Source organism: Rhodococcus wratislaviensis, assembly GCF_900455735.1.
Lineage (GTDB): Bacteria > Actinomycetota > Actinomycetes > Mycobacteriales > Mycobacteriaceae > Rhodococcus_F > Rhodococcus_F wratislaviensis.
In genome coordinates this window covers 173,015-264,897 of sequence record NZ_UAUI01000028.1, presented here as the reverse complement: position 1 = coordinate 264,897, position 91,883 = coordinate 173,015, and the positions used below count along the sequence as shown (strand labels likewise).

General features: G+C 68.0%; 81 protein-coding genes and 2 pseudogenes. 27 read left to right on the top strand and 56 right to left on the bottom strand.

Going from position 1 to position 91,883, the window contains the following annotated elements:
- From DTA22_RS34735 to DTA22_RS34645, 19 genes are all read right to left on the bottom strand, one after another.
- Positions 1-470, bottom strand: a 470-nt coding sequence (locus DTA22_RS34735) for an esterase/lipase family protein (protein WP_146777815.1), incomplete at its 3' end; no start/stop codon positions are given.
- Between the two features lie 98 nt (positions 471-568).
- Complete coding sequence (locus tag DTA22_RS34730) at positions 569-1,225, bottom strand: PadR family transcriptional regulator (protein ID WP_112302427.1); 657 nt, start codon at positions 1,223-1,225, stop codon at positions 569-571.
- Positions 1,226-1,364: 139 nt separating this feature from the next.
- On the bottom strand, positions 1,365-2,792 hold the full coding sequence (gene rox / locus DTA22_RS34725) for a rifampin monooxygenase (RefSeq protein WP_112302408.1): 1,428 nt from the start codon (positions 2,790-2,792) through the stop codon (positions 1,365-1,367).
- A 170-nt stretch (positions 2,793-2,962) separates the two neighbouring features.
- Positions 2,963-4,981, bottom strand: coding sequence for a primosomal protein N' (locus DTA22_RS34720; protein ID WP_112302407.1), 2,019 nt, complete (start codon positions 4,979-4,981; stop codon positions 2,963-2,965).
- Positions 4,982-5,027: 46 nt separating this feature from the next.
- Positions 5,028-6,242 carry a methionine adenosyltransferase gene (gene metK, locus DTA22_RS34715; RefSeq protein ID WP_112302406.1) on the bottom strand — a complete coding sequence of 405 codons (1,215 nt, stop codon included), beginning with the start codon at positions 6,240-6,242 and terminating at the stop codon, positions 5,028-5,030.
- 132 nt (positions 6,243-6,374) lie between these two features.
- Positions 6,375-7,679, bottom strand: a complete 1,305-nt coding sequence (gene coaBC / locus DTA22_RS34710; protein ID WP_037237530.1) for a bifunctional phosphopantothenoylcysteine decarboxylase/phosphopantothenate--cysteine ligase CoaBC — start codon at positions 7,677-7,679, stop codon at positions 6,375-6,377.
- A 14-nt stretch (positions 7,680-7,693) separates the two neighbouring features.
- Positions 7,694-7,999 carry a DNA-directed RNA polymerase subunit omega gene (rpoZ, locus tag DTA22_RS34705; protein WP_005241734.1) on the bottom strand — a complete coding sequence of 102 codons (306 nt, stop codon included), beginning with the start codon at positions 7,997-7,999 and terminating at the stop codon, positions 7,694-7,696.
- Between the two features lie 41 nt (positions 8,000-8,040).
- Positions 8,041-8,664, bottom strand: a complete 624-nt coding sequence (gmk, locus tag DTA22_RS34700; RefSeq protein WP_037237532.1) for a guanylate kinase — start codon at positions 8,662-8,664, stop codon at positions 8,041-8,043.
- An 8-nt stretch (positions 8,665-8,672) separates the two neighbouring features.
- Positions 8,673-8,993, bottom strand: a complete 321-nt coding sequence (gene mihF / locus DTA22_RS34695; RefSeq protein ID WP_005262298.1) for an integration host factor, actinobacterial type — start codon at positions 8,991-8,993, stop codon at positions 8,673-8,675.
- A gap of 126 nt (positions 8,994-9,119) precedes the next feature.
- On the bottom strand, positions 9,120-9,959 hold the full coding sequence (gene pyrF / locus DTA22_RS34690) for an orotidine-5'-phosphate decarboxylase (protein ID WP_174233907.1): 840 nt from the start codon (positions 9,957-9,959) through the stop codon (positions 9,120-9,122).
- The gene (gene carB / locus DTA22_RS34685; RefSeq protein WP_112302405.1) at positions 9,956-13,324 is read right to left on the bottom strand and encodes a carbamoyl-phosphate synthase large subunit; all 3,369 of its coding nucleotides are present in this window, start codon (positions 13,322-13,324) and stop codon (positions 9,956-9,958) included. Before carB ends, pyrF begins: the two co-directional genes overlap by 4 nt.
- Positions 13,324-14,484, bottom strand: a complete 1,161-nt coding sequence (gene carA, locus DTA22_RS34680; RefSeq protein ID WP_112302404.1) for a glutamine-hydrolyzing carbamoyl-phosphate synthase small subunit — start codon at positions 14,482-14,484, stop codon at positions 13,324-13,326. Before carA ends, carB begins: the two co-directional genes overlap by 1 nt.
- Complete coding sequence (locus DTA22_RS34675) at positions 14,481-15,047, bottom strand: PH-like domain-containing protein (protein WP_112302403.1); 567 nt, start codon at positions 15,045-15,047, stop codon at positions 14,481-14,483. Before DTA22_RS34675 ends, carA begins: the two co-directional genes overlap by 4 nt.
- On the bottom strand, positions 15,044-16,387 hold the full coding sequence (locus tag DTA22_RS34670) for a dihydroorotase (RefSeq protein ID WP_037237542.1): 1,344 nt from the start codon (positions 16,385-16,387) through the stop codon (positions 15,044-15,046). Before DTA22_RS34670 ends, DTA22_RS34675 begins: the two co-directional genes overlap by 4 nt.
- Positions 16,384-17,328: an aspartate carbamoyltransferase catalytic subunit gene (locus DTA22_RS34665; protein WP_037237544.1), complete on the bottom strand. Its 945-nt coding sequence runs from the start codon at positions 17,326-17,328 to the stop codon at positions 16,384-16,386. Before DTA22_RS34665 ends, DTA22_RS34670 begins: the two co-directional genes overlap by 4 nt.
- Positions 17,329-17,958: a bifunctional pyr operon transcriptional regulator/uracil phosphoribosyltransferase PyrR gene (gene pyrR, locus DTA22_RS34660; protein WP_112302402.1), complete on the bottom strand. Its 630-nt coding sequence runs from the start codon at positions 17,956-17,958 to the stop codon at positions 17,329-17,331.
- Between the two features lie 140 nt (positions 17,959-18,098).
- Positions 18,099-18,608, bottom strand: coding sequence for a transcription antitermination factor NusB (gene nusB, locus DTA22_RS34655; RefSeq protein WP_037237548.1), 510 nt, complete (start codon positions 18,606-18,608; stop codon positions 18,099-18,101).
- Positions 18,609-19,172 (bottom strand): elongation factor P, encoded by a 564-nt coding sequence (gene efp / locus DTA22_RS34650; protein ID WP_005241702.1) that lies wholly within the window; start codon positions 19,170-19,172, stop codon positions 18,609-18,611.
- Between the two features lie 34 nt (positions 19,173-19,206).
- Positions 19,207-20,310 (bottom strand): aminopeptidase P family protein, encoded by a 1,104-nt coding sequence (locus DTA22_RS34645; RefSeq protein ID WP_112302401.1) that lies wholly within the window; start codon positions 20,308-20,310, stop codon positions 19,207-19,209.
- Positions 20,311-20,445: 135 nt separating this feature from the next.
- Here DTA22_RS34645 and DTA22_RS34640 point away from each other — a divergent pair, with 135 nt between their 5' ends.
- Complete coding sequence (locus DTA22_RS34640) at positions 20,446-21,192, top strand: B-4DMT family transporter (RefSeq protein ID WP_112302400.1); 747 nt, start codon at positions 20,446-20,448, stop codon at positions 21,190-21,192.
- A 98-nt stretch (positions 21,193-21,290) separates the two neighbouring features.
- Here the strand turns inward: DTA22_RS34640 and aroB are convergent, their stop codons facing one another.
- The 14 genes from aroB to aspS all read right to left on the bottom strand — a co-directional run bounded on the left by aroB (position 21,291) and on the right by aspS (position 39,931).
- Positions 21,291-22,403 carry a 3-dehydroquinate synthase gene (gene aroB / locus DTA22_RS34635; protein WP_112302425.1) on the bottom strand — a complete coding sequence of 371 codons (1,113 nt, stop codon included), beginning with the start codon at positions 22,401-22,403 and terminating at the stop codon, positions 21,291-21,293.
- A gap of 65 nt (positions 22,404-22,468) precedes the next feature.
- Positions 22,469-22,975 (bottom strand): shikimate kinase, encoded by a 507-nt coding sequence (locus tag DTA22_RS34630; RefSeq protein WP_112302399.1) that lies wholly within the window; start codon positions 22,973-22,975, stop codon positions 22,469-22,471.
- Between the two features lie 38 nt (positions 22,976-23,013).
- Positions 23,014-24,201: a chorismate synthase gene (gene aroC, locus DTA22_RS34625; RefSeq protein WP_009480413.1), complete on the bottom strand. Its 1,188-nt coding sequence runs from the start codon at positions 24,199-24,201 to the stop codon at positions 23,014-23,016.
- A gap of 75 nt (positions 24,202-24,276) precedes the next feature.
- On the bottom strand, positions 24,277-24,936 hold the full coding sequence (locus tag DTA22_RS34620; protein ID WP_112302398.1) for a prepilin peptidase: 660 nt from the start codon (positions 24,934-24,936) through the stop codon (positions 24,277-24,279).
- A gap of 34 nt (positions 24,937-24,970) precedes the next feature.
- Positions 24,971-25,798 (bottom strand): shikimate dehydrogenase, encoded by an 828-nt coding sequence (locus DTA22_RS34615; RefSeq protein WP_112302397.1) that lies wholly within the window; start codon positions 25,796-25,798, stop codon positions 24,971-24,973.
- Positions 25,788-27,497, bottom strand: coding sequence for an endolytic transglycosylase MltG (locus DTA22_RS34610; protein WP_112302396.1), 1,710 nt, complete (start codon positions 27,495-27,497; stop codon positions 25,788-25,790). Before DTA22_RS34610 ends, DTA22_RS34615 begins: the two co-directional genes overlap by 11 nt.
- On the bottom strand, positions 27,494-28,030 hold the full coding sequence (gene ruvX / locus DTA22_RS34605) for a Holliday junction resolvase RuvX (RefSeq protein WP_037237567.1): 537 nt from the start codon (positions 28,028-28,030) through the stop codon (positions 27,494-27,496). The genes DTA22_RS34610 and ruvX overlap by 4 nt, the downstream gene beginning before the upstream one ends.
- A gap of 2 nt (positions 28,031-28,032) precedes the next feature.
- Entirely contained in the window at positions 28,033-30,705 is a 2,673-nt protein-coding gene (gene alaS / locus DTA22_RS34600; RefSeq protein WP_112302395.1) for an alanine--tRNA ligase, read from the bottom strand.
- A 123-nt stretch (positions 30,706-30,828) separates the two neighbouring features.
- On the bottom strand, positions 30,829-32,262 hold the full coding sequence (locus DTA22_RS34595; RefSeq protein WP_037237573.1) for a replication-associated recombination protein A: 1,434 nt from the start codon (positions 32,260-32,262) through the stop codon (positions 30,829-30,831).
- A 54-nt stretch (positions 32,263-32,316) separates the two neighbouring features.
- On the bottom strand, positions 32,317-33,492 hold the full coding sequence (locus DTA22_RS34590; RefSeq protein ID WP_037237575.1) for a phosphotransferase family protein: 1,176 nt from the start codon (positions 33,490-33,492) through the stop codon (positions 32,317-32,319).
- 65 nt (positions 33,493-33,557) lie between these two features.
- Positions 33,558-34,508: a transglutaminase family protein gene (locus tag DTA22_RS34585; protein WP_112302394.1), complete on the bottom strand. Its 951-nt coding sequence runs from the start codon at positions 34,506-34,508 to the stop codon at positions 33,558-33,560.
- The gene (locus DTA22_RS34580) at positions 34,505-37,084 is read right to left on the bottom strand and encodes a circularly permuted type 2 ATP-grasp protein (RefSeq protein WP_112302393.1); all 2,580 of its coding nucleotides are present in this window, start codon (positions 37,082-37,084) and stop codon (positions 34,505-34,507) included. Before DTA22_RS34580 ends, DTA22_RS34585 begins: the two co-directional genes overlap by 4 nt.
- Positions 37,081-38,052 carry a DUF389 domain-containing protein gene (locus tag DTA22_RS34575; protein ID WP_037237584.1) on the bottom strand — a complete coding sequence of 324 codons (972 nt, stop codon included), beginning with the start codon at positions 38,050-38,052 and terminating at the stop codon, positions 37,081-37,083. Before DTA22_RS34575 ends, DTA22_RS34580 begins: the two co-directional genes overlap by 4 nt.
- A 70-nt stretch (positions 38,053-38,122) precedes the next feature.
- On the bottom strand, positions 38,123-39,931 hold the full coding sequence (gene aspS, locus DTA22_RS34570) for an aspartate--tRNA ligase (RefSeq protein ID WP_112302392.1): 1,809 nt from the start codon (positions 39,929-39,931) through the stop codon (positions 38,123-38,125).
- Positions 39,932-40,075: 144 nt separating this feature from the next.
- On the opposite strand from aspS, the gene ypfJ reads away from it, so the two are divergent.
- The 3 genes from ypfJ (at position 40,076) to DTA22_RS34555 (ending at position 42,412) form a co-directional block, all read left to right on the top strand.
- Entirely contained in the window at positions 40,076-41,002 is a 927-nt protein-coding gene (gene ypfJ, locus DTA22_RS34565) for a KPN_02809 family neutral zinc metallopeptidase (protein ID WP_037237588.1), read from the top strand.
- A gap of 64 nt (positions 41,003-41,066) precedes the next feature.
- Positions 41,067-41,693 carry an ArsR/SmtB family transcription factor gene (locus DTA22_RS34560; RefSeq protein ID WP_037237591.1) on the top strand — a complete coding sequence of 209 codons (627 nt, stop codon included), beginning with the start codon at positions 41,067-41,069 and terminating at the stop codon, positions 41,691-41,693.
- Positions 41,694-41,695: 2 nt separating this feature from the next.
- On the top strand, positions 41,696-42,412 hold the full coding sequence (locus DTA22_RS34555) for an SRPBCC family protein (RefSeq protein ID WP_037237592.1): 717 nt from the start codon (positions 41,696-41,698) through the stop codon (positions 42,410-42,412).
- A 16-nt stretch (positions 42,413-42,428) separates the two neighbouring features.
- On the opposite strand, the gene DTA22_RS34550 is transcribed toward DTA22_RS34555, so the two are convergent.
- The 5 genes from DTA22_RS34550 to DTA22_RS34530 all read right to left on the bottom strand — a co-directional run bounded on the left by DTA22_RS34550 (position 42,429) and on the right by DTA22_RS34530 (position 46,037).
- Positions 42,429-42,884: a hypothetical protein gene (locus DTA22_RS34550; protein WP_112302391.1), complete on the bottom strand. Its 456-nt coding sequence runs from the start codon at positions 42,882-42,884 to the stop codon at positions 42,429-42,431.
- A gap of 88 nt (positions 42,885-42,972) precedes the next feature.
- Entirely contained in the window at positions 42,973-43,404 is a 432-nt protein-coding gene (locus DTA22_RS34545) for a Hin recombinase (protein ID WP_112302390.1), read from the bottom strand.
- 282 nt (positions 43,405-43,686) lie between these two features.
- On the bottom strand, positions 43,687-44,529 hold the full coding sequence (locus tag DTA22_RS34540) for a class I SAM-dependent methyltransferase (RefSeq protein ID WP_037237596.1): 843 nt from the start codon (positions 44,527-44,529) through the stop codon (positions 43,687-43,689).
- 102 nt (positions 44,530-44,631) lie between these two features.
- Positions 44,632-45,165 (bottom strand): DinB family protein, encoded by a 534-nt coding sequence (locus tag DTA22_RS34535; RefSeq protein WP_112302389.1) that lies wholly within the window; start codon positions 45,163-45,165, stop codon positions 44,632-44,634.
- Entirely contained in the window at positions 45,162-46,037 is an 876-nt protein-coding gene (locus DTA22_RS34530; protein WP_037237687.1) for a helix-turn-helix domain-containing GNAT family N-acetyltransferase, read from the bottom strand. The genes DTA22_RS34535 and DTA22_RS34530 overlap by 4 nt, the downstream gene beginning before the upstream one ends.
- Positions 46,038-46,140: 103 nt before the next feature.
- Here DTA22_RS34530 and DTA22_RS34525 point away from each other — a divergent pair, with 103 nt between their 5' ends.
- The 6 genes from DTA22_RS34525 (at position 46,141) to DTA22_RS34495 (ending at position 54,250) form a co-directional block, all read left to right on the top strand.
- Complete coding sequence (locus DTA22_RS34525; protein ID WP_112302388.1) at positions 46,141-47,475, top strand: NAD(P)-binding domain-containing protein; 1,335 nt, start codon at positions 46,141-46,143, stop codon at positions 47,473-47,475.
- Between the two features lie 3 nt (positions 47,476-47,478).
- Positions 47,479-48,867 (top strand): MFS transporter, encoded by a 1,389-nt coding sequence (locus tag DTA22_RS34520; protein ID WP_245973271.1) that lies wholly within the window; start codon positions 47,479-47,481, stop codon positions 48,865-48,867.
- A gap of 307 nt (positions 48,868-49,174) precedes the next feature.
- Positions 49,175-50,098, top strand: coding sequence for an ATP-binding cassette domain-containing protein (locus DTA22_RS34515; protein ID WP_112302387.1), 924 nt, complete (start codon positions 49,175-49,177; stop codon positions 50,096-50,098).
- Positions 50,095-50,901 (top strand): ABC transporter permease, encoded by an 807-nt coding sequence (locus tag DTA22_RS34510; RefSeq protein ID WP_037237605.1) that lies wholly within the window; start codon positions 50,095-50,097, stop codon positions 50,899-50,901. The genes DTA22_RS34515 and DTA22_RS34510 overlap by 4 nt, the downstream gene beginning before the upstream one ends.
- Positions 50,902-51,373: 472 nt before the next feature.
- Positions 51,374-52,003, top strand: coding sequence for a sigma-70 family RNA polymerase sigma factor (locus DTA22_RS34505; RefSeq protein WP_007296053.1), 630 nt, complete (start codon positions 51,374-51,376; stop codon positions 52,001-52,003).
- Positions 52,004-52,855: 852 nt separating this feature from the next.
- Positions 52,856-54,250: a DUF1254 domain-containing protein gene (locus tag DTA22_RS34495; RefSeq protein ID WP_245973272.1), complete on the top strand. Its 1,395-nt coding sequence runs from the start codon at positions 52,856-52,858 to the stop codon at positions 54,248-54,250.
- Between the two features lie 740 nt (positions 54,251-54,990).
- Here the strand turns inward: DTA22_RS34495 and DTA22_RS34480 are convergent.
- Positions 54,991-55,530, bottom strand: coding sequence for a hypothetical protein (locus tag DTA22_RS34480; RefSeq protein ID WP_037237611.1), 540 nt, complete (start codon positions 55,528-55,530; stop codon positions 54,991-54,993).
- Positions 55,531-55,739: 209 nt separating this feature from the next.
- Here DTA22_RS34480 and DTA22_RS34475 point away from each other — a divergent pair, with 209 nt between their 5' ends.
- Positions 55,740-56,162, top strand: coding sequence for a PPOX class F420-dependent oxidoreductase (locus DTA22_RS34475; RefSeq protein ID WP_112302383.1), 423 nt, complete (start codon positions 55,740-55,742; stop codon positions 56,160-56,162).
- Here DTA22_RS34475 and DTA22_RS34470 read toward each other — a convergent pair.
- Complete coding sequence (locus tag DTA22_RS34470; protein ID WP_037237616.1) at positions 56,149-57,192, bottom strand: Rv2578c family radical SAM protein; 1,044 nt, start codon at positions 57,190-57,192, stop codon at positions 56,149-56,151. The two genes, DTA22_RS34475 and DTA22_RS34470, sit on opposite strands and share 14 nt — an antisense overlap.
- Before the next feature lie 65 nt (positions 57,193-57,257).
- Here DTA22_RS34470 and pip point away from each other — a divergent pair, with 65 nt between their 5' ends.
- Both pip and DTA22_RS34460 read left to right on the top strand, forming a co-directional pair.
- On the top strand, positions 57,258-58,259 hold the full coding sequence (gene pip, locus DTA22_RS34465) for a prolyl aminopeptidase (RefSeq protein WP_112302382.1): 1,002 nt from the start codon (positions 57,258-57,260) through the stop codon (positions 58,257-58,259).
- Between the two features lie 23 nt (positions 58,260-58,282).
- Positions 58,283-58,681, top strand: coding sequence for a RidA family protein (locus tag DTA22_RS34460; RefSeq protein ID WP_112302381.1), 399 nt, complete (start codon positions 58,283-58,285; stop codon positions 58,679-58,681).
- Positions 58,682-58,793: 112 nt separating this feature from the next.
- Here DTA22_RS34460 and DTA22_RS36990 read toward each other — a convergent pair.
- From DTA22_RS36990 to DTA22_RS34440, 3 genes and pseudogenes are all read right to left on the bottom strand, one after another.
- A pseudogene (locus tag DTA22_RS36990) lies at positions 58,794-59,026 on the bottom strand (ferredoxin).
- A gap of 5 nt (positions 59,027-59,031) precedes the next feature.
- On the bottom strand, positions 59,032-59,913 hold the full coding sequence (locus DTA22_RS34450) for an SDR family NAD(P)-dependent oxidoreductase (protein ID WP_112302380.1): 882 nt from the start codon (positions 59,911-59,913) through the stop codon (positions 59,032-59,034).
- 432 nt (positions 59,914-60,345) lie between these two features.
- On the bottom strand, positions 60,346-61,419 hold the full coding sequence (locus DTA22_RS34440) for an MFS transporter (RefSeq protein ID WP_235214425.1): 1,074 nt from the start codon (positions 61,417-61,419) through the stop codon (positions 60,346-60,348).
- Positions 61,420-61,652: 233 nt separating this feature from the next.
- On the opposite strand from DTA22_RS34440, the gene DTA22_RS34435 reads away from it, so the two are divergent.
- Complete coding sequence (locus DTA22_RS34435) at positions 61,653-62,438, top strand: zinc-binding metallopeptidase family protein (RefSeq protein ID WP_245973273.1); 786 nt, start codon at positions 61,653-61,655, stop codon at positions 62,436-62,438.
- Between the two features lie 35 nt (positions 62,439-62,473).
- Positions 62,474-63,715, top strand: a complete 1,242-nt coding sequence (locus tag DTA22_RS34430) for an amidohydrolase (protein WP_112302379.1) — start codon at positions 62,474-62,476, stop codon at positions 63,713-63,715.
- Between the two features lie 130 nt (positions 63,716-63,845).
- Here the strand turns inward: DTA22_RS34430 and DTA22_RS34425 are convergent, their stop codons facing one another.
- Complete coding sequence (locus tag DTA22_RS34425) at positions 63,846-64,283, bottom strand: carboxymuconolactone decarboxylase family protein (RefSeq protein WP_037237628.1); 438 nt, start codon at positions 64,281-64,283, stop codon at positions 63,846-63,848.
- 102 nt (positions 64,284-64,385) lie between these two features.
- Positions 64,386-65,024, bottom strand: coding sequence for an HD domain-containing protein (locus tag DTA22_RS34420; protein WP_112302423.1), 639 nt, complete (start codon positions 65,022-65,024; stop codon positions 64,386-64,388).
- 124 nt (positions 65,025-65,148) lie between these two features.
- Between DTA22_RS34420 and DTA22_RS34415 the strand changes: the two genes are divergently transcribed.
- The 3 genes from DTA22_RS34415 (at position 65,149) to DTA22_RS34405 (ending at position 69,385) form a co-directional block, all read left to right on the top strand.
- On the top strand, positions 65,149-66,135 hold the full coding sequence (locus DTA22_RS34415; protein ID WP_409372746.1) for a GlxA family transcriptional regulator: 987 nt from the start codon (positions 65,149-65,151) through the stop codon (positions 66,133-66,135).
- 580 nt (positions 66,136-66,715) lie between these two features.
- On the top strand, positions 66,716-67,141 hold the full coding sequence (locus tag DTA22_RS34410; protein WP_146777814.1) for a hypothetical protein: 426 nt from the start codon (positions 66,716-66,718) through the stop codon (positions 67,139-67,141).
- A 180-nt stretch (positions 67,142-67,321) separates the two neighbouring features.
- A complete protein-coding gene (locus DTA22_RS34405; RefSeq protein ID WP_112302376.1) occupies positions 67,322-69,385 on the top strand; it encodes a transglycosylase domain-containing protein in 2,064 nt (687 codons plus the stop codon).
- 68 nt (positions 69,386-69,453) lie between these two features.
- On the opposite strand, the pseudogene DTA22_RS36985 reads toward DTA22_RS34405, so the two are convergent.
- Positions 69,454-69,543: pseudogene (locus DTA22_RS36985) on the bottom strand (VOC family protein); the annotation flags it as partial.
- Between the two features lie 205 nt (positions 69,544-69,748).
- On the opposite strand from DTA22_RS36985, the gene DTA22_RS36405 reads away from it, so the two are divergent.
- The 3 genes from DTA22_RS36405 to DTA22_RS34390 all read left to right on the top strand — a co-directional run bounded on the left by DTA22_RS36405 (position 69,749) and on the right by DTA22_RS34390 (position 72,076).
- Positions 69,749-70,378, top strand: a complete 630-nt coding sequence (locus DTA22_RS36405) for an alpha/beta hydrolase (RefSeq protein ID WP_174233906.1) — start codon at positions 69,749-69,751, stop codon at positions 70,376-70,378.
- Positions 70,379-70,808: 430 nt separating this feature from the next.
- A complete protein-coding gene (locus DTA22_RS34395; RefSeq protein ID WP_112302422.1) occupies positions 70,809-71,486 on the top strand; it encodes a class I SAM-dependent methyltransferase in 678 nt (225 codons plus the stop codon).
- 89 nt (positions 71,487-71,575) lie between these two features.
- Complete coding sequence (locus DTA22_RS34390; RefSeq protein WP_174233905.1) at positions 71,576-72,076, top strand: SRPBCC family protein; 501 nt, start codon at positions 71,576-71,578, stop codon at positions 72,074-72,076.
- 97 nt (positions 72,077-72,173) lie between these two features.
- On the opposite strand, the gene DTA22_RS34385 is transcribed toward DTA22_RS34390, so the two are convergent.
- From DTA22_RS34385 to DTA22_RS34375, 3 genes are all read right to left on the bottom strand, one after another.
- Positions 72,174-73,091: an alpha/beta hydrolase gene (locus tag DTA22_RS34385; protein WP_112302374.1), complete on the bottom strand. Its 918-nt coding sequence runs from the start codon at positions 73,089-73,091 to the stop codon at positions 72,174-72,176.
- 162 nt (positions 73,092-73,253) lie between these two features.
- Complete coding sequence (locus DTA22_RS34380; protein ID WP_037237643.1) at positions 73,254-74,597, bottom strand: SAM-dependent methyltransferase; 1,344 nt, start codon at positions 74,595-74,597, stop codon at positions 73,254-73,256.
- A 219-nt stretch (positions 74,598-74,816) separates the two neighbouring features.
- A complete protein-coding gene (locus tag DTA22_RS34375) occupies positions 74,817-75,263 on the bottom strand; it encodes a hypothetical protein (RefSeq protein WP_112302373.1) in 447 nt (148 codons plus the stop codon).
- 171 nt (positions 75,264-75,434) lie between these two features.
- Here DTA22_RS34375 and DTA22_RS34370 point away from each other — a divergent pair, with 171 nt between their 5' ends.
- Entirely contained in the window at positions 75,435-75,710 is a 276-nt protein-coding gene (locus tag DTA22_RS34370; protein ID WP_112302372.1) for an acyl-CoA-binding protein, read from the top strand.
- A 54-nt stretch (positions 75,711-75,764) separates the two neighbouring features.
- Positions 75,765-76,991, top strand: a complete 1,227-nt coding sequence (locus tag DTA22_RS34365) for an NAD(P)/FAD-dependent oxidoreductase (RefSeq protein WP_112302371.1) — start codon at positions 75,765-75,767, stop codon at positions 76,989-76,991.
- A gap of 240 nt (positions 76,992-77,231) precedes the next feature.
- On the opposite strand, the gene DTA22_RS34360 is transcribed toward DTA22_RS34365, so the two are convergent.
- The gene (locus DTA22_RS34360) at positions 77,232-78,602 is read right to left on the bottom strand and encodes an MFS transporter (RefSeq protein ID WP_112302370.1); all 1,371 of its coding nucleotides are present in this window, start codon (positions 78,600-78,602) and stop codon (positions 77,232-77,234) included.
- 405 nt (positions 78,603-79,007) lie between these two features.
- The gene (gene rph, locus DTA22_RS34350; protein WP_245973274.1) at positions 79,008-81,785 is read right to left on the bottom strand and encodes a rifamycin-inactivating phosphotransferase; all 2,778 of its coding nucleotides are present in this window, start codon (positions 81,783-81,785) and stop codon (positions 79,008-79,010) included.
- Between rph and DTA22_RS36980 the strand changes: the two genes are divergently transcribed.
- Positions 81,706-82,101, top strand: coding sequence for an ArsR/SmtB family transcription factor (locus DTA22_RS36980; RefSeq protein WP_322789953.1), 396 nt, complete (start codon positions 81,706-81,708; stop codon positions 82,099-82,101). The two genes, rph and DTA22_RS36980, sit on opposite strands and share 80 nt — an antisense overlap.
- On the opposite strand, the gene DTA22_RS34340 is transcribed toward DTA22_RS36980, so the two are convergent.
- The 3 genes from DTA22_RS34340 to DTA22_RS34330 all read right to left on the bottom strand — a co-directional run bounded on the left by DTA22_RS34340 (position 82,030) and on the right by DTA22_RS34330 (position 87,747).
- Positions 82,030-85,545, bottom strand: a complete 3,516-nt coding sequence (locus DTA22_RS34340; protein WP_112302367.1) for a serine/threonine-protein kinase — start codon at positions 85,543-85,545, stop codon at positions 82,030-82,032. The two genes, DTA22_RS36980 and DTA22_RS34340, sit on opposite strands and share 72 nt — an antisense overlap.
- 643 nt (positions 85,546-86,188) lie before the next feature.
- Entirely contained in the window at positions 86,189-87,370 is a 1,182-nt protein-coding gene (locus DTA22_RS34335) for a YbfB/YjiJ family MFS transporter (RefSeq protein ID WP_112302366.1), read from the bottom strand.
- Between the two features lie 56 nt (positions 87,371-87,426).
- Entirely contained in the window at positions 87,427-87,747 is a 321-nt protein-coding gene (locus DTA22_RS34330) for a muconolactone Delta-isomerase family protein (protein ID WP_235214430.1), read from the bottom strand.
- A 94-nt stretch (positions 87,748-87,841) separates the two neighbouring features.
- Here DTA22_RS34330 and DTA22_RS34325 point away from each other — a divergent pair, with 94 nt between their 5' ends.
- The 3 genes from DTA22_RS34325 (at position 87,842) to DTA22_RS34315 (ending at position 90,037) form a co-directional block, all read left to right on the top strand.
- Positions 87,842-88,753: a LysR family transcriptional regulator gene (locus DTA22_RS34325; RefSeq protein ID WP_037237667.1), complete on the top strand. Its 912-nt coding sequence runs from the start codon at positions 87,842-87,844 to the stop codon at positions 88,751-88,753.
- A 179-nt stretch (positions 88,754-88,932) separates the two neighbouring features.
- A complete protein-coding gene (locus tag DTA22_RS34320) occupies positions 88,933-89,646 on the top strand; it encodes an SDR family NAD(P)-dependent oxidoreductase (RefSeq protein WP_037237670.1) in 714 nt (237 codons plus the stop codon).
- Between the two features lie 19 nt (positions 89,647-89,665).
- On the top strand, positions 89,666-90,037 hold the full coding sequence (locus DTA22_RS34315; RefSeq protein ID WP_037237673.1) for a YybH family protein: 372 nt from the start codon (positions 89,666-89,668) through the stop codon (positions 90,035-90,037).
- 159 nt (positions 90,038-90,196) lie between these two features.
- On the opposite strand, the gene DTA22_RS36975 is transcribed toward DTA22_RS34315, so the two are convergent.
- Together DTA22_RS36975 and DTA22_RS34305 are read right to left on the bottom strand one after the other, a co-directional pair.
- Complete coding sequence (locus DTA22_RS36975) at positions 90,197-90,322, bottom strand: phospholipid scramblase family protein (protein WP_245973276.1); 126 nt, start codon at positions 90,320-90,322, stop codon at positions 90,197-90,199.
- 442 nt (positions 90,323-90,764) lie between these two features.
- Complete coding sequence (locus DTA22_RS34305) at positions 90,765-91,865, bottom strand: DUF2207 family protein (RefSeq protein WP_160118544.1); 1,101 nt, start codon at positions 91,863-91,865, stop codon at positions 90,765-90,767.
- Positions 91,866-91,883: the final 18 nt, after the last annotated feature.

Genomic DNA, 91,883 nt, shown 5'->3' with positions numbered 1-91,883 from the left:
TGCGAGTATCCGACGGCGTCGACCTTGTCGGCGCCGGTCGCGGCGCGGACCCGGTCGACGAACCGGCCGAACTCCTCCGCGCTCGCGACGATGTCCTCGGTGCCGTACGAATCGGCACCCGGCGCTCCGCCGTAGTTGAGCGCGAACACGCAGTAACCGTCCGCGGCGAGAATCGGCGACAGGGCGGCCCAGTCCGCGTAGGCGCTGGCGTCGGTGCCGTGCGCGAGCACCACCGGCTCGGGGTGATCCGGGGAGGGTGTGCAGGAGAAGTCGTTCGATCCCGCGGGTGCGCTGCCCGGGTGCTCGTGCGCGTACGCGGCGCCGGAACTACGGCCGCTCTGGGGAAGCCCGGCGGTGGCGGGGACGACGGGCTGGGGCGGTGAGGCGTCGTCCGCTTGGGCGGTGGACACTGCGCCGGACATCAGCAGGACGACACCCGCGACGACCGCACCGGCACCCCGAAACCTCATGATCTCTCCCGACTTCGCCGCAGCATTTCTGTGAACCTTCCCAGAATGTGCACGCGCTGTCGCGTCGAGACGGCGGGCCCGCGGTGAGCGGTGACGCCCTACGAGTCGGTCTCATCCTTGCCGGTTTCGTTCCGATCGTCCTCCGCGAGAAGGCGATACATCGCGCGGCGCGCCTCGGTGAGAATCTCGCCGGCACGCCGGACCTGTTCGTCGTCACCGACCGCGGCGACCTGCCCGGCGGCACCCATCAGCAGCCCGATCAGACCCCGCAGGTCCTCGGCGGGACGGCCGACGCTCTCTCGCACGTCGTCCCACGGGGTGCCGAGTTCGGTCTTGTTCGCTTCGACGAAGGCCTTGCCCTCGTCCGTCAGGCGCGCGGTCTTGCGGCCCGCCACCTTCTCGATGAGCACCAGACCCTCGTCCTCGAGCTGTGACAGCGCGGGGTAGATCGAACCGGGACTGGGCTTCCACACCCCGTCGCTGCGTTCGACGATCTGCTGAATCAACTCGTAGCCGTGCATCGGCTCCTCGGTGAGCAGCAGCAGGATCGCGGAGCGGACATCGCCGCGCCGTCCCCTACCACCCCGTCCGCGTCCGCGACCGAAGTGCATTCCCGGGCCGAAGCCGGGATCACCCTCGGGGCCGAAGCGTCCTCGCCGGTGCCCGTGACGGTGGGGCCCCTCGGGCCGTCCCGTCCGTTCGCGTGTGAATCGGTCCCGTCGGGGACCCCTGTGTTCGAAATGGAAGTCTTCCATCATCAGCCTCCTTCTGTATCGCTGATACATCAACGATATATCGTCAATGGGTGGTCGGCAAGACCCTTATCTGTGACGGTGGTCAAATCGGCCCCCGGACCCGAGGCGCTGAACGACCCGAGCCCGGAGGCGCTCGCGCTCAGCCGGTGGGGGCGCCGAACCACTCGGGCAGGTGGCCGACCAGATCCTGCTGGTCGTCACCGACCCACGCCACGTGGCCATCCGGCCGCAGCAGCGCCGCCGGCACGTCCAGTTCCTCGCTGACGTCGACGACGTGGTCGACCCGGTCCGCCCAGCCCGCCACCGACAGCCGGCCGGTCTGATCGAGCAGCAGCCCGCGGCCGCCGTGCATCAACTCGTAGAGGCGGCCCCGCTTCAGCCCGATGTCCCGCAACCGCCGGCCGAGCAGTTCATGCCCCTCGCCGAGGTCGTAGCGGACCCCGATCGCGGTGACCTTCTCGGTCAGATACCGGTTCACCTCCTCGAAGTCCATCAGTTCCGACAGCAGCCTGCGCACGGACCGGGGACCCGGCTCGGTGGACATCAGCTCGGACTGCACGCGGGTGTTGTTCAGCACGTCGGCGGCTACCGGGTGGCGTTCGGTGTGGTAGCTGTCCAGCAGCCCCTCCGGTGCCCAGCCGTTGACCTCGGCGGCCAGTTTCCAGCCCAGGTTGAACGCGTCCTGGACACCGAGGTTGAGGCCCTGCCCGCCCAGTGGGGGGTGGACGTGCGCCGCGTCGCCGGCCAGCAGCACCCGGCCGACCCGGTAGCGCTCAGCCTGCCGGGTGGCGTCACCGAAGCGGGACAGCCACCGCGGTGAGTGCACTCCGAAGTCGGTGCCGGCGAACACCCGCAGCTGTTGCTTGAACTCCTCGAGGGTCGGCGGGACCGACCGGTCCTCGGCCACCCCCTCGGCGGGCACGACGACGCGGTACACCCCGTCACCGGAGGGCCCGGCGCCGAACCCCTTGTGGGTCTTGCGGACCTCCGCCACCACGGCGTTCAGCGTCTCCGGCGGCGCGGCCACCTCCATCTCGCCCAGCAGCGACTCGACCCGGGTGGGCTCGCCGGGGAAGCCGACGCCGAGCAGCTTGCGCACCGTGCTGCGGCCGCCGTCGCAGCCGACGAGGTAGCGCGAGCGCAGCTGGGTGCCGTCGGCCAGCACGGCGGTCACCCCGCGGTCGTCCTGGCTCAGCCCGACCAGCTCGCGGCCGCAACGGATCTCGACGCCGAGCTCGAGGGCGTGCTCGGTCAGCAGGCGCTCCGTGACGGGCTGCGGGATGCCGAGGACGTACGGGTGCGCGGTGTCCAACCGCTCGGGCTGCGGCTTGGTGATGCCGGCGAAGAAGCCGCCGAGCGGGTACTGCGTGCCGAGGGCGAGGAACCGATCCAGCAGACCACGCTGGTCCATCACCTCGACGCTGCGCGCGTGCAGGCCGAGCGACCGGACATGCCTGGTCGGCTCGGCCTCCTTCTCCAGCACGAGCGCGTGCACGCCGTGCAGCCGCAACTCGCCGGCCAGCATCAGGCCGGTCGGTCCGCCGCCGCCAACGATCACGTCAATCATGAAAACCCCCACACGTACTTCGCGAATCCTGATTACCGCAGGTCCTGGCTTCGGTGGGAGATTCTGCGGCACACCCCGGGTCTTGCCGCAAGGCCCCCGGTGCGCGATATGGTGAAAGTGGCAGGGAATGGATAACCTCCCTGCCACTGTTGCGTCATCCCCCGGCCGAACTACCCGATGCGGATCGGGTCGATCTGGACACGGGCGGGCTGCGAGTCCTTGCGTGCGCTGCGCACCGACTGCGCCTCTCCCAACGCTTTGGCCAGCGGCTTCCCCTCGCCACGGGGCACACGGATCAGCATCCGCTCCACGTCCGCCGGCTCCGGCGCGTCGCCGGAGAACGGCAACCGCTCCCCCGCAGGCAACTCGACCGGGCCCAGTAATTCCGCATTCGCCGGCAGATCGGCGAGGTCGAGGAGGTCGGCGATCGCCTTCGAGCTGCCGTCGATGGCCGCGAGGTGGATGGCGGGCGGAAATCCGACCTCCGCCCGCTCCTCGTACTGCGCACGGGCATGACCGACCGGGTCCCAGCGAACCAGCGCCTGCACGGTCGGAATCCCCGAATCCGCGACCACGACCACCTGGCCGCCCTCGGCGAACGGCCGCACGAGCGACGACGCCGTCATCCACCGCCGCAGCGTCTCCTCGGCCGCGCGCAGATCGGGACGGCCCAGCAGCGCCCAGCCGTCCAGCAGCAACGCCGCGCCGTAGCCGCCCGGCATCACCGGTTCGGCCCCGACCGTCGACACCACGAGAGTGGGTCCCTGCTTCACCTCGTCGACGACGTCCGTGCCGCCCGACATCCGGACGGCGACCCCGGGAAACGCGCGACCCAGTTCCTCTGCGGTCCGTCCGGCACCGACCACGACGGCCCGCAGTGCCTTCGCTCCGCACGCGTGGCAGCGGTGCGCGGCGTCGGCGACGCCGCACCACCGGCACGCCGGGGTTCCCGCCCCGTCCGGGCCTGCCGCGGACGGCAGCGCGAGAGGTCCGTTGCATCGTCGGCATCGCGCGGGCGCCCGGCACTTGCCGCACGCGAGGCTGGGCACGTAGCCGCGCCGGGGCACCTGGACCAGCACTCCCCGGCCGGCGCCGAGCGCCTCCCGGGCAGCCGCGAACGCGATCGCGGGCAGCCGGGCGGCGCGCGCGCCGGGGTCGCGGGCCAGGGCGTGGTCACTGTCCGCGAGTGCGGTGATCTTCGGGGCGGCCGCCCGCACCGAGTCCCGGGAGGCCACAAGGTCATGCGCCCACCCCGAGTCGACCAGGGCCTGGGCCTCCGCGGTGCGGGCGTGTCCGGCCAGCACCACCGCGCACCCGCCGGCGTACGCGCGGAGCAGCGCCACCTCGCGGGCGTGCGGATACGGTGCACGCGGCTCGGAATGGTTGTCGTCCCCGTCGTCCCAGACCACGATCAGCCCGGTGCGCGGCGTCGGCGCGAACACCGAACTCCGGGTCCCGACGACGACCTGTGCCGTCCCGCGCAGCGCAGCCAGCCAACGCCGGTAGCGCAGGGCCGGACCGAGACCGGCGGCGAGTCCGACGACCGCGTCCTTGCCCAGTAGCTTCTCCACCGCCGCGACCACGCGGTCGAGATCACGCTGATCGGGAACGACGACGACGGTGCTCGCCCCGGTGGCGGCGACGAGCCCCGACAGTTCCGCGAGACGCGCCGGCCAGTCCTCGCCGGGGAGCGCCTGCCAGACCGCGCGCGGGGCACGCTCCCCCGACAATGCGGTCAGGAATGCCCCGCCGTGGACGTACCGGTCCCACGCCTCGGTCTCGATCGCGATGTCCGGCATCGCGGGGGGCTCGGACGCAGCCTCGGACTCCGCCCGTGCGTGTCTCGGCGGGATCGCGAGCCGCAGGACGTCCGCGCGGGTCCCGGCATACCGGCCGGCGACGAGGTCGACCACCCGGGTGATCTCCTCGGTCAGGACCCGCTCGGGCGAGATCACCCGTTCGAGCCAGCCGAAACGGCCCTGATGGTCGCTCGTCGCGTTCCGGGAGACGACGAACCCGTCGACGAGACGTCCGGCGAACCGGATGCGCACCCGGACGCCGGGTCGCGCCTGCTTGTCGAGGTCCTTCGGAACGAGATAGTCGAATTCGCGGTCGAGGTGGGCAAGCGGAAGCAGCGGCAGCACCCGGGCAACCGGATCTACTTCTGCCGCAACCTTCTCCGCGCTCACGCGGCGGCTCCTACCGCAGCGGCGCCCGCCGCGCCGTGACTACCGATCAGAGGCCTGCGGCTGCCCGCAGCTTCTCCGCCCGGTCGATGCTCTCCCACGGGAGGTCGATGTCGGTGCGACCGAAGTGTCCGTAGGCCGCGGTCTGCGCGTAGATCGGACGCAGCAGGTCGAGGTCGCGGATGATGGCGCCGGGCCGCAGGTCGAACGTTTCGGTGATGGCCTGCTGGATCCGCGCCGGATCCGTCTTCTCGGTACCGAACGTCTCGACGAACAGACCCACCGGCGCCGCCTTGCCGATCGCGTACGCCACCTGGACCTCGATCCGGTCCGAGAGGCCCGCCGCGACCGCGTTCTTGGCCACCCAGCGCATGGCGTAGGCCGCCGACCGGTCGACCTTCGAGGGGTCCTTGCCGGAGAACGCGCCGCCGCCGTGGCGGGCCATGCCGCCGTAGGTGTCGACTATGATCTTGCGACCCGTCAGGCCTGCGTCCCCCATCGGACCGCCGAGCACGAACTTGCCGGTCGGGTTGACGAGCAGGCGGATGTCCGAGACGTCGAGTTCGGGCATGTCGATCTCGGCGAGCACCGATCCGAGAACCTTCTCCCGCAGATCCGGGGTGAGCAGGTTGTCGAGGTCGATATCGGCGGCGTGTTGCGTCGAGATGACCACGGTGTCGAGGCGAACCGCCTTGTCGCCGTCGTATTCGATGGTGACCTGGGTCTTGCCGTCCGGGCGCAGGTACGGCAGGACACCGGACTTACGGACCTCGGTGAGACGACGCGACAGGCGGTGCGCCAACGCGATCGGCAGGGGCATCAGTTCCGGGGTGTCGGTGGTGGCGAACCCGAACATCAGACCCTGGTCGCCTGCGCCCTGACGGTCGATCTCGTCGTCGCTCAGTTCGCCGGTGCGGACCTCGTGCGAGTGGTCGACGCCCTGCGCGATCTCCGGGGACTGTGCACCGATCGCGACGTTGACGCCGCAGGAGTTGCCGTCGAAGCCCTTGGCCGAGGAGTCGTACCCGATCTCGAGCACGGTGTCGCGCACGATCTTGGGGATGTCGGCGTAGGCGGTGGTCGTGACCTCACCGGCGACGTGAACCTGTCCGGTGGTCACCAGTGTCTCGACGGCGACGCGGGCGCGTGGGTCGTCGGTCAGGAGCGCGTCGAGGATGGAGTCGCTGATCGCATCACAAATCTTGTCCGGGTGCCCCTCGGTCACAGACTCACTGGTGAATAGCCGACTACCGGACTGGCTCACAGAATTCCCTCTCGACAGTTGTCCTGAACAGCACTTGAAAACAGCTTAGCTGCGTAATACCGCGAACGACCCTAGCGCCACCCCGGCGGGAGTGACACCCTTCGAATCACCGAAACTCTGCCGGATAGTCCGTCAGAGTGTCCGGAACAGCTGGTCGACGGCGTCGAGTACCCGGCTCGCCATCAACGCCTTCGATCCGTGCTCGAGCGCGGACTCGGAACCGTCGGCTCCGAGCAGCCATCCGTCGTTGTGGTCGACCTCGAACGCCTTGCCCTCGCCGACCGCGTTGACGACGAGCAGGTCGCAGCCTTTCCGCGCGAGCTTGGCCCGCGCGTACGTGAGGACGTCGCCGTCGGCGTCGCCCGTCTCGGCCGCGAATCCGACGATCACGGTCTTCGACGGGATCTCGCCGTCTCTCCGGGACTGCACCAGGCCGGCGAGGATGTCCTCGTTCTTGGTGAGCGCGATGGAGTCGGGCTCACCCGCACCCTTCTTGATCTTGCTCGCCACCGTCGTCGACGGCCGGAAGTCGGCCACCGCCGCGGCCATGATCACCGCGTCGAATCCGGGTGCGTGCTTGGCGACCGCGACCCGCATGTCTTCCGCCGTGCGGACGTGCACCATGTCGACGGCGGCCGGGTCGGCGAGTCCGGCGGTGTAGCCGGAGACGAGGGTGACCTCGGCCCCGCGCTGCACAGCGAGCCGGGCGATGGCATAGCCCTGCTTGCCCGAACTGCGGTTACCGAGAAACCGCACCGGGTCGAGCGGTTCACGGGTGCCGCCCGCGGACACGAGGACCCGCCGACCCTCGAGATCGCGGGGCAGCGCGTCGGGACGCTCGACCAGCAACGACGCCAATCCGACGATCTCGTCGGGTTCGGGCAGCCGGCCGGCACCGGTGTCCTTGCCGGTGAGGCGGCCGGAAGCGGGTTCGATGACGGTCACGCCGCGTGCGCGCAGCGTGGCGACGTTGGCGACGGTGGCCGGGTGCTCCCACATCTCCGTGTGCATCGCCGGAGCGAACACCACGGGACATCGCGCGGTGAGCAGCGTCGCGGTGAGGAGGTCGTCCGCGCGTCCCGCCACGGCCCGCGCCATGAGGTCGGCGGTGGCGGGCGCGATGACGACGAGATCCGCTTCCTGTCCGAGACGAACATGCGGAACCTGCGGAACGTCGGTGAACACACCCGTGTGCACGGGGTTGCCCGACAGCGCCTCGAACGTCGCCTTGCCGACGAACTCGAGCGCGGACTCCGTCGGGATGACCCGCACATGGTGCCCGGCCTCCGTGAAGGCCCGAATGACGGCACAGCTCTTGTACGCGGCGATGCCGCCGCCGACACCGACGACGATCCGCTTGCGGGCTGCCCCCGAGGGAACCGGTTCCGGTGAATCCGTCACGTGCCCGGAGCCCGGGCCCGCTGCCTGTTCAGGCACGGCAGATCCTCCGCTCACTCGCCTTCGGTGTGCTCGAGAAGATCGGAGTGGATCTCACGCAGCGCGATCGACAGCGGCTTCTCCTGCAGGCCCGGCTCCACGAGGGGGCCGACGTACTCGAGGATGCCGTCACCGAGCTGGTTGTAGTAATCGTTGATCTGACGTGCACGCTTAGCCGCGTAGATCACCAGCGCGTACTTCGACGACGTGCGGGCGAGAAGCTCGTCGATCGGAGGATTGGTGATGCCGAGCGGGGTGTCGTAAGCCGGCAGGGCGCCGTGGCTGGGTGTTGCGGACGCTACTGCGGGGGTGCTGCTCACTCGGTATCTCCTGAAATAGTTCTGGCTAGTTGATGTGAGATCTAGTGGGTCGACTCGGACTGTTCCGGTCGTCCAACCAACAAGGATACCAACTCGTCGCACGATCGGCTGACATCCTCGTTCACGATGACCTCGTCGAACTCGTCCTGCGCCTCCAGCTCGACTCTCGCGGTCGCGAGTCGCCGCTCCACGACCTCGGCGGATTCGGTGCCCCGGCCGGTCAATCTGTCGACCAGCACGTCCCAGCTCGGGGGCGCCATGAAGACGAGCAGAGCCTCCGGCATCGCGGCGCGAACGGCCCGCGCACCGGCGAGGTCGACCTCGACCAGCACCGGTTTGCCCTGCTCGATCGCCCGGCGGACCGGTGCGGCCGGGGTTCCCGACAGCTGGAGTCCGCCGTGGATCTCGGCCCATTCGAGCAGCTCACCGGATTCGATCATCCGCTGGAACTCGTCGCGAGAGGTGAACCGGTAGTCCTTGCCGTCCACCTCGCCCGGGCGTGGGTCGCGCGTCGTCGCGGACACGCTGAAGACGAGCTCCGGCATCCGCTCACGCAGGAGTCGCACCACGCTGGACTTACCGACGGCCGAGGGGCCGGCCAGTACTACCAGCCGACCCCTCCGCACTGCGGTCTTGCTCTCTGACACTTGTGCGTCAGCTACCACTGTCGTGCTCAGGCCTCGAAGTCGAACCTGGCGAGCAGGGCCTTCCGCTGCCGATCGCCGAGGCCACGGAGGCGACGGGTCGGAGCGATCTCCAGCTCGGTCATGATCTCCTGCGCCTTGACCTTGCCCACCTTGGGCAGCGCCTCGAGCAGTGCCGACACCTTCATCTTGCCCAGGATCTCGTCGTCCTCGGCGTCCTTGAGAACCTGCTTGAGGTCGGTGCCACCACGCTTCAGGCGCTCCTTGAGCTCAGCCCTGGCCTTGCGGGCAGCAGCTGCCTTCTCCAAAGCAGCAGCGCGCTGCTCATCAGTCAACTGGGGAAGGGCCACGGTTCCTCCGTCTCGTCGTTGGCAAATAGTCCAAACCACTGGATAACCAGCAGCGATAGCGACCGTACTCACGCCCGGCGCCGATTGCGAACCCACCCCCCGAGGTCAGAGCCGGATTCGGGTGGGCTATGAGAGTGCGGACTCGATCTCGTCACGGACCTTTACGGCCGCCTCACGCAGTGCCGTCACCGACGGTCCGGCACCGAGAACACCCCGAGAACTGTTCGGCAACAACAGTTTTCGAGAATCGGGAAAAATGTCGGCGAGATCACCGGGAGTCGCGCCCTGGGCGCCGAGACCGGGCGCGAGAATCGGTCCGGAAAAATTCGACAAATCCAGGCCGTGTCCGCGTGTCGCACCCACCACCAGACCCACCAGACCGGGTTGCGCGTCGTTGTGCCGGACCGCCGCGTCCACCACCGACTGGGCCACGGACAATCCCCCGGCGGTCTGCGCCGCCTGCAGGTCGCCACCCTCCGGGTTGGACGTGCGGGCCAGCACGAAGAGCCCGCGGCCCTGCTCCGCCGCCAGCGACAGCGCCGGGTCGAGCGCACCGAACCCCAGATACGGCGACACGGTCAGCGCATCGGAGGACAGAGCCGACTCCGCACCCAGCCAGGACTGCGCGTACGCCGCCATCGTCGACCCGATGTCCCCGCGCTTGGCATCGGCGACGACGAGCGTCCCTGCCTCTCTGAGGACCGAAATGGTGCGTTCGAGCACCGCGTACCCGGCGGAGCCGTACGCTTCGAAGAACGCCACCTGAGGCTTCACGACGGCCACCTCACCGACGAAGGCCTCCACGCAGATCTCGGCGAACGTCTCCAGCCCCTCGGCGGAGACGGGTAGCCCCCACGCCTCGAGCAATCCCGGATGCGGATCGATCCCGACGCACAACCGCCCCCGGTGCTCGACCGCCGACGTCAGCCGATGCACCCAGGAGTGGTGGTGATGGTGCCCGCTCACGAGGAGGCGGACCCGGTCGCGGGGGCCACGACCACGGCGGGTGACCGCAGCCGCGCGTGCAGCGCCTGGAGGGACTGGACACCGATGTCGCCGCGGATCGCGGCCTCGATGCCCTGCACCGCGGCGGAGGCACCCTGCACGGTGGTGACGCACGGGATGTTCATGGCGACGGCCGCGCTGCGGATCTCGTAACCGTCGACGCGCGGTCCGGAGTTGCCGTACGGCGTGTTGATCACCATGTCGACCTCGCCGTCGCGGATCGTCTCGACGATGGTGCGCTCACCCGCCTCCAGCGTCTCGCCGGAGTGCTTGTGCACCTCCTGGCACGTGATGCCGTTCCGGCGGAGAACCGCCGCCGTCCCCTCCGTGGCGAGGATTCGGAAGCCCAGGTCGGCGAGCCGCTTGACCGGGAAGATCAGCGACCGCTTGTCCTTGTTGGCGACGGAGACGAACACCGAGCCCGAGGTGGGCAGCGAGCCGTACGCGGCCGTCTGGCTCTTCGCGAACGCGGTGCCGAAGTCGGCGTCGATGCCCATGACCTCACCGGTCGACTTCATCTCCGGGCTCAGCAGGGTGTCCACCCCGGTGCCGTCGGCGCGCCGGAACCGGTTGAACGGCAGCACCGCCTCCTTGACGGCGACGGGCGCGTCCGCCGGGGTCGAGCCGCCGTCGCCGGTGGCCGGGAGCACCCCGCTCGCGCGCAGATCGGCGATGGACTCGCCCAGCATGACGCGGGCGCATGCCTTGGCGAGTTGCACCGCCGTCGCCTTCGACACGAACGGCACGGTGCGGCTGGCGCGGGGGTTCGCCTCGAGGACGTACAGGATGTCGTCCTTCAGGGCGTACTGGACGTTGAGCAGGCCCTTGACGCCGATGCCCTTGGCGAGCGCCTCCGTGGACCGGCGGACGTTCTCCAGGTCGGCGCGGCCGAGGGTGATGGGCGGCAGCGCACAGGCCGAGTCGCCCGAGTGGATACCGGCCTCCTCGATGTGCTCCATCACGCCGCCGAGGTACACCTCGGTGCCGTCGCAGAGCGCGTCGACGTCGATCTCGATGGCGTCTTCGAGGAACCGGTCGACCAGGACGGGCCGGTCGTCGGAGATCTCGGTGGCGCGGGAGATGTAGCTCTCCAGCGACGCCTCGTCGTAGACGATTTCCATGCCGCGGCCACCGAGGACGTACGACGGCCGCACCAGCACCGGGTACCCGATGCCGGCGGCGATCTCGCGGGCCCCGGCGAACGTGGTGGCGGTGCCGAACTTGGGAGCGGGCAGACCGGCCTCGACGAGCACCTTCCCGAACTCGCCGCGATCCTCCGCGAGGTCGATCGCCTCCGGGCTGGTGCCGACGATCGGCACCCCCGCGGCCTTCAGCCGCTTCGCCAGACCCAGCGGGGTCTGACCGCCGAGCTGCACGATCACCCCGGCGACGGTGCCCGACAGCGACTCGGCCCGGTACACCTCGAGCACGTCCTCGAACGTGAGGGGCTCGAAGTACAGACGGTCGGCGGTGTCGTAGTCGGTGGAGACGGTCTCCGGGTTGCAGTTGACCATCACCGTCTCGTAGCCGGCCTCCGACAGCGTCAGCGCGGCGTGGACGCAGGAGTAGTCGAACTCGATGCCCTGACCGATGCGGTTCGGTCCGGAACCGAGGATCAGAACCTTCGGACGCTCGGTCTGCGGGGCCACCTCGGACTCGGCCGCCGGGTCGAGTTCATACGTGGAGTAGTGGTACGGCGTCTTCGCCTCGAACTCGGCGGCGCAGGTGTCGACCGTCTTGTACACGGGGTGGACGTTCCACTGCTCACGCAGCGCCCGGACCGCGTCCTCGCCGCCGATCTCAGGGCGCAAGGCCGCGATCTGCCGGTCCGACAGGCCGTGATGCTTGGCACGGCGCAGCACCCGCTCGGTCACCTCGGGCGCCTCGCGCAGCGTGTCGCCGAGCTCGTGGATCTGCAGGATCTGGTCGAGGAACCACGGGTCGATCTTCGTGGCGTCGAACAGCTGCTCGACGGTGGCGCCGAGGGCGAACGCCTTCTCGAGGCCGTAGACGCGGCCGTCGCGGGGGATGCTCAGTTCCGCCAGGAGGCTGTCGAGGTCGGTGGCCTCCACGTCGGGGCCAGTCCAGTACCCGGCCCTCTTGGTCTCCAGCGAGCGCAGCACCTTCCCGAACGCCTCGGTGAAGTTGCGGCCGATCGACATGGCCTCACCGACCGACTTCATCGTGGTGGTGAGGGTGTCGTCGGCGCCGGGGAACTTCTCGAACGCGAACCTGGGCGCCTTGACGACGACGTAGTCGAGGGTCGGCTCGAAGCACGCCGGGGTTTCCTTGGTGATGTCGTTGACGATCTCGTCCAGGGTGTAGCCGATGGCGAGCTTCGCGGCGATCTTCGCGATCGGGAAGCCGGTCGCCTTGGATGCGAGCGCACTGGACCGCGACACGCGCGGGTTCATCTCGATGACGACGAGGCGCCCGTCGGCGGGATCCATGGCGAACTGGATGTTGCAGCCGCCGGTGTCGACGCCGACCTCGCGGAGGATGTCGATCGAGAGGTCGCGCATCGCCTGGTACTCGCGGTCCGTGAGCGTCATGGCGGGGGCGACGGTGATCGAGTCACCGGTGTGCACGCCGACCGGGTCGACGTTCTCGATCGAGCACACGATCACGACGTTGTCGCGGCCGTCGCGCATCAGCTCGAGCTCGTATTCCTTCCACCCGAGGATCGACTCCTCGATCAGCACGTTGGCGGTGGGCGACGCCGCGAGACCGCCGCCGGCGATCCGCGTCAGGTCCTCGTCGTCGTAGGCCATGCCGGAGCCGAGGCCGCCCATCGTGAACGACGGCCGCACGACGACGGGGAAGCCCAGTTCGGCGACCGTGTCGCGGACCTCGTCCATCGTGTAGCAGACGCGGGAGCGCGCGGACTCGCCGCCGACCTTGGCGACGATGTCCTTGAACTTCTGCCGGTCCTCGCCGCGCTGGATGGCGTCGAAGTCGGCGCCGATCAGCTCGACGTCGTACTTCTCGAGGATGCCCTGCTCGTGCAGTGCCACCGCGGTGTTGAGGGCCGTCTGGCCGCCGAGGGTCGCGAGGACGGCGTCGATCGGGTGACCCTTCTCGGCCTCGAGGGCGATGACCTTCTCGACGAACTCGGCCGTGATCGGCTCCACGTACGTGGCGTCCGCGAACTCGGGGTCGGTCATGATCGTGGCCGGGTTGGAGTTGACGAGGCTGACCCGCAGGCCCTCCTCGCGCAGCACCCGGCAGGCCTGGGTTCCGGAGTAGTCGAACTCACAGGCCTGGCCGATGACGATCGGCCCGGAGCCGATCACCAGGATGTGGGAGAGATCTGTACGGCGTGGCATTAGTTCTTGACTCCCTCGAGCAGGCTGGTGAAGCGGTCGAACAGGTACGCGGCGTCGTGCGGGCCCGCCGCGGCCTCGGGGTGGTACTGCACCGAGAAGGCGGATCCGTCGAGCAGGCGGACCCCCTCGACGGCACCGTCGTTGGCGCAGGTGTGGCTGATCACGCCCTTGCCGAACGGGGTGTCGAATTCCTGCCCGGCCTCGCCCTCGAGCGCGAACCCGTGGTTCTGCGCGGTGATCGCGATGCGTCCCGTCTCGTGTTCGACGACCGGGATGTTGATGCCCCGGTGACCGAACTTCATCTTGTAGGTGCCGAGACCGAGCGCCCGCCCGAGGATCTGGTTGCCGAAGCAGATGCCGAACAGGGGCAGGCCCTGCCCGATGACTTCCTTCGTGAGGTGCACGGCACCGTCGGCGGTCGCCGGGTCGCCGGGACCGTTGGAGAGGAAGACGCCGTCGGCCTTCAGGTCGAGGATCTGCTCGAGTGTCGCGCTGGACGGGAGCACGTGCACCCGGATGCCGCGCTCGGCGAACATGCGCGGGGTGTTGGTCTTGATGCCGAGGTCGATCGCCGCGACGGTGAACCGTGCCTCGCCGCCGGTCGGCTCGACGACGTACCCGCTGGTGGTGCTGACCTCGCCGGCGAGATCCGCGCCGAGCATCGACGGCTGGCTCTTCACGCGGTCGAGCAGTACGTCGGTGTCGGCCAGTGCGTCGCCGGAGAACACCCCGGCGCGCATCGAGCCGCGGGTGCGCAGGTGGCGGACCAGGGCGCGGGTGTCGATGCCGGCGATCCCGACGACTCCCTGCTTCACGAGCTCGTCCTGCAGGGAGCCGGTGGCGCGCCAGCTGGAGGTGCGGCGGGCGGGGTCGCGGACGACGTACCCGGCGACCCAGATCTTCGCCTCGGCGCTGCTGCCGGTGGGACCGACGGACTCGTCGTCCTCGTCGTTCCATCCGGTGTTGCCGATCTGCGGCGCGGTGGCCACGACGATCTGGCGGTGGTAGCTGGGGTCGGTGAGGGTCTCCTGGTAGCCGGTCATGCCGGTGCTGAAGACGGCCTCACCGAGCGTCTGGCCGACGGCACCGAACGTGGTGCCCCGGAATACCCGTCCGTCCTCGAGGACCAGTACTGCAGAGTCGGTGTCGTAGCCGCTCATGCGTTCTCTCCGTTCTGCTCGACCTCACCAGAGCTCGCCGCATTCGCTGAATCATCACTGTCTGTCTTGCCGTCCGGCTCCCCTGCGCTGACCCAGGCGGGGTAGACGGACTTGTCGTCGCTGCGGAAACCGGTGTCGATCTCGGTGCCCGTCGGCAGTTCCCACCGGATCACGAGGACGCCGTCCTTGCTCATGACCTTGCCCGCGAGACCGCGTTCGGTGCGCACGGCGCGGACCGCGTCCTGCGGAATCCAGATCGCCGACGCCCCGTCACGTTCGAGCAGGATCCCGGCCGCGTACCGGGAGATCTCCCCCGTCGCCCGGAAACCGAGGTCGCCGACCGCGATCCGGTCCTGCCAGCTCGGGGCCAGGGTGCTGCCCACGTACAGCCCGGTGGCCGGGGCGATCGTCTGCTCGCCGAGGTGCGCGGGCACGGCGGGAAGTTGCCCGACCCGGTCGGCCTGCCGGCGGGCACGACCGCGCCACCCGATGTACATGAGGAAGATGGCCAGCGCCCAGAACGCGACGAGGCCGACTATCCACAGAATTCTCTCCACCGTCATCCCCTGCCGTTCCGCACCGGGACGCGGGCCTGTCCGTCGCTCGCGGTGATCCGGCCGCGGAGGATCGTGGTGGTCACCCGCGCCGGCAGCGTCATCGACTCGTACGGCGTGTTGTGGGCGACGCTGGCGAGGTCGGGGCCGTGGACCGTCCATTCGGCGTCCGGGTCGATCAGCACGAGGTTGGCGGGTTCGCCGACCTCGATCGGGCGGCCCTGGTCGTCGAGTCCGACGATCGCGGCGGGGCGCTCGCTCATCACCCGGGCCACGCCGCGCCAGTCGAGCAGGCCCGTGCGGACCATCGTCTGCGCGACGATCGACAGTGCGGTCTCCAGGCCCAGCATTCCGGGTCGGGCGGCCGCGAACTCGCAGCACTTGTCCTGCTCGGCGTGCGGCGCGTGATCGGTCGCGACGCAGTCGATGATCCCCTCGGCCAGTCCGGCCCGGAGCGCGGCGACGTCACTCGCCTCCCGCAGGGGCGGATTCACCTTGTTGACGGCGTCGTACGTCTCGAGCCGGGAGTCGTCGAGCAGCAGATGGTGCGGGGTCACCTCGGCAGTGATCGAAATGCCTTGGCCGCGTGCCCACTTCATCAGTTCGACGGTGCCCGCGGTGGAGGCGTGGCAGATGTGCACCCGCGCCCCGGCGTCGCGGGCGAGCAGCGCGTCGCGCGCGACGATCGATTCCTCGGCGGCGCGCGGCCAGCCCGCGAGGCCGAGCCGGGCGGCGGTGGGGCCCTCGTGCGCGACGGCGCCGACGGTCAGCCGCGGCTCCTCCGCGTGCTGCGCGATGAGCACCCCGAGCGAACTCGAGTACTCGAGCGCCCGGCGCATGATCAACGGGTCGTAGACGCAGTGGCCGTCGTCCGAGAACATCCGCACCCGGCCGATCCCCGACGCCATCGTGGCCATCTCGGCGAGCTGCTTGCCCTCGAGCCCGACCGTGACGGCGCCGACGGGGTGTACGTCGACGAGCCCGACTTCCTGGCCGCGGCGCCACACGTGGTCGGTCACGACCACCGAGTCGGCGACCGGGCTGGTGTTGGCCATCGCGAACACCGCGGTGTACCCGCCGAGCGCCGCGGCGGCCGAACCGGAATCGATGGTCTCGGTGTCCTCGCGACCGGGCTCACGCAGGTGGGTGTGCAGGTCGACGAAACCGGGGAGCAGGATCTGCCCCGCCGCGTCGATCACCTCGACGTCCGGCCCGCTGTCCGTGCCCGCGTCCGCACCGATCGCGACGATGACGCCGTCACCGAGCAGCACGTCGGTGGGGTCGCCCTCGCCGTACAGCAACACGTTCTTGATGAGCACTGTCTCTCCTGTCACTGCACTGTCACTCATCCCGCAACTTCCTCCGCTCCGACCAGCAGCCGGAACAGCACCGCCATCCGCATGTGCACACCGTTGGTCACCTGCTGCAGCACAGCGGTTCTCGTCGAATCGGCGACCGCCGACGCGATCTCCATGCCACGCAGCATCGGGCCGGGGTGCAGCACCACTGCATGGTCGGGAAGCAGTGCGAGCCGCTTCTCCGACAGGCCGTAATTGATCGAATACTCCCGCTGGGACGGGAAGAATCCACCGTTCATCCGTTCCGCCTGCACCCGCAGCATGAGGACGGCGTCGAGACCGGGGAGCTCCGCGTCCAGCGAATGCGCCACCGACACCGGCCACGACGACACCCCCACGGGGAGCAACGTGGGCGGCGCGACGAGGACCACCTCGGCGCCGAGCATCGACAGCAGCAGTGCGTTCGACCGCGCCACCCGGCTGTGCAGGATGTCGCCGACGATGGCGATGCGCTTGCCCTCGATGTCGCCGAGACGCTGACGCAGCGTGAGCGCGTCGAGCAGCGCCTGGGTGGGATGTTCGTGGGTACCGTCACCGGCATTGATGACCGCCGGTCCGCCGTCGTCCTGATGCCCGGTCCAGTTCGCGATCTGGTGGGCCGCACCCGACGCGGGGTGGCGCACGATCAGGGCGTCGGCGCCGGCGGCGCGCAGCGTCATCGCCGTGTCCCGGAGGGATTCGCCCTTGGACACCGACGAACTCGACGCGCTGACGTTGATGACGTCCGCGCTCATCCACTTCCCGGCCACCTCGAACGAGACGCGGGTCCGGGTCGAGTTCTCGAAGAACACGGTCATGACCGTCCGACCGCGCAGCGTCGGGAGCTTCCGCACCTCACGTCCGAGGAGGGCCTGTTCGAAGCGTTCGGCCTCGTCGAGGAGTTCGACAGCCGATTCCCGTGTCAGGTCCGCGATCGACAACAGGTGCTTCACTTAGCTCTTCCCCCCGGAGATCATGACCGCGTCGCGGCCGTCGTGTTCGCTCAGGAGCACCTTGACGTCCTCGGTGCGGGCGGTGGGCACGTTCTTGCCCACGTAGTCGGCGCGCAGCGGCAGTTCGCGGTGGCCGCGGTCGACGAGGACGGCCAGCTGAACGGCGCGCGGCCGCCCGAGGTCGCGGAGGGCGTCGAGTGCCGAGCGGACGGTGCGGCCGGAGAACAGCACGTCGTCGACGAGCACGACCAGAGTGTTGTCGACACCGCCCTCCGGCACCGACGTGCGTTCGAGGGGACGGTGCGGTTTGGTGCGCAGGTCGTCGCGGTACAGGGTGATGTCGAGGGAGCCGACCGAGGGGCGCACCCCGGAGAATTCTTCGACCTTCCCGGCCAGGCGCGCCGCGAGCGTCGTGCCCCGGGTGGGGATGCCGATCAGGACGACACGCGGCGTGTCACCGTCGGCGGCGTCCAGCGCGGTCTTCTCGATGATCTGGTGCGCGATTCGCGCAATGGTCCGTCCCACATCGGCTGCGGACAGCAGCTCGCGTGCGGGTTCGACGGACGGGGACGACTCTGGTGTTGAATCCGCCGGTTCCCCGGCGGGGCGAGACCCTTCGGGCACGCGCATACAACGACCTCCTTCTCCGCCTCACTGGACGGATCGTTAAAGGATGCCTGACGCGGACAGCTTATCAGCGCGTCGACTGCGCCAGGCCCGGACCCCTGACCTGCGGGCCCGCAGTCGCGGGCCCGCAGCGGGACACGAACTTACGAGCCGGCGTCGGTCGAATCGCCGCCGGCGGTCTCGGCGCGCCGCGACGTCGCGGCGGCAGCGGACCGCACCTGCGGGGCCACCAGCACGACCTGACCGAGGATGCCGTTGACGAACCCCGGCGACTCGTCGGTGGACAGCTGTTTCGCCAGCTCCACCGCCTCGTCGACGGCCACGACCGGAGGCACGTCGGTGGCGTGGAACAGCTCCCACACGGCGATGCGCAGGATGGCGCGGTCGACGGCGGGCAGCCGCTCGAGCGTCCAGTCCTGCAGGTGGGACGAGATCACCTCGTCGATGCGGTCCAGGTTCTCCGCGACCCCGGTCACCACGGTGACGGTGTACGGAGCGACCGGAGCCACGGAGTCGTCCTTGCCGGACAGTTCCGCGCGTTCGGTCGCGAGATCGACCGGATCGAGATCTCGCGCCTCGGCCTCGAAGAGGAAATCCACGGCGCGCTTGCGGGCCTTGTGCCGTGCGCCGAGTTTCTTATGCGTACCGGACACTCAGGAATTCACACGCCCGAGGTAGTTGCCGTCGCGGGAATCGACCTTCAGCTTGTCACCGGTGTTGATGAACAGCGGAACGTTGATCTCGGCACCGGTCTCGAGGGTGGCGGGCTTGGTGCCACCGGTGGAGCGGTCGCCCTGCAGGCCGGGATCGGTGTGCTGGACCACCAGTTCGACGGTGACGGGCAGTTCCACGAACAGCGGAACGTCCTCGTGCGTCGCAACCTGCACGGCCATGTTCTCGAGCATGAAGCGTGCGCCGTCGCCGACGGTGGCCTCGCTGATCGAGATCTGGTCGTACGTGTCGCCGTCCATGAAGATGTAGTCGGTGCCGTCGTGGTACAGGTACGTCATGTCGCGGCGGTCGACGGTGGCCGTGTCCACCTTGACGCCGGCGTTGAACGTCTTGTCGACGACCTTGCCCGAGAGCACGTTCTTCAACTTGGTGCGCACGAACGCGGGACCCTTGCCGGGCTTCACGTGCTGGAACTCGGTAATCGTCCACAGCTGGCCCTCGATCTGCAGGACCAGGCCGTTCTTGAAATCACTAGTGGAAGCCACTTGCTTCGCGTCTCCTCGATAAGGTCGAAACCGTCTACACGACAGTCAGGTCTTTGGTGGTGAGTGTGAGCAGCTCCGGTCCCTGCTCACGAACCACGAGCGTGTCCTCGATCCGCACGCCTCCGCGCCCGGAGAAGTACACGCCCGGCTCGACGGTCACCGCCGCACCGTCCAGAAGTGTACCGGTGCCCAGCTTGCCGATTCCCGGAGCTTCGTGGATCTCCAGGCCGACGCCGTGTCCGAGCCCGTGCAGGAACAGTTCCCCGTACCCGGCGTCTTCGATGACCCGGCGGGCGGCACCGTCCACGGCGGACACTTCCGCTCCCGGGCGCAGCGCGTCCCGTCCAGCCTCCTGCGACCGCGCGACCAGCGCATATACGTCCCGTTGCCAGTCGGCGGCCCGCTCGAGGACGTACGTTCGGGTCATGTCCGAGTGGTAACCGCCGACCTCGGCTCCGAAATCCAGCTTGACGAAATCGCCGCCGGCGAGCACCGCCTCGGTCGGGCGGTGGTGCGGGATCGCCGAGTTGGCGCCCGCCGCGACGATGGTCTCGAACGAGATGCCGTCGGCGCCGTGCGCGAGCATCAGCGCCTCGAGTTCCCGGCCCACATCCTTCTCGGTGCGCCCGGGCCGGAGGCCACCACGCTCGATCAGCTCGGCGAGCGCGGCGTCGGCGGCCGTGCACGCCGCCCGCAGCAAACCGACCTCGAAATCGTCCTTCACCATCCGCAGTTCCTCGACGAGTCCCGGGACGGGGTCGAGCCGCGCGTCCGGCGCGAGCACCGACCAGGCCGCGAACTCGTCCACCGTCACGACATGACTCTCGAAGGCCAACGAGGACGGACTCCGCCGCCCCACCGATTCGATGAGGTGTGCGGCGCTGGCGCGGGCGATCTCGGCCCGCAGATCGGGAACCTGTTCCCCGACCTGCGTGAGGTAACGCCCGTCGGTGCAGATGACGGTGCGTTCCTCGGCTCCGTCGGCGTCGGCGGCGTGGACGAGCAGGGCTGCGTTGGATCCGGTGAACCCGGTGAGATACCGGATGTTCACCAGATTCGTCACCAGGAGCGCGTCGAGATCCCGGGCGGCGAGGGCCGCGCGCAGCGCCGCGCGCCGCGAACCATGATCAGCAGGCATGTCGTCAAACGTACCGGCAAATCGCCGCCCGGCGGGCGAGGATCGGCGGCACCCGTGCGGTGGCGAGAACAGGTTTCAGAGCGCGCCGTGTGGGTTAGACCACACGGGTGAAAACCCGCTCGTTACGCTGTGCCCATGAATGCGTGGGTGGTACGCGGCCTCGGGATGGCCCTGATACATGTTTTCGTTCGTGTGATCCTCGGTGTGTCGATCACACAGTGGCCCCTTCAGGGTTCCGTTCTGAGATGGCTCGCACTGCTGATAGTCGTGTTCGTGGCGCTGATCTGGGCCGGCATCGACGGTATCCGGGACCGTCGCCGGAACCCGGATCCGGAGCACGGCGCCGACCTGACGATGCTGTGGCTGAAGGCGGCCCTGCTCGGCGGCGTCGTCGCGGGTGTGGGGAGCTGGCTGGCCAACCTGGTGCCGTCCCTCAACGTCACCCAGAACTCGTTCTTCTTCGAGATCACGTCCGGGGCCGCGTTCACGGTCCTGCTGATCTTCGTGCCGGCCATGCTCGCCGTGTTCCTCGGCCGGTTCTTCGTCAGCCGCGACTCCAGGAAGACGGAGAAGGCCCGCAGCGAACGTCAGCCGGCGGCGCACGGTGCCGGAACGGCCGCAGGAGCCGCAGCGGGGGGAACCGCAGCCGCAGCCGTAGCCGACGACGAGGGCTACGGACAGAACTACCCCGGACAGGCGTACGAGCAGACCGCGGATACCGGCTACGCCGGTTCCGACGCCGACACGGCCGTATTCGAACCGGTGCACAACTACCGCGAGGACACGTCGGACCTCGATCAGCCGCAGGGCGGGGACACCACGTGGCAGGACCCTGTCGACCTCGGAAAGCGCACCACGGACGACCAGCGCCGCGGAGAGTAGAGCCCTCGGCTTCATCACACCGACAGACGACGCGGCGGTGTGAGCGCACTCGCTCACACCGCCGCGTCCTTGCTTCGTGTCGCTGCGTCGTCGCTACGTCACAGCAGGACGGCACCGCCGGTGCCCGGCTTCTCCTCGCGGGCCACCGCGGAGTATGCGGCCACGAGCAGAGACGGGTCCGGGCCCTCGAGCCGTCCGGGTTTCGCGAGCCCGTCGAGCACGACGAAACGCAGGACGCCCGCCCGGTTCTTCTTGTCGGTCTGCATCCCCTCGACCAGCTGGCCGAACGCGTCCGCGTCGTACGTGGTGGGCAGACCCACCAGTTCCAGGATGGTGCGGTGCCGATCCGCCGTCGCATCGTCCAGGCGTCCCGCCAGACGCCCCAGCTCCGCCGCGAACACGAGCCCGACGGCGACGGCCGCGCCATGGCGCCAGCGGTAGCGCTCGCGCCGCTCGATCGCATGCCCGAGGGTGTGACCGTAGTTGAGGATCTCGCGCAGATCGGACTCGCGCAGATCGGCGGCCACGACCTTGGCCTTGACCTCCACGGACCGCCGGATCAGTTCGGGCAGAACGGTTCCCGTCGGGTCCAGAGCGGCTTCGGGGTCCTGCTCGATGAGGTCCAGGATCACGGGGTCGGCGATGAAGCCGGTTTTCACGACCTCCGCCATCCCGGCCACGATCTCGTTGCGGGGCACCGTCTCGAGCGTCGCCAGGTCGATCAGCACGGCCGACGGCTCGTGGAACGAACCCACCAGGTTCTTGCCGGCCTCGGTGTTGATGCCGGTCTTGCCGCCGACCGCCGCATCCACCATCGCGAGCAGCGTCGTGGGCACGTGGATCACGCGTACTCCGCGCATCCACGTCGCCGCGACGAACCCGGCGAGGTCGGTCGCCGCGCCGCCGCCCAGGCTGACCACGGCGTCGCTTCGCGTCAGCCCGATCCGGCCGAGGACCTCCCAGCAGAAGCCGGCCACGGCCAGATCCTTGCCGTCCTCCGCGTCCGGAATCTCGATGCGGTGCGCATCGATTCCCTTCTCGGCGAGCGCCGCGCGCACCGCCTCCGCCGTCTCGGCCAGCGGCGGCTGATGGAAGATCGCCACCGTCCTCGTGCCGGTGAGTTCGTCCACCAGCTCGCCGAGCAATCCGCGCCCGATGATGACCGGGTAGGGGTTCGCCGTCTGCACCTGTACGCGTACCGGTTCGGTCACTGTCTGCTGCTCCGCTCCGTCTTGTCCGAGATTCTCGGTTGTCTCTGTTCCGCCGGGCTCGCCGATCACTCGGCGAGTTTCGCCAGCAGCTGCTGCACCACGCGGGCGGGACTCCGCCCGTCCGTGCGTATCCGGATGGACGCCACCTGCCGGTACAGCGGTCGGCGCTTGCGCATCAACTCGGTGTATTTCTGACGGGGGTCGCCACCGGCGAGAAGGGGGCGCGCGGTGTTGGTCCCCGTGCGCTTGAGCCCCTCGGCCACGCTGATCTCGAGATAGATCACGGTGTGGCCCTTCAACAATTCCCGGGTGCGCTCGGAGAGGATGGATCCGCCGCCGAGCGACACGATCCCCTCGTGGCTCTCGATGGCCTTCCGGACGATCTCTTCCTCGAGGGCGCGGAAGGCGGGTTCGCCCTCCTGGACGAAGATCTCGGCGATCGTGCGTCCCGCCTCTTCCTCGACCGCCACGTCGGTGTCGAACAACGGAAGGTCCAGGGCCTGCGCGAGGCGCCGCCCGATCGTGGACTTACCCGCTCCCGGGGGGCCGACGAGCACGGCTTTCGGTGCCATCATCGGTCACCGCCCCGATGCGACGGCAGACCGGCTGGTCATCGCGCGAGCCGGGCTGCGACGCCCGACGCGTACCGCTCGTAGTTGGCGGTCGTCTCGGCAACCGAGTCGCCCCCGAACTTCTCGAGTGCCGCCTGGGCGACGACCAACGCCACCATCGCCTCGGCCACGACACCGGCGGCGGGCACCGCGCACACGTCGGACCGCTGGTGAATGGCCACGGCTTCCTCACCGGTCGACATGTCGACGGTGGCCAGCGCGCGCGGAACCGTCGAGATCGGCTTCATCGCCGCGCGAACGCGGAGCGCCTCCCCGTTGGTCATGCCGCCCTCGAGGCCGCCCGCGCGGTTGGTCGAGCGCAGGATTCCGTCCGGGCCCGGACGCATCTCGTCGTGCGCCTGGCTGCCGCGACGGCGCGCGGTCTCGAAGCCGTCGCCGACCTCGACACCCTTGATGGCCTGAATTCCCATCAGGGCGGACGCGAGACGGGCGTCGAGGCGGTCCGCGCCGCTGATGAACGATCCGAGACCCACGGGGAGACCGTGGATGACGACCTCGACGACACCACCGAGGGTGTCGCCGTCACGCTTGGCGGCCTCGATCTCGGCGATCATCGATTCCTCGGCGGCCTTGTCGAAGGCGCGCACCGGGCTGGCGTCGATCGCCGCCAGATCCGACGCGGTGGGTTCGGGGCCGACGTACGGGTCGGACGCGCCGATGGAGATCACGTGGGACAGCACCTCCACGCCGAACACCTGGCGGAGGAAGCTACGGGCGAACGTCGCGGCCGCGACCCGGGCCGCGGTCTCGCGTGCACTCGCGCGTTCGAGAACCGGGCGGGCGTCGTCGAATCCGTACTTGAGCATGCCCGAGTAGTCGGCGTGACCGGGGCGCGGGCGGGTCAGCGGCGCGTTGCGCGCCTGGTCGGCGAGCAGTTCGGCGTCCACCGGGTCCGCGGACATGATGGTTTCCCACTTGGGCCACTCCGTGTTGCCCACCTCGACGGCGATCGGTCCGCCGAGCGTCCGCCCGTGGCGCACACCACCGACGATGGTGACCTTGTCGGCCTCGAACTTCATCCGCGCGCCGCGGCCATAGCCGAGGCGGCGTCGCGCGAGTTGGGTCGAGATGTCCTCGGACGTCACTTCGACGCCCGCGACCATCCCCTCGAGCATCGCGACGAGGGCGGGACCATGGGATTCTCCGGCAGTTATCCAGCGCAGCACGCCCAATATCCTTCCATGTCGCCGCGCCCGGCAGTGACGGTGGTCCTCCCAACCGTGTGCCGGGCCCGGACTCGTTCAGGTGACGTGCGCGGCGAACAGCGCAACCAGTGTCGCGACACACATGGCGGGGCCGTGCGGAAGCGGCGGCGCCGAACGCCGGACGGCGAGGACGATGCAGCCCGCCAGCGCTGTCAGCGCCGGCGCCAGCCCGGCCGCGAGCACCCAGGCCTCGCCCCCGGCAAGCCCGGCGGCGGCGCCGACTCCGAGTGCGAGTTTCACATCACCCGCACCGACCGCGCCGGGTGCGCCGAGGTACACGGCGAGATACGCCGCCGCCAGCAGGACCCCGCCGATCACGGCTGCGGCCGCGGATCCGGTCGCGGCACCGACGCCGGCGATCGCCAGGAACCCGGGCAGGGTCAGCAGGTTCGGCAGCCTACGCGCACACAGATCGGTGACGGCGAGACTCACACACCACCACCAGAACGCGAGCGCACACGGCAGCACCCACGGTGCGGTTGCGGCGGAGCCGGTCCCGACCGTGGCGGCGACGCCGACGGCGCACACCACCTCGCACCAGCCCGGCCGCACCGTGCCCACGAACAGGCCGGCCGTCCGGCGGGCTGCCCATCCCGCACCTGCACCTGCCACCACGCTCGCCGCGATCAGCCACCACATGCCGAGCAGCATGCGTGACCGGATCACGGTGCCGATCACCGTGACCTGGCACGACAATCGACCTGTGGATGGCGGTCCGGCCTGTGGACAACTAGCCCAGCGCGGCCGCCATCGCCTCGCGCGGCGCCGGGCGACCGGTAAACTGCTCCACCTGCCCGAACGCCTGGTGCAGGAGCATCGAGAGACCGCCGACGACGGTTCCCCCGGCCGCCTCGACCGCCACGGCCAGCGGGGTCGGCCACGGGTCGTAGATCGCGTCGAGCACGAACGGCGCCCGCCCGAGAATGTTCGCGTACTCGGTGATCGCGGCGGACGGAACGGTGCTGACCAGCGCGGACGCCGCCGCGCACCGGGCACCCAGTTCGGGGCTGTCGAAGTCGAGTAACCGGACGTCGAGTCCCACCGATTCCGCGCACCCCAGTGCACCTGCCGCGCGACCCGCGTCGCGTGCCACCACGGTCACGGATTTCACGCCCATGTCGGCGAGCGCCACGAGCGCGGGTCTGGCCGTTCCCCCGGCGCCGACGACGACCGCCTCGGCGCCCGCGATGGTTCCGACACCACCCGCGGTGAGCGCCCCGCTGACGCCGTCGACGTCGGTGCAGTCGGCACGCCAGCCACCCTCGATGCGGACGAGGGTGTTCGCCGAGCCGATCGCCACCGCCCGTGCGGTGCGCTCGGACGCGAAGTCGAGTGCCGCGATCTTGCCCGGCATCGTGACGGACAGACCGACCCATTCCGGGCCGAGCCCGGACACCAGGCCGGGCAGTCGCTCCCCGTCGCACTCGATCCGTTCGTACGTCCACTCGGTGAGACCGAGCGCCCGGTACGCCGCGAGGTGCAGTTGCGGCGAGCGCGAATGCGCGATCGGGCTGCCCAGTACCGCAGCTTTGCGTGCGGTCACCAACTCATCGTCCACTGTTGAGAATCCCGTTGTTCAGAGCCTGGTCGATATTGGCCAGGTGTTCGTCGTAGCTTTTCGTGAACAGCGTCGTGCCCTTCGAATCGACCGTCACGAAGTAGATCCAGTCGCCCGGCGCCGGTTGTTCGACGGCCTGCAAGGCCCCGATGCTCGGCGAGGAGATCGGCGTCGCAGGCAGACCGGGGCTGGCGTACGTGTTCCAGGGTGTCACCTGTGCCCGGTCGGCGTCGGTGGTGGCCAGTTCGGTGGTGTCGAGCGCGTAGTTGACCGTCGAGTCGAACTGCAGCGCCTGGTTGACGGCGAGCCGGTTGAGGATGACGCGAGCGACCTTCGAGAAGTCGTCCGGCATCGCCTCCCGTTCGACGAGCGACGCCGCGATCAGCATCTTGTACGGCGTGAGGCCGACCTGGTTGCCCGCGGTGAGGATTCCGGTCTTCTCGTAGCTCGCGGAACTCTCGGTGACCAGTCGCTGGAGTATGGCGGCGGGACCGGCGGTCGGATCGAAATCCCAGCTGCCCGCGGCGATCAGTCCCTCGAGCTGGCGGTCCCGGTCCGGAACTCCGGCGACCGAATCCTTCGCCCAGTCGGGCACCCCGAGCGTGGACAGGTCGCCCGCGCCGGCGGCGTTGAGGTCGTCGTAACCGATGCACTGCTCGGCGCCGGCATCACCCATGCAGCTGGCCTCGGAGATCAAGGTGTAGATCCCCTTCTTCTTGGCGCCGGTCTGCACATCGGTGGTGTCGTGAAGCTGCCTGCCCTCGGAGATGATCATCTGCCCGACGCGGGAAGTGGGATCGGTCAGCTCCTGCACGGCGTCATCCGCCGGGATCTGGGTCGAGAGGCTGTAGAAGCCGGGTTGCACCGAGTTCATCGCATTGCTCTGGACTGCGGCGTTGAAGAAGGCCGAGCCGCTGGCGACGACGTCCCGCTCCGCCAGAGTGGAGGCGATCTCCTCCGCGGTGTCGCCCGGATGGACCTGTACGACCACCTCGGGACCACCGGGGCCCGCGTAGTCCGCGGGGGCGTCCGGCCCGCCGAAGAACATCTTGCCGCCGACGAACACGATGCCGACCAGCACCAACAGGACCGTCGCGGTCGCGAGGGCGCCGAAAACCTTTCCTCGGCGTGCGCGGCCCTTGGCCTGTTTGCGGCGGCGGGCCTGCGTGCGGGCGTGGGCGCGCGTCGGCGGGATTTCCTCGGGGATCGCCGAGATTATCTGCGTCTCGGCCTCCGCGAACGCGGCGTCGGGCTCGTGGGGCGGTGTGTCGTAGCGGTCGTCGGGATGAGCGTGGGCCTCGTACGGTTCGTCGACACGTACGGGCTCGTCGACATACGCGTGGTCGTCGTATCTGTGGTCGTCGGCTGCCGGTTCCCGGTAGGCGCGGGCATCGCCGTACGAACGGGGACCGTATCCGTCCTCGTAGACGGGCTCGGGGTCGAACGGCTGCTCGTATACCGGGTCCTCGTACGTCGGCTGCTCGAACACCGACTCCGCGTACTCGGCGTGGCGTTCGTCGACCTCACGGTCGTCGTACACCACCGCGTGCCTGCCCGTGGTGACGACATCGTCGTCCTCGGGGGGCGGCGCGTAGTCGACCTGGTCGTCGTCCTCGTCGAGGTACCGGTGCCGTCGGGGTTCGCGGGGGACGTACTGGAATTCGGGTCGCTCACCTGCGGGTCGCCGATGATTGCTCACTGGCCCCCCTCCGGTAGCTGCACGTCCCCACCTGAATCCCCTGCATTCACCGACCTGCTCCGCTCGTCCAACCATCCCTGCAAGATCGCCACCGCCGCAGCCTGGTCGATCACAGGACGCTGGCCCCTCGCACTGACACCGCTCTCGCGAAGCGCCCGCGCGGCAGTGACGGTCGTCAGACGCTCGTCCGCCATCCGCACCGGTATCGGGTCGACCTTCCTTCGCAATCGCTTCGCGAACACAGTAGCGATCGAGGCGGCCTTCCCCCGTTCACCCCGCAAGGTCTGCGGCAGACCGACGATAACCTCCACGGCCTCGTATTCCTCGACAATGTCGGCAATGCGCCGGATATCCGGCGCGTCGGGTCCCCGTTCCTTGGACCGGGGCACCGTCTCCACGGGGGTGGCGAGGATCCCGTCGGGGTCGCTCGACGCGACGCCGATCCGGACGCTGCCCACATCGATACCGATGCGCCGACCACGCCCAGGGTCGTCGACTCCCGGTCGATCCGGACCCTGTTCCGCGTGATCCACCGCTACTGGCTCCCCACCTTGTCCGCCACTTGTCCCCGGACAGCGTCGAGGGCGGCCGCGATTCCGCTGGTGTCCGAACCGGAACCCTGTGCCATGTCGGCCTTTCCGCCTCCGCGGCCGCCGATCTTGGGACCGAATCCCTTCACGAGGTCGCCGGCCGCCAGGCCGAGGTCCTGGGCCGCCTTGTTCACGGCCACCACGAACGGAACCTTGCCGTCGACGTCGCCGAGCAGCACGACCACGGCGGGCTGCGTGCCGAAGCGGCCGCGGATGTCCGTGACGAGCCCACGCAGGTCGTTGCCGCCGACACCGGCCGGGGCGGAGTCCGCGACCAGCAGCACCGGCCCGACCCGCTGCGCCTTGTCGACGAACGTGCCCGCCGCGGCGAGGACCGCCTGGGCGCGGGTCTGCTCGAGTTCCTTCTCCGCCACCCGAAGTCGCTCCACCAGTGCCTCGACGCGGGCAGGCACTTCTTCCGAGGGCACCTTCAGCGACGACGACAGACCCGCGAGGAGCGCGCGTTCCTTCGCCAGGTAGCGGTACGAATCGAGCCCGACGTACGCCTCGACGCGGCGCACACCGGAACCGACGGACTGCTCACCGAGCAGTGTGACGTTGCCGATCTGTGAGGAGCTGCCCACGTGAGTTCCACCACACAACTCCATCGAGAACGGTCCGCCGATTTCGACGACCCGCACCTCGTCGCCGTAGTTCTCGCCGAACAGCGCCATCGCGCCCATCGACTTCGCCTTGTCGAGGTCGGTGACGAACGTGTTCACCGAGTAGTCGGCGGCCACCGCCTCGTTCGTGACGACCTCGATGTCCTGTTTCTGTGCTTCCGTCAGCGCACCCTGCCAGGAGAAGTCGAAACGCAGATAGCCCGGCTTGTTCAGCGAGCCGGCCTGAACCGCGTTGGGGCCGAGCACCTGTCGCAGCGCGGCGTGCACCATGTGCGTGCCGGAGTGCCCCTGGGTGGCACCCTTGCGCCACGCGGCGTCGACCTGCGCGAGCACGACGTCACCCTCGGTGATCTGCCCCTCCTGCACGGTCACCTTGTGGACCCACAGCTTCTTGGCGATCTTCTGGACGTCGTTGACCTTCACCCGCAGTCCTGGGCCGGTGAGGGTACCGAGGTCGGCGATCTGGCCACCCGCCTCCGCGTACAGGGGGCTGCGGTCGAGGATGACCTCGACGTCCTGGCCCACCGTCGCGACGGGGACCCGCTGCCCCTGCGAGATCAGCGCGAGAACGTGTGTCTCGGAAACCAACTCGTGGAACCCGGTGAACTCGGTGGGTCCGCGGTCGAGGAGTTCCTTGTAGACGGTCAGGTCGGCGTGCGCGTGCTTACGGGCCTGGGCGTCGTCCTTCGCGCGCTGCCGCTGTTCCGCCATCAGCGTGCGGAAACCCTCCTCGTCGACGGTCAGGCCCGCCTCGGCCGCCATCTCCAGGGTCAGGTCGATCGGGAAGCCGTACGTGTCGTGGAGCGCGAACGCCTGGTCGCCGCCGATCGTCGACTTGCCGGACGCCTTCACCGACTCGGCGGCCCCTTCGAACAGCTTCGAGCCGGACGTGAGGGTCTTGAGGAACGCAGTCTCCTCCCCCACCGCGACCGTCTCGATGCGGCCGAAGTCGGTGTCGAGGACGGGGTACGACGGCGCCATCGTGTCGCGGACGACGGTGATGAACTCGCGCATGCTGGGCTTGTCGGCGCCGAGCAGCTTCGCGGACCGGACGATGCGCCGCAGCAGGCGGCGCAGGACGTAGCCGCGGCCGTCGTTACCGGGGTTCACGCCGTCGGCGATGAGCATCGCGGCGGTGCGCGCGTGGTCGGCGATCACCCGGAAGCGCACGTCGTCGTCGTGGTCGGCGCCGTACTTGCGCCCCGACAGTTCCTCGGCCTTCGCGATGACCGGGCGCACGAGGTCGGTCTCGTACACGTTGTCGACGCCCTGGAGCAGGAACGCGACACGTTCGACGCCCATGCCGGTGTCGATGTTCTTCTTCGGCAGCGGTCCGAGGATCTCGAAGTTGTCCTTGCTGATGCCGAGGCCGCGCTCGTTCTGCATGAACACGAGATTCCAGATCTCGATGTAGCGGTCCTCGTCGGCCTCCGGGCCGCCTTCCTTGCCGTACTCGGGACCGCGGTCGTAGTAGATCTCCGAGCACGGGCCGCAGGGTCCGGGGATGCCCATGGACCAGTAGTTGTCGGCCATGCCGCGGCGCTGGATGCGCGATTCGGGAACGCCGACCTCGTCGCGCCAGATGTCGCGGGCCTCGTCGTCGTCGAGGTAGACCGTTACCCAGATGCGCTCGGGATCGAAGCCGTAACCCCCGTCGTCGACGCTCGAAGTCAGCAGCGACCACGCATGCTTGATCGCGTCGTGCTTGAAGTAGTCACCGAACGAGAAGTTGCCGGCCATCTGGAAGAACGTGTTGTGCCGTGTGGTAATGCCCACATTCTCGATGTCGAGGGTGCGCACGCACTTCTGGACACTGGTTGCCCTCGGGTACGGCGGCGTCTGCTGGCCGAGGAAGAACGGCACGAACTGCACCATCCCGGCGTTGACGAACAGCAGGTTCGGATCGTCGAGAATCAGCGAGGCGCTGGGTACCTCGGTGTGGCCTGCCTTGACGAAATGGTCGAGGAAGCGCCGGCGAATCTCGTGGGTCTGCACGTCAGTGATCCTTATTGTCTGTCTCGAGGGCAACGATGGGTCGAACTACAGGGTCGAACCGGGGGTCCAGCCGCTGGGGTGCGGTCGCCGGGCAGCCGGGCACGCCCGGCGGTTCGGCAACATTCAGCTTAACCGGCCACCCTGACGGTTCGTGCCGCGGACGATGGCGCGCAATTTGTCCACGCGCCCCGCGATGTCCCGCTCACCGCCGTGAGTGGTGGGCTGGTAGTAGTCGACACCGACCAGCTCGTCCGGCGGATACTGCTGCGCCAGTACCCCGTCGGGATGATCGTGGGGATAGCGGTAGCCGACGGCATTGCCGAGCTTCGCCGCCCCCGCGTAGTGGCCGTCGCGCAGATGCGGCGGGACGAGCCCGGCGTGTCCGGCCGCGACGTCCGCCATCGCGGCGCCGAGCGCGGCGATGACGGCCCCCGACTTGGGAGCCGTCGCGAGGTGGATCGTGGCCTGGGCGAGGGCGAGGCGGGCCTCGGGCATACCGATCAACTGCACCGCCTGCGCGGCGGCGGTCGCGGTCTGCAGCGCGGTGGGGTCGGCCATTCCGATGTCCTCGCTGGCGTGGACCACCAGCCGCCTCGCGATGAAGCGGGGGTCCTCGCCCGCCGTCAGCATCCGCGCCAGGTAGTGCAGGGCGGCGTCGACGTCGGAACCGCGGATCGATTTGATGAAGGCGCTGATCACGTCGTAGTGCTGGTCGCCGTCGCGGTCGTAGCGGACGGCCGCCTTGTCGACGCTCGCCTCCACCGTCGCGAGGTCCAGCAGCACCGGACGGTCCGCGTCACCGGCCTGGTCGAGCGCCGCGCCCGCCGCCGCCTCGAGCGCGGTGAGCGCCCGCCGGGCGTCGCCGGCGGCGAGGCGCACCAGATGGTCCATCGCGTCACCCGCGATCTCGATCTCCCCGCCGAGACCCCGCTCGTCGGTGCGCGCCCGCTCCAGGAGGTTCTCGATGTCGTCCGCCGTCAGCGACTGCAGTTGCAAGACGAGTGAGCGGGACAGCAGCGGGGAGACCACGGAGAACGAGGGGTTCTCGGTGGTGGCCGCCACGAGCAGCACTATCCGGTTCTCCACCGCCGCCAGCAGGGCGTCCTGCTGGGTCTTGGAGAAGCGGTGCACCTCGTCGATGAACAGCACCGTCTGCTCGCCCGCGAGGAGCCGCCGGCGTGCCAGTTCGATGACGCCTCGCACTTCCTTCACCCCGGCGGACAGCGCGGACAGTGCCTCGAAGCGGCGGCCGGTGGCCCCCGAGATCAGCGACGCCAGCGTGGTCTTGCCGGTGCCGGGCGGACCGTACAGGAGGACGGACGCGGCCCCCGACCCCTCCACGAGGCGCCGCAGCGGCGCACCGGGGCCGAGAAGATGCTGCTGCCCGACCACCTCACCGAGCGTGCGGGGACGCATGCGCACGGCCAGCGGTGCGTGGTGGTCGACCGACACGGGACCGGGAACCGATCGCGGGATCGCCGCCTCGTCGGGCTGCGCCGTCTCGAACAGGCCTGCCGACTCGTCCTCGCCGACATCCGAACCGAAAAGATCGCTCACAAGTTCGACGCTACTGGAACCGCACCGTCCGACCCAGTCCGGCCGGACCGCGGGTCAGCCGACGGACAGTCCCCGGATCTTGTCGGCGATGACGCGGGCATGGTGGGCGACCACCGTGTTCCCGGCGTGATCGGCCGAGCGGGCCAGCTTGTCCCAGCGCTGGGTGAGCGCCTCGGACCGCGGCACGGACAGGTGATGCTCGCGGACGGCGGCGATGCGCGTGTGGTTCTCCGGCAGGAACAGGTAGGTGCTGAGCCACACCCAGATCAGCTGCGCCTCGACCATGCGGGCAGCGAGCACGTTGTCGTCGGCGAGCGCGGGCCACATCCCCACGACCTCCGCGCGCCAGGCCTCGATCATCGCCTGTGTCCGGTCCTCGGACAGTTCGATGCTGCACAGGCAGCCGGGGAACGAGACCAGGGCGTACGCGATGTCGAGCATGGCGTCGCGGAAGCCGCCCCACTCGTAGTCGAGGAACCGCACCCCCTCGTCGTTGACGATGATGTTGTCGGGGCACAGGTCGGACGGGCTGAACGCCCGGAACCGGCCGCTCTCGAACAGCTTCGCGGCACGGGCCACCTGATCGGTCAGGTCCGGCGAGACATCGACGCGGAGGATGTCGGACAGCAGGCGGGGCACGGCGGGAACGGCCCGCTCCACCTGCTCGGCGACGGTGTCGTCGCAGTGCGCGACCTCGGCGCGGCGCAGCAGCGCGGTGAAGTCCTCCTCGCGGCCCACGGTGGCCGCGTGCATGCGGCCGAGCGCCTGGGCCATGGCCATCAGGGTGTTGGTGACGGTGTCGGAGTCGGAGTGCTCGAGCAGGGCGCTGATCGGGGTGGCGTCCCCCAGGTCGCTGAGCACGAGGAGCCGGGCGTCGAGGTCGGATGCGAGCAGTTCGGCTCCAGGGCGGCTGTCCGTCGCCAGCGCCGTGGCGAACTGGTACGAGACGGCCTCCCGGAGGAAGGCGCTGCGGCTGTCGCCGGCGAGATCGTCGGGATCGACGGCCCGCGCGCCGGAGACCCCGGACTCCTCACGGACCTGCTTGATCACCAACGTCCGCGGGAGGGAGAACGGATTCTCCGCCACGCGCACACGGAGCACGATGGTGCGGCCACTACCGCCGAGATCCACGGGATCCACCAGTGTCACGGGTGCCCCTGTGCGACGGGTGAGCAGCTTCTCGGCTGCGGCAACTACCTCTGAAACGGGGTCTGCCAGTATTGCAGTCATCGCCGACCAACCTACCTGCTAGTGACACGGATCATCGAGTCCTCCACCGGAAGCCCCGATGAATTTCAGCATTTCGGCTGATCCGGCGCGAGCACTTCGATCGGCGCCACGTCAACCGACACCGCAATGGTGCTGTTTCGTGCCTCTGTGTATATGACACCCCGCAGCGGCGGCACGTCAGCGTAGTCCCGGCCCCACGCGACCACGGTGTACCGCTCGTCGGCGAGCTGGTCGTTGGTGGGGTCGAAGGCGAGCCACCGGTCCCCCGGCATCCACACGGCCGCCCAGGCGTGCGTCGCGTCGACGCCGATCATCCGTTCCTTGCCGGGCGGCGGCTGCGTCGCCAGATAGCCGGACACGTACCGGGCCGCGAGTCCGCGCGACCGCAGGCAGGCGATGGCGAGCCGGGCGAAGTCCTGGCACACGCCCGACCGCTTCTCCAGTACCTCCGCGACACGGGTGGAGATCGACGTCGACCCCGACTTGTACTGGAAGTCGCGGTGGATGCGGGTGGTGAGATCGACCACCGCGTCGACGAGGGGCCGTTCCGGCGGGAAACTCGGCGCCGCGTACTCGCGGACCGCGTCGCTGATCTCGGGGGGTGCGAGGTCCAGCACGAACTCCTGCGCCATCGCCCCCTCCGTGCCCACGGGGCGGGACAACTCCCACGGCGCGTTCGCCGGTGCGGCGGCGAGCCTGGTCTTGTCGGGCCCGTAGACCTCGATCTCGGATTCGGCCGCGACGACCAGTTCCTCGTGCGGCGCGCTCACCTGGAAGTAGAGGTCCCGGTTGCCGTACACGTCGGACCCGGTGGAACGGTCCGCGGGCATCGGCGAGATGTCGACGACGGAACTCACACACCGCTGTTCGTCGGTGTCGCGTGGCAGGAGGTAACCCCGGCCGTACGACGAGGAGACCGGCCCCGAGTACGTGTACGTGGTGCGGTGGGTGATCTTGTATCGGCGCAGCACCGGCCGTTCCGCGGCCTCGTCCGTGCGGGGCGACACGTCGGTCATGCGGGGACCCCGCCCTGCGAGGCGCTCCACGTGGTCCCGCTGCCCCAGAGCGGCTGGGTGCCGCCCGGCAGGGACAGCTGACCTTTCAGCATCACGTCGGACAGTTCGCTCAGCAGCGCGTGCATCGTGACCGTCAGCTCACCCAGCTCCTTCCGGGACCCGTTCCGGTCGACCGATTCGAGTCGAACGGGGTCGACGCGGCGCACGGTATTGACCATGTCCTCGACGAGCCGCTCCGCGCGCGACGCACCCGAGGCGTCCGGCAGTGCGGCGAGATTCGCACGGAGCGCCTCGAGCTGGAACGCCAGCGACCGCGGGTTCTTCACGTCGAACAGCAGCAATTCGGCCACGGCCGCCGGGCGGATGCTGCGATTGCGGCGGCGGTAGACGACCGAACTCTCGGTGGCGACGAGAAGCGATTCGATCACCGCCCGCTCGGTCGCCGGATCCGTCTTCCGTCGCAGCGTGGACTCGACCAGCGCAATCAGGGTGGATGCCCGCTCGATCCGCTTCCCGATGTCCATGACGTGCCAGCCGGTGTCGCGGACCAGCGACTCCGCGGCGACTCCCGACAGGGCGAGCATCCCGCCGAGGACCGCGGACTGCGCCTCGAACAGCACGGACCCGTCGTCGACCGTGTCGGCGGCGACCTGTCCGAGCGCGCGTTCGACGGAGCTGAGGACGGCCCAGATGTCGTTCGACAGTTGCCCGCGCACGGCCCGCGCGGCCTGCTCGACGCCGCGGACCGCGTGCGCGAGCGACCCGTCCCGGTCGGGGTCCACGGTCAGCGAACGGAACTCCGAGCGCACCCGCAGCCGGTCGGCGACCGGATCCGAACCGGACTCGGCGCTGCGATCGGGCCCCTCCGGGCGGTTCCCGGCGTCGGCGACCTGCAGGACCGTGTCGAGCAGGATCGGGAGGCTTCCGCCGCCCGCGAGCCACGGTCGCAGGCGGTAGTCGCGGTACTTCTCGCCGACGGCGATCATCAGTCGTGCCGCGCCTTCGGCGCGCTCGGCGAACCGGCCCATCCAGAACAGTTCGGTCAGTGCGCGGGGCGACGTCATCAGGTCGGACGTCGTCGCCGCATACGTGGGCAGGGCGTCCCCGTCCCGGTCGACGGTGTCCCCCGGATCGGTGGACGCGGTGCGCTGGGCCAGCCGGATCCAGACGTCCTTCGCGCCGGCGTGGCGCCGGTCCCCCCGCTCGGCCCCGGGAACGAGGGACGTGCCGAGTCCACCGGCCATCGGGGTGAATCCCACCTGCTGCGCGACACCGAACAGCCGCACCCCGACCGGTGCGAGGACGACCTCCCCGGATCCGTCGGCCGCGGGCGCATACGAGGGGTCCGGAACGATCTGCCCGACCCACCGCTCGGGTTCGGCCCGCACCCGGTCCAGCAGGGCGTCCCGGTCGGCGTCACCGAGCTCGGCGGGCACGATCGGCGGACCCCCGTCCACGGCGCGCAGCACCATCGACGGGGCGTTCGCCAGGATGTGGGACAGCTCCGACCGGTCGCCTCCCCAGAAACTCGGAACCGACGGCAGCAGTAGGTCCTCGTCGAGGAGGCGACGGCACAGTTCCGGGAGCAGCCGGGTGAGGGCCGGGTTCTCGAGGATTCCGGTGCCGAGGGGGTTGACGACGGTCACCGCTCCCCGTCGCAGCACCTCGACGAGCCCGACCACACCGGACCGGGAGTCGGGGCGCAGGTCGAGGGGGTCGGCGAGGTCGGCGTCCACCCGCCGGACGATCACGTCGACGCGTTCCAGGTTGCCGAGGGAGCGCATCCACACGTGGCCGTCGCGGACCACCAGGTCGGCGCTCTCCACGAGTGGGAAGCCGAGGACTGTCGCGAGATACGCCTGATCGAATGCCGCCTCGGACCGGGTTCGGGGGCTGAGGACGACGACCAGGGGGTCCTCGGTGCCCGCGGGGGCGGCGTCGATCGCCGCGAGCCGCATCGACTGGGCGAACGAGGACAGCGGGCGCGGGCCCACGGTCTCGTAGATGCCGGGCATCGCCCGGGCGATGACGCGGCGGTCCGCCATCGCGTACCCGGCGCCCGCCGGGGACTGCGTGTGGTCGCGCAGCGCGTGGAACGTGCCGTCCGCTCCGCGACCGACGTCGAGTCCGTGCAGGAACAGTTGATGGCGGCCCGGCACCGTGATGCCGTGCGCCGCACGGACGTACCCCGGGTGCCCGAACACCGTGCGGGCCGGAACGGCGCCGCTCCGGACGAGCGCCATCGGTCCGTACAGATCGGCGAGCACCGCGTCGAGGAGGCGGGAGCGCTGCACGAAGCCCGCGGCGAGCTGCTCCCACTCCTCGGCCGCGACGATCAGCGGGACCGCGTCGATCTCCCACCGCGGCGGTGCGGTCGGGGCGTCCGATCCGTCGAGGGGGTTGTAGGTGATTCCGTGGTTGTCGACGAGAAGCCGGATGCGGGACTGCAGGCGGCGGACTAAGTCCGGCCCGGCTCCCGTGAAGTCCTGGGCCAACTCCGCCCACGGTTCCCGGATGTCGCCGCCGTCGCCGAAGAGTTCGTCGTAGCCCGTGCCGTCGTGCGGCGAGACAGTCATAGTCTCCGCCTCTGGGCCAGGGAGCGCTCTTTCCGCGCCTGTTCGAGAAGCCGGCGCGGATCGCCGCCGCTGCGCAATCGCAGCGCCAGAACCAGAACGCCGGCGACCACGATGCCCACCATGTTGACACCGAGTTGCAGCGCCGCGAGCGCCGCGACGCGCCATTCGCCCACGGTGACCGCGACGACGGCGAAACCCGCTGCGGGAACGGTGGTGACCGAGATGAAGACACCGACGAGTGCCGCCGACTTCGCGGACACGAGCGCGAGCATGCCTGCCGCACCGGCGAGGAGCGCGACGATCAGTGAGAGTGGTCCGACCCGGTAGATGAAATCGACCTGGTCGAGGGACTCGATGCTCTCGAACTCCATCCAGCCGACCCGCTCCATCAGCAGCGTCGCTACCAGCGTCGCCGCCATCGCGAACGGGAACCCGAAGAGCAGGGCGATCAGCGACCGGCGGGCCAGGCTGAGCTTGCGCCGCATCAGGGCGACGGCGAGCGCGGCGAGCGGACCGAACTCCGGCCCCACCACCATGGCCCCGACGACGGTGATCGGCGAGTCGGTCACCACACCCACCGCGGCCAGCAGGCAGGCGATGGTGAGGAATGCGAGGAAGGTGCCGTTGAGCGTCGACTCCTCGCGCGTCCGGCTGACCAGTTCCTCCCACACGACGCTGTCCGCCGGATCACCGGGGGCCGCCCTCTCCGCGTCGTGTGCGGACTTCGACAGCACCGTCTCGACGGGCTCCACCGTGATCGCGCCGGTGCGATCGATTCCCAGGGCCTCGAGCGCATCGATCACGTCGTTCGCGGACTCGCGGGCCACGTCGGTCTGGATCGCGTCACCGGCGGGGTCGATCGCAGCGTCGCGCAGGACCACCACGTGGGTGGCGCCGGGTTCGGCGGCGAGCACACCGAGGACGTCCTCGGTGCGCTCGGCCGGACAGATCACTCGCAGGTGCAACATCGTGTCCCCCGGCTGTTCCGCGTCGTCCGGTCATTCGGGTCCCACCGGCAGATCGCGCCGGTGGACCCGCCTACTTGTCTGCGGGTGCGGCGGGCTCGGCCGCCGCGGCGTCGCCCTTCGGCTCCGGCTTGGCGTCCACCCCGGACTCCTTGCGCTGCTGCGCGGTGATCGGAGCCGGGGCACTCGTCAGCGGATCGACGCCGCCACCCGACTTCGGGAATGCGATGACCTCACGGATCGAATCGACACCGGCCAGCAGGGCGGTGATGCGGTCCCAGCCGAACGCGATGCCGCCGTGCGGCGGGGCGCCGAACGCGAACGCGTCGAGCAGGAAGCCGAACTTCTCCTCGGCTTCCTCGTGGGAGATGCCCATCACCTTGAACACTCGCTCCTGAATGTCCTTGCGGTGGATACGGATACTGCCGCCACCGATCTCGTTGCCGTTGCAGACGATGTCGTAGGCGTACGCGAGCGCGGACCCCGGGTCGGTGTCGAACGTGTCGATCGACTCCGGCTTGGGCGAGGTGAACGCGTGGTGCACGGCCGTCCAGGCGCTGTAGCCGAGCGCGACGTCGCCGCTCGCGGTGGCGTCCGCCGTCGGCTCGAACAGCGGTGCGTCGACGACCCACACGAACGCCCAGGCGTCCGGGTCGATGAGGTTCTGCTTGCGGGCGATCTCGCCGCGCGCGGCACCGAGCAGCGCCCGGGACGACTTGGTGGCGCCGGCGGCGAAGAAGATGCAGTCGCCCGGCTTCGCACCGACGTGCGCGGCGAGGCCCTCGCGTTCGGCGTCGGTGAGGTTCTTGGCCACCGGTCCCCCGAGCGTGCCGTCCTCGCCGACGAGCACGTACGCCAGGCCCTTCGCCCCGCGCTGCTTGGCCCATTCCTGCCAGGCGTCGAGCTGCTTACGCGGCTGGCTCGCACCGCCGGGCATCACCACCGCACCGACGTATTCCTGCTGGAATACGCGGAACGTGGTGTCCTTGAAGAACTCGGCGCACTCGACCAGTTCGACACCGAAACGCAGGTCCGGCTTGTCGGAACCGTAGCGACGCATCGCCTCGGCGTACGTCATCCGCGCGATCGGTGTCTTGATCTCGTGCCCGACCAGCTTCCACAGCGACGACAGCACCTCCTCGGCGAGGAGGATGACGTCGTCCTGGTTGACGAAGCTCATCTCGATGTCGAGCTGCGTGAACTCGGGCTGGCGGTCCGCCCGGAAGTCCTCGTCGCGGTAGCAGCGCGCGATCTGGTAGTAGCGTTCGATGCCACCGACCATGAGCAGCTGCTTGAACAGCTGCGGGCTCTGCGGCAACGCGTAGAAGCTGCCCGGCTGCAGTCGCGCGGGAACCAGGAAGTCGCGGGCGCCCTCCGGCGTCGACCGCGTCAACGTGGGCGTCTCGACCTCGACGAACTCGTGGTGCGCGAGCACGGCGCGTGCCGCGGCGTTGACCTTGGACCGCAGGCGGATGGCGTGGCCGGGACCCTCACGGCGCAGGTCGAGGTAGCGGTACTTCAGGCGCGCTTCCTCACCGGCCTGGTCGTCCAGCTGGAACGGCAGCGGCGCGCTCTCGTTGAGGACCTCGAGCTCGGTGACGTTGACCTCGATGGCTCCGGTGGGGATCTCGAAGTTCTGGTTGCCCTCGGGACGCACCTCGACCACACCGGTCACCTTGACGCAGTACTCCGCGCGCAGACGGTGTGCCTGCTCGGCGGCGGCGCCTTCCCGGAACACCACCTGGGACACACCCGACGCGTCACGTAGATCGATGAAGATCACCCCGCCGTGATCACGACGCCTGGCAACCCAACCGGTGAGGGTTACGGTCTGCTGGGCCTGCTCGGCTCGCAATGAACCGGCGAGATGTGTGCGCAGCACGGGATTCCTTTCGAAACATGGGGCAAGCTACTTCGTTGGCTGAGATCCTACGGAGACACCGTGCGTGAGCGGAAACGCATACCCGCTTCGCGTGCGAGGCTCGATCGGCACGCACCGGAAAACTGACGAGAAAGCGACGACGACATGACCTTCAACGAGGGCGCCCGAATGGACTCCGGCCGGGTGTCGGTCGGTGGCGGGGGCGGCGGTGGCCTCGGCGGCAAGTTCGCGATGGGCGGCGGCGCCGGCGGTCTGATCGTGCTGGTTCTCGCACTGCTCCTCGGTGGCGATCCCGGCTCGCTGCTCGGCGGCCTCAGCGGCACCACCGATTCCGCCGGCCAGAATTCCGGCGCGGGCCTCGCCGGATGCGAGACCGGCGCGGACGCCAACCGCGACGTGAACTGCCGGGTGGTGTTCACCGCAGGCAGTCTCGACTCCGTGTGGCAGCAGGAACTCGGGAAACAGACCGGCACCGCGTACGTGCCGCCAGAGGTCGTGCTGTTCTCCGGTTCCGTCAATACCGGCTGCGGCAACGCCACCAGTGAAGTCGGACCGTTCTACTGCCCGGCGGACTCGACGGCGTATTTCGACACCAGCTTCTTCCAGCTCCTCGTCGACCGCTTCGGGTCCAGCGGCGGACCGCTGGCGCAGGAGTACGTCGTGGCGCACGAGTTCGGCCACCACATCCAGAACCAGCTCGGCGACATCGGGCGGGCACAGGCCGACCCGCGGGGCGCCGACTCGGCTGCGGTGCGAACCGAGTTGCAGGCCGACTGCTACGCGGGCGTGTGGGCCCACTACGCCGACACTCTCCCCGGACCCGACGGCGGACCGCCGTTCCTGAACACGCTCACCGACACCGACATCGACGACGCTCTCTCCGCCGCCTCGTCGGTCGGTGACGACCGGATCCAGCAATCCGCGGGCGCCCGGGTGAATCCGGAGGGCTGGACGCACGGCTCCTCGGAGCAGCGCCAGAAGTGGTTCGCGACCGGTTACCGGACGGGCCAGGTCCAGGCCTGCGACACCTATTCCGCCCGCGATCTGAACAACCCGCCCGCGCTGCGCTGACCACTCGACCACCGACAATAAATATTGTCTTGACAGAAATTGCTGTCGGTGTGACAGTTGACGCATGTTGGACGTAGCAGTGATCGACCAAGCGGCCGCCGCGGAGATCTCCCTGGACCCGGTCCGGGCGCGGTTGCTCGCGGCGCTCGCCGAACCCGGTTCGGCGAGTTCCATCGCCGCGGCGGTCGGACTGACGCGGCAGAAGGCCAACTACCACCTACGCGCACTCGAGGAGCACGGCCTCGTCGAACTCGTCGAGGAACGCAAGAAGGGCAACGTCACCGAGCGGGTGTTCCAGGCCACCGCGGCGTCCTACGTCATCTCCCCCGCCGCGTTCGCCGCCCTCGCACCCGATCCCGACCGGTCACCGGACCAACTGTCGGCCCGCTGGCTGGTCGCACTGGCGGCGCGACTGGTGCGTGAGGTCGGCGAGTTGATCGCCGGCGCTACCGCGGCGCGTCAGCCACTGGCCACCTACGCGATCGACAGCGAGGTCCGGTTCGCGTCCGCGGCCGACCGGTCCGCCTTCGCCGACGAACTCGGCGAGTCGGTGAAGCATCTGGTGGCCCGATACCACGACGAGAACGCCCCGAACGGGCGCAGGCACCGCCTCGTCGTCGCACTGCACCCCAGCCTGAAAACACCGTCCGAGCAAGCGAAGTCACCCGACAACCGTCACGAGGAGAGCTAGCCATGTCCGAGAACTTCGAGATTCGCCGCGAGGTCGTCCTGAACGCCACCCCGGAAGACGTGTTCGCCGCCGTCACCAGCGGCACCGGCGGGTGGATGTTTCCCTCCGAACTCGATCCCGGCGTCGGCAGCGAGGGACCCGACGACCCGACCGTCGTCGCGTGGGAGCCGCCGCAGAAGTTCGCCGTGCGCCAGGAAGGCCCCGACGGCTGGTTCAACGCCCTCGAATACCTCATCGAGGCCCGCGACGGCGGCACCGCGGCGCTGCGCTACGTCCACAGCGGCATCTTCACGGACGATTGGGACGCGCAGTACGACGGCGCCGACAAGCACACCACGTTCTACCTCCACAGCCTCGGCCAGTACGTCCAGTACTTCGCCGGCCGCGCGGCCACCTACATCACAACCGGCGGTCCGGAGGCCTCCACCGGTCCCGGCGCAATGGCCGCCCTCCGCGGCGCGCTCGGCCTGACCGACACCTCCGCGACCGACGACACAGTGTCCGTCGACGTCCCAGGTTTCGGCACGGTCGACGGCGTCGTCGACTACCTGACGCCGCACTTCATCGGCATCCGGACCGACGATGCGCTGTACCGGTTCTACGGCCGCAACGCGTTCGGCGGTACGGTCGACGCGGCGCACCACCTGTTCGCTGCCGGCGTCGACCAGGAGAAGTCGCAGGACGCGTGGAAGTCCTGGCTGGACAACGTCTTCGCCTGAACCCGTCGCACCCCGTTCAGGACGCCGTGAACTCGCCCCCGCCCGGAATGTTCGGGGTGCTCGTGGTGATCTCGACGCTGACCCTTCCGGCCCCCGGATCGAAGTACACGGCTGTCGGCGCGCCCGGACCGTCCCATCCGCTCAACACCCACTGCTTCGTTCCGGAGGCGCCGGTGTCGAGGTTGCGCCAATGCAGGGTTCCGTCGACCAGGCAGACCCGGGAGGGGCCCGCGAAGTACGTCGTCAACAGCACGTAGTTCGGCCCGTACGGCGCCGGGTAATCGGACGACGCCCGGGCGTCGATCCGCCCTCCGCACACGCTGATGTCGCCGGGGTTCAGCCCGTGCCCGATCGTGTAGGTGGGGGTCAGCGTCGCCGTCTCCGCCCCGGCGGCCGCCGGTGCACCGAACAGTGCGGCGGCGGCGAGCGAACCCGCCACCGCCGAACGGACAACCAGATTTCCCACAGGCATGGCGCTCCTCGGTCGTGTGCGTCGGGTGAACCCCTCTCCCCGTGAATGGATATCCGTTCTGTCCGCGGCGTCGTGACCCCACGGCGTCTCATGCATGGTCTGGGCATAGAAGATCTGGGGTGATTGTCCATCCGGCTGTGGTGAGCCATCGTTGAACCGGCTTGGCCAGATCGCCGTCCTCGGCGAGTTCGGCGAAGTAGTCGGCGTGGATGGGCCCGTCGCCGCAGACACTGCAGCCGAGGTCGAACGCTGGTTGCCCGGGTTCGCAGTGGCGGCATTGCTGTCGACCGATCAGCGTTCCGCGGTGATCGGGATCGGGGTGGAGCCAGATCACCGCGAGGTCAGCGCGTTGGTGTGCTGCCTCGGCGCGAGTAGTGGGCTCGTGTCCGCAGGTCGGGCACGTGCGAGAAGTGGGTACAGGTGCACGTGGATCGGCGACCAGGATCTCCTGCGTGACCGGCGCGATGTCCACGCGCTTGTGCAGAAGCCCATAGACCGTGGTGCGCGGCACTTTCAGCATGTCGGCGATCTGCGCGAGGTGTGTTCACCTGCGTCGTACAGGCGTTGAGCGAGTGCCTTTTACTCAGCAGAATGTGCAGTTCAGAGCGGCGTCCGATAGGGATCGCTTCTCGACATCAAACTCGCCGACGCGTGTGCGCGTGTATCGTGCTGCCGGCCGCCCGAGGACTGGGCCGGAGATCTGGCCCGCATGTTCAAGGCCCTCGGCGAGGTGTGCCCGGTGGGGGGGTGTCGACGAGCGCGATCCTGGGATGCGCTGCCGGTGACCGAGGGCCGATGCGGGCTACCTCTTGCGTGCAGTGACGAGCAGGTACTCGGCCTCGTAGAGTGTCCGGCCAGGCGCATCGGCCCGATTCCATGCGGTGAGAAACTGCAGGAAATCCCGCTCGAGGTTCGCGATCCGATCCGGGTCCGCGGCATTGTGGCGGTACACGGCGATCGTCGGGCCATAGTTGCGTTTCCAGAACTCCCGGAACTCCGTCGGGTCTGCGAAGCGGTCGATCACGAGCGACTGGCGGTGCGCGTCGAGCGCAGTCACCCTGTCGCCGAACAGGTCGCGGACGTGTTGCTCGTCGCCCCACAACGGCGGCGGGGTCGCACCGCGCGGCGGGGGCGGTGCGTAGGGTCCCATGGTCTTGAACAGGTTGCCGATCAGGCCCTGCGGTGTCCAGTTGATCATCGCGATGGTGCCGCCGGGCCGGCAGACTCGCAGCATCTCGTCGGCGGTCTGCCGATGGTGCGGCGCGAACATTGCCCCGACGACCGAGATGACGGCGTCGAAGCTGTCGTCGTCGAACGCCAACGCCTCCGCGTCGGCTTCGACCCAGTCCAGTTCGACGCCGCGCTGGGCGGCGATCGCTCGCCCGGCGACGAACAGTTCCGGCGTCAGGTCCGACGCGACGACGGTGGCGCCGCGCGCGGCAGCCGGGATCGCGGCGTTGCCGCTGCCGGCGGCCACGTCGAGCACCCGCTGGCCGGCGCGGATGTCGGCTGCCTCCACGAGTACCTCGCCGAGGGCCGGGATCAGCTCGGCGGCGACGGTCGGGTAGTCGCCGGAGGCCCACAACGCTCGGTGTTTGGCCTTGAGCGCGCGGTCGGTGTCTCTATCGGTGGGAATGGTGGTCATGTCGTGTCCTCGTCCTCGATGCCGGGTGCCGGGATGTCGGCACATCAATAGACGACGGCCGGTTCGGAAGGACGCACGCGAGCTGATTTCGGCGGAATGCGTTCAGCCGAGTGTGAGCTGGGCGCGGTGGAAGTCGAAGTGCTTGCCCGGGTACCGGTAGACCTGCTCGAGGGTCATGGTCTCGGTGAAGAACGGGTCCCACCGCACCGGAAAGGCCATGCTGCGCCGCAGGTTTGCTTCTGATTCGTCGGCCAGGGAGCGTTGCAGCGTGGCGATGACGCGGTCGCACTTCCGGCCCATCCGGCGGTGGTCGAAGACGGTGGCCGCCGCGCACGAGCCGAGGTAGTTGATCTGGTGGAACGCCGGTGTCGTGGCGTCCAGGACGCGGGCGAATCCTCGGCCGGCCCGGTCAGGTAGCCGGGAGAACGCCCGGACCAGCACCAGTAGGCGGCGAACCACCATGTAGCCGAACACCATGTGGAACAGCAGTTGCGCGTTCGTCCATCGGGTACCGGACGAGCGTCGATCGAGCTTGTCGCCGCTCGCGCCGTCGACGAGCTCGTGCAGGAGGACCCTGGCGCGCTCGAGATCCGCGGCGATCGCTGCTCGATCCACCGGTCGTGGAGGTTCGGTCATGGCTGGTCCGCGGCGGCTGAGCGGCGTTCGAGGAAGACGGTGTCGCGCCAGATGCCGTCGAGTCGCGCGATGCGTTCGCGGACGCCGATGGTGCGGAATCCGGCGGAGTGATGCAGGGCGATGCTGGCCCGGTTCTCCGGAAAGATCGAGGTCTGCAAGGTCCATATCCCGGCTTCGTCGGCGGCGATGACCTGGGTGCGCAGCAGGGCCTTGCCGACGCCGCGCCCGCGCATCCCGACGGCGACGTAGACGGAGTTCTCGGCTACGCCTCGATAGCAGTCCCGCCCGGAGGTCGGACCCAGTGCGGCCCAGCCGACCACGACGCCGTCGATCTCGGCGACCCACCGATGCCCGGGCAGCCATTGGGCGTCCAGGGTTTCCCGGGTAGGGACCTCGGTGGTGAAGGTGGCGGTGCGAGTGGCGATGCCCTCACCGTAGATGCGGCGGACGTCGTCCCAGTCCTGTTCCGTCATGGGGCGCACGGTCACGTCGTCGGGGAGGTCGTCCGGGCAGCACGGCCGCGGGGTCAGCACGCCCATGACCGCGTCGGCGGCGTGCGGGAGTCCGGTGCAGCAGGAGGGGTTGACCGTGACGACGGTGCTGGTGCGGTCCTTGTGGACGGAGACGAACCCGACGTCGGCAAGCTTGCGCACGTGGTGCGAAATGGTGGGCTGACCGATGCCCAGGGCCTCGGCCAGCTCACCCACGGTGATCCCAGCCGGGCGGGAGGCGACCTGATGCAGCAACCGCACCCGGGTGGGATCGGCCAGGCAGGCGAACCAGCCGGCGTAGGTGACCGCGTCCTCCGGCGCCAACGCATCCACCTGCGCGGTGCCGGGGGTGCGGACGGCCGGCATGTCCAGGGAAGTCATGCCCTTCACTATATCGACATCCATCGATGGTTGCATTAATCGACGCTCATCGATACTCTCCGACGTTAGAGGATCGATGAACGTCGATGAAAGGATTATCCAGATGAACACCTTGCCCGTAGTCGTCGTAGGCGCCGGCCCGATCGGCCTCGCAGCCGCGGCACAATTGCGTGAGCGCGGCCTGACCCCGCTGGTCTTCGAACGCGGCCCGGTGGCCGGTGCGGCGATCTCCGAGTGGAACCACGTGCGGCTGTTCTCCCGTTGGGGTGAGCTGATCGACCCCGCCGCCCGCCGCCTGCTCGACGCCACCGGCTGGGTGGCCCCGGACGACGAGGCGTACCCGACCGGCCAGGACTGGACCCGCGACTACCTTTCGCCGCTGGCCGCCGCCCTCGGCGACATCGTGCAGCTGGGCACCGAGGTGGTCGGCGTGGCCCGCCGCGGCCGGGACCGGGTCGTCGACGCCGACCGCGACACCGAACCGCTCTCGGTGCACCTGCGCCGCGCCGACGGCACCGCGGACCGCATCCTCGCGCAGGCCGTCATCGACGCCTCCGGCACCTGGACCACCCCCAACCCCCTCGGCGGCGAAGGCCTGCCCGCACTCGGCGAGAAGTCCGCGGCCGACCGGATCGAGTACCGGGTGCCGAACATCGACGACCCCGAGGTGCGGGCCCGGTACGCGGGCAAGCACATCGTGATCGCCGGCAGCGGGCACTCGGCGCTGACCGCCATCGTCGCGTTGGCCGATCTGGAGAAGCAGGCGCCGGGTACCCGGATCAGCTGGGTGCTGCGCCGCGGCGACGCCGGCTCCACCTTCGGCGGCGGCGAGGACGATCAGCTGCCCGCCCGCGGCGCCCTCGGATTGCGCGCCAAGGCGGCGGTCGACGACGGGCTGTTGCAGGTGGTCCCCGGATTCCGCACCGCAGCCATCGAGTCCCACGGTGAGCGGGTGGTGTTGGTGTCCGACACCGGAGCCCGGATCGAGGACGTCGATCGGGTGGTGGCGCTTACCGGGTTCCGGCCCGATTTGTCCTGGCTCTCGGAGATTCGCCTGGGCCTGGATCCGGTGCTGCAGGCGCCGGTGGAGTTGGCGCCGCTGATCGATCCGAACGTGCATTCCTGCGGCACCGTCTACCCACACGGGGTCGCCGAACTGTCGCATCCGGAGCCGAATGTGTTCCTGGTCGGGATGAAAAGCTACGGCCGCGCCCCGACATTCCTGGCGATGACCGGGTACGAGCAGGTCCGCTCCATCGCCGCCGCCCTGGCCGGCGACCCCGACGCCGCCGCCCGGGTGGAGCTCACCCTGCCGGAGACCGGAGTCTGCGGCGGCGCCGGGGTGTTCGACGACCCCGAGCCCGCGACCGCCGAGGGCGGGTGCTGCTCCGCACCTACTCCGCAGCTGATCACCCTGTCCGCCTGCGCGGACGGATAACCGATGACGGACACCAGGACCCTGCCGCAGACCGCGCTTCTCGACGGGGTCGGTCTGCGGCGGGTCCTGGCAGTGCTGTGCCTGACCGAGATCACCAGCTGGGGCATCCTCTACTACGCGTTTCCGGTGCTGTCGGTGTCCATTTCGGCCGACACCGGGTGGTCCCTGCCGGTGATCGTGGCGGCGTTCTCCCTGTCCCAGCTCGCCGCCGCGCTGACCGGGATCCCGGTCGGACGGATCATCGACCGGTTCGGGCCGCGGGCGGTGATGACCGCCGGATCCGTCCTCGCCGTCCCCGCGCTGCTGGTTGTCGCGGCCGCCCCGAACCTGCCGACCTTCTACGCCGGGTGGCTCGCTGCCGGGATCGCGATGGGCGCGGTGCTGTCTCCGCCCGCGTTCGCGGCGCTGACCCGCTGGTACGGCGACGGCTACGTCAAGGCGCTGATGATCCTCACCCTCGCCGCCGGGTTGGCCAGCACCGTCTTCGCCCCGCTCACCGCGGCGTTGGTCGACCGGTACGACTGGCGGACCACCTATCTCGTCCTCGCCGCCATCCTGGCCGTCATCACCGTGCCCGGGCACCTGCTCGGCCTGCGCGGGCGGTGGCCGCACCCACCCACCCCAGTGGGGGACCATCCGGTCGATCACCGGGATGCCTCTCGCAGCCGCGCGTTCCTCGCCCTCGTCATCGCACTGAGTCTCGGGGCGTTCGCCGCGTTCGCCGGGGTGTTCAACCTGGTGCCACTGCTGATCGAGCAGGGCTTCTCCCCGTCCCTCGCGGCCCTGACGTTGGGGTTGGGTGGGGCCGGTCAGGTCCTCGGCCGCCTCGGCTACCTCCCGATCGCCGCCCGCACCACCGCCCGCACCCGGATCGTGGTGATCCTCGCCGCCACCGCCGCCAGCACCGCATTGCTGGGGATCGCCTCCACCACTGCCGCGTTGATCGGGGTGGCGATCGGGGCCGGTCAGGTCCTCGGCCGCCTCGGCTACCTCCCGATCGCCGCCCGCACCACCGCCCGCACCCGGATCGTGGTGATCCTCGCCGCCACCGCCGCCAGCACCGCATTGCTGGGGATCGCCTCCACCACTGCCGCGTTGATCGGGGTGGCGATCGGGGCCGGGCTGATCCGCGGGATCTTCACCCTGATCCAGGCCACCGCGATCACCGACCGATGGGGCGCCACCCACTACGGGCGCCTCAATGGGCTCATGTCCGCCCCGGTGGTCATCGTCATGGCACTGGCCCCCTGGGCCGGAACCGCACTGTCGGCGCGGACCGGGAGCTACGCCCACGCCTACCTGATCCTCGCCGCCCTCGCCGTAGTCGCCTCCCTCATCGGCGCCGCCAGCATCCCCCGGCATCGGCGCCACGATGCCGCCACCACTACCTGACCCTCTCGACAACCCTGGAAGGGACAACTGAATTGAGCGACTACGACGTCCTCGTCGTCGGCGGCTGGCAGTCCGGCCTGGCCGCCGCCCATCACGCACTGCGCCGCGGCCTGAAACCGGCGATCCTCGAGGCCTGATTCGGCGGTGGGCGCGTCCAACGCGAAGTTGCTTCGTCTGAGGAAGCGGACTCTCATCCAGAACCGGGTGAGAGCACACCTTCTTTCGAGAGGAACCCTCCGATGACCACCCACCTGTTCTCTCCCCCCGGAACCGGCCTCGAGGCCGGCGGCCACGGCGGGGGTGTGAGATGACCGCCCCCGCCGTCCTCGTCGAGGATCTGCACGTCGCCTTCGGCAAGAACTGGGCCCTCGACGGTGTCGACTTGGAGGCTGCCGCGGGGACCACGCTCGGTGTGCTCGGCCACAACGGTGCCGGCAAGACCACCCTGATCCGCACGCTGACCACCCTGGTGCGTCCCACCATCGGCCGCGTGCATATCGAGGACCTGGACGTCGTCGCCGACGCCACCGAGGTCCGCCGCCGGATCGGGGTGACCGGCCAATACGCCGGTCTCGACGAATTCCTCACCGCCCGAGAGAATCTGGAGCTGATCGGCCGCCTGACCGGGCTGCGGCGCACCGCCCGCGCGCGGGCCGACGCGCTGATCGACCGGCTCGGTCTGGACGAGTACGCGGCTCGGCGGGTAGGGGAACTCTCCGGGGGCTCGCGCCGCCGGATCGATCTGGCCGCCAGTCTCGTCGGATCCCCGTCGCTGCTGTTCCTGGACGAGCCGACCACGGGCCTGGACCCCCTCGCCCGCGCCGGGCTGTGGGACGTCGTGGACGAGCTCACCGACGCGGGCACCACGGTCGTGCTCACCACCCAGTACCTCGAGGAGGCGGACCGGCTCGCCGACCACATCGTGGTCCTCAGCCGGGGCCGGGTCGCTGCCCGCGGCACCCCCGCCGAGCTGAAACGGATCGTCGGCGGCAAGGTCGTCAGCGCGACGGTCCCCGCCCATCAGCTCGCCGCGCTGCCGTTCGTCCCGGACGCCGACCGGGTCGACGACAACCGGGTTCGGGCGTCGGTCACCGTCGACGACGCCCCCGCCGCGATCGCGCTGGTCGCCGACCTGCACGACCGCGGCATCGAGGTCACCGACCTGGACGTAGCTTCCCCGAGCCTCGACGACGTCTTCACCCACCTCGCCCACACAGGAGCCCACAAATGACCACCACCAACGCGATCGGGCGGCCCTCGGCCTTGGACCAGCTCGCCGCGCTCACCGTCCGGAACCTGCGCACCAGCGCACGTGTTCCGCAGCTGTTGATGTTCTCGCTGACCATGCCGATGGCGATGCTGGTGCTGTTCAGTCAGGTGTTCCGCAGCGTCGCGGCCGGACCCGGCTTTCCGGCCGGGGTCAGTTACATCGTCTTCCTCACTCCGGCGATGCTCGCCGTCTCCACCGTGATGGCCGGCACCAACGCCGGAGTGTCCGCCGCGATCGATCACACCAACGGCCTCCATGACCGCTTCGCTGCCCTGCCGATGCGGGCGGCGTTGACGGGGGTGGCTCGCACCATCAACGAGGCCGTCTTCACCCTCGCCCGGGCTGCGTTGCTCGGGATCGCCGCCGTGGCTTTGGGTTTCGAGTTCCACGGCACCGCCGGTGATGCCGTCGCCGCGGTCATCGTGCTGGTGGTGCTGGCCGGGGCGATGAGCGCCCTGTTCGGGCTGATCGGGGACCGGCTCCGCCGGCCGGACGTGGTCCAGTTCGCCGGGATGATGGTGATGATGCCGCTGATGTTCGTCTCGAGTGCGTTCGCGCCGATCGAGACCATGCCCGGCTGGATGCAGGCCATGGCGACGGTGAATCCGGTCGCGCACGCCACCGACGCCCTGCGCGGCCACGTCCTCGGCACCGCCACCGCCGGCGACACCGCCGCAGCCCTGGTTGCGGCGATCGGGTTGTGGGCGGTGGTGACCGCCGTGCCCGCCTTCACCCGCGTGGTTCGGTCCGCACGCACCCGCTGAACGACGACACCCCGCCCTGTCCTCCCCCCAAGGATGGGGCGGGTTCTTCGTGTCTGCTGTCCGTCCGGATCCGGGCACTCCTCTGGCCCCTACCCCGGTGGAGGGGGTAGAGGCTGAGAGAGTGCTGTGGTCAGCGGATGCGCCCGGTGCGGGCGTCGACGGCGCTCATGCGGCGGCGTCGAGCAGATGCAATTCCTCCGCCACGATCAGATCGACCTCTTCGTCGGTCAGGCCCGACAACAGATGTGTGGTCAGCATCGCTCTCACCTCCTCACCGCGCTTCTACTGGTACGTCGAACCGGAGAACCCGGAATCGACATCGACACCCATACAGACGAGGAACTTCGGATTCGGACGCAGGTGCGTCCGATGACGGTCAATGTCGTCCGTACCTCTGGAACGACCCTGACCCAGGGGGTCGCCACCGCGCCTCGGGGCGGGGATCCTGTAAGACGGAGAGGAACCACAGATCATGAACGAGGACACGGCCACCACCGCGACGACACCGCAGTCGGCACCAGCTGATCTCGACCAGCTCTGGCGCCGCTTCTCGAGCGACTTGCGGGCCTTCATCGCCCGCCGGGTCTCACGGCCCGAGGACGCCGACGACATTCTGTCGATCGTGTTCCTGCGGATGGCGAAGAGCCTGGACAACCTGCGCGAGCAGGACCGGCTCCTGGGGTGGATGTATGCCATCACCCGCAACGCGATCACCGACTACTACCGGTCCGCGCCCCATCGGCGGGAGCTGGCCGTCGACACTGTCCCCGACAACCCGCGCGAGGGCGAACCGGACGACGACGAGACGGCGGAGAAGGAACTCGCCTCCTGCCTGGTGCCGATGCTCTCCGGACTGCCCGCCGAGCAGGCCGCGGCGGTGAAGATGGTCGACCTCGACGCCCGAACCCACGCCGCCGCGGCCGGGGAGGCGGGGATTTCGGTGTCCGGCATGAAATCCCGCGTTCAACGCGGCCGTGCCACCCTCCAGGCCCGACTGCACGCCTGCTGTGAGATCAGCCAGGACCGGACCGGTCACGTGCACGACTACCAGCCCCGCAGCGGATCCTGCGCCTGCGGCGCCCCCTCACCCGCGGACCAGTAGACCGTCACACCCGCTCGGGAGCGGCGCACCGGTAGACCGCGCGGCACCACGCACAGACGACGGTGCGGTGCGAGCCAAACGCTCGCACCGCACCGTTGTCATCTGAGGGCTACTGGCAGCCGCATCCACCACCCGCCGTCGCCGCCGGACCGCAGCACGTCGACTTCTCACTCTGGTCGCAGCAGATGGTTTGCCTCTCGGTGCTGCAACACGTGGGCGCCGCAGCCTGTGGGGTTCGGTCCGTCCGATCCGTCGCCGGGTTCTCGAACTCGTGGGGGTCGGTCATGGTGACTCCTTGATCCGTCGGGTTGGGTACCAGATCAGACGGAGGAGGGCGAGAAGGGACGCAAGCCCCTCGGATCGGCGGCATCAGAACAGCAGCCGAGGCGGGGTTGCGCTCTTCTGCAGGTCACGGGCCTTGCTGTTGCATCGACCCAACAGGCACCGACATTGTCGGCGACGCTGCTCGTCGCGTACCCCTTCGCGGCGAGGACGGTCGGCGCGGCCTCGAGAAACCGGGACCGCCGCTCCGCCTTGCGCGCCGCGACCGGCCGTGCCCACGCACAATCAGGCTGCGGGAACAGGGAACTGGCACAGGGCACCCATCCGACCGCCCGGGGATTCGGATGTCGGGCATACCGGTGCCCCGCCGTCAAGCCTGCCGACGGCACGGCCCGGACCATTTCGTCGGGAAGACCATTACGCGGGCGAGGAGGGCGGCGAGTCGGGCTTCTCTTGTGATCAGGCGCGAGAGATCAGCCCGTTTCACCCGCTTCGGGTGAAGGCGCACTCCAGGCGGTATGCGAAGCATGAACGGAAGGGGTTGCCGGCCCGATGGCGGAGGTGTCGACGATGTTCGATGGTGACAGGACTCGATTCGAGGGCGGGTATCCCACCGAGGAGACGATTCGGCGGGCATACGAAGACGCGGATCTGGTGCGGGCGATCCAGTGTTACCGGTTCTTCTATCCGACCGTCTCGCTCGAGGCGACCTGGCGCGGCAACCTCTCGGGTGGGGTGGTGCCGAACAAGGTCTTCGCCCTGCTCGAGGGCACCCCGCAGCAGTTCGTGTTCACCCCCAACTCCGACACCCCGTATACCGGGCTGGCGCTGGACTTGAGCGGTGGCCCGATGGTGCTGGAGTTGCCCCCGGGACCGTTGATGGGCGCGGTCAACGACCTGAATCAGCTGTGGGTGATGGATATCGGGCTCCCAGGTCCGGCGAAGGCCGCGGGCGGCAAGCATCTGGTAATCCCGCCGGGATACGACGGCGTTATCCCCGACGATGTCTATTCGGGGCGGTCGACGACCAACCGGGTGCTGGTGCTGGTGCGGGCATTGCCGCAGGGCAAGGACGTCGCCGGTGCGATCACGCTGATGAAGTCGGTGACGGTGTACCCGCACGAACCGGTCGCCGAATGGACTGAGCCGACCTGGATCGATCTCAGCCGCCAGGCGGATCTCGATTTCACCCCGGTGCGGTGGGAGGACAATCTCCAGTACTGGCAGGTTTTGCACGACATCATCGACGCCGAACCCGCGTACGAGGGGTATCGGAGTCAGTACGGCGAGCTCGCCGCGCTCGGAATCGCCAAGGGCGCCCCGTTCGAGCCGGACGAACGGATGAGCATCATCCTGACCCGGGCCGCCGAACTGGGGCACGCCCAGCTGTGTGTGCAGTCGTTCGCCGACCGGCGTCCCGAACGCACAGTGTGGGAGGGGCGGCACTGGGAATGGGCGGTGCTCCGGCCGGAGAACGGAACATTCGAGACGGCGAACTACGTGGATCTGTACGCCCGGGAGAAGTGGTTTTACCAGGCGCAGATCGAATCCCCCGCGATGTTCGCCCGCAGCCCGGGCGCCGGATCGCTGTACTGGCTCGGACTACGTGACGCGAACGGTACCTACCTGAACGGCTCGAATACCTACACCCTGACGGTGCCGCAGCCGGTGCCGGCGAAACTGTTCTGGTCGATCACGGTCTACGACGCCGAAACCCGCAGTGAGATCCGGACCGAGCAGAACCGGGCCGCGCTCCGGTCGCTGTTCGAACTGTCCGACCTCGACCCGCAGGCCCCGATCGTGTTGCACTTCGGTCCGGACTCCCCGGCGTCGGAGGAGGCCGGCCGCTGGATTCAGACCCTCCCGGGGCAGGGCTGGTTCGTCTACTTCCGCATCTACGGCCCCGACGCGCCGGCGTTCGATGGGTCGTGGCAGTTACCGGATTTCGACAAGACGTCGCAGTGAGCGTCGCAGGAGGGTCGGTGGTGCACCTGAATGCCGGTGCGCATGGTGAACACCGTGTCCCGGGTCTGGTTCACCAGTGTCCCTTTCAGGGTGATCACATCACCGGTTCCTCGCGCCGCCCGAATGTTCTCGATCACCAAGAATCCGGTGACGATGTCGGCGGGGCGTACCGGCCGCACGAAGCGGAGTTCGCGGACGCCGCGGCCGGCGATGATGCGCCAGTGGGTGGCTGCGCACGGCCGTGTCGCAGGCGAAGCAATGGGTGCCGGCAACGAGGAGGTCGACGCGTCCGTAGCGGGTGCAGTGCCAGTTGCGACCATCGCCCGAGCAGGGCTCGCACACCTGTCCCCCGCCGCCGTCGTCACCGACGAGCGGACGACGGTGGCCGCAGTGGGTGCAGGGAGCGAGGTCGCGCCGCAGGTGTCGGTAGCAGGGGGCCGCAGACCGGAAAGACGGTGCCCCACTCCGAGAACGGCAGATTCGATGCGATCCCGATACTCGCCCGTTCCTTGGATCGGGGCGCGGCGAAAATGAGTAGTGGGTGTGACCGGCATGACGGCCACACCCACACTGCGAGAACTGATGATCAACTCGACCAATCCGGACTTCGCACCGCCAGCAAAGAGCGGTGATTCAAAGGGCGATTCCAAGGACGTCCCCTGCGTCCGACGGGGCAGGTAAGGCCGGCTCGATCACAGCCCACAGGTCCGCACTCGAGCCCGTCATTTAGCACAGATGCTCTATGGGACAGGGAAGGTGCCGAGCCCCGGGTGGACCAGTATCTGGTACCCATCGACCGGAGGGTACGCGCCGACGTCGGCGACCGCGGCGATCATCCCGCTGCCGGTGACGACCGTCGCGGGCGCGTATCGGCACCAATCCCCCGGTGCGGTGGGCCCACTGGGGTCGCGCTCCACAAGTTGGAGGGCGATGGTGCCGGCGACGCCGGTGGTCAGGTTCCGCCAATTCACCGACACGGCGACGCAGTATCTCGAGGTCGTCGCGGAACGCTCCACCGCAAAGGCCACCACGCCGGATGCACCCGTCGTTGCCGACGGTGTCACGGTTGACAGCGGCGGCGGGTAGTCACAGGCCAACACGGTCAGCAACAGGCATCCTGCGACGAACCGCACCGGGACCTGGAACGCCGTGGTCGTCGCTGCCGGGACCGGCGGCGTGTCCGCCATCGCGGTGACGGACGAGCCGAGCGGGATCGCGAGGACCGCCACCGATGCCGCGGCCCAGGCTACGAACGAACGACGAATTCCTGCACGACGCACGGCGTCAGCCTCTCGAGTTGGATCCATCCCGACCCTGGTGCAGTGTCAGGCTACTCGCTGCGTGGCAGCGCAGACCTGGCAATGGCGTGCGGGACAGGCCGCGGGGTATCTCCTACGCGGCGCTCGTCATCCATCATCGCGTCCGCCATAAGCAGACACGCTCTAGTGTCGACACCGTGACATCGGGTGACATCGAAAAGGAGACTTCCATGCCGTTCACGGACGAAGAGATCGCCTATCTGCGGTCGCAGCCGATCGCTCGCGTCGCCACCGTAGGCGCAGACGGGCAACCCGACGTGGTTCCACTCGCATTCGAGTTCGACGGAACGGACTTCTGGGTGGGAGGTTCCGGCGCGTCGGTCGCCGGTACCCGCAAGTTCCGGAACATCCGGGCCGGGAACGCCAAGGTGTCGCTGGTCGTCGACGACCTGGTGTCGTTCGAACCGTTCGTCGCGCGGTCCATCCGGATCTACGGCACGGCCGATCAGCCGGTGGAACGGGACGGCATGGTCGGCCCCGGCCTCTATGTTCGCATCGCACCGGCCATTTCGTGGAGCTGGAACATGGCGGGAGAACCTGCCGGCGCAGAGTGGTACGAGCCGAGGCGGACGGTTCACGTCAGAAGAGAGTGAGCGCCGCCCCGGGACGACCGGCTCCGACCAGTTCACCGCGATCGGACTCGACGGCCTCGGTGTTCCCGGCCTCGCGATGGTTCGCCCCACCGCCCAGGCCGTACCGGTCGACGAGGGGGTCGACTCGCTGCTTCAGCCACGACTTGTATTCGGGCGGAACGTAGGCCGCCCGCCCGTACAACTGCCGGTACTGACGGACGAGCGCCGGATGCTCTGTCGACAGCCAGTTCATGAACCAGCCCTTGGTGCTACCGCGCAGGTGCATCGGAAAGACGGTCACACCCGAGGCGCCGGCATCGGCGATGGATTCGAGTAGTCCGTCCAGATGCCGCACCGAATCGGTCAGGAAGGGAATGACGGGGGCCACCATCACATTGCAGGGCAGGCCGGCGTCCGTGATCGCCCGGATCAGATCGAGGCGCGCCTTCGGAGTGGGCGTTCCCGGCTCGATCGATTTCTGAAGGTCGGGATCGTGGATCGCGAGCGACACGCCGATGCTGACCGGCACCTGCTGGGCGGCGAGAGCCAGCAGCGGGAGGTCGCGTCGGAGCAACGTCCCCTTGGTCAGAATCGAGAACGGGGTGGCGGATTCGGCCAGCGCGCGAATGATGCCGGGCATCAGGCGGTACCGGCCTTCCGCTCGCTGATAGGGATCGGTGTTGGTGCCGAGCGCCACGTGTTCACGCTTCCACGACCGACGCCCCAGCTCCTTGCGCAGCACCGCCGCGACATTGGTCTTCACGACGATCTGACTGTCGAAATCGCGGCCCGCGTCGAGGTCGAGGTATTCGTGGGTGGGCCGTGCAAAGCAGTAGCGACACGAGTGCGAACATCCGCGAAAGGCGTTGACGGTGAACCGGAACGGCAGCTGTGACTCCTCGGGCATCTTGTTCAGCGCGCTCTTGCACAGCACCTCGTGGAAGGTGATGCCGTCGAATTCGGGTGTCTGCACGCTGCGCACGAGCCCGGCGCGTTCCAGCCCCGGCAGTGCACCGTCGTCGGCGTCGACCGCTTGCCCATCCCACCTCATGAGTACATGCGAACATTTGTTCTAACCGGTGTCAAGGCTTCGCCGGATCGGACTACTGTCGACGTGTGACCGCCAGGGACGCCAACGGCCTCTATCCCGCGACCGAACCACACGCTGACGGCAGGATCGACGTCGGCGACGGACACCTCATCCACTGGGAACAGTGCGGAAATCCCGTCGGCAAACCGGCAGTGGTGCTGCACGGCGGCCCCGGCTCCGGGTGCACTCCGGGAATGCGGCGGTACTTCGATCCCGAGCTGTACCGCGTCATCCTCTTCGATCAACGCGGCTGCGGCCGAAGCACTCCTCACGCGAGCGATCCGCGCGTCGACCTCTCCACCAACACCACCGACCACCTCGTCTCGGACATCGAACGCCTGCGTGCGGAACTCGGCATCGATCGATGGCTCGTCCTCGGCTGGTCGTGGGGTTCGACTCTCGGTCTGGCCTACGCCCAGGCGCATCCAGGCCGTGTGTCCGAACTGGTACTCGGTCTGGTCGTGACCACCACCGCTCGCGAAGTCGAATGGGTCACGCGCGATGTGGGACGGTTCTTCCCCGCCGAGTGGGCCCGATTCCGGGACGGAGTTCCGGTCGCGCAGCAAACAGGCAGCCTCGCCGAGGCGTACAACGACCTCCTCGAGGATCCCGATCCCTCCGTGCGATACGAGGCAGCACGGAAGTGGTGCGAGTGGGAAGACCGGCATGTCCACGTCACCGCCGACCCCCGCGGCAATCCGCGGTACGAGGATCCCCGGTTCCGGGCCTGCTTCGCACGCCTCGTCACCCATTACTGGCGGCACACGGCGTGGCGAGGCGACAGCGAGATCCTCGACCGCATGCACCGAATCGCGGAGATTCCCGGCGCGCTCGTCCACGGGCGTCTCGACCTGAGCGGACCCCCGGACATCGCCTGGACACTCGCGCAGGCCTGGCCCGCTGCAGCGCTCGACGTCGTCGACGGCGCCGGACATGCTGCGGGTCATCCGGGGATCGCCGAGCGTATGACGTCCGCGACGGCACGGTTCGCGGAGCCGGAACGGGAACTCCCTCGACCGCACTGGTGAGCGTCAGATCGGGGCTTGCGACAATGTCGCTCATGTCGAACAGAAACAACATCTCGTCCGGTTCCGAGTGGGAGGCCAAGATCGGCTATTCCCGTGCCGTGCGCATGGGTCAGCTCGTGTCCGTGTCGGGCACCACGGCGTCGGGTCCCGACGGCCCCGTCGGCGGAAACGATCTCGGTGAACAGACCCGGGAGGCGCTGCGCCGGATCGAGGCAGCACTCACGGAGGCCGGCGCGAGCGCGACCGATGTGATCCGCACCCGCATGTATCTCACCGACATGAGCCGGTGGGAAGAGGCCGGCATCGCGCACGGCGAGGTCTTCGGCGAGATTCGTCCCGCCACCACGATCCTCGAGGTCAGCGCGCTGATCGCCCCAGCCCTGCTCATCGAGATCGAGGCCGACGCCGTCATCGGCGACTGACCGACGCGGGGAGGCGGCACCTCACCCACGTACACCTGTCCGCCTCCCCACACATCAACCAGTTGTTCCGCGACCATCGACACGTCAGCAGCCACCGGGGCGACTCCCAGATTTAGAGCGCTTCGAGTACCAGGGCTCGTTCGGGGCACACCATGACGGCCTCCTCGGCCGCCCCGACGTGCTCGTCCAGCTCCAGTGACTCAGGAGGGTCACCGGATACCCGGCATCATCACAGTCGATGCCCCCAGGGGAACGGCCGTAACAGAGGCCGTGTCCCGCATACACCGATCGATCCACGACGAGGCGACGCGTCCCGTGGTTCGGTTCCGGGTCACGGACAGTCATGACCGTCACTCTTCGCCTGTGACCATCGGCGGAGGATTGTTCCCATCCTCCGGGAACATCATCGCCACACGAGACAATGTGCCGCCGTCGGTCGTCGGCAACGTCACACCGGAGATATACGCCGACTCATCCGACACCAGGAACAATGCAGCCCGTGCGTTATCCGTCAATGAGGGTGGACGATTCAGCTTCAGCGGAATCGGTGACACCTCAGGATCCCACGGACCAGCCACTTCCTCGTAGGACCGACCCACCACCGGCGCACCCGCCGGCGCCAGGAAGTTCGGCGACATTCCATGTGTCGGGGCAATCGCATTGACGCGGATCCCATACTTGCCGAGATCCAGACTCAAACCCCGGACCATTCCGTTCACACCGGCCTTCGTAGCCGAGTACGCCGCGATGCTGTGGTACGCCACGAACGACGCAGCCGACGATGTCGCCAGGATGGCACCACCCCCATTCGCCCGCAGCGCCGGCACCGCAGCCTTCGCGGTGTAGAACACACCCGACAGGTTCACACCGATCACGTCCTGCCAGTCCGCATCCGTCAGATCTTGGAAATCGACCTGCTCACCACCGGCCACTGACGGCACACCACCACGAGAGACGATCCCCGCATTAGCCCATGCGATATCGAGCTTGCCGAACGCCGCAACTGTCGCCGCCACCGCGTCGATCACCTGCCGCTCCACCCGCACATCCGCGGTGACCGCGACTGCCGAACCACCCTGCTTCTCGACCAACTCGACTGTGCCCTTCGCACGCTCCGGATCGATGTCGACCACCGCGATCTTCGCGCCCTCCGACGCGAACAACAGTGACGCCTCACGCCCCAGCCCAGACCCGGCACCGGTGATCAGCGCGACCTTACCTTCGAGTTTCATAGACGCTCCTCAGTTCGAAAATTCAACAGCTCGGAAGATATTGGACGACAGAAACTCTCGAGCCCGCGCTGTCGTCGGACCGCGGTCACATATTGGTGAATTGGAACGTCAATCAGTGTTGCCCTCGGAGTTCTCCCCTCGTTCTCATCTAGTACGCGATGAAAAGGATCTCGTCGCGCGAGTAGTCCATTCCCGGATGCGACTCGGTCAGGTGCATCCGAGTCTTCGCCACCAGATCGTCTTCGTCCGTGCCGGTGATCGCAGTTCCACACGGGCATGTCAGTCTCGTTTTCGTTCTCAAATCAGTCGGCCTTTCCATGTCACCACTCGCCACACCGTGCACCGCAGCGGGTTCACCGCTCCCACCGGCAGCCGTGCCGTTCTCGCACACGAGGTCGCACCTCACTCCACTGCGGTCGGAAAGAGCCGGACTCAGGTGAGTTCTGCGGTCTTCTCGACGGTCGCAGGCGTTACGTCCACGACTCGATTCGTTCGGGGTACCAACGACACCAGCACTGCCGCAGCCACTCCGGCCACCGCGAATGAGTAGTAGGCCCAGCACGATCCCAGAGCTGAACTCATGATCAGGCCGGTGAGAATGGGCCCGCAAACGCCGCCCAACCGCCCAAGCCCGACCGCCAGCCCGAGCGCCGTCCCGCGCGCCGCTGCCGGGTAGTAGACGCCGACGAATCCGTAGACACCGGTCGTGGATGAGGCGCAGAAACCGATCAGCAGAACCAATCCGAATACGAGCGCCTGCGCCGGCTGCAGGGTCAGCGCGGAGACTGCGAGTGCACCACCGATGAAGCTCACTGAAATCACCGGGCGCGATCCCAGCCGATCCGCCAGACCCGTGATGACTACTATGCCGAACCCGCTGCCGAGGTTGAATGCGAGCAGGAACACCAACGCGGATCCGAGGTCGTAGCCGGAAGCCCTCAGCATCTGCGGAATCCAAGTGTTCATCCCGTAGGAGACGAGGAGGCCGAAGAAGGTGCTGAGCGGGAACATGATCGTCGCGATCCGATAACCGGGCGCGAAGAGCAGCCTCACTCCCGACTTCGCCTCGGTAGTAGCGCCTCTCGACTGCTCGAGGGCAATTCCCGACTCGGCGGCGGCATCGATCGAGTAACGCTGCGCCAGCGTGCGGGCCTCATCGTGCCGACCCTTGCCGGTCAGGAATGCGATCGATTCGGGCAGATCCCGATAGGCAGTCACAAACAACACGAGGCCGAGCAGGCCACCCGCGGCGAACATCGATTTCCATCCGAAAGCGGGAATCATGAAGATGGCAGCAACGGCGACCAGACACCCGCCGATCGGGAAGCCAGTCTGAATGACCCCGTTGTAGAACTGTCGTCGGTCGACCTTGACGTATTCCTGGGTGAGCGTAATGAGGGTGGGGAGAGCTCCGCCGAAACCGAGTCCGGCAAGCAACCGGAAGAGACCGAAGGCCTCAACGTTCGGCGCACTAGCGCACAACGCGGTGAACAGGCTGAAGCTCACTATGCAGGCGAGTACGACGGGTCGCCGGCCGGATGAGGTCGGTGATGTAGGCGGCCGGCATGGCACCCGTCATCATGCCGAACAGTGACAGACTTCCGATCAATCCCGCTGTCGCGGTGTTGATTCCTCACTGTTTGATCTCCAACAACGTTGGCAGAACTGCGCCGAACATGATGAGGTCGACACCATCGAGGATCGTGATGGCCAAGCAGGTGAGGACCACGGATCGGGGCATGAACGTGGGCACGAATTTCCTGCGTGAGCACATGCCGTCGGATTGCCGGATTCACTACGCGATCCTCGACACCGGCGGTCGCTCACCCAATGTCGTCCAGGCCACCGCCGAGGCCTACTACCTGGTGCGGTCGCCCGACGTGGCCGGCATGCGCGAGCTGTTCGCCCGCGTGACGAAGATCGCCGAGGGCGCCGCCCTGATGACCGAGACCGCGGTCGAGATCGAGATCGACGGCGGATGCTCGGACATCCTGCCCAACACGGTCCTCGAGGATTCGATGCAGGAGCGGCTCCGCATCCTCGGGCCGGTCCCTTTCGACGACACCGACCTCGAGTCCGCGGCAGCGTTCGTCACCGGGGCCGTAACGGGACGCACGGCGAGCACTCTCGGCGGTGAATTCGAGGGCGACGGAAGCGCGCTGCACACGGGGATCGTCACGTTCGACGCACGCACTCCGCGGCCGACGATGACCGGATCCAGCGACCTCGGCGACGTCAGCTGGGTGACACCGCTCGTGCAGTGCGCCACGGCGTGCGTCAGCGCCGGCACGGCCGCCCACTCGTGGCAGATGGTCGCCCAGGGCAAGCTTCCCGCCGCGCACAAGGGGATGATCCATGCCGCCAAGATCATGGCCACGACCGCCGCGGACCTCCTCACGGACACCGAGTTGCTGGCCTCGGCGCGCAAGGAGTTCACGGCGCGCACCTCCGAGACCCCTTACGATTCACCACTTCCCGACGGGGTCGTCGCCCCGCCTCTTCGCGACGCCGTCGCCGCGCAGTGATCGTCTGTCACCCACCCCGAGGAAGGAACCCGCACATGACTCTCGCCACCTCCGCAGGCGACACCACCGACTCGCGCACGGGAGCGCTGAAGGACACGGCGGCACAAGTGCTCCGGAACCACGAGGACGAACTGCTCGGACTGAGCCATCGCATTCACGGCACACCCGAGATCGCGTTCGAGGAGCATCAGGCCGCCGCGCTCGTCGGGGACGCCCTCCGAAGAGCAGGCTTCGACACGACCGTCGGCGTCTACGGACTCGACACGGCCGTCGAGGCGATCTACGGGAGCGGCGACCTCACCGTCGCGATCTGCGCCGAGTACGACGCGCTGCCCGAGGTCGGGCACGCGTGCGGGCACAACATGATCGCGGCCGCCGGGGTCGGCGCCGCCCTCGCTCTCGCGGCGGTCGCCGACGAGGCCGGTCTCCGGGTCAAACTGCTGGGCACCCCCGCCGAGGAGCACGGCGGCGGCAAGATTCCCATGCTCGAGGCAGGGGCGTGGGACGACGCGGCGTTGTCTCTGATGGTGCATGGCGCGTCGGGAACGGACATGCCTTGTGCCTCACTGTGGATGCAGGCGGTCGACCGGTTCGAGGTCACGTTCACCGGTCGCGCCGCGCACGCCGCCGGCGCACCCGAGCACGGAATCAACGCCGGTGCCGCCGCGACGATCGCGCTGAACGCCATCGGGCTGGTCCGCCAGCAGTTCCGGGCGAAAACACGCGTCAACGCGTTCGTCTCGCACGGCGGTGAGGTCACCAACATCATCCCGGCCAGGACCGTCGTACAGGTCGAGGTGCGGGCGCCGGAAATCGAGGAGTGGCGCGAAGTGAAGACCCGTGTGCTCGCCTGCTTCGAAGCGGGAGCCCTCGCCACGGGATGCGAGTGGACGTACACGACGACGGAACCGCCGTACGCACCGATGATCCAGAACCCGCTGCTCGCGGACATCTGGGACCGGAACCTGCAGGCCACCGGTCGCGAACTGACGTCCGCCTCACTGGGCGGAGGGTCCAGCGACATGGGGAACGTGTCCCAGGTCGTGCCGTCGATCCATCCCACGGTCGCCGTGCTCGGAAGCACCGCCATTCCACACAACTCCGACTTCGCCGACGCCGCAGCAAGTCCCGCCGCCGACGCCGCGGTCCTGGACGGTGCGACGGCCCTGGCGTGGACGGTCCTCGACATCGCGCTGGACGCCGAGGTCCGCGGTGAACTGCTGCGTCTGCAGGCGGAACGGCCGAAGGGGTCCACCCGGATCGCGACCTGGGCGTGAGTGCCTACGTTTCACTGACGGACCTCTTCTCCCTCGGCATCGCGATCCCCTGTCACCACGGCGCCGAGCGCGGGTGCCCCGACACGATCCGTAAATCGGCCCTCGGAGAAAGCGCCGAGGGCCGAGAACTCTACGGCGCAACCGGGTAGTGGCTGGTGACGGCAACCCGGTTCCAGGCGTTCATCACCGTCGCGAGCCAGCTGATCGCGGACACCTGCGCGTCGGTGAGGGAGCCGTCATCCCAGGTCCGCCGTTCCGGAACAGCGAGCGCGGTGACCTGCTCGGCGAGGGCGAGCGCCGCCCGCTCCTGGTCGCTGAAGTACTGCGCCTCCCACCACGCCGCGACGACCGCGAGTCGATCCGTCGTCTCCCCCTTCGCCAGGGCGTCACGGGTGTGCAGGCGAAGGCAGAAGGCGCAGCCGTTGAGCTGGGAGACGCGGATCTTCACCAACTCCACCAGGAGCGGGCCCACCCCCGCCGCTTCCAGGGCAGCTTTCACTTCGGCATCCATCTTCATCAGGCTCTGGTATACGGACGGGTGCTGCTTGCCGATATTCACGCTGGTCATAATGGTCCTTCTGTGTAGATTGCCGAATGGTCGTGGGATCAGGGCGCCCACGCCGATAGTGCTGAAACGAGAATTGCCTGAAGATCGCACGGTGCCTGCCAGTCACGCAGACCACGCCGACCCCATGATGCGCTCCACCATGCTGATGCTGCGGAAGCCGGGAACGAAGTGCTCCAGCACATCGGCGTTGACCGTCCCGTAGGTGGTGTCCGGGCGATGGCCGAGCCCGTCGACGAAGGCACGCAGAAACTCGTTCTTGAAGTCACCCCGCGGATGGGCGGCGGTGATCTCCTCCACCTGGTCCGGGGCCAGCCCGTCCAGACCCAGCCCGACCACATCGGTGAGGACACCGAAATTCGTGGAAGCGACCTCGTCGCCCATCCGGCCGGGAATCCCAGGCGTGGTGTGCAGCGCGATCGCCGTCCAGACCACCTCCGCGGCGGCGTCGGAGAAACCGCGATCGAGCAGGAACTTGCGGGCGTGATCGGCCCCGTCGAGCTCGAACCGCTGCTCGATTTCCGAGAAGGGTGTGAGCAGGCCTGTGTCGTGGAACAGGGCAGAGATGTAGAGCAGCTCAGGGTCCGGCTGCAGGCCGCGCTCGCGGGCCGCGAGCGTGCCGAAGAGGAACACCCGCCGCGAGTGATGAAAGATCAGCGGGTTCGTCGTCTCCCTGATGAAACGAGTGGCCTCGGCTGCCGCCCGCGTCTCGGGAATCTCTACTCCTGCGATGATCTCGGTCATGGTCCTGCACTTTCCGGTGTCGATGTTGTAGAACGGACGGTGTGTCCGTCCCTCCACGGTGCCCTCCCTCGACCCTCCGGCGCCGCCTCCGTCCGGCCATGAAGCACCCGAATCCGGACAGGCGGTGAGCGTGCACACGAGCCCCCACCCGCATCGGGTCGCGATCCTCGTCTACGACGGGGTGAAGCTTCTCGACGTCGCCGGCCCCGCCGAGGTGTTCGCGGAGGCCAATCGATGCGGCGCCGACTACCAGATCGTGTTGTTGTCACCGACCGGTGCCGACGTCGCGTCCTCGATCGGCATCACGATCTCCGTCGACGGCAACGCGGGATCGGAGCCCGCCCCCGACACCTTCCTCGTCGCAGGCGGCGACATCTACCCGCGCACCGCCATCGCCGGTGACCTCGTCGAGGCCACCGCCACCCTCGCGATGCGAGCCGCCCGGATCGGCTCCATCTGCACCGGAGCGTTCATCCTCGGCGCGGCCGGCCTCCTGGAGGGCAAACGCGCGACTACGCACTGGAAAGTCGCACACGAACTCGCCGCCCGGCACCCCACGACCCTCGTCTCACCCGACTCGATCTATGTTCGCGACGGCACCACGTACACATCCGCGGGCGTGAGCGCCGGCATCGACCTGGCGCTGGCGCTGGTCGAGGACGACCACGGCCCCGACCTGACCCGCGACGTCGCCCGCCGCCTGGTGGTCTACCTGCAGCGTGCGGGCGGACAATCGCAGTTCTCGGCCCCACTCCAGGGCCCACCGCCGCGCACTCCAGCCCTCCGCCGAATAGTGGATCTTGTGACGGCGGACCCCGCCGGGAACCACTCGCTCGCCGAACTCGCCCGACATCTCAATGTGAGCCCTCGACACCTCACGCGACTCTTCCGAACCGAGCTGTCCACCACACCAGCCCGGTACGTCGAGCTGGTCCGATTCGACCTGGCAAAGGCCCTCCTCGACCAGGGACACAACGCGACGCAGGCAGCATCACTCGCCGGATTCCCCAGCTACGAGAGCCTACGAAGAGTCTTCGTGCGGGAGCTGTCGATGTCGCCTACGGTCTACCAACGCCGCTTCGGCACTGCGCACCGCGCCGACGCGGGATAGCCCGAGACACGTGACTTTTCGTCACAGTCGGCCAATTGATCGGCTCGGCACACGTCCTCTTCGGTGAACGCGCGATCGGCTTCCTCGACGTTCTCCCGGTTCATGGCCCTGGGCGATGATCCCCTCCCGCCAGGGGGCGCCGACATCCACTCCGGCAGGTGGTCACTGATCTCGCAGGTCCGCGGGTCACCAAAACCCTTCTGTGGCTTGGGGGCTGTTTGGTGTCGATTTCACCACCCCTGCAACGGAAGTGAGGACCGAGCGAGCGCACTCCACCATAACGAAGCACACCCCGGTCGCGGCCACCGGGCCATCCGACGGGTTGCCGTCGATCATCGCCTGTCTCACCCACCGCCCAACGCTCACCCACGTCGACTGGACACGCCCAACAGGTCCGCCGCACCGAGATCGCAGACGATCCCGACGCGGACCAACTGGTCTGACCCTATGTTCCGGTCGAGTAAGTTCCGTTCGCGTGGTCGCTGATCGGTCCCCTCTACGGGTGGCCGATCGCCCACCGGTTCACCGCCTTGATCCCCTATCCCCGGAACCGGTCAGGGAACACGCTATCGGTGTTACCTTGACCCTTGTGTGTGGCGGTCGGCAATCTTCGCGGCGGCGCTCGGCGCTGCTTCTCGTCACCGTGCTCGCGACGATCGGTGCGGTGCTGACGGCCCTGCAGGCCAGCCACACCAACGCGGCGGGCGCGGTACACGAGGCGCTCCCGGCTCTCTTCGGTGCCGAAGCGGATCCGAACACTTCCACGTCCGCCACCGCCGACACGGTCTACCGGGGAACGGACCCGCCGGTGCATCTGCAGCTGACCTTGACCGCGTTCGCCGGAGCGTTGGCGGTGCTGGTGAGCGCGCTCGCACGGCGCCGCACCCCGGTGCGCGGCGCCGACTGCGGGCTGCCGTCCTGGCCGGTCCGCGCCCGGGCACCGTCCTCGACTTCGGCGGTGTCCCCGATGCCCGTGCGACGAAGCTCCTGTGTGCTGCGGGTGTGACAGGCCAGGCCTCGGCCGCCGCCGTACCGTCAGATCCATCACCTCTCCCACCCTCTCGTGACCGCCACCGGAATGTGCGCCGCACGCGTGTCATTCCCGCCCCGGCCGTGCCGCGTGGCCCGATAATCGTTCCAGCACCGGTTGATTCATTGCCGGTGGACCGTCGAATGAGGTGCCGTAATGCAATCCAAGACTGTTCTCAAACTCACCGGCGCCACCCTGGCCGCGGGGGTAATGCTGGCCGGGGTGATGTTCCCGATCGCCGCCGGACTCGGGTACGCATCCAACCGCGCCGCCGACAGCGTCGGTAATTCCTCGGCCGAATTGGCCGACGGGGTGGTGCCGGCGGTGACGACCATGACCGACGTCACCGGGAACCCGATCGCCTGGCTGTACGACCAGCGCCGTTTCGAGGTGCCCAGCGACCAGATCTCCAACGACATGAAACTGGCGATTCTCTCCATCGAGGACAGGCGGTTCGGCGAACATCAGGGGGTGGACTGGCAGGGCACGATGCGGGCGTTCTTCACCAACACCACCAGGGGTCAGATCGAACAGGGTGCCTCGACCATCAATCAGCAGTATGTGAAGAACTACCTGCTGCACGTGGTCGCCAAGACCGACGCCGAACGCCGTGCCGCGATCGAGACCACGCCCGTCCGCAAGATCCGGGAGATCCGGATGGCAATGACCCTCGATCAGGAACTCTCCAAAGAGGAAATTCTCACCCGGTATCTGAACCTGGTGCCGTTCGGCAACGGTTCCTTCGGGGTGCAGGACGCCGCCCGCACGTACTTCGGCATCGACGCCAAGGACCTGAACCTCGCGCAGTCGGCGATGCTCGCGGGCATGGTGCAGTCCAGCTCCGCACTCAACCCGTACACCAACCCAGAGGGGGTGTTCGAGCGCCGCAATGTCGTCCTGGACACCCTGATCGTCAATGTTCCGGACCGGGCCGCCGAGATCCGCGCCCTGAAGGAATCGCCGCTCGGAGTGCTTCCGAAACCGAACAACCTGCCCCGCGGATGCATCGCCGCCGGCGACCGCGGGTTCTTCTGCGACTACGCGTTGCAGTACCTCCAGACCGCCGGATTGTCTCGGGAGCAGATCGAAAAGGGCGGCTACCTGATCCGCACCACCCTCGATCCGGCCGTGCAGGGATCGGTGAAGTCGGCGGTGTCCACCCACGCCGACCCGAAACTCCCTGACATCGCGAGTGTGATGAACGTCGTCCAGCCCGGGCAGGACCAACATCGGGTCCTGGCCATGGCGGGCAGCCGCAACTACGGCCTGGACGCGGCCGCCGCCGAGACGGTTCAGGAGTTGCCCTATTCACTGTCCGGGCACGGCGCCGGATCGGTATTCAAGGTCTTCACCACCGCAGCGGCCATGGAGAAGGGTCTGCGACTCAATACGATCCTCGACGTGCCCGGCCGGTTCGACGCCCGCGGGATGGGTGACGGCGGCGCCCCCGGTTGCCCGGCGGCGACCTACTGCGTTCAGAACGCCGCCCCGTATCCGCGAGCACTGTCGGTCACCGACGCCCTCGCCCAGTCACCGAATACCGCGTTCGTGAAACTTCTCCAGACCACCGGGGTGGATGCGACGGTGGACATGGCAGTGCGTCTCGGCATGCGGTCGTACAGCGAACCGGGCACCTCCGGGTTCGGAGACCAGAGCCTGGCCGACATGCAGAAGGACCAGAATCTGGGGTCGTTCACCCTCGGCCCGGTGTGGATCAACCCGCTCGAACTGTCGAATGTCGCCGCGACCCTGGCCTCACACGGCAAGTGGTGCCCACCGACCCCGATCGACTCGATCGTCGACCGCGAGGGCCGGCCGGTCCCTCTCACCCAGCAAGCCTGCGAGCAGGTCGTCGATCCCGGCCTGGCCGACACCCTGTCCAACGGGCTCAGCAAGGACGACCTGCCCGGTGGCACGGCGTCGGCCGCGGCCGCGGCCGCCGGGTGGAAGCTGCCGATGTCCGGCAAGACCGGGACCACCGAATCGCACATGTCGTCGGCATTCATCGGGTACACCAACAACCTGGCCGGCAGCGTCTACGTATTCGGGGACTCGCCGACCCCCGGCCAGATCTGCACCAGCCCGCTGCGCTCGTGTGGGGACGGCAACCTGTTCGGCGGCACCGAGCCGGCCCGCACCTGGTTCACGGCGATGATGCCGATCGCGAACAACTTCGGCCCCACCACCCTGCCTCCGATCGACCCGCGCTACGCCCGCTGACCGGACGACGGGCGTGCCCACCCGTAGGCATATCCGTCGGAAGTACGAGCTGCTGTGACGATCGCGACGATACAGTCCTCCTCGCAGTCGAGCACTACGAAGTCGAGGACCTCGCACCAGAACCGCGCCAGCACCTCAGGGTCGCGGCAACCGAGCACGAGTTCACTGAGTACTCATGCAACGACGGTAAGCCTTCGAGTCGACTCGAAGGTCAAGCGCGGAGGGCGAGAAATTTGTGATCAACGGCGTCCGACCAGTAGCCGAATCAGGGACCGGTCACCGACCCTCATTCGGTATACCGGTATGCCGGTGTGCGTCCCGCAATCGCGCCAAGGGTGGACTCCTCGGCAGTATGTTTGAGACATGAAGGCCTTACTCGCCCTTCCTTTGCTGCTCCTCGCACTCGTCGTCACGGGCTGCTCCGACGAGGACAACACACCATCGACGGACGGTAACACCAACGGCACCGAGATCGAGGTCGGCGGCGGCGACGCACTGCAGTGGGGCGATGGCGGGTACGGAGTCGTTCTGGCCCACGGTGCCGTCTTCGACGCTGCCAGCTGGGAGAGGCAGGCCGCGGCGATCGCCGACCAGGGTGCCACTGTGATCGCAGTCGAGGACATCGCGCCGGAGTCGATCGCCGCCGCCGTAGCGAAGCTCCAGAACGACGGGCACGCCGACGTCGCGCTGGTGGGCGGAAGTGCGGGCGCCGATGCGATCGTGCAACTGGCCTCGCAGCAGCCCGACCTTTCCGACCAGCTGGTTCTGCTCTCCCCCAACCGGGTTGTCGACGGCCTCGGCGGGGAGCCCAAGCTGTTCATCGCGAGCGAGGACGAGCCCGTCGCCAACGTGTCGCAGCAACTCGCCGACAGCTCACCGGGCGATGACAATGTGGTGATCCTTCTGCCTGGTTCCGCCCACGGACAGAACATCTTCGCCGGTGAGAACGCTGACGCGGCATTGGATGCGATCCTTCAGCGGCTGGCCAACTGAGGACCTTCCTTCCGGGCAGCGGCCACGAATCACGCGGAGCGAAAGCACATTCCGCACCGAGCTCGATGATCCGCTACTTCGCCGACATGCGTCGCGCTCGTTCCGTCTTCGACTATGCCTACGCGTAACCATTTCGAGAGTGAGCCGTAGCTGACGGTCGCAGGCCTGAGCGCGGTCCGGGCGTCACCCACGTCCGTTTCGGCCTTCGCTGCACCGACACAACGGGAGAACGCTCTTTCAGAACTCGGCTGCACAGAGACCTCGAGTCTCCCCCTGCATTGATGGGCCGCAGTAATGATCTGCCCAACTATCTCTACTCACCGGAGAAACAATACGTCCCACAGAAGTATTCAAGGATCCACGCGCGGCGGCAGAATTCATCCCACCGTTGGTTCGGCAACGGGGCACCCCATGAACAATCATGGACGGCATGGCGAATACGAGCACCCAACCAGGCGACACCGTCCGAGAGTCATACTCGGCCAGATCCCAGGAGTACGCGAATCTCTTTGGCTCCATGACGTCGACACACCCAACCGATCGGGCCCTGGTGAGCAGCTGGGCCGCCACCCTGACAGGTCCCGTGCTCGACGCTGGGTGCGGCCCGGGGCAGTGGACAGACTTCTTGGCCGAGTGCGGACCAGCCGTGAGCGGGATCGATCTGGTGCCTGAGTTCGTTGAACGAGCTCGAATGGAGTATCCAGGCCTTTCCTTCGAAGTCGGCGGCTTCGAGGCATTGGACACCACGACAGAATCACTGGGTGGTGTGCTTTCCTGGTACTCGCTCATTCACCACAGTCCGCAGGACATCCAGACTCCGCTCGCCGAGTTCGCGCGCGTGATTCGGCCGGGTGGAGGGTTATTGGTGGGCTTCTTCGAAGCAGCAACCGTAGGGACATTCGACCATGCCGTAACCACTGCCTATCGATGGCCTGTTGCCGAACTCAGCCAGAAATTGGTCACGGCCGGCTTCGAGGTGATCGAGACGCATACGCGAACGGGGATCGGCCACAGGCCTCACGGCGCAATCACCGCACGCCGGCAAACTAGACCGCTAGCCGATCGGCCTTCGGGACGGGCCACCGACTGCTGCCCACACGACCGATGAATTCCGCGTCGCCGCGCAGTCTGTATGTAATGAATGCCCCTTCCGCTCCTGCGGGAGGCACGAAGATTCGGTGAAGGAGCGTGCACATCATGGACCGGGAGAACGTGAGCGCCACCCTGACTGTCGCCGTGCCCGCTACCAGGGTGTTCGCCGTGCTGGCCGACCCGACAACCCATTCTGTGATCGACGGCACCGGCTGGGTGCAGCAAGCCGCCGACCGGTCGCCGCTGACCGAGGTTGGGCAGATCTTCCGGATGGACATGTATCACCCAAACCATCCACACGGCGAATATCAGGTGGCCAACCAGGTCCAGGTGCTCGACCCACCTCGCGCCATCGGCTGGCTGACCGGGCAGGAGAATGACGACGGTCACCTGGAGTTCGGCGGCTGGATCTGGCGTTACGACCTGGTGCCGCTTGGTCCGTCCGAGACCGAGGTCACGCTCACCTACGACTGGTCGGCGGTGCCGCAGTTCATCCGGGAATACCTCCAGTTCCCGCCGTTCGGTCCTGAGCATCTCACCAACTCGCTGCACCACCTGGCCGAGTTTGCCACAGCGACGTCTCGGGCTCGGACTCCCGACGGCTAGGCATCTGCCGGTCGGCCCCGACGCGGAGAGCGAGAAAATGCACGCCGGTTTCCGGCGTGGAGGACAGCGCCCCAACCTTGATCGCCATCGAGTGATCCTACGGTTGGGCGAACCGCTCGAGCAGCCATGAATCGATGCCGCTGAGCGCCGTCCTGGCCATTGCCGTGGGGTGGCCCGTGAACCCGTGGGGCGACTCGGGATAGATCCGGAGTTCGCCGTCATTGCCGACGGCGGAGAGCCGACCTGCCATCGCGAGGTTGTCTTCCAACAGCACGTCTGTGCTCCCGACGACCAGCAGCGCCGGGGGAAGGCCGTGGAGGTCACCGTAGATGGGAGAAATGTCGGGAGCGGTGCGATCTTCCACGTGGCCGACGTAGGCCTGGAGAAAATATTCGTCTGCGATCCGACGTCCGGCCGGAGTCTGCGCGCTCAAGTCATAGGTGCCGAATTGGAGTGCGGCGCCGGTGAACCCCTCGACGTCGCCGCTGTCCCTCAGTCGGAGCAGGGTTGCCAGAGCGAGTGTCGCTCCCGCCGATCGCCCCCCGATCGCCAGTCGGGAGGATCCGAAGTGGTCATCAGCGTGTTCAACGAGCCAGAGCGCCGCCGCCTCGCAGTCGTCGGGTGCGGCCGGCCACGGGTGCTCGGGCGCCAGCCGGTAGTCGACGCTGACGACGGCGATATGGAGAGTGTCTGCGAGCCTGCGGTTACGCCCGTCGTCTCGCGCTGCGGAGTCCATGTAGAAGCCGCCCCCGTGTATGTCCAGGTAGACGCCCCGCGCTCGGCCCTCTGTGGGAGTGAAAATCCTCACCGGGACACGCACTCCCGCGGCTTCGACCATCTTTTCAATCGCCGGTGGATCGGCGGGAGAAGTAGCGGACCGCCTCGCCCGCGTTTCCCTCAACTCCTCGGGAGAGCTGGGGCCACGGCCGGCTGCCCGCGAGTTGTAGAAACTCCGAGCTTCATCGACCTGGTCCGCAGGCACGTCAGCCAATAAATCGTCCAGCGCGAACCGCACGCGCCCTCCTCACACTCGGGGATCTCATCACGACCCTATTGCCGCGTCGCGCTCGGCACCGTTCAACCCGCCTGGGTTTTGCGCGGTCCCTCGGCACGCGCAGAACGGCGCTATGGCGTTACACCGGACAACCGCTCAGCAGCAGAGCTGTCGCCGGTCACATTAACCACTTCCCAACGGTTTTCCCTGTTCGCGATCCTGTCGAGATGGTATCTGTGCGGATGGCTGCAAGAGTTCGTCACGGGTACCGGGCATGCCGCTGTGACCCCGTTCGGAGGATTTGACTGCCAGAACCTGGTTGATCCCGAGTCGATTACCCGCAAAAGCCAACGCCGCGCCGGCCATGTACAGCCGCCATACCCGTGCCCGACCGGCGCTGCTGTACGCCACCGCCTCGTCCCAGTTCGCCTCGAGGTTCCCCACCCAGGCCCGCAGAGTCAACGCGTAGTGCTCGCGCAGCGACTCGACGTCGCGCACCTCGAAACCGGCCCCTTCGAGCGCCTCGATCATCGGCGCGATCGGTTCGATTTCTCCGTCGGGGAAAACATAGCGATCTATGAAGGACGTCTTGGAGAACGTGGCATCGGATTTGCCTGGTCGCCGCGAGATCGCGTGGTTGAGCAACCGCCCCCGCGGGCGTAGCAACGCGAACAGGTCCGCGGCATAGGTCGACAGCATCGCGGCACCGACGTGCTCGGCCATGCCGATGCTCGAAATCGCATCGTAGGGACCGTCGGCGACGTCGCGGTAGTCCTGAACCCGGATCTGCACCAAGTCCCCCACGCCCGCGTCGACCATCCGTTTGCCGGCGTACTTCGCCTGCTCGTGGGACAGGGTGACACCGACGACGTGCACGCCGTACTCCCGGGCCGCATGCAACGCGAAGGTCCCCCACCCGCAGCCGACGTCGAGTACCCGCATCCCCGCGGTCAGGCCGAGCTTGCGCGCAACCAGATCGCATTTGGCGTACTGGGCCGCATCCAGATCCTCGCTCTGCTGCACCCAGTACGCGCATGAGTAGGTCATCGACTCACCGAGCACGAGCCGGTAGAAGTCGTTGCCGACGTCGTAGTGGTGACTGATCGCGGCGGCGTCACGACCCTTGTCATGCCGGTGCCCGCGCGCGAGTTTCATCTCCTCCGCCGGCGGCTTCGGTGGCAGACCGATGATCCCCAGACGCAGCGCCGCTGTCACCAGCGCCTTCTTCGTTTGTCTGTCTATCCGTACACCGGGACCCCTACTCGGGTCCGACATCTGCTCCAACACATCCAGTCCAGCAAGCAGGTCGCCCTCGATGTCGATATCGCCGGAGACGTAGGCCCGAGCGAAACCGAGGTCGTTGGGCGCCCACAGTAACCGCCGAAGACCACGCCGATTGACGATGTGCACCTGCCACGGCGCATCCGAAGGCCCACTGCGACTACCGTCCCAACACCTGATCCCTACCGGGACCTGCGCACCCAGCACGGCACGAACCAGCGGCGCCACCGTGTCAGAGACCGTCATACACACCTCCATCAGAGTGTGGGTCCGCACCACCGCGGCTGTTCAGTTCACCGCGCTCGTCGTGACCCACAGGCCTGTCAACCCGCACCAGACGTCCTGCAAACCAACCTCGTCGACCATATCGACGGAACCCCCATCGCCGCACACCATCACACCAATTCCCGCTCGGCGTCACCCCTGCTTCTCGACGCCGACTCGCCGTCGTCGAATGGGCTCGACTCACGCCGTTTGTCGTTCCTTCGGCACCAGCAGGGCAAGCAGCGCGATTGCCAGGCCGCCGCCGACGAGGTACAGCCCCCAACGGCCGCTGAGCACGTTGTCGTAGTTGTCGCGGACGAAGTCACCGACGCGGTCATGGAGCCGCCACAGGAACACCGCAGTGGTACCGACCCCCACGATCACGCCCAGCCACCCGGCCGCGCGTGAACCCACCAGGGCGGCGACCAGCAGCAGAATCGCAGCCAGCAGCAGCAGCGCCGTCGCCGACTTGTAGAACACCACGGACTGATACTCGACCTGCTCGAAGGTGAACCCGGTGGGGAAACCGTCGCGCAGATCGATCAGCGCGACATCGCTCGGCTGTATTTCGCCGACGATCGGAAAGAAGGCGCCGACCGCGACCGCGATGGCGCACGCGAACAGGACCAGATGCACGAAGGTGCGCATGGGCGTTCTCCTCTGTCGGGTGACGAGGTGCTCGCGCCCACAGTATCCCCGTGCAGCTGCTCGCTCTGCCCGAACACGATCGCGCCGCCGACTCCGAGCGAACGGATCAGGCGCCATCGGCTCCGGCGTTACGATTGCGTCGAAGAGTCCGTCCGAGAGCCAGGGGTACCCATGTCGGATCTGGATCAGGCGTTTGCCGACGCACAGGAGAACATCAAGAAGCTCACCTCGAGGCCGGCCAACGATGAACTGCTGCGGCTGTACGCGCTGTACAAGCAGGGGTCGAAGGGTGACGTCGAGGGCAAGCGGCCCGGTCGGCTCGACATGGTCAACCGCGCCAAGTACGACGCCTGGGCCAAGTTGACAGGTACGAGCAGCGCCGACGCCAAGCAGGGCTACGTCGACCTGGTAGCCCGGCTCACGCAGGGAACCAGTTCGGCTGGATGAACGATCCCGCGTGATCCAGCGGTCGCCCCGGCGTGGACCTGGCACGATATCGGGGTGACTGATTCCAAGCGGGTCCTCGTCCTCGGCTCGGGATTCGCCGGCCTATGGGCCGCGCTGGGAGCGGCCCGGCGGCTCGACGAACTCGACGCAGCAGACACCGTCGATGTCACGGTGATCAGTAAGCAGCCGTTCCACGACATCCGGGTCCGCAATTACGAGGCAGACCTGAGTGCGTGCCGCATCCCACTGAGCGACGTGCTCGACCCGGTCGACGTCGGGCACGTCGCCGCCGAGGTGACGGCGATCGACACCGCCGCGCGCAGCGTCACCCTCTCGGGTCACGGGGCACAGCACACACAGCGGTACGACCGCTTGGTCCTGGCACTGGGCAGTCGGGTAGCGAAACCCGACATCCCCGGTTTGCGGGAATTCGGTTTCGACGTGGACACCTACGACGGCGCTACGAAGCTACAGCGCCACCTGGCCGCGCTGTCCGACGGCCGAGCGGACGTGGGTGCGGCGACCGTGGTGGTGGTCGGCGCCGGACTTACGGGTATCGAGACGGCGTCCGAGTTGCCCGGAATGCTGGCAAAGGTGTGCGCGGGACGCAACGTCGAACCGCGGGTGGTGCTGATCGACCACAACCCCTACGTCGGTTCCGACATGGGAGCATCGGCGCGACCGGTAATCGAAGCGGCTCTGTCCGACAACGGCGTCGAGACGATGACCGGTGTCGGCGTCGCAGCTGTCGACGAGCACGGAGTGACGCTCTCCTCCGGTGAGGTGCTGGCCGCGGGCACCGTCGTCTGGTGTGCGGGCATGCGGGCGAATCCGCTGACCGCGCAGCTCGGTCCCGACCGCGACCGGCTCGGTCGCTTGCCGGTCGACGACTATCTGCGGGTGGTCGGCTCGCCCGGAGTATTCGCCGCCGGTGACGTCGCCGCGGCACGGGTGGACGATGGCCACCTGTCGGTGATGTCGTGCCAGCATGGGCGCCCGATGGGCCGCTACGCGGGCTACAACGTCATCGGCGATCTTCTCGGGGAGCCGATGCTCCCGCTCCGGATCCCTTGGTACGCTACGATTCTCGACCTGGGACCGGCGGGGGCGGTGTACACCGAGGGGTGGGATCGCCAGGTGGTGTCGCGCGGTGCGCAAGCCAAAGCCACCAAGGTCACGATCAACACCCGACGCATCTATCCCCCGTTGAACCGAGACCGCGACGCGCTGCTTGCCGCCGCCGCGCCGGCGCTGCAGGCACGACCCGATCCCGGACAATGACTCTCAGGTAGTTGACGACCGTGTCGCCCTATGCGGCAGCAGAGTAGCGGTCGAGGTCGTCGACCGCGCCGTCCCCCTCGTCGATCACCAGGGTGGCCAGGTCGTCGCGACTATACGACCGGCATGCCGGTCGCCCGCCAGACCGGAGCCGGTCACCTCCGACGGCGAAGTCATAACCCGCCAGAAACTGACCTGTTCACACTGGTGCCGGCACCGATTCCCCTGGAACCTGACCGGGGATCAGCTTGGACGCGAAGACACGGGCACGCCCCAGGCGCTCCCCTGCTCGCGATCGAGCACCGTGACCGACTTGTTCTTCAGCCCGAAGATGTAGACCAGCAAGCTGACCCCGATCACAACCGTCACGTAGGAGATGAACCAGCCCACGTGACCGGCCGATTTGGACGCCTGGAAAAGTACCGGCGCCGTACCGCCGAAGATGGAATTCGCGAGCGCATAACCCAGTCCGACCCCCAAGGCACGGATGTCGGCGGGGAACAGCTCCGCCTTCACGATCGCGTTGATCGAGGTGTAACCGGTGAGGATGACGTAGCCGACCGCGACCAGCACGAACGCCGATAGCGGCGAGGTGGTCCGCGGAAGATAGGTGAGCAGGACGTAGGTGTAGAGGACTCCACCCACACCGAAGAAGATCAGGAGCGGCTTGCGCCCGACCCGGTCGCTGATGATGCCGCCGATCGGCTGCAGCAGCAACAGCAAGATCAGCCCCAGCAGGTTGATCCAGGTTGCCGTCAGCGCCCGGTCGGCCCCGAAGGTGGACTTCACAATCGCCGGCGCGTTGACACTGTAGGTGTAGAACGCGACCGTTCCACCCGCGGTAATGAGGAACACCAGCAGCAGCGGACGCCAGTGCTTGGTGAACAACTCCGTCAAGGACCCCGCCGTCCGGTCCTCCCCCGCACGGATGGCCTTCAGATGCGACTCGCTGAGCGACTCGTCCATCGAGCGCCGAATCCACAGCACGACCAGGGCAGCGATCCCGCCGATGAAGAAGCCGATCCGCCATCCCCAATCGTTCAACGTCTCGACATCGAGAACGCTGAGCGCGATCAGGAGCGTGAACTGCGCGAGCACGTGACCTCCCACGAGGGTCACGTACTGGAAAGACGACAGGAAGCCGCGCCGATTCGCGGTCGCCGCTTCGGACATGTACGTCGCCGAGGTGCCGTACTCCCCACCCGTGGCAAATCCCTGTACCAGGCGAGCGACGACCAAAATCACTGCCGCCCAATACCCGATGACTTCACGTGTCGGCATGACCGCCACCAAGAAGGAGCACGACGACATGATGGTGATGCTGAGCATCAGGGCCGCCTTGCGGCCACGGCGGTCGGCGAACCGGCCGAAGAACCAGGACCCCACCGGTCGCATGACGAAGGTGACCGCGAAGATCGCATAGATGTACAGCGTGGAGTTGGCGTCGTTCTCGTCGAAGAATTGCGCCTCGAAGTACGTGGCGAAGACCGTGTAGATGTACACGTCGTACCACTCGACGAGGTTTCCTGCCGAGCCCTTCATCGTGTTGAGCACCGCCCGCCGGGTGCTCGTCGGAGCGCGGGTTGGACCGGACGGAGTCGCGTCATCGCTCATCCGTAGACGATAGCGGATCGACGCCCCAACCTGGTCGAGTCACCGAGGGGCGGTGTCAATCCGCTCCCCGGTTCGTCACCACACAGTCAGCGCACCGCAGGGATCAGGGAGGTGACCCTGTCCCCCCGTACTTACGTTCCTTTACAGAATCTTTCGCTACGAAATACTCACCAACGCGCACACGCTGAGCCGGACCCTCCCCCCGCACCACACCGATCAAAACCGCACTCGAGTTGCTCGACCACCGCCCTGCCGTGTACAGCACCGAGCAGCGAATGGTTCTCGGGGCCAATACGTATCGGTCCCTTGACCTGTCGGAATCCGAAGAGGAGCCGTCCTGCCTGCATCCATCCATGCACCATCCCGTGCCGGAACCCGGTGTCCGGTAGCGGCTCGGCTTCCTAACTAGTCGGGCAGAATCTCGACGTACCCGTCCGTTCCGTTCACGCGGATTCGCTGCCCGTCGCGGATCAGCCGGGTGGCGTTCTCCACGCCCACGACCGCCGGCACGCCGTACTCCCGCGCGATGACCGCACCGTGGGTCATCAATCCGCCTACCTCCGTGACCAATCCGTCGGTGGCGACGAACAAGGGAGTCCAGCTCGGATCGGTGTAGGCAGTGACCAGGATGTCACCCGCCACCAGGTCGGCCTGCGACATGTCCGAAATAACCCGTGCCCGCCCTTCCACGATCCCGGCGGACACCGGTAGACCGGCCAGCGCTTCCGCCGGTACGTCTTCGCGGCGATACTCCCCGGAGACAGCTTCCCCATTCGATGTGAGCACCCGGGGAGGCGTGAGCATCCCATACGAGCGGAACGCTTCCTTTCTCTCACGCACGAGGCGGTCGCACGGTCGGTGTGTGGCCACGACCTTGCGGAGTTCGTCGAACGTCAGGTAGAAGACGTCCTCCTGCTCGCGAATCCCGTGTGCCTCCACGAGACGGCCGGCCTCGCGCAACAGGGCCTGTTTGTAGGCGAAGTAGCGGCCGACCATGGCGTACTTGGGATATTCCCGGTATCCCGCAAAGGTGCGGACGCGGTCGATCATGGGCTTGGTCTCGTCGGCCTTGCGTTCCCCGTCAGGCAAGGCGCGTAGGCGATCCAGCAGCTCTTTCTCTTTCTGCTCGGCCTCGCGGAGACCGCGCTCGAAGCGCTGCTTGCCTGCGCCCGGTCCGAAGTTTTCGATGTTGCTCATGATCGTCGGCACGAGCGTGGTGGGGCGATCACTCCAGCGCGGCCTCGTGATGTCGATCTCGCCGACGCAGCGCATGCCGTACTTGTCGAGGTACCCCTCGATGGTCGCTCGTGCCTCCGGGCCGCCCGTGAGCTTCTCCAGTGCGCCCAGGAACCTCTCGTCCTCGATACCCGCGTGCTCGACGTGCCGAAGAAAGGCCACCACGTCCGGGTGGGGCCGGAGCGCGTCGGCGACGTCCAGAAGCGCGAGGCCCATCTCCGAAGTGACGTTGTGGGGAACCGACTGCGTGAGCGTGTCGGCAGCGTTCTTCTCGCCCAGCCACTCCCGCAAGCGGTCGTTGAGCCATCCGGTGGCCTCCATTGCCGTCGTGATCACCTGCCCGCTGCGCGGATCGAACAGGATTCGCCTCAGCTCCTGGATATCGGCCTCGATGAAGTCGAGCAGTTCCGATCCGGACTTGGTCACGATGTCGCGCTTCATGGCCGCAAGCGAAACCTTGCTGCCTGCGATCAGTTCGGCGACGATAGCCGGATCGGGGTCGATCAGGGCGGGTGCACCACCGGCCGGTGCGCCGACGGGCACCTCGTCCGCAGACGACCGGATGAAGTCGCCGCGGTCGAGGACGGTCTGCAGCGCGTCCCCGATGAGCGGATCGGACTTGCCGAGCGTCTCCACCAGGGCTGCGCTACTCGCGGGCGAAGCCAGACGCTGGGTGACGTCGACGAAAAGCCGGCCACCGGCTTCACGCATCGGCGCCGGACTTGTCAGTTGCCACACCGAGATCCCGAGAGGCTTCATCGGATCGGTCATCATCTGCTGGTGGCCGACGGAGACGTACACGTGGTTTTCTCCATCGTCGACCACAGGGATCGGGAACAGCGTGGTGATCGGTCTGCTCTGGACGATCAGAAAGCCATCGTCGACCAAACACCATTCGATGTCCTGGGGGCAGCCGAAGTGCGCTTCGATGTCACGCCCCACCTGCGCAAGGCGCACGATCTGTGCGTCGGTCAGCACCGGCCGGTTCTGCCACTCCGGTTCGATCTCCTGTATGTACGTTCCCCCTTTCGGTGCCGCCCGGACGGCGCGCTGTTTGCCGGCGACCGTCTTGTCGACGACCGCGCCGTCGCGCACCCTGTACACGTCCGCGTTCACCAGGCCGGAAACCAGTGCCTCGCCGAGCCCGAACCCCGCGTCCACGGTGGCGACCGTCCGGTCGGAGGTGACGGGGTCGGCGGTGAACAGGATTCCGGACGCCTGCGGGAACACCATCCGCTGCACGACCACGGCCATGTGGACCTTCCGGTGGTCGAAGCCGTTCTTCAGACGGTAGGCGATCGCCCGCTCGGTGAACAGCGAACCCCAGCACCGGCTCACGTGCCGGAGAATCGCCACGGCGCCCACAATGTTCAGGTACGTGTCCTGCTGGCCGGCGAAGGACGCCGTCGGCAGATCCTCGGCCGTCGCGCTGGACCGGACCGCGAAGGCGGCGTGTTCGCCGAGCCGGGTGACCGAGCGGACGATCTCCGTCGCCAGATCGTCCGGGATGTCGCTCTCTTCGATCACACGGCGGATCTGCACGCTCAGCACCCGGATCACGTCTCGATCATCCGGCCCGACGTGCGACAACTGTTCGAGCAGATCGTCGATTTCCGGTATATCGGCCATGACCCTCCGGAAGGCATCCGTCGTCACGCAGACGCCGTCCGGCACATCTATGCCGTCGAGGCGCGACAGTTCTGCGAGGTTCGCACCTTTGCCGCCGATGACGGCACCCTGCGACCGGTCGGTCTCCTGGAAGTCCAGCACATAACTCATTCCGCTTCCCCACCTGTCGATACGAATTTCTACGGGCGAGTATGGACCACAGAACCGAATCTCATGAGGGCGGACAACCGTGTATAACGTGGAAGGGGGAAGGGTCCATGAGGACCGGGCCGATGCCCTGTTCCACGCACTGTCCGACCGAACGAGGCGCGACATCATGCGTCGCGTGCTGGCCGGCGAGCATTCCGTCTCGGCACTGGCAGCGAAGTACGACCTGAGTTTCGCTGCGGTACAGAAGCACGTCGCCGTCCTCCAGAAGTCCGGCCTACTCGTCAAACGACGCAGCGCCCTGCTCGACACCATTCAGGAAGTCGGAGCCGACCACCTGCTGTTCTCCGCCGAATACCCGTTCGAAGACATGCGACAGGCCGCCACCTGGTTCGACAGGCCATTGGTCCAGGCACTACCCGCCCGCCGACACCTCCGCGGCCAATACCGACGACAAGAACTCCTCCGAGATCGCCGGCCCACGTGACGGCCGGGGCCGTTGCGTCTGAATGGCCCGCAACCGCGCAACAAGGTGCATCATGGGCGGCCCCTCGTCACACAGAAGCCTGATCACGCCCAGACGCGCGCACTGTGCGGCAAGCGGGATCAGAGCATCCAGGGCCTCCTGCTCATCACCGGCGACGAGAACCGACACGACGTGCAACAGTCGCGCTCGCAGCAGCGCACGGGGACGTGCCTGGGTCGCTATACGCTCTACCAGGGCAGCTGCCCTCTCACGGGCATCGAGCGCGCTCGGCAGCGACTTCTCTGCCATCAGCCGCCGGATCGCCGAATCCTCCTCGAGTTCTGCTGTCACCTCGACGATCCCGTCCACCAGATCCGGCACAGGTGCGGGAGTGTCCGGGTCGCCCTCGGTCAGGTGCTGCGCAGGATCGGCTGCCGACAGCCCCAACCTCGTCCGCTCGTTGCCGATACGGGCGGCCAGCCTCGGCAGCACCAACTCGGCGGCGATCTGTGCACCGTCGTCCAGCCGCTGGGCAGCCGCTGTGATATCTCCCCGGATGGCCTTGATCCGGGATCCGGTGCCGAACGTGACGAGCATGAAATCGACGACACCGCCCTCCGAGCCGAGTTGATAGCTCTCGTCCAGCAGCCGTTCGGCCTCGTCCAACTCGCCACGCTCGTACAGCAGATCCCCCAGCATTGCGCTTGCGAGCCTCGTGGAATACGAGTGGAGACCTCCCGCCTCACGCGCGAGACCATAGGCCAACCGAAAATACCGCTCGGCCTCCTCCACGCGCAGCATCTCGTTTGCCGCGATCCCGGAAAAGCAGTGCCCGTATACCCCAGTGAACGGCCCCGTCGTGCGCGCGTGGAAGGGCGCCCCCCATTCCTGCCACCGCTGTGCGGCGTCGAAGTCGAAGCGGTGAATCGCCTCGTAGGACGCGACGTTGGATGCAGCGGCGAGGACGAACGGGCGCAGGGTCTTCTGCCGGTCCAGGCAGTCCGACACCAACTCGGTCAGCCCGTCGATGCGGTCCCCGAAGAGGTCCGCGACTCCCCTCACCAGCGCGGCGTCGACACGCAGGTCGGCCGTAGTGGTGTCGGCGGCGGGTAGGTCGGCGATACAGGCATCGAGAGAACGAAGTGATTCCTCCACGATGGTGTGGTCATGGTGGAGCAGTACGTGCGCCCAGGCGAGGGCGAGCTGCAGGTGGGGGCGATCCGCCGCCAGTGCCCGGGGAACCTTGTCGATCAGACCCAGCACCGACGCGAGCTGCGAGTGCTCGATCAGCGCCAGCCCTCGTGCGTCGACGAGGTCCGCCGCGAGTTCCCGGTCCCCGGCGGCCAGTGCCTGACCGACAGCCTCGCTCAGCAGATCGTGCGCGGCGAACCACTGCGACGCCGTGCGATGCAGTTCGGCGATGCGCGCGGGATGATCGCGCTGCATACGACGACGCAAGAAATCGGCGAACAAGTGGTGATACCGAAACCACTCTCGTTCGTCGTCGAGTGCACGGAGGAACAGATCGCGTTCCTCGATGTGTTCGAGTAGCGCTTGGCCGTCGTCGACGCGCGCGAGCACGGCCGCGAGATCACCGCAGAGCCGTTCGGTGACCGACGTCGCCAGCATGAATTCGAGGAGGTCGGGCTCGAGGGCGCTGAGAACGTTCTCGGCGAGGTACTCACCGATGCCTCGGTGTCGGCCCGACAGGTGGCTGATGAATTCAGCTGGATCGTCACGCCCGCGCAAAGACAGCGACGCCAACTGCAAGGCCGCGACCCACCCCTCGGTGGAGTCCCTCAGGTCGGAGATCTCGCCCTGTTCAAGGGTCAGTCCACACATATCGACGAGGAACTCCCGGGATTCGTCCAGGTCGAACCGGAGGGCAGCGGCGTCGAGCTCGACCAGTTCGTCACGGACCCGCATGCGGCTGAGTGGCAATCCCGACTGACTGCGGCTGGTGACCAGCACCTGCAAATGGTGGCACCCATGATCGAGAAGGAATCCCATCGCGGCGATGGTCGCGGCATCGGTCGCTCGGTGCCAGTCGTCGATGACGACGGTCAGCAGCTCGCCGCGTTCGTGGATCTCGTTGATGAGGGTCGTGAGCACGTACCGGTCGGCCTGGTTGCCGCGTTCTTCGAGAATCTGGCCGAGCTCCGCGGCAAGATCCGGTCGGACGGTGCGGATCGACTCCGTCAGGTGTGAGAGAAACCAGACGACGTTGTTGTCGTCCGAGTCGATGCTCAGCCACGCGACCGCAACACCGGAACTGATCAGGGTGTCGCGCCACTGCGCGGCCAGTGTGCTCTTTCCGAACCCTGCAGGGGCGTGGATCAAGATCAATCGCCGGCGACTGGCGTCGCGTAACTGTCCGGCGAGTCTACTGCGTGGTACAAGTGCCCGCGTCGGTGTCGGCGGCCGATACTTCGTCGACGCGCTCGGCGGTTGCAACGACGACCCGACGGCCTCAGGCAGCGAAGCGGCGTGTGTCTCGGTTGGCACATAGCTGACTGTGCCGGTGGCAAGTTCTTGAACCGAACGAACAGGTGGCCGCTCTGCTCGAGTTGATATCGCCATCTCGTCGACAACCAGATCGTGCCTGCGTTCGACCTCGCGGAATAGATTTCCGAACTCCGCTGCGGTGCATGGACGAGCGCCTGGATCCCGAGCCATCGCGGTCTCGATCGCCGCGCGAACGTCGGCTGGGATGCCGGCGGACGGCAAACGCGGTGCTTGTTCGGCGGTAATTCGCAGGAATTGGGCGACGATCTGTTCACCGGACCGGCGCTCGAAGGCCGCATGCCCGGTGATGAGAGAGAACAGGGTTGCGCCGAGCCCATAGATATCGGATGCGACGCTGGGAGACTCGCCGGAAAGCACTTCCGGCGCCGTGTATGCCGGTGAACCGGTAAGCGCGCCGGAGTCCGTCTCGAAGCCGCCTTCGATACGGGCAATACCAAAGTCGGAGAGCTGCGGCTCCCCGTAATCGGTCAGCAAGATGTTGCCCGGCTTGACATCGCGATGGAGGATCCCCGCGCGATGTACGGTCTCGAGCGCTCCTGCAAGCTTCACCGCGATTCGGATCGCAGACTCCCACCCCGTCGGTCCGTGGCCCCGGATGGCAGCCTCCAGTGAGTCACACTGGTGGTACTGCATGACGATGAAGGGAAGGCCACTCCGAGTCTCCCCTATCCGCAGCACATTGACGATGTTCGGGTGCCCCGAGAGCTGCCCCATCGCGCGCTGCTCACGCAGAAACCGCGCTCGATTCTCCTCGTCGAGCCCCGAACCCAACACCTTGACGGCGACGACCCGGTCGAGCGATGGCTCCCGGCACCGGAATACCACCCCGAACCCGCCGCGGCCGATCACCTCCACTTCCCCGAAGCCCTCGGCTTCGAGTTCAGCCTTGAGCGTGGGGTACGCACCGCGGATGGGAGCGGAACCATCCGGGTCCATCATCGATCGCTCAGCCCTGGGCCTGGGAGGCGGAGGCCGCGCCCTTGGTCCATCCTGCATCACCGATTTCCCAGTCGTCTACCGGACGAGTGCCCGTCGGCAGGCGGCTGCATACGTTCGTTGCCCCACAGCTTACCCGGTCGGGATCCGCGGGTAATCGGTCGCGGCGCATGGTTCCGCTGTTCCACGGGAGCAAGTCTGTTCAGCTGATGAGCGGCTCCGGGAAGCGCTGGCCGGCCTTCGAATGGCAATGGATCGGAGGCGTGCATCCGATCCGATGCTGCACGTCACCGCTTCCACTCTCCCCGAGTTGCGGAAGATCGCGAGGTCTTTTCTAGGGTGGTGCCGCGTACACGTCAGCCCGCCCGGGTGCGAGGAGGCACATCGGTGAGAAGCTCTTTCAAAGCTGCTTGGGGACTGAGGCGTACGACTGATCTCGTCATCGACCTCCTGACGCGCGAGCCACGGGGAAACCTCGACACTGACCGGAATCGGTCTCGACCAGCTCACCCCGCATCCTGCTCGACGGTAGCCCGGACAAGCCGTGATCGGGCAGAAACTTCATTGCAGCAACAGTTTCCGGGTCACGCACCCTGATGCGAGTCGTCGTGTCGTCGACCACGATCGAGATCTTTTGCGGGCGTTCTCATGCGATCGTCTCCGCTATTGCGGAAGGAACGCTGCGGGCACCCTGCGGGGTCTCCGCGTGTTGGTTGTTCGAGTGCGATGGTTCGTGCACCACACCGACATGATCGGGGAACCGAAAGCGCAGCGCTGCCGCGGAGAGGGCCGCGGCGAGGACCACAGCGGCACCGGCCAGCAGGGCCTGGTGGTAGCCGTCGTGCAGCAACGGAGTGACGGCGAGGGGGCCGAGAATCTGACCGACACTGTATCCGGTGGTCAGCAGCGCCACTGCACGCGGGAATTGCAGATGCGCTCCGATACCCAGTGCCAACGACCCGACGCCGAGGAAGGTGGCACCGAACAGGAAGGCGGAGATCAGGGCGGGGCCGACACCGGCGACGACGGCGGGCAGCGCGATGCCGACGGCCTGGATGAGCAGGGCAACCAGCAGGAGGATCGGCCGCGACCACCGACGGCTCAGCCACGCCCACACTGCACAACTCGGCAACGCTGCCAGCCCCACGACAATCCAGGCACCGCTGCCGACCCGCCCGCCCGCGGTGTGATCGATCGCGGCGACGAGGAACGTGCCCGCGATGATGTAGCCGGTGCCTTCCAGGAAGTAGCTGACGAACACGGCCGTGAACCAGCGGTCGGTCCGTGGGCGGCCGGGCGCTCCCGGTCCGGCGGCAGTGGCGGTCGGCGACGGCTCCGGCGTCAGTGCCCATGCTGCGGCGGCACAGACCAGCGCCAGAGCGGCAGCCGCCCACCAGGCTGAGCGCCAGGTGCCGATCGAACCCAGAATGAACACGAGGACGCCGGACAGGGCGATGCCCGCTCCGACTCCGCCGAACGCCCAGCCGGCCAGGTGCTGGGCGTGCGACCGCAGGTGGGAGAGCATGGCGCTGACGGCGATCATGAAGATGAGTGCGCTCGCGATGCCGGCGACGAGTCTGAGGACGAACCAGGCCGACCCATCGTGTGTGGCGGGCATGAGCGCCAAGGTCGCGACGAGAACCACCAGGGAGGTACGCATGACCGTTGCCGAGCGCACCGCCGCAGGAATGAGGATGCCGACCAGTGCCCCCACCAGGTATCCGATGTAGTTCGCCGTGGCCAGCGCGGCCCCGTGCGAGGAGGACAGACCCGCCTGGGAGTGCATCAGCGGCAGGATCGGGGTGTAGACGAATCGCCCGACGCCCATGCTCGCCGCCAACGCCGCAGCCGCCCGGCCGACGTGCGCCCGCGGAGAAAACGCTCTCACCACTGGCCCGGATCGTTCGGGTGTGGCCGCAGCGCGGTGACGGTGATACTCATCCACGGCCGCAGAGGCAGCGTGTCGAGCACGTTCGTGTGGAGGTCCGCTTCGTCGTCGGCGCGCCACACCCCGATACTGCGCAGCTCACCGACCGGGCGCCACAACCGGGCCAGATGCCCTGCGGACGAAAGTTCCCTGGCGCGTATCGCTTCCGCGGCGCGGCGCGCGTCCACTTCGGATGACTCGGTGCCGTCGGGGATCGTCGTGGTGATCTCGACGAGAAACTCCTGCATGCTCGTTCTCGGTTCGGGGGTTGAGGTCATGATTCATCGTGTGCCCTGATCCGGCCGGCCCGCCACGACCGCCTTACTTCTGCCTGATAGGCGCAGCCTCTTACCGCACGTAGCATGAGCAAGCGTGGAACTGCGTCAGCTGAGATACTTCCTCGTCGTCGCCGAGGAACTGCATTTCGGCCGGGCGGCGACGCGGCTGATGATCGCCGGGCCCTCCCTGTCCCAGCAGATCATCGCGCTCGAACGAGACCTCGGCGTGCAGCTGTTCGCCCGCGACCGCCGTTCCGTCGCCCTCACCCCGGCCGGTGCGGCACTGCTTCCGCACGTCCGCGCACTGCTCGAGCGCGCCGACGACCTGCGCGCCCGCGCCGAGCGCCTGTCCGGGGCGGAGCCGGTCCGGATCGGCTACGTCAACTGGCTTCCCGCGGACCTGACCGCGCGCACCTCGGGTGTGGCGCAGTTGCACGTGGACCCGTGGGTTGTGCCTTCGCACGCCCAGGCCGCGCGGGTCGCCGACGGCAGTCTCGACCTGGCCGTGTGCTGGGTGCGGAAGTCGGATCTCGCCCACCACGGCCTGCAGGCCCGGCTGCTCGGCGCGGACCGGCTCTACGCGGTGTCCGCCGGTGCGGACACCGCACCGGTGCGGGCGCGAGACGTCCTGCTGCTCGTCGATGACGACGCGACGTCCTGGTCGTCGTGGAACCTCTTCGCCGAACAACTGGCCCGCGACACCGGGGCGCGAATCTTGCGGATCGACGACGGCGGCATCACCGGTCCCGCATTCTTCGACCACGTCCGCGCCGCGGGCCGCCCCGTGCTCAACTCTCCCAAGGGCCAGACCACGACGCTGCCGCCCGACCTCGCCGCACGACCGGTGATCAACCCGGCGGTGATCTGGACGTGGTCGCTCGTCTGGCGCCGGAACGAAATCCGCCCCGTCGTGCTCGCCGCCACCGACGCCCTCACCCGGGACGTCGGCGATCTCGGCATCCACGACAGCGGAATCTGGCTGCCCGCGGACGACCCCCACCGGTAACAGGGGTGTCGTGGGAGGCTGCGCCTCCCACGAGGGAGTAAACAGGTCGTGGCGCAGCACTCGCCGCGCGCGGATCATCGATTCGTGAGCGAAACACCCGTGGCCCGAGTCGGATACCCGGGATTCGGTCATCGAGCCTTCGTGAAAAACCCTCATTTCGGAAGCGAGTACTTCGGCATATGAACACCACGCAGAAAGTCGTCATCGTCACCGGCGCGTCCCAGGGCATCGGCGCGGCCGTGGTCACCGGCTACCGCAAGCTCGGCTACGCCGTCGTCGCGACCTCCCGCTCCATCGGCGCATCCGATGATCCCGAGGTGCTGACCGTGCCCGGCGACCTGTCCCAGCCGGGAACCGGCGCCCACATCGTGGAGCAGGCGCTGGCGCGGTTCGGCCGGATCGACACCTTGGTCAACAATGCGGGAATCTTCGTGGCCAAGCCGTTCACCGACTACACCGACGAGGACTACGACGCGGTGACCGGGGTGAACCTGCGAGGTTTCTTCGACATCTCCCGCAGCGCGGTCGCCGCGATGCTCGCTCAGGGCAGCGGCGGCCATCTGGTGAACGTCTCCACCACCCTGGTGGACCACGCGAACTCGCAGGTGCCCTCGGCCCTCGCATCGCTGACCAAAGGTGGTCTGAACGCGGTCACCAAGTCGCTGGCGATCGAGTACGCGACCCGCGGAATCCGGGTCAACACCGTCGCCCTCGGTATCATTCGCACCCCGATGCACCCGGTCGACACGCACGAGGCCCTCGCTGCCCTGCACCCGGTCGGCCGGCTGGGCGAGATCGACGAGGTCGTCGACGCGATCCTCTACCTCGAGCACGCCGGGTTCGTCACCGGCGAGATCCTGCACGTCGACGGCGGCCAGAGCGCCGGGCACTGAGAGCACGCGGCGGGCACTCATGAACAGCACGGCTTCACACGACGAGATCCTGCGCGGCGTCCTCGACCGATGGAAAGCCGCGGTCGACGCACACGAGCCCGACCTCGTCGCCGCCGAGTTCACCGCCGACGCGATCTTCCAGGGCCTGCATCCCTACACCGTCGGACGCCAGGGTGTCGCCGACTACTACGCCTCCCAACCACTGGGCATGACCGCCGCGTACCGGATCCTCGAAACCCGTCGACTCGCCGACGATGTCGTGCTCGGCTACCTGAACGTCGATTTCTCCTTCACGGACCGGCCGACGCTGACCGTGTACCTGAGCGTGCTGGTCAGGCAATCGCTCGACGGGGATCGGATCATCCACTACCAGGTGTCCCGACTCGACTGAGGCGGCCCGCGTCGCCCCGATCAGCGACCGAATGAGTAGTCGCTGAGGACATCTGCGCCGACAGTTCTGGATTAGCGCGTGCCTCACGAGGGGAGCTTCGTTGAAACAGGCAAGTGCGCCGGCCAGATCGATCGAAAGGCTGGCCGCAACCACAGTGCCCTACGGATCCGGCAGCCGCCGGGGAATCTGCACGACGTACTTGCCGGCACTGGTCACTGCCGCCTCGCCCCAGCCCGCCCACGTTTTGTTGATCCGGGCGACCTCGGTGTCGGACTCGTCGACCACCGAACAGTCCCAGCCCAACACATTCTCAGCCTTGATCGCCCGACCCACGCACCGCCGGCCGACAACGAGAACCTGGTCGCACCGAACACGGTGTCCTGCTTGACATCCCCACGGACTGCCCTTCGCCGGTCGAGGCGTCCGACGAACCGCGCGAGTTTCTCGTGGTGGACTGACCGACGTACACCCCGAGCCGATCGTGTTGCCGATGTTCGCGCCGCGCCGGCATTTGGTCGAACCGAAACACACACACCCAAGGCGCACAGGGCTGGGGGTGGCCACAGCCACCCCCAGAGTGGCTGACGCCCACGGAGTCACATCGTTCATGAGCGCCGAAAAATGGCGCAGCATGCAAGTGGACCGCGACAAGCGGACGATCAGCAGACTCCTCGACCTGTCGCCACGGTAGGACCGGCGACGAGTCGTGGGCGCCGAGCGTTCGCACTCAGTAACCGCCCATCGCTCCGACGTGATGGTCTCCACCGGTATCCGGTCGGCTCCCGGCCGCCTCGAGCCGATACCGGGCCATACACAACGTGGCGTCGAGGCTGTTGAAACCGACCTGTGCGTACAAACCCACGGCGTCGTCGTTCAACGAGGTCGACGGGTACCAGCCGGGGTGAGGGGCAACCCGTCCCGTCGCGCGGCGATACCGCACCGCCCAGCGGTTGGCGTCACCGAAGACGAACGCGTAGGGAACCGCGGCGAGGAAGCATTCACCGATCGCGGCGGACCCGATCGTGCACGATCGACCCGACAGCACCCGCTCGAAACCGGCTGTTCGGGCCCAGACCTGCAGCCCCTCCCGTGTGTGCCGAAGACCCGTACCGGGCGCGAACACCCCCACAGAGCCGATGACGAACGTAGCGAATGGAACACCGACGATCGTCGGACCGACCACACCGAGGAACCCGAACACGGCCAGTACCATGCACAGGGATGCCATCGTCCGTCCGATCCACGTCCTGACCGAGATCGCGAGCAGACCGTCCTGCGCCGCCCACGCCCGGCACGCATCGGACATCACGCGCATGCCCTCCTTCACCGCATATCCCGACTTCAACGAGCCGTCGGCAACGAAAACCGCCCCCGGCGTATGGATTCCGAGGACATCGGCCAACGCCCGCGAGACCGGGTCGATCCGCGCCCATCGATCCGGTGTACCGATCCCCTCGATCCGCCAGCGCTCGTCCTCGACGAATACCAGCCGGACCACGGACCGCTCGGCCAGATGGAGCAGTGTCGCCGTCGGCGCGCTGTCACCGATCCACTTCCTCACCACATACTCGGTCTGTGCAGGCCCCAGACCAGGAAAGGGTCCATACCGCACCGGCACCTCGCCGAGTTCCTCACGGGCACTTCGCGACCACACAATACCCGCGCCCCACCCCACGACCGAAAGCCCCGCGGCGACCGCGGCGAGCACCCACGAGTCGCCGACGACAGCAGCAGGCCCACGCACAGTTGATGCCGGCCCCCACACCAACGGCCACAGCAGTCCTACAACTGCCACGCCACCGACGACGACGGCAACACCAGCACGCATTCTCGACGCACCCACCGC

What these genes read in the sequence shown, in the direction of transcription:
- DTA22_RS34730 (WP_112302427.1), bottom strand. Translation starts at nt 1,225, where the DNA reads ATGGAAGACTTCCATTTCGAACACAGGGGTCCCCGACGGGACCGATTC.
- rox (WP_112302408.1), bottom strand. Translation starts at nt 2,792, where the DNA reads ATGATTGACGTGATCGTTGGCGGCGGCGGACCGACCGGCCTGATGCTG.
- carB (WP_112302405.1), bottom strand. Translation starts at nt 13,324, where the DNA reads ATGCCACGCCGTACAGATCTCTCCCACATCCTGGTGATCGGCTCCGGG.
- carA (WP_112302404.1), bottom strand. Translation starts at nt 14,484, where the DNA reads ATGAGCGGCTACGACACCGACTCTGCAGTACTGGTCCTCGAGGACGGA.
- DTA22_RS34675 (WP_112302403.1), bottom strand. Translation starts at nt 15,047, where the DNA reads ATGACGGTGGAGAGAATTCTGTGGATAGTCGGCCTCGTCGCGTTCTGG.
- DTA22_RS34670 (WP_037237542.1), bottom strand. Translation starts at nt 16,387, where the DNA reads ATGAGTGACAGTGCAGTGACAGGAGAGACAGTGCTCATCAAGAACGTG.
- pyrR (WP_112302402.1), bottom strand. Translation starts at nt 17,958, where the DNA reads ATGCGCGTGCCCGAAGGGTCTCGCCCCGCCGGGGAACCGGCGGATTCA.
- DTA22_RS34645 (WP_112302401.1), bottom strand. Translation starts at nt 20,310, where the DNA reads ATGCCTGCTGATCATGGTTCGCGGCGCGCGGCGCTGCGCGCGGCCCTC.
- DTA22_RS34640 (WP_112302400.1), top strand. Translation starts at nt 20,446, where the DNA reads ATGAATGCGTGGGTGGTACGCGGCCTCGGGATGGCCCTGATACATGTT.
- DTA22_RS34630 (WP_112302399.1), bottom strand. Translation starts at nt 22,975, where the DNA reads ATGGCACCGAAAGCCGTGCTCGTCGGCCCCCCGGGAGCGGGTAAGTCC.
- DTA22_RS34590 (WP_037237575.1), bottom strand. Translation starts at nt 33,492, where the DNA reads ATGACTGCAATACTGGCAGACCCCGTTTCAGAGGTAGTTGCCGCAGCC.
- DTA22_RS34585 (WP_112302394.1), bottom strand. Translation starts at nt 34,508, where the DNA reads ATGACCGACGTGTCGCCCCGCACGGACGAGGCCGCGGAACGGCCGGTG.
- DTA22_RS34580 (WP_112302393.1), bottom strand. Translation starts at nt 37,084, where the DNA reads ATGACTGTCTCGCCGCACGACGGCACGGGCTACGACGAACTCTTCGGC.
- DTA22_RS34575 (WP_037237584.1), bottom strand. Translation starts at nt 38,052, where the DNA reads ATGTTGCACCTGCGAGTGATCTGTCCGGCCGAGCGCACCGAGGACGTC.
- ypfJ (WP_037237588.1), top strand. Translation starts at nt 40,076, where the DNA reads ATGACCTTCAACGAGGGCGCCCGAATGGACTCCGGCCGGGTGTCGGTC.
- DTA22_RS34560 (WP_037237591.1), top strand. Translation starts at nt 41,067, where the DNA reads ATGTTGGACGTAGCAGTGATCGACCAAGCGGCCGCCGCGGAGATCTCC.
- DTA22_RS34555 (WP_037237592.1), top strand. Translation starts at nt 41,696, where the DNA reads ATGTCCGAGAACTTCGAGATTCGCCGCGAGGTCGTCCTGAACGCCACC.
- DTA22_RS34550 (WP_112302391.1), bottom strand. Translation starts at nt 42,884, where the DNA reads ATGCCTGTGGGAAATCTGGTTGTCCGTTCGGCGGTGGCGGGTTCGCTC.
- DTA22_RS34545 (WP_112302390.1), bottom strand. Translation starts at nt 43,404, where the DNA reads ATGCTGAAAGTGCCGCGCACCACGGTCTATGGGCTTCTGCACAAGCGC.
- DTA22_RS34540 (WP_037237596.1), bottom strand. Translation starts at nt 44,529, where the DNA reads ATGACCACCATTCCCACCGATAGAGACACCGACCGCGCGCTCAAGGCC.
- DTA22_RS34535 (WP_112302389.1), bottom strand. Translation starts at nt 45,165, where the DNA reads ATGACCGAACCTCCACGACCGGTGGATCGAGCAGCGATCGCCGCGGAT.
- DTA22_RS34530 (WP_037237687.1), bottom strand. Translation starts at nt 46,037, where the DNA reads ATGACTTCCCTGGACATGCCGGCCGTCCGCACCCCCGGCACCGCGCAG.
- DTA22_RS34525 (WP_112302388.1), top strand. Translation starts at nt 46,141, where the DNA reads ATGAACACCTTGCCCGTAGTCGTCGTAGGCGCCGGCCCGATCGGCCTC.
- DTA22_RS34520 (WP_245973271.1), top strand. Translation starts at nt 47,479, where the DNA reads ATGACGGACACCAGGACCCTGCCGCAGACCGCGCTTCTCGACGGGGTC.
- DTA22_RS34515 (WP_112302387.1), top strand. Translation starts at nt 49,175, where the DNA reads ATGACCGCCCCCGCCGTCCTCGTCGAGGATCTGCACGTCGCCTTCGGC.
- DTA22_RS34510 (WP_037237605.1), top strand. Translation starts at nt 50,095, where the DNA reads ATGACCACCACCAACGCGATCGGGCGGCCCTCGGCCTTGGACCAGCTC.
- DTA22_RS34505 (WP_007296053.1), top strand. Translation starts at nt 51,374, where the DNA reads ATGAACGAGGACACGGCCACCACCGCGACGACACCGCAGTCGGCACCA.
- DTA22_RS34495 (WP_245973272.1), top strand. Translation starts at nt 52,856, where the DNA reads ATGTTCGATGGTGACAGGACTCGATTCGAGGGCGGGTATCCCACCGAG.
- DTA22_RS34475 (WP_112302383.1), top strand. Translation starts at nt 55,740, where the DNA reads ATGCCGTTCACGGACGAAGAGATCGCCTATCTGCGGTCGCAGCCGATC.
- DTA22_RS34470 (WP_037237616.1), bottom strand. Translation starts at nt 57,192, where the DNA reads ATGAGGTGGGATGGGCAAGCGGTCGACGCCGACGACGGTGCACTGCCG.
- DTA22_RS34460 (WP_112302381.1), top strand. Translation starts at nt 58,283, where the DNA reads ATGTCGCTCATGTCGAACAGAAACAACATCTCGTCCGGTTCCGAGTGG.
- DTA22_RS34450 (WP_112302380.1), bottom strand. Translation starts at nt 59,913, where the DNA reads ATGAAACTCGAAGGTAAGGTCGCGCTGATCACCGGTGCCGGGTCTGGG.
- DTA22_RS34435 (WP_245973273.1), top strand. Translation starts at nt 61,653, where the DNA reads ATGAACGTGGGCACGAATTTCCTGCGTGAGCACATGCCGTCGGATTGC.
- DTA22_RS34430 (WP_112302379.1), top strand. Translation starts at nt 62,474, where the DNA reads ATGACTCTCGCCACCTCCGCAGGCGACACCACCGACTCGCGCACGGGA.
- DTA22_RS34425 (WP_037237628.1), bottom strand. Translation starts at nt 64,283, where the DNA reads ATGACCAGCGTGAATATCGGCAAGCAGCACCCGTCCGTATACCAGAGC.
- DTA22_RS34420 (WP_112302423.1), bottom strand. Translation starts at nt 65,024, where the DNA reads ATGACCGAGATCATCGCAGGAGTAGAGATTCCCGAGACGCGGGCGGCA.
- DTA22_RS34405 (WP_112302376.1), top strand. Translation starts at nt 67,322, where the DNA reads ATGCAATCCAAGACTGTTCTCAAACTCACCGGCGCCACCCTGGCCGCG.
- DTA22_RS36405 (WP_174233906.1), top strand. Translation starts at nt 69,749, where the DNA reads ATGAAGGCCTTACTCGCCCTTCCTTTGCTGCTCCTCGCACTCGTCGTC.
- DTA22_RS34395 (WP_112302422.1), top strand. Translation starts at nt 70,809, where the DNA reads ATGGCGAATACGAGCACCCAACCAGGCGACACCGTCCGAGAGTCATAC.
- DTA22_RS34390 (WP_174233905.1), top strand. Translation starts at nt 71,576, where the DNA reads ATGGACCGGGAGAACGTGAGCGCCACCCTGACTGTCGCCGTGCCCGCT.
- DTA22_RS34380 (WP_037237643.1), bottom strand. Translation starts at nt 74,597, where the DNA reads ATGACGGTCTCTGACACGGTGGCGCCGCTGGTTCGTGCCGTGCTGGGT.
- DTA22_RS34375 (WP_112302373.1), bottom strand. Translation starts at nt 75,263, where the DNA reads ATGCGCACCTTCGTGCATCTGGTCCTGTTCGCGTGCGCCATCGCGGTC.
- DTA22_RS34370 (WP_112302372.1), top strand. Translation starts at nt 75,435, where the DNA reads ATGTCGGATCTGGATCAGGCGTTTGCCGACGCACAGGAGAACATCAAG.
- DTA22_RS34360 (WP_112302370.1), bottom strand. Translation starts at nt 78,602, where the DNA reads ATGAGCGATGACGCGACTCCGTCCGGTCCAACCCGCGCTCCGACGAGC.
- rph (WP_245973274.1), bottom strand. Translation starts at nt 81,785, where the DNA reads ATGATGTCGCGCCTCGTTCGGTCGGACAGTGCGTGGAACAGGGCATCG.
- DTA22_RS34340 (WP_112302367.1), bottom strand. Translation starts at nt 85,545, where the DNA reads ATGATGGACCCGGATGGTTCCGCTCCCATCCGCGGTGCGTACCCCACG.
- DTA22_RS34335 (WP_112302366.1), bottom strand. Translation starts at nt 87,370, where the DNA reads ATGGGCGTCGGGCGATTCGTCTACACCCCGATCCTGCCGCTGATGCAC.
- DTA22_RS34330 (WP_235214430.1), bottom strand. Translation starts at nt 87,747, where the DNA reads ATGACCTCAACCCCCGAACCGAGAACGAGCATGCAGGAGTTTCTCGTC.
- DTA22_RS34320 (WP_037237670.1), top strand. Translation starts at nt 88,933, where the DNA reads ATGAACACCACGCAGAAAGTCGTCATCGTCACCGGCGCGTCCCAGGGC.
- DTA22_RS34315 (WP_037237673.1), top strand. Translation starts at nt 89,666, where the DNA reads ATGAACAGCACGGCTTCACACGACGAGATCCTGCGCGGCGTCCTCGAC.
- DTA22_RS34305 (WP_160118544.1), bottom strand. Translation starts at nt 91,865, where the DNA reads ATGCGTGCTGGTGTTGCCGTCGTCGTCGGTGGCGTGGCAGTTGTAGGA.